The following is a 111338-nucleotide window of genomic DNA, read 5'->3' as shown; positions in this document are numbered from 1 at the left end:
ACTCGCGGGAGCGACTCGGACGTCACGTCGGCGTCGCTTTCTTCGATCCGTAACTGCAGGTCTTTGAGGACCTCGGCAAGAATCGAATCGAGATCGGTCGGTTCGAGCGGCTCGCCCTCAGTCTCGATCCGTGAGTACTGAAGCAGCCCTTCGATCATCCTACGCATTCGGTCGGCTCCATCGACGGCGAACGCGAGGAACTCCTCGGCGTCTTCGTCGAACGTGTCACTATAGCGACTCTCAAGCAATTGCAGGTAACTCGAGACCATCCGGAGTGGTTCCTGGAGATCGTGAGAGGCTGCGTACGCGAACTGTTCCAACCGCTCGTTGGACTCCTCGAGGTCGGCGACTAACTGTTCGAGTTCCTGCTGAGACTGCTGCAGTTCGATCGCGTCCGCGAGAATGTTCGCAACACTCTGGACAAAGGTCACGTCCTCCTCGGAATACTCCCGCTTTTCGATGTCGTGGGTGCCGAGGATGCCCCACGGGTCGTCGAACGGGCCGATGATGGTGCTGAGCCCGCTCTTGACGTCGTGGCTCGTCAACAACTCGGGACCGCTAAAGCGTGATTCCCTTTCAAGGTCTTCGACAACGATCGGGTGGTTGTTCGCCAGCGTGTACGCCGCCTGGGAGTCCGCTTCGACCGAGGAGACGGTTGCCTCGCCGACGATCCCGTCGCGCCAGCCGACGCCCTGGCGGAGCAAGAGTTCCTCAGCGTCCGGATCGAGGTCGAGTACCTTGCAGTACTCATTGTCGAGGACGTCTGCCACCTGGCGTGACGCTCGGTCCATGAGTTCATCCAGGTCGTCGGTTTCAAGTGCGAATTGCCCGAGATCGGCCACGGTATGTTGCTGAATGGCGCGGCGTTCAAGCTCGTGTTCGCGCTCCTTGCGGTCGGTGACGTCGGTGACGAGTCCCTTGAACTCGGTGGCTGGCTGCCACCAGACGCGTCCATTGCCGCCGACTTTCTTGGTTTCGAGTCGACCGTGATCAACGAGGCGTTCGAGGCGCTCGTAAGCGCTCCGACGCCCGAGGTTGATTTGGTCGGCGACCTCGGTCGTCGTCAAGGGCGCTCCCCCCACTTCGAAGAGAGCGAGGGTCTCTTGAAGGGCGCCTGTCAACTGTGAGTCGGTCATTACTTTAGTTAAGCACGATACCGACGGATAAATTTTCCGCTGTTGGAGGAAGTGTCATTGGTTAGGGGGATTTGGAGGAGCACTCCGTGCAAGAGATGCGCCCTGAGTTCAGCACGACACTACGTTTGTTTCACACCCAAACCGATGAACGATAGATCAATAGTCGTGCGAACTTATCGTTGAACCGACGAAATCGAGACACAAAGCTTCGTACACGGGTGTAGATAGTAGTAGCTACGATGGGTGACTCAGCGCCGGATGACAGGATGTACGAGCGGATGGACAGTCGCTATGACCGTCTCCGCCTCAAATTCCTACTCAATCTGAACCGACACGTGCTGACCGCTGGTCTGGCGCTCGGGCTTTTCAGCGCTATCGTCGGGATGAGTACTCTTAGCGACGCGTCGTTGCGCGAAATGATGGGGACCAACGGACCGGTCCGCCCAGCCTTTCAGACGATGATACTCTCGATCACCACCGCGGTCACGCTCGTCGTCACGATCAGTCAGCTTGTTCTTGCACAGGAACTCGGTCCACTCGGCGATCAGCGCGAACGAATGAGCGGCGAAATATCTTTCCGCGACGACGTCGAGGGCTTTCTTGGCACGGCCAGTCCCCCAGCACTGAACGCGTTCCTGCGCGTACTCGTCGAGTTGAGCAGTGACAAAGCGGAGTGGGTCGGCGATGTCGTTGCGAACAGCGATGACGACGAACTCCGTGCGGATGTTCAACAGTTCGTCGATAATTTGGTGTCGAACGCCGAACTCGTGAACGAACAGCTACGTGATGTCCAGTTCGGGGACTTCGCCATTATACAAGCGGCACTGGATTACAACTACTCGTGGCATATTTACGAAATTCGCCGTATCCGAAAGGAGCATGTGGACGCTCTCACCGACGAGCAACAAGAGGCATTAGACGAGTTGAACGCTGTACTTCAGTATTTCGCCCCTGCCCGAGAACACATCAAGTCGCTGTACTTCGAGTCGGACCTCGTCAACCTCTCGCGGCAAATCCTCTATCTCGGACTCCCCGCGTTGGCTATTGCGGCTGGAATGGGATTTTTCTCCAACCCAGGGATGTTTCCTGGAGAAACGCTGGGGATCGACAATGTAACGTGGGTCGTGAGCGGCGCGTTTACGTTCACGGCATTGCCGCTGTTGCTGCTCGCCGCCTACATCTTTCGGCTCACCACGCTCGCCAAGCGGACGCTCTCGATCGGACCGTCCATTCTCCGCCCATCGGAAAATGCTGGAGAAACCAAATGGGAGGAGTGATTCCGTGAGCCGGGCGATCGTTTGATGCATGCTGGAGTGGACTATACCGTTCTCTACCCCTGTGCTGGTCTCGTAGATCAGAGCAACTGGCAGCCGTCACCGATTGCGTCAATCCAGAGATCAGCGCCGCGGTAACGCCTTGCCTGTACTGAGCGATCCCCCTCCCATCTGATCGGTCACCAATTTCTGCCCCATTCGCGCTTTGTATTCAGCACGGTCGTTGAAACCTATCACCGTTTGAGGGTTTCAACAAAGCCAAATTTATAGCGTTACGCGGTACGTTCGTCTAGCCAGTCACTCGCTGATCGTCTCGAGTCCGTCGACCGGATTGACCGAGTAATCGACCGAGAGGACGTCCTTCGTCGCCCGGATCTTGCCGACGAACGTCGAGATGTCCTCGAGCGACCCCTCCAGCACGAACAGTTCCATACAGAAGTGATCGCCAACGTGGCTGTGGAAATTCGACGCGACGAGCGACTCGTGTTCGTGCCGGAGGCGCATCATTCGCTCCTCGACGCTGGTCGTCTCGTAGTCGAACATGACGGTGACGATGCCCATGAGTTCGCGGTCCTCGAGTCGGGTGTCCTCGAACTCGCCGAGAAGGTTTCGCGACGCTTCCCTGACGACTTCGCTCCGACCCGTGTACCCGTGATCATCGGCGAACTGATCGATTCGCTCGAGCAACGCATCAGGCATCGAGACGCTTACGACGGCCATATAATAACTTGGTGCTGTGAAATTGTTAAGCCTTATTATTCCAGCTCGGTCTGGGTTCAGAGCCAGAGTTAAAGCCGGACACGGATTCGGGTTCGACCCGGTAGTTGACGTTACCGCTCGAGTCGAGGATCGACAGTTGACTCCTGGCGCCGACGGTTTCACAGTCACGAGAGAACTTCTCGTTACGCTTCCTCGTCGCGGGCCAACGGTGTCTTGCCCAAAAACTCGGAAACGGCGACGGGCGTCGACGAACGACGTGAGACGAACACTCGTGGCGAAACCTGGGGCTGGGATCGTTCGATTCCGACCTCGAGTCGGCGTCGGTAGTTCTCGGTGAGTAACTCGAGATTACACGCCGGAAGCGCCGGGGCTGGTGCGTGTATTCTCTCTATTACAATGGCCGGTCCCCGCACACGAGTGCACGTCATGTCTGGAAATCGGCCCCGAAACGCGCCACACTCGCGGGTCTCCCGTCGGACGTTCGTCGCCGCAGCGGGTGCTTCCGGTGCGGTGGGACTCGCCGGGTGCATCTACGGCAATGGCGGTGGTGACGACTCCGAGGGAACGGTCTCGTTCGGCTTCGACCCGAGTGCGGCGAACGAGGTCGGCGACGAGATCGAGAGCCTGTACCACGAGAACGGGCTGAGCGAGGACGTCGAGATCGAGTTCCGTCCTGGGGCGGACAACAGCGACGAACGCCGGGACAATTACCAGACGGCCCTCGACACCGGCGAGGCCGAACCCGACCTGATGCTGATGGACAACGGCTGGGTCAACGTCTTCATCCAGCAGGGACTCATCGCGAACCTGAACGAGGAACTCGAGGAAGAGGACGTCCAGCGGGTCAACGACGAGTACTTCGAGGGGTTCACCGCGACGGCTCGCGATCCGGAGTCGGAGGACCTCTACGGCGTGCCGCTCTTTCCGGACTTCCCGGTAATGATCTACCGGAAGGACTACGCCCGCGAGGCGGGCTACGAAGACGGCGACTTCGAGTCCTGGGCCACCGAACCCATAACCTGGGAGGAGTGGTCGAATCTCGCGGAGGAAGTCGTCGACGCCTCCGGCGCCGAGTTCGGCCTCTCGACGCAGTGGGACGTCTACGAGGGGACGTCCTGCTGTACGTTCAACGAGGTGTTGAGTTCCTGGGGCGGCGCGTACTTCGGCGGGCCGGACAACCTGTTCGGTCCGGTCGGCGACCGGCCGGTCACCGTCGACGAACCCGAGTTCGTGGACTCGCTGCGGATGATGCGGACCTTCGTCGACGAGGAGTACGACGACGCACTCGAGGGCTACGCCTCCGGCGTCGCCCCCTCCGACATCACCTCCTGGACCGAGGACGAGTCCCTGCCCGAGTTCGAAAACGGCAACGCGTCGTTTCACCGCAACTGGCCGTACGCGATTCGGGCCGCCGCCGAGGAACACGGTGTCGACAACGTTGGGACGATGCCGATTCCGTACGCCGTCACCGAGGACGAGGCGAACCAGTCCGGTACCGGCGGGACGACCTCCGCTCTCGGTGGCTGGCACATCGTGCTCAACCCGAACTCGAACAACCTCGAGCAGGCCCGCGAGGTGTTGCGGGTGTCGATGGAGGACGACTTGCTGCTGGGCATCCTCGACATCTGGGGCTGGCTCCCGCCCAAGCCCGAACTCTTCGAGTCCGAGGAGGCCGAGAGCATCGAACCGATGGGCGCGTACATGAACACGCTTCGCCTCGCCGGCGAGAACACGATGCCCCGTCCCGTCACGGAGGTTTGGGGCACCGAGTCGACGCGGATCGCCGAGGAGGCCAACAGCGCGGTTTCTGGCTCGAAGGATCCCGAGGACGCCGCCGCAGACCTCCAGTCCGCGCTCGAGGACATCGAATCGGGGTGACGTGACCCATGAGTACAGAATCGAGCGGCCCGACGCGCGAATCGAGACGGACGGGACCGCTCGTCGCGATCACCAGGTGGATGGAGAACCTCGGCGAAACCGGCTTCGCCTACCTCCTGTTGACGCCCGTCTTCGTCCTCCTCGGGGCCATCGCGCTGTACCCGCTCTTGCGAACCCTCGAGATGTCGCTGTTCACGGACCTCATTGGCGCGGGATCTGGGGAGTTCGTCGGCCTCGACCACTACGTGAGTCTGTTTACCGGCGACGCGGATCGGTGGCTCCCCGGATCGTCGACGTTCCTGCCAACCGATCTCACCAGCAGCGCGATGTTCCGAAGCGCCCTGATGGTGACGCTCATCTTCACGTTCGTGAGCGTCTTCTTCGAGACGATCATCGGATTCGGCCAGGCGCTCGTCCTGGATCAGGACTTCCGGGGCCGGAGCTGGGTTCGCGTGGCCATCATCATCCCGTGGGCGATCCCCATCGTCATCCAGGGGATGATCTTCTACCTGATGTTCCACCCGAGTACCGGCTTCGCTGCCGACCTGATCGCCCGGCTTGGCATCGTCGCCCAGGAAAACACGCTGAACGATCCCTCGAGCGGGTTGATCATCGTCACCGTCGCGGACATCTGGAAGACGTCGGCGTTCATGGCCTTGCTCATCCTCGCGGGCCTCCAGAGCATCGACCGGAGCCTCTACGACGTCGCGAAGGTGGCGGGCGCCACGCGCTGGCAGCAGTTCAAGCTCATCACGTTCCCGCTCATCGTGCCGACGCTGGGCATCGCCATCCTCTTCCGGACGATCGACGCCATGCGCGTCTACGGGCTGATCGACTCGACCGCCGGCTGTACTGCCGTGCCGTCGCTGACGTGTATGGTCGTCGCGACGTTCACGACCCAGCGCGGCCTCGCCTCGGCGATCGCGTTCGTCACGGCGGGCATCATCGGCGCAGTCGTGTTGATCGTCGTCTACCAGCAGTACAAGGAGGGGTTGTAGATGGGGGCCGAATCGGGAACCGGAACGCCGCCTCGAGCCGAGTCCGGAACGTCCGCCGCCGCGTCGGAAACTCGCCGCGGAGAGGCCGAGGACGGCGGCCCGCTCGAGCGCTGGACGCGATCGGTGCTCACCGACTCGGGTAGTCGGGACCGCCTCTACCGGGCGCTGTTTTACGTCGTCGCGATCTTCTTCCTGGCGACGACGTTGTTCCCCTTCTACTGGCTGCTCGTGCTCGCGCTGACGCCCAACACGGACATCATCGCGGGCGACTGGACGCTCTCGTTCCTGGGCCTCGAGATCCCGTTCCCGACGCCACAGGCGTTCCGGGTGGAGTCGTTCGTCGAGGTCTTCGAGGTGATTCCGTTCCACCTCTACGTCTTCAACAGCTTCGTGCTGGCGACGATCACGACCGTCATCGTCATCATGATCGCAAGCCTCGCGGGGTACGTCTTCGGGCGGCTCGAGTTCCCCGGTCGCGGGGCGCTCATGCTCGGGATCCTGGCGATTTCGTACTTCCCGCCGGCGGCATTCCTGGTGCCGCTGTTCGACGCGTTCACCGGCAACGCCGTCGTGATCCCGTTCCTGGGCGTCGAACTGTTCCAGTCGCCGCGGCTGGTCAACAGCCCGCCGTCGATGGTCCTGCCGTTCAGCGCGCTGTTCTTGCCGCTGGCGATTTTCATCCTGACGACGTTCTACGCCCAGATTCCCGATGGCCTCGAGGACGCGGCGCGCGTCGAGGGGACGACCCGGCTGGGAGCGCTGTTTCGGGTGATCATGCCGCTGTCGGCGCCCGGCGTGGCGACGGCGGCTGTGCTCACCTTTATCGCCGTCTACAACGAGTACTTCTTCAGTTCGATCATGGCCATCGGGAACCAGCCCCAGAACTGGTCGCCGCTGGTCGGCGGGATCCTGAGCTACCAGACCCAGTACTCGACGGAGTTCAATCTGATGGCGGCCGCGAGCATCATCGGGGTCCTGCCCGTCGTGATCCTCGTCGTCGTCGCCCAGGAACGCATCGTCAGCGGACTGACCGCCGGCGCACTCAAGGAGTAAATCATGGCACGCGTAACACTCGAACACGTCACGAAACGCTACGAAGACGTCACCGCGGTCGACGACATGAACCTCGAGATCGAAGACGGGGAGTTCGTCTGCCTCGTCGGCCCCTCGGGGTGTGGAAAGTCGACGACGATGGAGACCATCGCCGGCCTCACGAAGCCCACGGAGGGTGAGGTCTACATCGGCGACGTCGACGTCACGAACTTGCCGCCGAAGGATCGTGGGGTGTCGATGGTCTTCCAGAACATCGCGCTGTTCCCACACATGGACGTCTACGAGAACATCTCGTTCGGTCTCCGACTCCGGAAGTACGACAAAGACGAGATCGATCGCCGAGTCGACCAGGCCGCCGACATCGTTCAACTCGAGGGCATGCTCGACCGAATGCCCGACGAGATGTCCGGGGGGCAGCGCCAGCGCGTCGCCATCGCGCGGGCGATCGTACGCGAGCCGGATGTCTTCCTGATGGACGAACCGCTGGCGAACCTCGACGCAAAGCTCAGAGTCCACATGCGGACCGAACTCCAGCGTCTGCACAAGGAACTCGACACGACGATCATCTACGTCACCCACGATCAGGCCGAGGCGATGACGATGTCCGATCGCATCGCCGTCATCAACGCGGGCGAACTCCAGCAGATCGACCCGCCGCTGATCTGTTACAACGAGCCCGCCAATCTGTTCGTCGCCGGGTTCATCGGCTCGCCGTCGATGAACTTCGTCGAGGGCGAACTCGCCGAGGACGGCCTCCGAAGCGAGTGGTTCGACGTCGCGTTCGACCCGTCCGCGATCGAGGGCGTCACGGTCGGCGACCCCGTGACACTCGGCGTCAGGCCGGAGGACGTCCACCTGGCCGACCGAACCGAGTCGCTTTCGACCGCCACGCGGGAGATCCCCGTTACCACGGACGTCCTGGAGCCGATGGGCAACGAGGTGTTCGTCTACCTGCGCCTCGCGGACGGCCCGAGTCGAACGATGGACGAGGACGTCGCCGGCGCCTCGACGGGCGAGTTGCTCATGAGTCTCGACCCCGACACGCCGATCGAGGAGGACCAGGAGACCAGCGTCGTCCTGGATCGCTCGAGCATCCACCTCTTCGACACCAGGTCGGGCGAAGCGCTCGTTCACGGCATCGAGACGCTCGCCGAACAGCCCCGGGGCAACGACACGACGCCGACCGAAGCGGGGTCCGACAGCTACTCATGAGCAACCTCGTCATCGCGATCTACTACGGCGGTCTGCTCGTCCTGTTTTTCTTCTGGATCTACGGCATCGTCTCGTTCGTCCTCGACGTGCGATACAAGATCGTCCCTGGAATCCGTCGGTATCGCCGTGGACGACGGCGTCTCGAGGACGATGCGACGGAACGAGACGAGCGGGACGAACGGGAGCGACAGCTGTACTGAGTCGAGTTCGGACTCGACCGGGAGACGCACTCACCGCACATGACGCCACAACACGACCGAACGACGCTTCGAACCGGCCTCGTCGGCCTCGGCAACATCGGGCAGTACCACGCCGAGCGCCTGCTCGACCTCGGCGTCCCCCTCGTCGGCGGCATGGACATCTCGGCGGACGCTCGGGAGAGTTTCGCACGCCGCTACGACGTCGACGCGTACGACGACCACACCGACCTCTACGACGAGGTCGACGCCGTGATCGTCACCACGCCGAACAAGTACCACGAGGAGTACACCGTCGCCGCGCTCGAGCGAGACGTGCACGTGCTGGTCGAGAAACCGCTCGCGCACTCCCTCGAGAGCGCCAGACGAATCGTCGACGCCGCGAAGGCGAGCGATGCCGTTTGCATGGTCGGATTCAACAACCGTTTCCTGAACACCGTCCGAATCGTCCGCGACCGGATCGAACGCGGCGACCTCGGACGGGTGAACCACATCGAGGCAAACTACGTCCGCCGGCGAGGCGTTCCAGGCCGCGGTTCCTGGTTCACCCGTCGGGCGGTCGCGGGCGGCGGTGCGTTGATCGACCTCGGCGTCCACGCCATCGACCTCGCGCTCTACCTCCACGAGTACCCCGACGTCGTCGAGGTCAACGGCGTGACGCGAACCGCGTTCGGCACCCAGGAGGAGTACGCCTACCTCGACATGTGGGGCGACGACGCCGGGCCTGACGAGTTCGACGTGGACGACTCCGCCAGCGCCTTTATTCGCTGTGCGGACAACCGGACCATCTCGCTCGAGGTCGCCTGGGCGACGAACCGCCCGCCGACCCACGAGTTCTTCGTCCGCGGAACCGAGGCCGCCGCGCGGTTCGACTTCCTCGAGGGGGACCTCTCGTTTTACTCCGCGAGTGCGGCCGGGCCACACCACCTCGAAGATACGTCCGTGGAGACGGCTCACAACGACACTCACGCCGACGAACAGCGCGCGTTCTTCGACGCCATCGTCAGCGGTCGGTCGCTCGAGGACAGCGTCGATCAGGCGTTTGCGGTGCAGCAGGTGATCGACGCGATCTACCGCTCGAGCGACCTGGGCAGGTGCGTGATGGATTTCGAGTCCCCCTGATCGCGTCCGGTAGCCGAGAAGCGAGAACTGGACGACTGCGCGTACCCGCCCTTTTATTTCGCCGGCAGCCGTCGGTCGATACGTATGGACATCGGCGTACACACTCCACCACTGTACGGTGAATCGCTCGAGGACGCCGTCGCCTATCTCGCCGAGCGCGGCGTCGGTGCGATCGAACCCGGCGTCGGCGGCTACCCGGGCGACACCCACTTGGCTCGAGACGAGTACCTCCACGACGAGGACGCGCAGGCGGACCTCCGCGCGCTGCTCGAGGATCACGAGATGCGAATCAGTGCGCTCGCGACCCACAACAATCCGCTCCACCCGGACGAGGAACGAGCCAGCGAGGCGGATACGGAACTCCGGGAAGCGATCGAGTTGGCCGACCAGCTCGACGTCGGCACCGTCACCTGTTTCTCGGGTCTCCCGGCGGGTGGACCGAACGACGAGGTCCCCAACTGGATCACGGCGCCGTGGCCGAGCGAACACGCTGACGCCCACGAGTACCAGTGGGAGGTCGCCCGCGAGTACTGGGGCGACCTGGCCGCGTACGCGGACGAGCACGGCGTCGACCTGGCGATCGAGATGCACCCGAACATGCTGGTCTACGAACCCAGCGGCCTGCTCGAGTTGCGCGAGGCGACCAACGAACGCGTCGGGGCGAACTTCGACCCCTCGCACCTCTACTGGCAGGGGATTTCGATCACGGACGCGATTCGCCACCTCGGGAAACGCGACGCGATCCACCACGTCCACGCCAAGGACACCCGCATCTACGAGGAGGAATCGCGCGTGAAAGGCGTCCTGGACACGACGGCCTACGACGACGAGCCCAACCGGTCGTGGCTGTTCCGCTCGGTGGGCTACGGCCACGGGGAGGGCCACTGGAAGGACATCGTCTCGACGCTCCGGATGGTCGGTTACGACGACGTGCTGAGCATCGAGCACGAGGACTCGCTCACGAGTTCGACGGAGGGCCTCGAGAAGGCCATCGAACTGCTCGAGCGGGCGGTCTTCACGGACCAGCCGGGCGAAGCCTACTGGGTCGAGTAGCCACCGATTGCGCTGCCCTGGTGCCGCGCTATCCGCCGTCCGGTCGCCGCCGAACCTGGCGCGACGCGGCTGCTAGGAGCGGCCGTCGATACTGCTCGAGGTCGAAGTTGAGTCCGATGTAGACGCTTACAGCGGCAAGAACGACCCCGGCGAGAACGTCCGAGAACCAGTGGATGCCGAGGTACATCGTCGAAACGACGACGCTCAGCGCCAGGACGCCCGAGATGGGCACCCAGAGCGGATATTCGTCGCGAGTCGCCAGCGCGAGGAAGAAGACGCTCACCGACAGCGACGTGTGAAGCGAGGGGAAGACGTTCGTGTTCTGGTTAATCTCGTTTGTCAGGAACCGGGCCTGCGGATAGGACTCGTAGAGGAGCGGGACGACCTCGAGTGCGAGCAGGTTTCGCGGCCCGTAGGCGATGAACAACACGTAACAGAACAGGCCGATGGCGTAGTTCGCCGTAAACGCGAGTACCAGCGAATTGAACCGGTCCATTCGCCGCAGCGAGAAGTACGCGACGAACGGGAACAGGAGCAAGAAGGCGTAGCCGTAGAGGTAACTGAAGACGAAAAACGACGTCAGGAGGTCGCTCTCGAGCGATTGAAGCACGATGACGGGGTTCTCGGCGAACAGTTCCCGCTCGAATCGGTCGATCAGCGGCGTGATGTTTCGGCCGACGACGCGAAACTGTAACCACGACATGACGTCCTGGGAGGTCCACGGGGCGCTCTGAGAACCTCCCCATCTGAGGGCCAACACGCCGAGGAGAGCGCCGAGAGAGAGGGATGCGCTTCGAAACCGCGATCCGGCATCCCTGAGTGCGCGGGTGAATCGTGCCGGCCCAACCAGGACCAGCGTCGCAGAGCAGAGCATCACGCCGACGCCGAGCGCGAGATCCAGCACGACTCCTTCGAGTGCCATACGCACCTGGTACGTTCTCGACGCGGTTAAAACAATCTGCTCGCGGGCGAATCTGTTCACAGTGACTGACCGAAGGCCCAGCCTCAGGTTCGTACGAAAAGCCAGCGCGGCCGATCACTCGACGAGTTCGCCGTTGACGTAACTGTACCCGGCCTCCTCGAACAGCGCTCGTGCTTGCTCTTCGTCGAGTTCTCCCTCCTGGCCTGGAAATCCGTATCCCGAAGCGTAGCGGTCGGTGTCCCACCGGTCGTCGGGGATGCCGACGAAGGCGCTCTGGGTCTCTGGCGCCCTCGCATACCCGTGAAAAATCGTCTCGACCGCATTTTCGCGGTCGATCAACTGCGATATCACGCCCCTGAACCGGGGGTTGCCGAGCGAGGAGTGGGTCAGGTTGTACCCGATCATGTAGAACGCCCCGGTGTCCTGGGTCGTCGTCCGAATGGATTCCTCGTCTGCGACCTCGTCGAGTTGGGTCGCCGGGATCTGATTGGCGATGAAGTCGAGGTCGCCGTCGATCAGCGCGTCGAGAGCGGCGCCAACGTTCGGCAGGACGCGAAACTCGAGGCCGTCGAATCTGGGAGCTGTCTCTGTGGACGCGTCTTCGTCGTCGGATTGCTCGTCCCCGTTCCCGTCTCCGTCTCCGCCACCGTCACCGTCCTCGAGCTCGTCGTCCGTCTCGTTGTCGGCTCCGTCGTGCTCTGGCTCCGTCTCGGGGCCGTCCGTCGCCGGTTCGTCATCGCCTTCGCCTTCGCTTTCGCCTTCGGATTCGGACTCGTACAGCACGTGATCCTCGAACACCTCGAGGGTGACCGACTCGCCATCTTCGGACTCGACGAACGCGAACAGGCCGGAGCCGACGGGTTCGGAGTTGTCCCAGTTGAGGGCCTCGGTCTGGTGATCACCGACGAGTTCCGACCGCTCGTACCAGATGTGTTCAGGCAGCAGGGGGAGCGTGAGCGCCCACCGGGCCACTTCTCGAGAGACGCTGTCGAAGTGAACGCGGACCGTGTGTTCGCCAGTCACGGTGACCTCGTCGATCAGCGATTGCCGACCTCGTAGCTGTGGGGCTGTGACGGGGCTTTCGGCTTCGCCGAGCGAGGTATCGGAGAGGAAATCGACCGTGAATCGGACGTCCTCGGCGTCGATTGGCTCGCCATCGTGCCAGTGGAGACCGTCGTGGAGCGTCACCGTCGCCTCGAGCGCGCTGCCGGATTCGTCCCACTCGATACGCTCGGCGAGCCAGTGGACGTACTTCTCGTCGAACTTTCGAACGAGCGGATCGTACACCAAATCAAGAATCGTCTGGACGTCGGTCAGGTCGACGACGAGCGGGTTCAGGCGTGACGTGCGCTGATAGCCGAACAGACCGGCACGAAGCGGGCGGTCGATCTCGTCGTCGGGTGGGTTCGTAACGGCCTCGAGGTATTCCCGTGGGGTAAACGGGATCTGAAACAGCGAGAGGTCGGCGTCGACGGCGCCGAGGTGGTCGTGGTGGGCGACGACGGTGTACGGGGCTGTATCGTCCTGGGTGAGGTAGGTAAACAGGGTATCGAAAATCTCGCGTCGGTCGTCTTCCCTGGCCTCGCGCTGTGAATCGAGGTGGTCGTCAATCGTGGGATCGGAGAATCGAAACGGGTTCTGCCAGCCTTGTTCGCCGACGAAGTCCGAGTGGAGGAGCGACCGGAGCGAGTCGACCTCGTCGAAACCGGGGTGGCGGATGATGAAAACGTCGTAGTTTCGTTCGATCAGTACCTCCCGGTAGAGTTCGGCTTCCTCGAGCGGGACGTGATCGGTGTCGATCCCGACTGTGCGAAGGTTGTCGGTCAACTGGTTCGCGATCTTCGGAGCGATGACGTCGTCGTCGGTCGGAACGGTCTTGATCTCGAGCGAGATCGGGTCGGGCGAGGTGCCATTGGTTCCAGACCAGATGTACTCCGAACAGCCGGCGAGGGACGTGCTGGCAGTAGCCCCAAGTGTGGCCAGGATGTCTCGCCGGCGTACCGGATTATCCATCACCTCTCTGGTTACTTACGGCGCAGTATATGACTTTCTACTCAGTCGACATTGCGTGTCTCTGGCAGTTTGCCGTCCTCGAACGAGGGCAACACTACTTCGACCACATTAGAGAGGACGCACCGACTACCACGAAATCGACGACCACCAGCGGGCACCCTGCAATCGTGAAACCTGCTCGAGTAATCGCTTCCAAACGTCCCGTAGCGACCGATTACCCACTTGCTCGAATCTCGGCGTTCGCAGTACGGTCGGCATAACAATGGACTCATACGAAGCCCTGACAGTACGGCTTCCAGACAGGTATTCCGCGGCGATCGCCCGCGGGAATCGGGGCGAGCGCTGTAATATGGGGATACCAGGCGGTAGCCGGCGGAAACAGAGCCATGAAACTCGCACTCATCGGATTCGGTCAGGCAGGCGGAAAGGTCGTCGACGCCTTCTGTGCGTTCGACGAAACGATCGGCGGCCACGTCGTGGAGGCGGCGATCGCCGTCAACACCGCGACGGCCGACCTGCGCGGACTCGAGCACGTCGCTCCCGAGGATCGCGTCCTGATCGGGCAGTCTCGCGTGAAAGGCCACGGCGTCGGTGCCGACAACGAACTGGGCGCCGAGGTCGCCGCGGCGGACGTCGACGAGATACAGGCGACGATCGACCGCGTGCCCGTCCACGACCTCGACGCCTTCCTGATCGTGGCCGGCCTGGGCGGCGGGACGGGATCGGGTGGCGCCCCCGTGCTCGCGACGCACCTCAAACGGATCTACAACGAGCCGGTGTACGGCCTCGGCATCCTCCCCGCGACGGACGAGGGTGGTATCTACACGCTGAACGCCGCCCGGTCGTTCCGGACCTTCACGCGCGAGGTCGATTCGCTGCTCGTCTTCGACAACGACGCCTGGCGCCAGACCGGCGAGTCGGTGGGGAGCGGGTTCGAACGGAGCAACCGGGAACTCGTCGAGCGGGTTGGTCGGCTCTTCGCCGCGGGCGAAGTCTCGTCGGGCGACCACGTCGCCGAGAGCGTCGTCGACGCCTCCGAGATCATCAACACGCTCGAGCACGGCGTCGCCACGATTGGGTACGCGACCCAGTCGGTCGATTCGAACACGTCCGGTATCCTCGAGCGCGTCTCCGGAACGTCCTCGAACACTCCCTACGGCGCCGACCACGGGGCGACAAATCGATTCACGAGCCTCGTCCGAAAGGCAACGTTGGGCCGACTGACACTCCCCTGTTCGGTCTCGAGCGCCGACAAGGGGCTCGTCGTGGCGACCGGCCCGCCGGACGAACTGAGCCGGAAGGGAATCGAGCGCGGGCGAACCTGGCTCGAGGAGGAGACCGGGAGCATGGAGATCCGCGGCGGAGATTATCCGCGACCGGGCGCCGACGAAGTGGGGGCCATCGTGCTCCTCTCCGGAGTCACAGACGTACCGCGAATCGAGCAACTCCAGTCGGTCGCCGTCGAGACCAAGGAGACGACCTCAGCGATTCGAGCCGAGCAGACCGGCGGTCTCGAGTCGCTGCTCGACACCGGTGGGGAACTCGACGCGCTGTTCTAGGCGCCAGACGTTCGAGAAGGCCGAGTGCCCATCCGTTTCGACGTTCCGCGACCGCCACCGCCCTCGAGTGCCCACTCCCTGGTTTTTAGCACGGACTCGAGAATCGTCCCCCGTCGATCGATCACGGGACATACAACGTTAAGAGAGTTGACTGTGTATTCGGCCACGAGCATGGGTACCACGAGACGGAGTGACCGGCGATGACGGTCGAACAGTTCCACATCGACGGCGACGTCGCCATCGTGACCGGCGCCTCGAGCGGCATCGGCCGGACCATCGCCGAGCGCTTCGCCGACGACGGCGTCGATGTCGTAATCTGCTCTCGCGAACAGGAGAACGTCGACCCCGTGGCCGAGGCCATCGAGGAGAGTGGCCGACCTGGAAACGCGCTCGCCGTCGAGTGCGACGTGACCGATAGCGAGGCCGTCGCGGCCCTCCTGGAGGCGACCGTCGAGACGTTCGGCGGACTGGACGTCCTCGTGAATAACGCGGGCGCCAGTTTCATGGCAAACTTCGACGGCATCAGCGAGAACGGCTGGCGGACGATCCTGGACATCAATCTCACCGGAACCTACCTGTGTACCCACGCGGCCGCCGATCACCTCAAGGACGGCGGCGGCATCGTCGTCAACCTCTCGAGCGTCGCCGGGATCCAGGGCGCACCGTACATGAGCCACTACGCGGCGGCGAAAGCCGGCGTCAACGCCCTCACGTCGTCGCTGGGCTTCGAGTGGGCGAGCGAAGGCGTCCGCGTCAATGCCGTCGCTCCCGGTTTCGTCGCGACGAAGGGCGTCGAGGCTCAGATGGGCATCAGCGCCGACGAGGTCGACCGCGACGAGATCGACCGACGGATGGGAACCGTCGAGGAAATCGCCGACGTCGTCCAGTTCCTCGCCAGTCCCGCCTCGTCGTACCTCGTCGGTCAGACGCTCGAGGCCGCCGGCAAACCAGCGATCATGGAGACCCCCGACACCTGACCCCAGGCATCTGAGATTTAACACCTACTACCTACGATGACCCGAAAAACGCTTCACCTGCCCGTCGCCGCACAGCCATCCGTCCAGTCGCTCGTCGACCTCGCCAAACGGGGCGAGGATCGGGGGTACGAACGCGCGTGGGTCCCGGAAACGTGGGGACGTGACGTCGTAACCGTCCTCACTCGAATCGCCACCGAAACCGACGAGATCGGAATCGGCCCGAGCATCGCCAACGTCTACTCGCGTTCCCCGGCGCTCCTGGGCCAGACGGCCGCCACCCTCCAGGAGGTGTCGGACGGACGCCTCCGCCTCGGCATCGGCCCCAGCGGCCCGGCCGTCGTCGAGGGCTGGCACGGCGTCGACTTCGACCGTCCTCTTCGGCGCACGCGCGAGTACCTCGAGATCGTCCGGGCGGTGACCAGCGGCGAGACGCTGTACTACGACGGCGACGTCTTCTCGCTAGCCGGCTTCCGACTGCGCTGTGACCCGCCCGAGACGCCGATTCCCGTCGACGTGGCCGGTATGGGGCCGAAATCCGTCGAACTCGCCGGGCGATTCGCCGACGGCTGGCACGCCATCGTCTTCACGCCCGAGGGCATGCGCGAACGTCTCGAGGATCTCGAGCGGGGGATCGAGCTCGGCGACCGCGAGCGCGACGACGTCCGCGTGACGCTCTCGCTGACCGCCTGCGCGCTCGAGGATGGCGATCGGGCCCGCGACCTCGCCCGTCAGCACCTGGCGTTCTACGTCGGCGCGATGGGCACGTACTACCGGGAGTCCCTCGCCCGGCAAGGATACGAGGAGGAAGCGAACGACATCGCGGCTGCCTGGTCGAGCGGCGACCACGAGCGGGCGTGTTCGCTGATCCCCGACGACCTGCTCGACGACCTCGGCGCGGCGGGGACGCCCGAGAGAGTCCGCGCAGAACTCGAGAAGTTCGAGGCGATCGACGGCGTCGATTCGCTCGCTATCGGCTTCCCGCGGGGGGCTACGACCGAGGAGATCGAGGCGACGATCGACGTGCTCGCGCCCGAACGGTGAGCGGCGCTCGAGGCTCCGGGTAGGAACTTAACCGACGAATCCGCTGATCTCCTTCGCCAGCTAACACGTGTGAGCGTTTAAGAGAACTCGTCACGAACTTCACCCATGAGCATGAGCTATCGGAAGGTCAACTACGAGGAGGTCGAGCAGGTCTCGGACGCGATGCACCTCCTGAGCGAGCCACTGGGCTGTCGGCAAGTCGGCGTCACGTTCTCACGGTGCCCGCCGAACTGGAACAGCAAACCGCACGATCACACCGGCGACGACCACGAAGAGGTGTACGTCCTGGTTCGAGGCACGGCGGAGGTTCGCGTCGACGACGAGTCGGTCCCCGTCGAGGAGGGGGACGCGGTCTGGATCGCACCAGAGGCAGAAAGGCAGATCAGAAACGGCGACGAAGAGAGCGCATTCGTGTTGATAAGTGCCCCCGAGTTCGATTCGGGGGAAGCCGACGACGACGATACCTGGTCACTCACGGGTTTTCAGGGCTGAGTCACGGTCTCGCTCTCGCACGCACCCACGCTCTCACTCTCACTCTCGAGCGTCCGTCGGGCGAATTGCGTTGTCGACTGCCTCCCGAAACCCGTCGCTCTCGCAGTACCAGAGCCACGTCCCGGTCAGAGCAGTCACGAGCGACAGGGCGACGACCGCGACGACCGACGCGGTGTACGCACCGGCGGAGTCGCCCGTGACGGCGCCGACGTTCGCGGGATTGTCGTGAACGAAGAAGAAGTAGACGACGAACCAGCAGGTCGTGGCGGTCGTTCCCACCAGCAGCGGCGCGCCGTAGCCGTAGTTCTTCACCCAGACGAACCCCATCGCGAGGAGCGGGCCGAGGTAGCCGACGAGGACGATGAACTCGAGCTGGCTCTCCGTGTACGTCACGCCGGCCGCCGACTGGGCGATGGCGAACAGGGCGCCGCCGACGAGGTAGGCAGTGAACGACATCGTGACGATGAGGCGTCGATCCACGTTCCTCACTGGCCATTTGAGGGGCTTAATTGTTGCCGCTAACTCGAGTGCTGAGTCGTCACGACGGTTTCGTACGTCTCGAGCATATCGAATCGTCGGCTACGGGCGCCGCGAACCACCCACGTTCGGAAACCGTTCGACTCAGGTACCGGACGGCCAAACGACACCCATGACCGTGGTTCGAATTCCGGTCGGCGGCGGGACGCCCGAGGGGACCAATAGCGCCTATCTCGTCGACGAACGGATCCTCGTCGATCCTGGACCGCCGACCGAGGCCGCGTGGTCGGATCTCCGGAACGGTCTCGAGGCCGAACTCGAGAGGCTCACGGACCTCGAGTACGTCGTCTGCACCCACTGGCACGCCGACCACGTCGGGCTGGCGCCGCGCCTTGCGGAGGCCGCCGACGCGACGGTCGCGATGGGCGAGCGCGACGCACCCCTGCTCGCGGAGTACGCCGTCGAGCGCAAGGCGCGCCTCGAGCGAGACGCCGTGGCGATGGCCGCCTGGGGCGTCCCCGAGAACGTCGTCACTGCGGTCGTCGAGGGCGATCGACCGTCACCGCTTCCCGACGCGACACCCGTCGAATCGCTGGTCGACGGTCGGACCGTTGCGGGCCTCGAGGTGCTCGAGACGCCCGGCCACACGGCGGGGCACATTTCGCTCGCGACCGACGAGGCGCTCGTTCTCGGCGACGCCGCGTTGCCCACGCACACCCCGAACGTCGGCGGGAGCGACACGCGGACGCGCGCCACGGACCCGCTCGGAACCTACTTCGAGACGCTAGATCGACTCCTCGCCCGCGAGGGCGTCGAATCGGGTGCGGTGACGCTCCGCCCAGGACACGGCGATACCGTCGACCGCGAGCGGATCGAGGCGATTCGCGCTCACCACGACGAGCGAACGCGACGCGTCGAGACGGCCCTCGAGAAACGCACGGAAGCGACGCCGTGGGAACTCGCCCGGGACCTGTTCGGCGACCTCGAGGGGATCCACGCCAAGTTCGGGGCCGGCGAGGTCGCGGCCCACCTGGAGCGACTCGAGCGGGACGGTGCCGTAGAGTGCGAAGAAGGTGGCCGCTACGCGATCGCTGAGTAAGTTCTCTCAGTCCACGAGCGAGTCGTCCACGCCCTCGAGCGGAATCGCCCGCGCCGCGGTCGCCTTGAACGACGCGACGGTGGGACGACCGGGTTCGAGACCGAGGGAGTCGACGCTCGTGCGGGTGACGAGCGCCTCGAGCCCGGCTCCGTCGGCCCCCGTTCGCGCCTGCGTTCCGCCTACGTCGACGCGAACCTGGGCGACCGCGGTTCCCTGCTCGACGCGCTCGACGGTGCCCTCGAACCGGTTGCGAAAACTCGTCCGTCCGGGTTTCGATCGGTCGTCCGGATCGGACAGGACGACCGCGTCCGACCGGACGCTCACCTGGACCGTCTTCGAATCGGCGGGTGTGACTGCGACGACCCGCCCGATTTCGGTCTCGACCGTCGCGAGTTCGCCCTCGCGCTCGACGACGGTCCCCGACAGCACCGACTCCGTGACGCTCGCGACGCCCTCGAGGGCCGTCTGGTGGCGCTCGAAGCGCCGACGAAGGTCCCGCGCAGTCTCGGTGATGGTGGTTCCGCCGCCGTCGGCACCACCCCGGTGGCGCTCGGTGAGTGGGCCGAGTTCGTCTTCGAGTTCGACGATCCGGCGCTGGACGCGGGCGTAGGACCGCCCCAGCGCGTCGGCAGCCGCGTGCATCGAGCCGTGAGCGTCGATCGCCTCGAGCATCTCGACGTCGCGACGGTCGACCGTCACCTCGCCGACGGTGAGTTCCGTTCGATACCCGCGCTCGATCGTCATGGGTTCGTTTCAGTAGACCAGGTCCCCCCGGATAAACTGTCGCGTTCGGTCGTCGCTGGGGTCCTCGAAGATGGTCTCCGTCTCGTCGATTTCGACGACGCCGTCGTCCAGGAGGAGGCCGACGCGATCGGCCACCCGTCGTGCCTGGTGCATGTCGTGGGTCGCCATCGCGACCCCGATGCCGTTCGCACGGGCCGTCCGGACGGCATCCTCGAGGATCGCCGTGTTCCGCGGGTCGAGTTCCGACGTGGGTTCGTCGAGGACGAGGACGTCTGGATCGTACGCGAGCGCTCGAGCGAAGGCGACGCGCTGGGCCTCGCCACCCGAGAGCGAGTCGACGTCGCGGTCGGCGTACGAGGCGAGGCCGACGACCTCGAGGGCCTGCGCAACGGCCGGGGGCGTCGACGTGCGTCCGAGGATCGAGGCGAAACTGAGTCGGACCCGTTCGCGCCACCCCTGCCGAACGCGCAATCCGTAGGCGACGTTCTGCCGGACGCTCGCGTCGAACAGGTTCGGCTCCTGGAACACCATGCCGACGCAACGACGGTGGTCGAGACGCTCGCCGTTACCGTTCGCCCAGACGTCCTCGCCGCCGTGACGAATCGTCCCGTCGTCGGGCCGCTCGAAGAGGGCGAGGAGTCGCAACAGCGTCGTCTTTCCGACGCCCGAGGGACCGATGAGCGCGACGACCTCGCCGGGATCGACCGAGAGGGTGACGTCCTCGAGGACGCGTTCGCGCCCGTAGCCGTGGGAGACGCTGCGAGCCTCGATGGGTGCCCTCGGTGCGTTCGTCGCGTTCGATCCGTCTGTCTCGTCCGTTCCACCCGTCGAACCCGCTCCGTCTGTCGCCCTCATCGGTACCGCCCACCCCCGCTATCGCCCAGCCGAAGCACCAGCGCGTTCACGAGCAAGACGAGCGCAACCAGCACGCCTCCGAGGATCATCGCCGTCTCGTACCGGCCCTGTCGGGCCTCGAGCTGGATCGCCGTCGTGAGCGTCCGGGTGTACGACTCCCCGGAGACGACGATGTTCCCGCCGACGATGAGCACCCCGCCGACCTCGCTGATCGCCCGACCGAAGCCGGCGAGGACGGCCGTCGCGATGCCGTAGCGGGCCTCCCTGATCGTCACGATGGCCACGTCGAGCCGGGTGCCGCCCATGGCGAACGCCGCGTCGCGAACCCCGTCGTCGACGTTCGAGACGGCCGCGAGGCTGACGCCGGTGATGACCGGCATCGCGAGGACGATCTGGGAGAGGATCATCGCCTCTGGCGTGAAAGCAAGCTCGAGCGAGCCGAGCGGCCCCTGGTTCGAGACCCCGAAGAGCACGACGAGGCCGACGACGACGCTCGGAAACCCCATCCCGGTGGTGATGACCGAGGTGAGAAGCCCCTTCCCGCGAAACGAAGTAAAACCGAGCGCGAGCGCGATGGGCAGGCTGAGAAGCGTGCTCACGAGGACGGCGGCGGTGCTGACGTACAGGGAGACCTCGATGATGCTCCTCACGTAGGGCCACTCGAAGGGGAACGCGATGGCCGAGGTCGACAGGACCTCGAGTGGCAGGTCGCTCATCGTCCGCGTCATCTCCGTGGAACCATTGTAGCCGTTCCGAATAGTGATCACTCCTCGTCGGTCGACTCGTCGGGCGAGTCGCCGGACGACGACCGCCAGGCCGTCGGCACGTACTGTTCGAAGTTCGGTTCCTCGGCGAACGCCTCGGGGAAGAACAGCTGTTCGTCCGAGACGGTATACCCTTCGATGATATTCTGGCCCTCGAGGCTCGTGAGGAAGCCGATGTAGGCCATCGCGAGGTCGTAGGCCACGTTCTCGTGGACGGCCGGATTCACCGCGACGATCCCGTAGGGGTTCATCAGGGACTCCGGACCGCCTTCGACCGGGCCCTGGACGTGGATCTCGAGGTCGATCTCGGACTTCATCGAGAGGTAGGTCCCCCTGTCGGCCAGGGTGTACCCGCCCATCTCGTTCGTTCGGGTCAGTGCTTCGCCCATCCCCGATCCCGTCTCGATGTACCACTCGCCCCCCTCGGTTGGATCGATTCCCGCGTCCGCCCACAGTTGCTGCTCCTTCGTGTGGGTTCCCGAGTTGTCGCCTCGAGAGACGAACGTGGATTCGTTTTCGGCGATGGCCCCGAGTGCGCTCTCGACCTCGCCGTCTCTGTTGATTCCCGCCGGATCGTCGCTCCCGCCGACGATGACGAAGTCGTTGAACATGAGGTCCCGACGGTTCACCCCGTACCCGTCCTCGAGGAACTCGTCCTCGAGCGAGCGGGCGTGGACCATGACCACGTCGGCGTCGCCGTTTCGCGCCGTCTCGAGGGCGGCGCCGGTTCCCTTGGCGACGACGTGAACGGTCGCGCCGAAGCGCTCCTCGAACGGCTCGTTCAGCGCGGCCAGGAGCCCCGTGTCGTCGGTACTGGTCGTCGTCGCCAGCGTGAGGGTTTCGCCGTCGATCTCGGCTCCGTCATTTTCCGAATCGCCACTCGCGAAACAGCCGGCGACGCCGACCGCCGCGGCGGATCCGGTGGCAGCCAGGAACCGACGGCGTTGTATCGGCATGGATACCACGATACGCTCCAGTCGCAAATAACCGTCGATCGACCGTAATTGAATGTGGTTACGAGTTGGTGAGTTCGGGACGACACGACGTTGCCTTGTACTGAGTCACTCGAGCGGCAGTACTCGCACGTCAATCGCGTCGCGGCGACCGTCGAGGACCGAAAAGTTCTCGCCGCGACGGCGCTCGAGCCAGTAGAGCAGCCGTTCGGCCCACGCAAGCTTTTTCGATTTCGTCGGGTCGACGGCGGGGTCGTCGAAATCCCAGCCGACGAAATCCAATCGACTGGCCCCGAGGTGGTCCGCGAGAAACGCCGCCCGGTCGCCATCGGTGAAGCCGCCGAAGTTGCGGACGGGTCCGGCGGGTTCGGCCTGCGTGGTCGGCAGGACGAACGCACCGTCGCACTCGGGGACTACGATCCGTAGAACGGGAACGTTGTCGCCGTGTGCGTGGACGGCCACCGGGGTTCCGCGGCGGGTGAGCCGCTCGACGGTTTCCGGATTCTTGTCGAGGTCAGTCACCATGCAGTCGACCTCGACTCCAGCGGCCTCGAGCGCGTCCACTGCCGTCGAGGCCGCGATAACGACCTCGGCCGCTCGAGCCGTCTCGAGGGCTGCGTCACGCTCGAGCGACGGCCCCGCTCCGGCGACGACGACCCGGGCCCCGTCCACGAACGCGAGACGCTCGAGGTCGAAGGGCGAGGTGAGGTCGGCGAGGACGTCTCGAGCACGTTCGTCGGCTGCCCGGTCGAACCCGAAGTCCCTGAGAATAGCGTCGTACGCCGGTTCCCACTCGTGATAGTCCATAGTCGTCACTGTCCCATGTTAGAGCCGACCGCAATAATCCGTTTGTGGGCCGAGCGTTGCCTCGCAAGTACCCCTACCCGTGAGGCCACCCGGCTTCCACTTCCCTCTTTCGAAGCGGATGCCATAAGCTTTCTCTTACTCGAGCACCCGTCTGACGGCGTTCCAGGCGTCTTCGGTTTCGTCGCCTGAACCCTCGAGGCGCCGGAAAATCGTGGATATTTGATCTCTCGATGCACACAACAGCATACGTCCGTCAGACAGTTCGACCGGGGTTGCGCCGGTATCGTGTGCCAATTCGCCGACTCGTTCCCGTTTCGAAGGGTCGAGGCCGTCGATTTCGAGAGTCCGATAGTTCATCTCGTCGGCCAGCGACGGATCGACTCCGCCCTCGCGAAGGTGTGCCCGGAGGTCGTGCGTCGACTCGACCTCGAGCCGAGCGACTCGCACACCATCTTCCAGTACCTGGTCGCGGTCGGTGAACGCCTTCCCGATGCGTGCGGCATCGCGCGTCTCCGCCACGTCGTGCGTTCGAACGACGTGCGCCCCGCGTTCTACGGCCAGCGCGGTCGCCGCGAGGCTCGCGGGGAGTCGACCCTCCGTCTCGCGACCGACGAGGTCGCCGAGGAAGTTCTTCCGGTTGATCGAGACCAGCATCGGCCTGCCGAGCGCGCGAAACTCGCACAGCCGACGGAACGTCTCCCGGTCGTCATCGAGCGTCTTCGCCTCGCTCCAGCCGCCGAAAGCGGGGTCGACGATGCTCTTTGCGGTCAGTCCGTTTTGCTTCAGCGCCTCGTAGATCTGGTCGACGTAGTCGGCCGACTCGGCCCACTCGGGCGACTTCCGGGCGCTCCAGTCGGTCTCCTCGACGGCGCCGGGTCGCTCGAGGTCCGGCGGGCTCGCCATCTTCACGACGGCGGCGTCGTGCTCCCGGCAGACCGCGGGCATCTCGGAGTCGGCGAACCCGCAGATGTCGTTGACCATATCGAAGTCGCTCGCGAGCGCCTCGTCGGCGACCGCCGCGTAGCGCGTCTCGATTGAGAACACCGCGTCTCCGGAGACGCGATCGATCGTCTCGAGAGCGACGTGGAGGCGGTCGAGTTCTTCCGCCGCGCTGAGCACGTCGAAGCGTTTGTTGGCCGACTCGAGGCCGACGTCGACGATGTCTGCTCCCTCGCCGATCAGCTCGTCGTCGACGTACCGGGCCGCCTCCTCGGGGTCGTCGAACACGCTCGGGTCGTACGGCGACTCCTCGCTGACGTTGAGCACGCCCATGATTCGGGGCGGGTGCTCGTCTCCGATGCCCAATCCCGCGGCGTCAACGCTGTCCATGGGGGTACTCGAGCGGGCGGCTACAAAGGGGCCGTGATTCCGGCGAACCGATCGGTCTTCGGACCCAGGGGCTTCCGTCACGAACCGGCTCCTGTCGAGATGGTCACGAAACGCCCCTCGAGCGAAACGAACGTCTCCTCGAGAGTCTATTTCCCATCGAACGGGAACCAGGACCCCTTCTTAGGTGGATAGACGGCCTACGATTACCTGTAAGAGGTACAAGACAATGTCAACTAACACGTTCAACCGGCTCGAAAGCCGCTACGGCGGTATCACCCTCGAAGGCCACCCCCACGCCCTGTCAGCGTGGTTCGTCGTCGCCCTTCGGTTCGTCATCGGCGGCATGATCCTGTTCGCCGGGATCGGCAAGGTCAGTGACTGGCCGTTCGACGCGAGCGGCTACCTCGTCCACGGCGTCGACGCGGCCAGCCCCGTCAGCGGGCTCTACGCCTCGATGGCAGCCAACGCCGCGCTGATGGACGTCATCAACGTCGCCATCCCGGTGACCCAGGTCCTGATCGGCCTCGCGCTCATCGCGGGCGCATTCGTCAGGCTGGCGGCCCTCGGCGGCGCGCTCCAGATGACCGCCTTCTACCTCGGCGGGTGGGAAGGCGACGTGCTCGCGCTGTTCGACTCGACGCTGATCTACGCGGTCGTCTTCCTGGCGGTCGCCGCCTTCGGTGCGGGTCGGATCCTCGGCCTCGACCGCTACCTCGAGCAGATCGAGATTCGCGGCGAAGCGCTCGTCGAGCGGTACCCGGCGATGCGGTACCTGCTGGGCTGAGATCCTGACTACCGAACAGTCTCTTTTTGTCTCCGCGGCCGAAACCCCGACCATGGGAAAAGTGAGCATTGGGATGCGCGGCTGGCGCTTCGACGAGGAGGACATTCTCGACGAAGACGGCGACTTTCTGCCGCTCGCGCAGATGCCCGAGGACGCCCGCAAACGGATGATCCGACTCGACGTCGTCTACAACGCGCCGTGTCACGGCTGCTGGTTGATCCACGGCGACGACAACCTCGAGGAGTGCAACCGCGCACGGTACGTCTACGGCGAACCACTCTCGGAGGTCATCCTCTGTGAGGCGCACGAACCCGACTTCGTCTACTGGTTCCGCGAGGAGGGTGGCGATGACCACCGCGGCAGTGACGACTTCGCGGAGGCGTTCTACGAGTGGTTTCTCGAGGGCGGTCGCGCGCCCGAGGGCTACGAGGGAATGGAGTACGTCGAGACGGATCCGACGGATCTACCGAAGCCGCCGAAGGCCGATCCCGACGAGCACGGCGACCTGATGGGCGACGACATCAGCGACCGGGTCGGCCTGAGCGACGAGGACATCGCCAACGCGGACGTGGATTTCGGCGCCGAGTATCCGGGCCGGAAATGACCGACAACCCGCGAACGTATTCGCCTGAAACCGGTGACGAGAGACGTCGAAATCCGCCCGCAGTCGCCGTCGTCGACGCCCAGACGCCTGGCAACGTCGGCACCATCGCTCGAGCGATGAAGAACTTCGGCTTCTCGGAGTTGCTGCTCGTCGACCCGCCCGAACTCGACCCCGACGGAGAGGCTTACGGCTTCGCCGGTCACGCGCGCGAGGACGTCCTCCCGAACGCGCAGGAGGTTTCGTTCGACCACCTGGTCGAGACCTACCACACCGTCGGGACGACAGCGATCACGAACGAAGACGACCAGCACCACGTCCGCTTTCCGTTTTCCACGCCCGCCCAGCTCGCCGATCGCCTCGAGACCGTGGACACTGACACTGTCGTCGTCTTCGGCAGAGAGAGCGTCGGTCTGACGAACGAGGAACTCGCCCGCATGGACGAGGTCTGCTCGATCCCCGCAAGCACCGAATACCCGGTGCTCAACCTTGGCCAGGCCGCGACCATCACGCTCTACGAACTCCGGACGCTCGCGCTCGAACCCGACGACGTTCAGCTCCCCGACCTCGAGCGCGTCCGAGCCGACGAACCGTCGCTCGAGCGGCTGTACGACCAGTGGGAAGCACTGTTGGCGGAGATCAACCACCCCGAGGAAAAGCGGCCGAAGACGATGCGGATGCTCCGGCGACTCCACGGACGGGCCGATCCCACGGTCCAGGAGGTCACAACCTTGCTCGGCGTGTTGCGTCGGGCGACCGAGCGCCCGGACCGCGAGGAGAACTGAAGTGTACGAACGGGCGGAGAGGTATCAACACTCCCGGAGTGGCCATCAGGGATATAGTCCTCGGCTCACGACCACGAGCAATGGACGCACACCGCCGCCACGTACTCGCGATGCTCGGCGCCGCCAGCACGCTTCTGGCCGGCTGTTCCGACCTCGCCGACGAGGGCGATCAGTCGCTCGAGCCCAACGATGAGGGGGACAACGAGGATTCGAACGCAGACGATGACACCGACGGGGCCGACGAGGACGACGACACCGACCAGGAGACGACGCCCGCCTGGCTCGAAGGCGGCGAACTCCCCCGGTACGCGTCGGTGCTGCCGTCGGCCGACGCGCTGGTCGACGCCGAAACGACCTCGCGAGAGTACTTCTTCACCGCCGTCGACCTCGCGACCATCGTCGGGACCCTCGATGACGACCCGGGCGAGGGAACGGTGCCCGACGACCCCCTCCTCCAGAATCCGATCGCCGTAGTGTCGCTCGGCATCTACGGGCTGTTCGCGCTCGGATCTTCGCCCGTCGCAGAGGTACAGGTCGAGGCGGAGGGCGAGTCCGACGACGCCGCCCTCGTCTACGTCGACGGCGCGTACGTCTTCCACGGTGCGTACGACCTCGAGACGGCCCGCTCGGGGCTCGAAGGGGAGGGCTACGATCTGCAGGCCGAGGCGGAAGACGGAGCCGACGACTTCGTCGTCTTCGCGGACGACGCCTCGAACGAGGTCGTCGGCGTCACCGACGACGTCTTCGTCTACGCGTTCGGCTCCGAACAGGACCGATCGCTGGCGGTCGTCTCCGCCATCGTCGAGACGAACGTCGGGTCGCAATCGCCGGCCCACGAATCGGACGCGACCCTCGAGACCCTGCTCCGCGCGGGAGCGAACACCGGAATTACCTCCTGTCTGACCGGCGGCGGCGAACCGCTCACCGACCTCGAACCGGGCGACCAGGTCCAGGAGGACGACGTCGCGTTCGATTTCTCGCCCTTCGAGGGGGCGACGGGCGTCGTCCAGGGACTCCAGCTCGCGGAGGACGAGTCGGACGCTCGCGTGATTGTCACGTACGAGTCCGAAGCCGCCGTCGACGCCGAGCGTCTCGAGTCGGGACTCAGCGGCGAGGCACGTTCGTACGACCTCGAGACGGGCGGCTCTGCAGTGCTCGTGACCGCCGTCTACGGGACCGATCCGATCGAGGAATAACGGCCGGGTGGGCGGCATTCGATCGGCTGGTCGTCATTGCTACTGTTTCTATACTAATTCACTTTGGAAGGTATAGTGTACAGTCCAATTCGACTACTACGCTCGCGTCGAGTAAGAACGAGTCTCGAGCGATCAGGCGCGTTTCTGAATCTCTTCGCGCAGCACCTGGCTCACGAGGTCGCCGTCGGCCTTCCCGCGCAGGGCACCCATGCACTCGCCCATGAGTCCCGAGAACGCCTGCATGCCCTCACTCTCGACCTGATCGGCGTTTCGATCGACGACCTCGAGGACGGCCTCGCGGACGTCGTCTTCGGCGGCCGACCCGAGTCCGGCCTTTTCGGCGACCGCCTGCGGATCGCGGTCGGGTTCGTCCGCGAGCGCCGCGAGGAGATCAGGCACGCCCTCTCTCGCTAGGTCACCGTCCTCGGCCATCGCGAAGACGGTCTCGAGGTGATCGTCGGTGAGGTTCTCGACCGGTACGTCGTCACGACGCAGTTCCGTGAGCGTCGACTCGAGCGTCGTCGCGGCGAAGGTCGAATCGACGCCGTCGGCGACGACGCGCTCGAACAGCGGCATGTGGGTGCCGTAGGCGACTTGATCGGCCAGGCCGGCGTCGAGGTCGTACTCGGCCTGGTAGCGCTCGACCTTCTCGGTCAGCAGTTCGGGTTCGGGAACGTCACTCGGATCGGGTTCGACCGGGGGCACGTCCGTCTCCGGGTACATCCGGGCCGCGCCCGGGAGCGGGCGGAGGTAGCGCGTCGTCCCGTCCTGGTTCGCGCCGCGGGTCTCCTCGGGGACGCCATCGAGGGCCGTCCGGGCCCGGTCGGCGACGGCGTCGATGGCGGATTCGGCGACCTCCGTCGCGGCGGCGACGATGGCCACGGCGTCCTCATTCGACGCATCCACCGCGTCGCGAAGTACCGAAACCTCGTCGTCGGTCACGCCGTAGGCCGGCAGCTCGTCGGTGTGGAAGATGCCGCCTGCCCCGTGGCGCTTCGCGTGGTCGGAGAACTCGGTCCCGAGGCGGCGGTCGGGCGCAATCTCGTGACCGACGAGGCCGTCGAAGCCCTCGAGCCGAACCCCGAAGACCGACCCACCGTCGTTCAGCGCCCCGGCGACGACGCCGCTGTCAGTGCCCTCGAAGACGCTGGTGACGTCCTGGGGTTCGTGGACCGCGGCCTCGCGAGCCTCGAGTTCGTCGCGGATCGAAACCAGTTCTGCTTGGCGCCCGACCTCAGTGCGGACGATGTCGGCGATGTCGTCCAGACTCTGGACGCCCTTTATCTCGACGCGAGCGCCGTCGGCGATAGAGACGTTGACGTCCTGGCGAATCGTTCCCAGGCCGCGCTTGACCTTTCCGGTCGATCGCAACAGCATCCCGATGCGCTCGGCGGCTTCCTGGGCCTGTTCCGGTGTTCGAATATCGGGTGCCGTACCAATCTCGACCAGCGGAATGCCGAGGCGGTCGAGGCTGTAGGTCACGCCGTCGTCGGTCTCCTCGACGCGCTGGCCGCTCTCCTCCTCGAGCATCATGTCCTCGATGCCGACGTCGCCCTCGCCCGTCTCGATCGACCCTCCGGTGGCGACGAGCGTCGACCGCTGGAAGCCCGAGGTGTTCGAGCCGTCGACGACGATCTTCCGCATCACGTTCCCCTGGTCGACCGGCGTCATGTCCATCAACTGGGCGACCTCGAGAGCCGTCTCGAGGGCTTCGTCGTCGAGGCGGTGGGGCGGTTCGTCATCCTCCTCGACGAGGCAGGTGCTGTCGTAGGCGAGGTAGGTGAACTCCCGTTCGACCCGACTTTCCTCGAGGGCGGCCTCGTCGAGTTCGCCCAGTTCGCTCCGTGTCGGGTGGAGGTAGCGAGTGAATCGGCGGGCCGACTCGTCGGGTTCGCGAAGGTCGGTCGGACACGCACAGAACAGTTTCGTCGCCGTGTCGAGTTGCTGGTGGATCTCGAGTCCGGCGACGAGACCGAGCGCCTCGTAGTCGTAATCCGCAGTCATTGGCGAGCACTCGGTGGCGAAGGGGTAAAAAACCGTCCAGTCCGTCACGGGGGCGCCGTCACGAAAGCCGACTCAATCGTCGTCGCTCGAGGGGTCGTCGAATGCGGTTTCGCGAACGTCAGCATCTCGCTCGGCGATGGCTCTCGCCGTCACCTCGAGCACCGACCCTTCGGTCGCCTCGAGCGCGTCCGCCTCGACCCGTCGGTATCGCGCTGTCCCCGCCTCGCCGACGAAGTTCCGCTCGGACAGCGGCCGGGTGTCGAGGGCGACGAGTGACGGCGCGTCCTCGAGCGCCTCGAGCAGAAGTTGCGTTCCAGGCGCGAGGGCGAAGTCGACGAGGACCGTCGCGTCGGCCGCGCCGACGAGTTCGGCGACGCGTTTCCGAGCGGCGGCTGACACCGGCGCGAACGGTTCGGTTCGCACGCACTCGAGGCCGCGGTCGGTCGCACGTTGGTCGACGATTCCGCCGGCCGGGGCGGGACCGGCCGTCACCTCCGCGGCCGCTCGCCCAAACCGCTCTATCACGTCGGCGGCGGTCTCTCCAGTCCCCACGACGTGAACGCGTCGACCCTCGATCCTCGCCGGGGTCGTCGACTCGAGCTCTCGGTCGTCCACGGCATTACGACGCCCGGACTCCGAGCGCGGAAACGCCGTCACGCTCGCCGCCCCCGTCACCGGGTGACGGGTGACCGTCGCGTTCGCGTCGAACGCAGCCTCGAGCACGTCGGCCGTCAGCACCTCGCCCGGCGGGCCGTTGGCCTGGACCGTACCGCCCGCGAGGACGACAAGCCGGTCGCAGTACCGGGCCGCCAGGTCGAGGTCGTGAATCGCGGCGACGACTGCTCGCCCGTCCGCGGACAGCTCGCGGGCCAGCTCGAGCGTCTCGACCTGGTGATTCACGTCCAGGCTCGCCGTCGGTTCGTCCAGCAACAGCAGCGGCGTGTCCTGGGCGAGCGCTCTCGCGATGAGCACCCGCTGGCGCTCACCACCGCTAACCGCGTCGATCGGCCGATCCGCGAAACGGGTTGTTCGCGTGCGCTCGAGTGCCCGGTCGACCTGTCGACGGTCGGCCTCGGAGGGCGGGGAAAACCGCGATCGATGGGGGTATCGTCCCATCTCGACGACGGTTCGGACGTCGAAGGTGAACGACAGCGACGTGTTCTGAGGAACGACGCTTACGAGTCGACTCGCTTCGCGGGAGGCGAGCGTCGCGACGTCCTCGCCATCGATCCGGACGTCGCCGCCCGCTGGCGTGCTCGCGCCGCTGAGCGCTCGCAGGAGGGTGGTCTTCCCGGCGCCGTTCGGACCGACGAGGCCGACGAACTCGCCGCGGTCGACCTCGAGCGAGACGCCCTCGAGGACCTCGAGGCTTCCGTAGGCGACCTCGAGTCCTTGCACCGAAACCAGCGGCTGCGCTCCCGTCACAGCGAGTGCACCTCCCGTCGAACGAGCAAGAACAAGAAGAATGGTGCCCCGAGGGCTGCCGTGACAATTCCGACTGGAACCTCCGCGGGGCCGGCCCGAGCGAGGGTGTCCGTCGCGACCAGAAACGACGCGCCGGCGAGCGCACTCGTCGGGAGCAGAATTCGGTGGTCGGGGCCGACGATCAGACGCATCACGTGCGGAACGACGAGTCCGACGAAGCCGATGACGCCCGCGACGGCGACGCTCGCGGCCGTGACGACGCTCGCAACGGCGAGGAGGAGTATCTTGGTTCGCTCGACGTCCACGCCGAGGTGATGGGCGTCCTCTTCGCCGAGTAAGAGCACGTTCATCTCTCTGGTGTACGCGCCGAGTACGACCACGCCGGCGAGAACGAACGGCAACGAGAGCGATACGTCGCTCCAGGTACTGTTCGAGAGGTGGCCCATCAGCCAGACGACCGCCTCCCTGAGACTGTTGCCGCTGTGGACGAGCATGTACGAGATCATCGCACCGAGAAACGCCTGGACAGCAACGCCGGCGAGCAATAGCGTCGCGACGGGAGTCCTCCCGCCGTTGGTTGCGATCGCGTAGACGAGAAGTGCCGTCGCAATCGCTGTCGCGAACGCCGCTGGCCGCAGTCCGATCGGGACGAGTGCTGGAAAGGCGATGGTCGCGACAGCGCCAACCGCTGCGCCGGTGGAGACGCCGATGATCGACGGATCGGCGAGCGGGTTCCGGAAGAACCCCTGCATGACCGTACCCGCTGCAGCGAGTGCGAAACCGACTGTTGCTGCGACTGCAATACGCGGAAGTCGAACGTTCGCGACGATCGTCTGGTGGGCGTCGCGAATCTCGAACGAGAACAGACCGGTGTACTCGAGCCTCGGAACGGGGATAGACCACTCGAACAGTGGCACAGTCAGGCTTCCGAATACGACTCCTGACGGGATCACGACCGCGTTAAGAATGGCATGCGCCACCGTAATTGGATCGATTTTGACCGGGCCGAAGCCGGCACTGGTGACGACAACCACCCCCAGGAGCACCGTCAGCCCCGATGCCCACGAGATGATCCGATCCCGTTCTCTCACAGTACGCAACCTCGCTTGCTTTAGATAAATATTTGTTGGAGTGTGGCACAACGATCTACCGATGCGAAAATCACTGACCGTATTGATTGCTGTGCTGGTCGTCCTCGGCGGATTCGCGCCGATGGCAGTCGCAGGGAGTAGTACTGGTAGCGTTCCTACCGCTCAGTCCACCTCGGACTGTGAGTATCCACTGACGGTTACGGACGCGACCGGTACGGAGATCACGCTCGAAGAACCGCCAGAGCGCATCGTCGCGCTCCAACCGAGTGACACCAAAATCGTCTACGGTATCGGCGCCGAAGACCGACTCGTCGGCATGCCGATCAACGAGTACACCGCCAGTTACGACCCCGGCGACCGGACCGACATCGGCATCCCTGACGAGCTTCACATCGACGTCGAAACGGTGATCGACCTCGAGCCCGACATCGTCCTCGCGGCAGACGTGACGCTCGAGGAGGACGTCGAACAGCTCCGAGATGCCGGCGTCACGGTCTATCACTTCAAAACGGCGACGTCCCTCGACGACGTCCGCGATATCACGAACCGAACCGGCGAACTCACCGGTGAGTGCGGCGGCGCCGAAGAGCGGATCGACTGGATGGACGAACGCCTCGAGATCATCGAGACGGCAGTCGAAGGCGAGGACCGACCGCTCGCGTACTGGTCGCTCGGCTTTGGATACACGGCCGGTGCCAACACGTTCCAGGACGAAGTGCTGACGACTGCCGGCGTCGATAACCTCGCTGCAGAAGTGGGACTCGAGGGCTGGCCCGAAATCAGCGACGAAGTGGTCGTCGAGGAGGACCCCGATTGGATCATCTACGGCGTCAACGAGGAGGGAGAAGACCCGGCCCTCTCCGAGGCGGCGATGCAGACGACCGCCTACGAGAACGACCAACTGGTCGCCGTCGACGCGAACACGATCAATCAGCCGGCACCCGACGTCGTCTACGCGATCGAGACGATCGTCGAGGCGGTCCACCCCGAGGCGTACGCGGAAATCGAGGCTGACCTCGAGGCCAACGTTAGCGCTAACGATGACGGCAACGGTGAGGAGAGCAACGAAAGCGAAGAGACCAACGACGATCAATCGAACGAATCCGACAATGCGGACGACACGTCGGTGGCTGCCGACGACGATGACTCCATTCCCGGTTTCGGCGTCCCTGTCGCACTCGCCGCTATCGCGGGTCTGCTCGGACTTCGTCGACTGTAGCGCTCCGGACTCGACTGGTCTGGTACGAATTTACCCGGTATTCTTTTGGCGACGTGTTTCATTGTTCGCCGTCTGTTCAACGGGTCACCAGTCACGCTCGAGTTGGCGGTGGCTGAATCCGAGGCGCTCGAGAGAACGCCACTAGGGCCGAATAAAAGCCGAGAATGTACGTGAGGAAGATTCGTCCGCTTCGGTTTGTCGATTAGTCCCCGTGTTCACTCACATTTCTGGTGCGTTTTCGATTGCTCTTTGGCCTCTTCCTTTCGTTTTTCCTTTTTCGATTTTCCGTCCTGGTCGTCAGTGTCGTCACTGCCATCGTCGCCGTCGTCAGTGTCGTCGCCGCTATCGTCGCTGTTGTCACTGTCTTCGCCATCGTCAGTGTCGTCGCCGTCATCACCGTTGCCACTATCATCATCGTCGTCGCCGTTATCGCCGTTACCGTCTTCTCCGTCGCCACCGTCGTCACCTTCACCGTCATCGCCGTTATCACCATCTCCGCCGTCACCGTCATCGCCATTGTCTCCGTTACCGCCGTCGCCGTTGCCTCCATCGCCATCGTCTCCATCTCTGCCATCTCCGTCGTCTCCATCTCCGCCATCGTCTCCATCTCCGCCATCTCCATCTCCGCCATCTCCATCTCCGCCATCGTCTCCATCTCCGTCGTCACCCTCGTCGCCACCGTCGTCCTCCTCGAGTTCACCACAGAACCGAATATTTGATATCCCGGCTTGCTGTCCACTCTGTCCCGCTTCGAGATCCGTTTCAATTACTCCATTGGTGGTGTCGTCGCCGTAGTCGTAATCCTCGCAATCGTTACCGCCGTAGACGCGCACGGCGTATACGACGCAGTCGTCGTCGACGGCCCATTCGAAGCTGAACGCTTCACAGTCGTCGCCCTCGCCCTTCGACTCGGTCACTTCCACGGTGATTGCACAGTCGCCCTCGGTCTGTTCGACGGAGCAGTCGTCGAACTCGTGAACCGCTAGCAACTCACCGTCGGGACAGTCGTACTGCCCCGGCGGTACGCACCCCTCTTGCCCACTGTCCTGTAGCGATCCGAGACACCCGCTCAGCGACCCCATGGCCACCCCAGTCGCCACCAACACCGTTCGTCGATTAATGGTGTTACCCATGTACACACCGATACCGTCACCAGATATTGTTAGAGACGAGTTGAAAAAGCGAAAAATGACCACACTTGCGATTCGATTGTACCTTCTCTCTGTATGATCGTCTTATTTCCCGGCACACTGGGACTACATACCAGGTAGGCTCACCGAACGCCCGATCTCCCACCACGGCGAGCAGCTCTCCAGTCGACCGCGTCGCAAGCGACCGAGGATCGATCCTCACGAATCGCTATCCAAGACGAGACGGCACTCGAGTCCCGATTCCACGTCCCATACCGACTCGAAACTGGATTCCGCTCTATCTGCGCGCCCCGTCTCGTTTTGAAAAACGTTTACTCACCCGCCCGCCGAGTTGGTCCCATGGTCGAGAACGTCATCTGGCCCGCGTACCTGGATTCCACCCGCTCGCGGGCCGAGGGGCGACGCGTACCCCTCGAGCTGGCAGTCGAGGAGCCGACGGTCGAGGAAATCGCGAAGGCGGTCCAGCAGATCGGATACGACGCGACAGTCGAACGCGACAAAGCCTACTCGAGAGAACACTGGGAGCCTCGTGGGCGGGTCGTCGTCCGCGGAACCGAGGACTCGACGAAGAACGACCTCGTTCAGGCAGTCGCGGCGTACGTCGTCGCGCTGCGAGAGTGATGCGGCGGGTTGGAACGGTCGTCCGGACGGCTCAGGGGCTCGCGGTGTTGCGGGCTGAGCCTGTGGGCGACGGGGATGGCGACGACGGCGGGGACGGTGACGGCGGTACTGGCAACGATAGCGGACGAAACGCCATCGGCACGATGGTCCTCGACGACTCCCTCGAAACCGTCGGTCGCGTCGTCGACGTGTTCGGTCCGGTCGACCGACCGTATCTCGCGGTTACGCCGCAATCGAACGTCCACCTGCCCGGTCTCGTCGGATCGACGTTGTACGCACGATAACGTCGCGCGTTTCGCCCGTTGTGGCGGATTCCTGTCGTAGTGGCCGTCGACGTCGCCCTCGAACCACTGTTCCTCGGATCGGCCTCGAGCAATTATTCTCGGGTCGACCTCGAGTCGTTACTCCTCGGATTCGTCTTCGTCGACTCGGCGTTGCAGCCACTCGAGGGCGAGTCCACCGCCGGCGAGCGCCCCAATACTGGTGAATCCAGGGGTCGAGTCGTCGTCTGCCGACGATCCGCCGTCTCCGGTTGCGGATTCGTTTTCGGTGTCGTTGGAGTCGTTGGAGCCGATGGTCTCGTTGGTCTCGTTCGTCTCATCGGAACCGCTCGAGTTGTCGGTACTATCGCTCTCGTTGCCCTCGCTGATGTCGCTCGATTCGTCCCCGGAACCGCCGTCGTCAGTATCGTTACTTCCGTCGGAGCCGTTCCCTTGGTCGTCGGTATCGTCGTCGGTATCGCTCCCCCCATCCTCGCCCTCACCGCCCGGCCGTAACGCGGCCAGCGCCTCGCCGTCGACGCTCCCGACGTAGAGCGTTTCGTCGACGAGTGCGAGGGGACTCAGTACTGCCCTGGTGTCTCGCTCCCACTCGACGGAGCCGTCCCAGGCGTCGAACGCGTAAAAGCGAGTCCGCGACGCTTTGTCCCCATCGTTCGATTCTATAGCACTCTCGAGACCGGCGTAGACGTGCTCTTCGTCGATGATAAGCGGACTGGTCCCTTCGCCGGACGGGTCTGGTTCCCACTCCTTCTCCCCCGTCTCGATGTCGTGGCCCGTCGCGGTATCGTCGTTCGTCCCGTCGACGGTATAGACGAGTTCCGAACCGATCACGGGTGGGTGATTGTACGCTCGACCGGCCACGCGAGCGATTCGACCCCCGGATTCGATGTCGTGGTAGGAGATCCCGGCGTCCGACTCATCCCGGTAACCGGCGGCCAGGATGCCGTAGTCCACGACCGGTGTGATCGCCCTGAACTGTCCATCGTCGTCGTTGGCCTCGAGGTCGAACGTCCAGCGTTCGGCACCGTCGCTGGCCTCTCGGGCGTACAGACGCGACTCGTCCACGACGAAAACGGCACCGTCGTCGATCGGGACCGACGATTCGTGGAGTTCCCCATCGTCCGGATCGAACTGCCACTGTTCTTCCCCACTCGAGGCATCGATCGCGTAGAGGACGCCATCGCCGACGACGAACACGACCCCGTCCGCGACGTTCGGCGAGCGAATCCCGTCGCTGTACTCGAGATCGAGCCGCCAGCGAATCTCGCCGTTCTCGGCGTCGACCGCGGTGAGGGCCTCGCCGCCGACGTAAACGGTTCCGTCGGCAACCGCCGGCGTTCGATCGGCGCCGAGGTCGTCGGATTGCCACAGTTGTGACCCGTCCGCGGCTTCGTAGGCGTGTACGGAGCCGTCGTCCGCTCGGAGGTAAACCGTCTCGTCGACGACCGCGATATGGCCGCCGCAGTCACACGACCAGGCGACCTCGAGGGACCCGGGGTCGTCGATTCCCGAGGCGACCCGTGCGTTGTTTCCGGGCCTCCCGCCGAGGGAGGGCCAGTCGCCCGGGTCGGCGGCCGTCGTCGATGCGGCGGCAGCCGTCCCACTCGCTGCGGCGAGGGCACTTCCGGCGGTGATCGTCAGCCCGGTACGCCGGAGGAACGTTCGTCGGCTGTGGTCTGACATACGCGGGCCCTTTGACGCTACCCAGTTATCTACTGTTTCGGTAACTCGATTTCGACATCGAAACGGTACTCGTGAGACGATTGCGCCGGGAGCAACGGACCACGTCCCTGGGTCGAAAATAACCGTTCACGAAACCGGGCTCCGATTCAGTTCTAAGAATTGACGCGTGCGGTGGCTGATTCAGGGACGTCGTGCGCTGGTCGGCGCTCCCCTCTCGAAGTCGCTCTCGGCCACCCGCCGGCAGAGCCACTCGAGGATGGATCCGTCGCTGGCGTCGACCTCGCTCGAGTCGCCGGAACCGTTGGTAACGTTAGAATCGGTGCCGTCGGCCTGGATTCGAACTCTATCACCGGACGCAAGTGCGGTCGTCTCGAGAACGCAACACCAATACGACGGCCGCTCAAATCGCGACTCATGAACGAGCGGATTCGCCTGGGCAGCGCGGTCGGTTTCACCTGCCTCCTCTTTATCGGCGTCCAGTTCGGCGCGCTCGCGCTCGTCGAACCCTTCACTGCCGCCGAGATGCAGGCCGTCGAGGACCCCTCCGACCCGACGAACAGCCTGGTCTACGTCGGGGCGATTCTCGTGATGACGGCGTTCATGCTCGCGGCGTTCAAGTACGACCTCCAGTGGATCATCCGGGGCCTCATCGTCGGCGTCAGCGTCATGCTCTCGTGGTTCGTCTTCGCCGAAATCCTCCCGCCCGTCGCCACGGTCGCCTCGCTCGGTGTCTTCCCCCTCCTCGTCTCGCTGGGCGTCGGTGCCGCCCTCGTGATCTATCCAGAGTGGTACGTCATCGACATCGCCGGCGTCGTCATGGGTGCGGGTGCGGCCGGTCTCTTCGGGATTAGCTTCGGCCTCCTGCCCGCTCTCGTCTTGCTCGTCGTGCTCGCCGTCTACGACGCGATCAGCGTCTACCGGACGGAACACATGCTCGACCTCGCGGAGGGCGTGATGGACCTGCACATTCCCGTCGTCCTCGTCGTGCCGACCTCGCTGTCGTACTCCTTCCTCGAAGCCGGCGACGTGCCCGGTGAGATCGAGAACCGAGACGCGGAATCGACGGCGACGACCAACGGCGGTTCCCGGGAAGCCGATGCGGACGATTCCGAGGATCCCACCGTCGAGAACAAACGAGAGCCGGAGCGGACAGAGGCAGAGCCAGAACCGGATGCCGCGCCCGAAGGCGTCCGCGACGCCCTCTTCATCGGTCTCGGCGACGCCGTTATCCCGACAATCCTGATCGCCAGCGCCGCCTCCTTCCTCGAGGTTGGCTCGTTCGACGTCCCGCTGATCACGCTCAACGCGCCCGCTTTGGGTGGCGTGCTGGGCACGCTGGCGGGGCTGCTGGTCCTGATGGCCATGGTCCTCAGGGGCCGACCGCACGCCGGACTGCCGCTGCTCAATTCGGGAGCGATCGGCGGCTACCTCGTTGGCGCGCTGTGGGCCGGCGTGCCAATCGCGACGGCGCTCGGCTTGTGAGTCGGCGACTCCCGACCACGCCGTTTCGTGGCCGGGGACGGTCTCGATGACGTGGACGTGAAGGCTTATAGCTACCTAACCGGTTAGTTAACCTATGGATCGGTCGTTCTCGAAGAAGCGCCCGTGGCTCGCCGCGTTACTCGGGGTCCTCGTCACCGGCTTCGGTCACTGTTACCTCCGCCGCTGGCGGCGGGCGCTGGGCTGGATCGTCCTCCTGTTCGGCGTCAGTATCCTGTTCGTCGAGACGGCCACGCTCGAGGCCCTCGCGGCCGGCGAGGGCGCAGATCTGGCGGAACTGTCCCCGCTCCTGTTCGTCGCGGTTCTCAGCGTCGTCGATGCGTATCTGCTCGCGGTAGCGCACAATCAGGTCGTCCGGCGAGCACCCGCGCCCGACGGGAGCCTCACGCACTGCCCGTACTGTGGGAAGGAACTCGATACGGATCTCGAGTTCTGCCACTGGTGTACGAGCGATCTCTCCGACTTTTCGAACCTGGAAACACAACAGGAGATGCCTACTGCGTCGGACCGGTAGCCCTCGCGACGGCTACCGTAACACGGCATCGTCGTACTCGGTGGTCGCCCGCTCCGCTGTCGCCAGCCCGCCTCGCCTTCTCGTTTCTATCTCAGGAGTATACCCGTTGCGCTCGTTTCTGCCTTCGCGACAAACACGGGTTTCGAGCCCGTCACGGACCCTGACGACGGTCGAACCAGGGAGTGTGACGTGAACAGCCGCCGTCACGGAAGCCGAAACGTCGGCCCCTCGTCCGTATCCTGCACCTCGACGCCGATGGCCTCGAGTTCGTCGCGCAACTCGTCGGCGCGCTCGTAGTTACCTGTGTCTCGCTCCTGTTCGCGGATCTCGAGGACCAGGTCGACGACCTCGCCCGCGAGTTCGACGTCGCCGCTCGCGTCGGCACCGCCGAAGGTCAACCCGAGAACCTCGCCGAGTTTCTCGAGGGTCTCTACGGCTCGTTTCAGGCCCTGGTAGTCGTACGCTTTCGACCCAGGTCCACTCTCCTCTTCGGCGCCCTCGAGGTGGCGATTCGTCGCGCTCGCGACCTCGAACAGTGCCGACTGCGCTTCCCGCGTGTTGAAGTCGTCGTTCATCGCTTCGGCGAACGCCTCCCGTGCGGCGTCCAAGGACTCGCGAAATTCCTCGTCGGCGCGTTTCGACTTCGCGGCGGGGGAATCGAGGGCGTCGACGGCGGCGTCGTAGGCGCGCTCAAGGCGTTCCCAGCGCTCCTCGGCCTCCGTTATCGTCTCGTCGCTGTAGAGTTGCTGGCTGTTGTACGCACCCGCGGTGAGGAACGTGCGAAGGACGTTGGCCCCCCACCTCTCGACGGCCTCGTCGACGGTGACGAAGTTACCCAGACTCGAGGACATCTTCGTCTCGCCCATCTGGAACAGCTCACAGTGGAGCCAGTAGCGGGCGAACTGGTGGCCCGTCGCGGCCTCGCTCTGGGCGATCTCGTTCTCGTGGTGGGGGAAGACGAGGTCCCGGCCGCCGACGTGAACGTCGAGGGTCTCCCCGAGGTGGGTCATGCTCATCGCCGAACACTCGATGTGCCAGCCCGGTCGCCCCTCGCCCCACGGCGAGTCCCAGGTCTGGCCGGTTGGGGTCTTCTCCCAGGTCGCACCCTTGCTGTGTTCGTGGACGGCCTCCTCCGAGACCGGACCTGCCTTCCAGAGCGCGAAGTCGGCAGGATGGCGCTTCTCGGCCTGTTCGTCGGGTTCGCCCTGCGCTTCGATCGACTCGATGTCCTGGTTCGAGAGCGCGCCGTAGTTCTCGAACGTCGTCACGTCGAAGTAGACCGAGCCGTTGGACTCGTAGGCGTAATCTGACTCGACGAGCGTCTCCACGAGGTCGATTATCTCGGGGACGTGTTCCGATACCCTGGGGTAGACCTCCGCCCGCAGGAGGTTCAGCGAGCGCATGTCCTCGATCGTCCGCTGGACGTAGGTTTCGGCGACTGCGGCTTCGTCGTCGCCGAGGTCGTCCTGGCCGATGCGGGCGACGATTTTCTCGTTGACGTCGGTGAAGTTCTCGACGTGACGGACGCCGTAGCCGATGTGCTCGAGCCAGCGGTGCATCACGTCGACGTGCACCCAGGAGCGGGCGTGCCCGAGGTGGGGCGGGTCCGAAACCGTCAGGCCACAGTAGTAAAGGAGGACGTTATCGGGATCCTGTGGCTCGAACGGCTCTTTTTCGCCCGTCAACGTATTCGTCACGTGCAGGGTCATTACTCGAGTGTCCTCGCGGGCGAACCTTAAAGCGTCGGATACGGTGTCGAACGTCGACACGGCCCCCATTCGACCACCCGACGGCTTGCGTTCCGCGCTCTACACCTCCAAGCTATTTTGGGCGAAGCGTTATCTGCGGATTTCGAAACGTTGAGACAATGCCCGAGCTACTGCTACTCTTCTCGCTTCTCATCGCGGTTTTCGTCGGATTCAACATCGGAGGCTCGACGACGGCGCCGGCGTTCGGACCTGCCGTCGGAGCGTCGCTCGTACCGAAAGTCGTCGCCGGGGGGTTGATGGCCGTCTTCTTCGGTCTCGGTGCGGCGACGATCGGCCGTCGCGTCGTCGACACGCTCGGACAGCAGGTACTGCACGATTCGTCGCTCTTCACGCTCGAGTCGAGCATCGTTATTCTCGGCCTCATCGGCCTCGTGCTGTTCGCCGGCAATCGGACCGGCGTTCCGGCCTCGACCTCGATGACCACCGTCGGGGCGATCGCCGGCCTGGGTGTGGCCAGCGGCGAACTGCAGTGGGCCACGATGCGAGAGATCGTCTTCTGGTGGATCGTCGCGCCCATTGCCGGGTTCGCTGTCTCGGTTGCCGTCGGGTACTTCTACTACCAGCGGATCGACGACTGGATCTCGGAATCGAGTTCGAACGAACCGCTGTTTGCCGTGGACCACTCGGGAACGATCCCTTCTATGACCGTCACCTCGAGTCAGCGCGACGAATTGCTCGCCGGGGGTGTGGTCGTCGTCGTCGGCTGTCTCATGGCGTTCAGTTCCGGTACCTCCAACATCGCGAACATCGTCGCGCCGCTGATCGGCGGTGGCGTAATCGACATGCCAGTCGGCATCGTTCTGGGATCGGCCGCCGCCGCCCTGGGTGCGCTGACGATCGCTCGACGAACACTCGAGACGCTGGGCAACGATATTGTCGAACTTCCCCTCCCTGCCGCGCTCGTTGCGTCGACAGTCAGTGCGGCCATCATCACCACACTCTCGCTACTGGGTATCCCCGCGAGTTTCGTGATCGTTGCGACAGTTTCCATCGCAGGACTCGGGTGGAGTCGGACTCTCCGCGGCGACGACGATTCCGGCGACCGAATACGCTCGCCCGTCGGCGATGGAGGCCTCGATCCTGTCGAGGCCAGGGGAGCCATCGCGTCGAAGGACAACTCGTCCGAACCCGAGCTCGAGTTCGATCCGTTCGAGAGCGCCCGCGTGCTCACGCTCCAGCACGTGATCCCGGTCGTTGCGACCGTCGCCGCCTACGCCGTCTTCTCCGTTGTACCGGTGTACTGACGCGGGAACCGCTTCACTCGAAGTCCGATACTCTCCTACTCACTCGAGTGTCGTCTCCAGGGCGCCCTCGACCGCCCGAACGGCGTTCGCTCCGTCGAGACGCTCGACCGTGACGACCAGCGTTCCGGGTTCGAACCCGACGGCGACCACCTCGATACCCGAGATCGTAAGCGATGCGAGTGCCGTCGAAACCGCCCGTGCATCCACCGCACCCGTCGCGACGATGGCCGTATACGTACTCGAGTCGCCCCCGGTTCCGAGGACGGCCGAGCCGACCGCCAGGAGCGCCTCGTTGGAGTCGTCGACCGGTCCGACGCCGCTTTGCATGCGGACACGGACGCCCCGCTCGTCCGACTCGAGCGGCTCGAGTTCGTCGGCGTAGCGTCTGAGCGCTGTCGCGATCGCATCGGCTTCGCCGTCCACTGCGAGAAAGCGAGCGGCGGCAGTGTAGTTCACCACGCCAGCACGGAGCGCGGTGTGGAGAAACGGGTGGGCGTCGACCGCCCGTCGCGTGTCGGCTGCGAGTGACATGGTCGGCGGTGTGGAGGCGACCAGTATAAACGCGCCGGCCGACGGCGGTGACGGTAGCGAGGGCAGTGGTGAAGACGGTGGCTACGGAGATTGACGCAGACGACGAGACCGGGGCGCTTTTGGGCACATCGGACGATGAACCGGACATGGAACCCGAAGCCGTCGAATCCCTCATCGAATCCGAACTCGAGGACGCCGACGTGACCGTTGGCCGCGCCCGCGGCGACCACGACGACGACCACCTGGCGGCGACGGTCGTCTCGCCGGCGTTCGAGGGCCTGCCCCTCGTCCAGCAACACCAGCGCGTCTACGACGCTCTCGAGGGCCACATGACGACGGACATCCACGCTCTCGAACTGTCGACGTACACGCCCGCGGAGTACGCCGAGCGCGTCGACGACTGAGCGCTCAACGGTGCCAGCTACACGCTCGATAGCCACAACTCGAGACCCGACGCTCGACCGCAACGCATCGACGACCGAACGTACCACCAATCCGCACGTTTATCCGATCCAGGTGTGAGGGTTCGGCTATGGAATCGTTGCATCCGCGCATTCGCCTAGTGTGGATCGCTCGGTGGGTGCTGCTGGCCACCCTCCTCGGCGTCGTCGTCAGTGCCGTCGACCAGTGGCTGTACTCGATACCGGTCGCCGTGACGGTCGCCGTCGTCGCGCTCGCACTCGTTCTCGGCGTCGTCTACGCCGTCATTCTCTACGGGCGCTGGCACTTCGACCTCCAGGAGGACGCGCTCTACCTCGAGCGGGGCGTCGTGACGTTCGTCGAGACGGCCGTCCCGTTCGTCCGCGTCCAGCACGTCGACACGCAGTTCGGCCCCGTCGAGCGCGCGCTGGGCCTCTCGAGCGTCGTGGTCTACACGGCCGGCTCGCGAAACGCCGACGTTAGGGTCCCGGGACTCACCCCCGAACGCGCCCGCCGGCTCCAGGACACGCTCCGCGAACTGGCCGTCGAGAGCGAGGCCGACGACGCCGTATGACTATGCCGGAATCGAGTACCCATCGCCTCCACCCGCTCAGTGCGGTCACGACCACGCTCCGGTCGGCCGTAGTCGGATTCTCGATGCCGTTCTTCCTCGTGAGCGCGCTGAGTGCCGTCTTCGACGCCGTCTCCGTCGCCTGGGCCCTGTATCTCGCACCCGTCGGGCTGCTCGTCGGCGCCGCTTACGGTCTCGCGTACTACTACCGGTTCGAGTACGCGCTTACGGAGGACACGGTCGACGTCGCCTCCGGCGTCTTCTCTCGTCGCGCTCGAGAGATCCCCTACCGGCGCATCCAGAACGTCGACGTTCGCCAGGGCGTGTTCCACCGCGTGGTGGGCCTCGCGGTCGTCTCGATCGAAACCGCGGGTGGCGGCGAGACGGAAGCGGCACTCGACTTCGTCGGTGAGGACGAAGCGAAACGGCTCCAACGCGAAATTCGACGACGAACCGCCAGACGAGTCGGTGAGACCGAGGCCGCCACCGGTACGTCCGCTCCAGCGCCACGCTCTACGAGCACGCCGGACGAAACCGACCAGCGCGAGCACGACCGCGACCGCGTCCGCGATCGTGGGAGCGGGCACGAGCACCGCTCGAGCGGCCAGACCTCGGCCTCCACAGACTCGGGCCTCGAGGCCTCGGCCACGGAGACGAAGGAGACAGAGACGAAGACCGGGACAGAGGCGCCGTTTGGGGACGACCGACCGGCGCTACTGTTCGCACTCGACCCCCGAGAGTTGTTGCTCTACGCGTTCACGACCGTTCGCCCGGCGGCGGCCGCCGGCGTCCTCGCGCTCGCGTTCTTCTTCACCGACCAGGTGGGGGCGCTGTTGCTCGCGACGGCCCAGCCGTTCGGCGGCCCGGCCTCGTTCACGGACGCGACGCCCACGGGGTACGCTGCCCTGGGGCTGGCCTCGGTGATCAACGGCGTCGTCGTCACCTACGCCGTCAGCGTCGCCTACACCTTCACCACCTACTACGACTTCCGGCTCGGACGCGCCGGCGACGACTTCGTCTACGAACGCGGCCTGCTCCAGCGCTACAGCGGTTCAGTTCCGGCCGAGAAGGTCCAGTCGGTGACGATCACCGACAATCCACTCCAGCGCGCCCTCGGATACGCCGGTCTCTGGGTCGAAACCGCCGGCTACGGCCCGGACTCGAGCAGTGGGAGTACGTCCGCCGTTCCGCTGGCGAGGGTCGAGCGCGTCCAGACGTTCGCGGAGAACCTCACGGGCACCGAACCCCCGCACTTCGAGGCGCCGCCAGCAGTCGCCCGTCGGCGCTACCTCGTGCGCTACGCGCTCGTCGCGGCGGTTCTCGTCGCGCTCGCGTACGGGGTCTCGATCCTGACCGGATTCGGGACGGGGTACTGGTACCTTTCGGCGGCCATCTTCCTCGCGGTACCCCCGGCGGCCCACCTGCGCTACGTCAACCTCGGCTACTTCGTCGGCGACGACCACCTCGTGATCCGCCGGGGCTTCTGGCGGCGGCGGACGACCGTGATCCCGTACTACCGCATCCAGACCGTCTCGAATCGCCGGTCGATCTTCCAGCGGCGGCTCGGACTGACCTCGGTCGTCGTCGACACGGCCAGCTCCCAGACGTTCGTCTGGAAGACGCCGACGATCTACGACGTCGACCTCGAAGACGGGCGGTCGGTCGCCTCGACGGGTCGAAAACGGTTGCAGACCGCCCTGCGCGAGCGCCGCGACGCGACGAACGAGGGGCCGCGGTTTTCGGTGGATTTTACCTGACGCCCACGAACCGCTAGGGTATGGGAGACGAGTTTCGCACGGAGGAGGACAGTCTCGGCGAGATGCAGGTCCCGGCCGACGCCTACTGGGGCGCACAGACCCAGCGCGCGGTCGAGAACTTCCCCATCTCGGGGATCACGTTCGGCCGCCGGTTCGTTCGCGCCCTCGGCGTCGTCAAGAAGGCCGCGGTCCAGGCCAACCGCGACCTCGAGTTGATCGACGAGGACGTCGCCGACGCCATCGTCGAGGCGGCCGACGAGGTCATCGCGGGCGAACTGGACGACCAGTTCCCCGTCGACGTGTTCCAGACCGGTTCTGGCACCTCCTCGAACATGAACGCCAACGAGGTCATCGCCAACCGCGCCGCCGAGATCATGGGTTCGGAGATCGGCGACCGCGTCGTCCACCCGAACGACCACGTTAACTTCGGCCAGTCGAGCAACGACGTGATCCCGACGGCGATGCACGTCGCCGCCCTCGAGGCCGTTGAGAAGGACGTCATTCCCGCCCTCGACACGCTCCGCAATGCGCTCGAGGCCAAAGAGGACGAGTTCGACGACGTCGTCAAGACCGGACGGACGCACCTCCAGGACGCCACGCCTGTCACCCTCGGCCAGGAGTTCGGCGGCTACCGGACGCAGGTCGCGAAGGGACTCGCCCGCGTCGACAAGACCCGCGAACACCTCGCGGAACTCGCCCTCGGCGGAACCGCGGTCGGGACGGGGTTGAACACCCACCCCGAATTCCCCGGACGCGCCGCCGAGTACATCACGAAGGAAACCGGCGTCCAGTTCCGCGAGGCCGACGACCACTTCGAGGCCCAGGCCGCCCACGACGCCATGTCGGAGGCACACGGCGCGCTTCGCGTCGTCGCGGGCTCGCTCAACAAGATCGCGAACGACCTGCGACTGCTCGCCTCCGGGCCGCGAAACGGCCTCGGCGAGATCGAACAGCCCGAGAACCAGCCCGGGTCGTCCATCATGCCCGGCAAGATCAACCCGGTCGTCGCCGAGGCCGTGAATCAGGTCCACAAACAGGTCGTCGGCAACGACGCCGCCGTCGCCGCTGGCGCCGCCGAGGGCCAGATCGACCTCAACCTCTACAAGCCCGTCCTGGCGCACAACTTCCTCGAGTCCGCCGAACTCCTCTCGAACGCGAGCACGGTGTTCGCCGACCGTTTCGTCCGCAAACTCGAGGCCAACCGCGAGCACTGCGAGGACCAGGTCGAGCAGTCGATGGCGCTGGCAACCTCGCTCAACGTCCACATTGGCTACGACAAGGCCAGTGAGGTCGCGAAGACGGCGCTCAAGGAGAACAAGACCGTCCGCGAGGTCGCCCTCCAGAAGGGATACCTCACGGAGGACGAGGCCGACGAGGTGCTCGACCCGCGGAAGATGACCGAGCGTGGCATCCTCGGCGACGAGTAACTACCAGGAACTCGACATAGATCGAGTAGTGTTTTTCCACCGCAATTTTCCCTCGCTCTCTCGAGTCGACCTGTAATCGGAACTGACTGGCTCACATCACGTTCATCGGATCGTGACACTCATTTTTCCTCGAATCCGACGCCAAAATCGACCGAGAGTAGCCCAATCGGCGGTGGATACGGTGAAATAAACGAACCCACGTAATTTTTGGCCTGGGTTCGCGTCACTTCTAGTATGCACACCTGTCGCAACTGCAACCAGTCGTTCCAGACGTCGCTCGCCCTCGAGATCCACCGGGACTCGTGTGAGAAAGGGCAACTATACTGTCAGGTCTGTGGGGAGCGATTCCGGGAACGCGACGCGACTCGAGACGGGTGGCACTACGCGTGCCCGACGGAGGACTGTGACGGCGAGGGACTCCACGAGGACCTCTACGAAATCGACGCGATTCGCAAGGCAACCCACTGATCGACTGGATCGACTACTCCACTGACCTTCTGACTGGCTGCCCCTCCAATCGTTGCGGCCACAACTCTCAATTTCTGCCCGCTGTCAGACGCTTTATCGGGCTGACCGTCGAATCCCGACTCGATGGAACGACTCGAGCCGAGGATTCGCTGGGTCTGGATCGTCGCCGCCGTCGTTCGAACCGTGATTCTGGGTACCGTCCTGGGGGGCCTTCTGGCGGCGTTACAGACTCGCGAAGTGCTGGCGATCGGAATGGATCGGATTCTCCTCGGAACCGTCGTCCTCGTCGTCCTCGTCTCCCTCGTCCGAACCGCCTTCGCCTGGCGCCGATACGCCGTGTTCGGCTTCGCCCTCCGCGACCAGTCGCTGTACATCGAGCGCGGCGTCTTCACCCGGATCAAGACCGTAGTCCCCTACGTCCGCGTTCAACACGTCGACTCGAGGCGGTCGCCGCTCGAGCGAGCCCTCGGACTCGGGACGCTCGTGGTCTACACGGCGGGGTCCAGGAACGCCGACGTGGCGATCCCTGGCCTCACGCCCGACCGGGCCGAGGCGTTACAGGAACGGCTCCGCGAACTCACGATCGAAACGAACGGTGAAGACGCCGTATGAAGCGCCTCCACCCGTCGTCGGTGGTCGTTCGCTCGCTCTCGCGGAGTCTCAACCTCGGCTTTCTCTTCTTCGTCGTCGGCCTCGTCACGTCTCCCGGGGCGGCCGGACCGAACCTCTTCGTCGTCGGCGTGTTCGTCCTGGGCGGGATCCTCGTCGGTGTTCTTTACGAACTGGCCTACTACGAGCGGTTTCGGTACGCCGTCACCGACGACACTTTCGACGTCGTCTCGGGGGTCGTCTCGCGACGCGACCGCGAGGTCCCTCTCCACCGGGTCCAGAACGTCGACGTTCGTCAGACGGCGCTCCACCGCCTGTTCGGCATCGCGGCGGTCCACGTCGAGACGGCCGGCGGGAGCCAGACCGAGATCACGCTCCGGTACGTCGACGAAGCGGAGGCTCGAGCGCTCACCCGCCGTCTCCGAACGGGTGGCGAGGTCGAGGTCGAGGTCGAGGGGGAGCGCGGTGACCTCGATCGCGGAGGGTCAACGATCGCCGACACTGACGCTGGCCGCGCGACTCGAGAGCCAGCCAACGGACTCGCGGGAGAACGGCACCAGGACGCCGAACGAACGCTCTTTCGAATCAAGCCGAAGGAACTCGCCATCCTCAGCGTCTTCACGATCGATCCCGGCGCGAGCCTCCTCGGGGGACTCATCCTCTCGTTCGCAAGCGGGTTCGACCCGACGACACTCGTCCCAATCGACCTCCTCGAGAGCGACCTCCCCGGAACGGGGCTCGTGGCCGTCCTCTGGGCCGGATTCCTCTTTCTCCTCGCCGCCTGGGTGCTGAGCGCGCTCCTCACGCTGACGCGCTACTACGGCTTCCGGTTGACACGAGTCGGCGACGAACTCTACTACGAACGCGGCCTGCTCCAGCGTTACAGCGGGACCATCCCGCTCGAAAAGGTCCAGACGCTCACGATTACCGAGTCCGTCCCCTACCGGTGGTTCGGCTACGCCTCACTGGCGGTCGAGACTGCCGGCTACGGTCCCGAACAGTCCGGGTCCCGCGGGACCGAGTCGGCGATTCCGTTGGCCGAGTTCGGGCGCGTCGTCGCGCTGGCCAGGTCGATCGAGCCGTTCGAGACGAGCGAGGCGAGCGAGACGGGTGGGGCGACCGGGACGAGAGAGCGGGCCGAGACGGCTGATTCCACGGGGCCTGCCCTCGACGACGTCGGCGGCGTCGGCACTCCTGCCGACACCATCGACGCTCCCACTGACACCAATGACGCCATCGACGCTCCCACTGACACCAATGACGCCATCGACGCACCTACTGACGACTCACACGACGACCTCCCATCGCTCGAGCGACCGCCACTCAGGGCCCGCGAACGCTACGCCGTCCGGTACATCGCCGTCATCACCGTGGTGCTCGCCGCCGGCTACGTCCTGGCCTCCCGAACCGAAATCGTACGCGACTGGTACGCGTTCGCGCCGCTGCTCTTTCTCGTCCCGCCCGCGGCCCACCTCAAGTGGCGCAATCGCGGTTATCGGGTGGACGAGGCGTACTTTTACGCACGAACCGGCTTCTGGCGGCGCTCGACGAAAATCGTCCCCGCCTACCGGGTGCAGTCCGTGCTCTACGCCCAGACGGTGTTCCAGCGCCGGCGTCGTCTCGCGAGCGTGACGGCGGACACGGCCAGTTCGGCGACCCTCCTCGGACGATCCGCGACGGCCCACGACATCGACGCCGAGCGGGCGTTCGAAATCCAGTGGACGCTCGAGCAACGGTTACAGGAGCAACGACGAGTTCGGTCTCGCGAGAGCGGTGGATCGGCCAGTGACTGAGGCGAGGTGGACCTGGACCATCCGAGAACCGCCGGATTCTCAGGTTACGGCATCGGGGTCGACCGCCTCGAGCGAATCCTCGTCGAACAGCGTCTCCACGACGTCCACGAAGGCCCACACATCGTGAAAGCCCATATACAGTGGCGCGGGACAGACCCGGACGACGTTCGGCGGGCGGACGTCGACGACGTAGCCGCGCTCCCGGAGGGCTGCACCGAGGGCGTAGGCCTGCTCGTGCTCGAGGGCGACGTGGCCGCCGCGGCGGTCGGCCTCGCGAGGGGTCCCGACGTCGACGCCGTACTCGGCCAGTCGCTCGTCGGTGAGCGCGATGAGGTACTCGGTGAGCGCGACCGACTTTCGCCTGATGGCTTCGAGTCCGGTCTCCTCGAGGACCGACAGCGCGCCGTCGAGCGGCGCGGCGGCGAAGATCGGAATCGTGCCGATCTGCCAGGCGCCGGCCGAGCGGGCGGGCGTGTACTCGAGGTTCAGGTCGAACTGGGTCTCCTTCTCGTGACCCCACCAGCCGGCGAGTCCGGGGCGCTTCTCGAAATGACGCTCGGCGACGTAGAGACCGGCGACGGCGCCGGGGCCAGCGTTGCAGTACTTGTAGTGACACCAGACGGCGAAGTCCGCGCCGATTCCCGAGAGGTCGTGGTCCATCGCGCCGACCGAGTGGGCCAGGTCGAATCCCGCGAACGCGTCGTGCTCGTGGGCGACCTCGGTGAGCGCCTCGAGGTCGAACAGCTGGCCGCTCCGGTAGAGTACCGAGGGGAAGAAGACGATGGCCGTCTCGTCGTCGACGGCCGCACGGATCGCGCCTTCGTCGATGGTTCGGCCGTCCTCGCTCTCAACGCGAACGAGGTGCTCAGCGGGGTCCAGCCCGCGCGCTCGAAGCTGGGAGGCGATGGCATAGTGGTCGGTCGGAAAGTCGAGTTCGTTGACCACGACGGTGTCGCCGTCGGCCGCCTCGAGGAACGTTCCGATCAGCGTGTGGATGTTGACCGTCGTCGAGTTACCGACGACGACTTCGTCGGACGTCGCGCCGACCATCGGCGCCAGTCGCTCCCCGAGGCGCTCGCCGTACCAGAACCACGGCGGGTCGCCCTCGGTCCAGCCACGCACTCCGAGGGTACGCCACTCCTCGACGACGTGTTCGAGAGCGGCGACGGCCTCGTCGCTCGCTGGACCGAGCGAGTTGCCGTCGAGGTAGCAGGTATCGGGTACGTCGAAACGGTCGCGGAAGCCAGCGAGCGGATCGCTCGCGTCGAGTTCGCGGGCCGTCGACTCGCTGGCGTCGAACTCGCGGTCGCTATCCGGTCCGGCTCCGCCCTCAGGGTCGCTCATGTCCTCCCCTTCGCGGCCACCCCCATTCATCTTTGTGCCGCGGCAAGGGGCCGCTATGGACACACGACGGACGGATCTCGACCCGCAGGTCGCGACGCTGCTCGAGGAGCCGACCTACCAATCGCTTCCGCCGTGGCACGCCCTCTCGGTCGAGGCGGCCCGGCAACTCGAGGACGACGTCTTCGGCGGTGAGCCGACGATTTCGCTCCCCGAGGTGACAGACACCGCGATTCCCGGAGCGGACGAGGGAAGCGAGATTCCGATTCGCGTCTATCACCCGCTCGAGACTCGCGACCTCCCGGTACTCCTCTTCTACCACGGCGGTGGCTGGACGCTCGGCACGCTCGACTCCGCCGACGACCTCTGCCGGTCCTTCGCCGCAGGGACCGAGTCGCTGGTCGTCTCGGTCGACTACCGCCTCGCCCCCGAACATCCGTTTCCGGCCCCGCTCGAGGACGCCATCGCCGCCCTCGAGTGGGTCCACGAGCACGCGGCGGCCGTCGGCGGCGACCCGGATCGGATCGGGGTCTGTGGCTCGAGCGCGGGAGCCAATCTCGCGGCCGCGGTCGCCCGGTGGAACGCCCGCAGGGGAGACGACGTGCTGGCCCAGCAGGTGCTCTGCTATCCGATCACCGACCACGCGTTCGACACGCCGTCGTACGCGGAGAACGCTGACGGTCCACTGCTCACCCGCACGGATATGCGCTGGTTCTGGGATCAGTACCTCCAACACCCGGTCGACGGCGCGAACCCCTACGCGTCGATCCTGCGGGCGTCCTCATTCGATGGGCTTCCGCCCACTACTGTCGTCACCTGCGGTCACGACCCGCTTCGGGACGAGGGGGTCGCTTACGCCGAGGCGCTCGAGGATGCGGGCGTGGCGACGACTCATCACCATTACCCGTCGTTACCCCACGGCGCGTTGAGCCTGGCCGATGAGGTCGAGCGATCGGCCGAGGCGATGGAGAAGCTCACCGACCGGATCCGGTCGGCGTTATGAGCTGGTTCCGACGGCGACACGTACGCTGACCCGCTGATCAGCCGAGTTCAGCCCTATTAGCTATAGATAGTATAGCATCAACTCAGGGGAGAATTCGAGGGAGTACGCGCGTTCGCAAGTAGAACGGTGTACGACGGTGGTTCGACGTTCAACACTTTAGGCGAGTGTGTCGAACACGTCCCGTATGCACGGACACACGACGACCGATTCGCGACGGCAACTCGAGAGACAGGTTTCGTTGCGACAACGACTCGAGAGACAGGTTTCGGGATGAACCCGCACGTTTCCATCGAGGACTACGACGCGCTCGCCTCGAGCGAACCGCGAGCGGTCGCCCTGGACTGTCTGGTCGCGGGTATCGACGCGGCCCACCCGCGACGGGTCGTATTCGACGCACTCGCACTCGACGACGAGCACCTCACCGTCAGTCCTGTCACCGGTCCCTCGAGGACCTACGACCTCGAGGCGTTCGACGACGTCGTCGTTCTCGGCGGCGGAAACGCGGCGGGACACGTGGCCGCGGCCCTCGAGGCTTTGCTAGGGGATCGAATCGACGGCGGCGTCGTGGTCACCGACGACCCCGTCGAAACCGACCGGATCGGCGTGCTACCCGGCGATCACCCCGTCCCCTCCGAACGCGGTCTCGAGGGGGCGAACGCGGTCCTCGAACGGGCCGTCGACGCCGGTCCGGACGACCTCGTCCTTGGCTGTCTCACCGGTGGCGGGAGCGCTCTCCTTCCGGCCCCGGCGAACGGTCTCTCGCTCGAGGATCTCCGGAAGACCACCGAGGCACTGCTCGCGAGCGGTGCGTCCATCGACGAGATCAACGCCGTCCGGAAACACCTCTCGAGGCTCAAGGGCGGGAACCTCGCCCGCGCCGCAGCTCCCGCGACCGTCGTTGGGTTGCTCGTCAGCGACGTCGCCGGAGACGACCCGAGCGTGATCGCCAGCGGGCCGCTCTCGCCCGACTCGACGACCTTCGCGGACGCACTCGACGGGCTCGAGCGTTACGGAATCGACGCTCCGGAGTCGATCCTCGAGCACCTCCGACGCGGGACAGACGGCAACGAACGAGAGACGCCGACCGACGACGATCCGGCGTTCGACGACGTCGACTGCCACGTCGTCGCCAATGCGAACACGGCACTCGAGGCAGGGCGCGAGGTCGCCGTCGACCGCGGCTACGCGCCGCTCGTACTCTCCTCGTCCGTACGGGGCGAAGCACGCGAGGCCGCGAAAACGCAGGTCGCCATTGCCGAGGAAATCGCCCGCACGGGGACGCCGGTCGAGCCACCGGCCGTCGTCCTCTCGGGCGGGGAAACCACTGTCACGCTCGCAGACAACCACGGACGAGGCGGCCCGAACCAGGAGTTCGTCCTCGGTGGGGCGCTCGAACTCGCGGTCCCGGCGGTCGTCGCCAGCGTCGACACCGACGGCATCGATGGTGCGACGGACGCGGCGGGAGCCATCGCCGACCAGCGAACCGTCTCCCGCGACGGACCACTCGATCCGCTGAAAGCGCGACGAGCGCTCGACCGAAACGACGCCTATCCGGCGCTCGAGGCGACGAACGCGCTGATTCGGACGGGAGCGACCGGAACGAACGTCAACGATCTTCGGGCCCTCGTCGTGGAACGGGGGGTCACCGAACGGTAAAATTCGGCCCGAGTTCGATATAGCAGGATACGATTTATCTGTCTGTCGTGGGTCGGGCAGTATAGACAATAATCCAACAGCTATGGTTCGATTCATAACTCGAAACTCCGAAAATCGCTCGTTCAGACCCCCAGCGAGTAGATGTTCGCTTCGTACACCGTTCGAACCTGATCCCCCCAGTCGTGGGTGTACGTGTCGATGACGTCGCTCGCGACGTCCCCCCGCAGGTACTTGACGACCCCGCGATCACCCGTTCGGTCACGAAGATGGGTCGTGAAAAAGTGCCGGAAGTAGTGGGGCGTCACGTTCTCGCTCGCACCGCCGCCCGTTCGATACCAGCCCCGCGCTCGAGCACGTTCCTCGACGATATAGCGCACGTCCGAGGGCTCGAGGCGCCGTCCCCAACTATCGCCTGTGTCGAGGAAGAGTGGTTCGGCCGTCGACTGCGCGTCGGGTCGAATCGCTAGCCACTCGGCGAGAACCGCCTGTAGCTCCGAATCGACCGGGATAACGGTCCCCCGCTTGCGCTTGTTCGACGCCGTCCGCTCCTCTCCGTTGGCGACCGCACCGCGAACCGGCTTCTCATCGACGTACAGCGAATCGGGACGAGCCTCGAGTTGGACTCGCAGCGTCCACTCGAGATCGACTGCATCGAAATCGGTGTGGAGATCGCGTAGATCCAGGTTACAGAGTTCGCCGACACGCATTCCCGTCTTGAGGAGGGTGACGATCACGGCCCGCTCGAGGGGATGAGCGAGGTCTCCGACGAACGACCGCATTTCGGGGATAGAGATCTCACGTCTGGTCGGGTTCGTGTCGATCGATTCGTTCATCTCCTCGACGACCAGCGACATCGGATTCCCCTCGAAGGCCTCGACGCGGGTCATGTAGTCGTAAAACCGGTGGACGTAGGAGGCGTAGGTGGCGATCGTACTCGGCTCGAGGCGGCCGCGCAGGGAGTGCACCCAGGCCATACACTCCCGGCGGGTCGCGTTCGCGGGCGAGACGCCGCTCTCGTCCTCGACGAACGCCTCGAACTGTCCGAGAACGCGCTCGTAGGCCTCGACCGTCCGCTCGCTCTTGCCGTGATAGCGCTGCTCCTCGAGGAAGTAAGAAACTGGTTCCTCGATCGTGGCTGGTTCGCTCGCTCGGTCAGTTGCCATCGATATCACCGCTCAGGGTGTATCCGCCGTGGCGACCGCTGTATCGAACCCGGTTGGTCGCCTGGAGACGCTCGAGCGTTTCGTCGAGCTGGGACTCGATGTCGTCGCTCACCGCCTCGAGCAATTCTTCCCACGAATGCGTCCCGGAATGAAGTAACTCGAGGACCTGTGTTTCGAGGCCGCTACCCCCAGGGGTGACGTCCGGAGAACGGGGTTGCTCTGTTGGCGATTCGAACCCCTTTCGACCGGATTGCACCATACATCTTACATACTCGCTCTGGCTCATGTCGAGCTCGTCGGCGTGGTCGGCCCAGTTCTCTTTCTGGTATCTGGGGACGTAGGTTCTGACGACGACGGTCTCGGAAGCCGGATCGTCACTCATAGACGACCGTCCGTACTCGAGGATAATCAATCTAGCTGTTATTCGAGATAAGAGCCCTTATCTGAAAGAGAATACCTGAATCATACGCCAGTATAAGTATGCAATTCTATATTTGCAAATACGGTATGCTGTGAGTTGGGATTAGACATTAGCAAAAATAGGTATGTGAATCAAGATTAGAATTTAACTGATTGCCGTTGCATTCGAGGAATGGCCTGGGGTGTTGCGTGTACCGAAACTGAACTGGGGACACTTCTCTTTCATGTCACTGTCGGTTGCGTCCCGAATCGCTAGTCATCCGGAGCTTGACTTCACCGGTTTCTGATAGTTAGTGTGACGATTACCGAACTGACGGAGATCAGTTGCGAAGACCCCTCCAGCTGAGTGTTCGAAAGATGGTCTAAAATCGTTCAGACGGGACCTGAGAAGCGCCGATGAACGCGTTCCTATGGAGTCTCGACGTGTCCATCTCTGTGTCAACGACCGAAACGGGACGATTCGCTTGCGCGAGGGCTGCCTGAGTAGCGATTACGGCTCAAGACTATGGCGTTAACTGGCCGCCGAACACATATCGATCCGCTATCGTGAGGACAATGTCCATCCGCCAAGCGGACTCACGCGTCGAGAGGAGAAGGAAACTACGGATTCGAATTGCGTATCCCAACTGAGACGCTGCCTTCGGACAGGCCCGGATCGAAACTGGCCAATTCTGCAGGGCGAAGACCCGGCCGAGGCCCATCGAAAGGGGGTTCGTCGGGGTTGGCGGAGGCCGAAGGGAACGTTCGCTCTACGGGTAGCATCGTCTGGAGCCGATTACGACACCCAGGCAGCACTGGCCACGTCCGAGCGACGTCGAGGACCTCTCGTTTGGCTGGGGCGAGAAAAGTGGCCCTCTGAGACGGAGATTCTCCGCGTGATGTCGACAAACCCCATCATCTCTCTGCCAATAGTGGCCTGTCGTGCAGCTCTTTTCTCGACACTCGTACACCGCCACGCTCACTCTCCACTGCAACGGAGTGGCTCGAGGAGTGACCATTTGCGTCCAGAACTGGTCGTTTGGCTGGTGGAAGTACGCAGTCTGGGTACCGAAAGGATTCCTTTCACTGGACCAGTTCGACTCGAGCCAGGCGAATCTGACTGTGATACGACCAGCGCGTGTGGACGTCAGTACACGAGTGAGGCGTTCCCTGCCCGGTGTCTCGGAGCGTCTCTCCTGGGTCAGAGAACCGCTTACGTGGCCCGTGAGGGGGTTCTATCTCTGCTGACGGCCCTTTCCCAGTTTGGTTCCAGAGGTGTATTGCGTCTCCAGTAGCCGCTGCACGCCATTGCAGACCTGATCACCGATACGTCCGGTGATTAGTGTATGAATCGTTACAGGGAATCGATAGCTATGGACGATATCGTCGTATCCGATGCGTCCGTCGCCTTGAGGTGGCTTCGGAGCGGGTGGCGAGAGTGATCGATGTCCATCTGGGCGGTGATCGTGGCTATCGATGGAAACGAGGCCGTATCGTCGGCATCTGATATCCGATCGCTGCTCGCTCTGAGCCTTCGGGAAATTTACCGTCTCAGTCACGCAGTGCTGGGCTGGGAATACACCGTCGTTCGGTTGCCCTGGGTTCTCCTGCCTGGACGAAACTGGGTTGAGTTGGTGGGAATTGCGAAACCATCTCAATTATTTGTTACTAAATCCTGTCTGGCCGAGGCCTGGCGCACGACACATAAACCAAATAATGATATAGAGAATCGCTACCGCTGAGGAGACTGGCGAGAACTCGAGCATCGACTGAATATCGCCGGACGCCGTGGCCACCGGAGAAGTCGGAGTCAGCTCTCGAGTGCGTTTCGTTCGGATCACGAATTTTCGTCTCCGGGACTGGTCTCGTTCGTCCGTACCTATTAGTCACCGGATCGAGACTGTCTACCTATGTCCACGATCCTGCTGGCAGTCGATCGAGACGAAGACAGGGCGGTCGCACAGGCAGAGTCCATCGTCGAACTCGAACTCGAGTCGGCGTCGACCCGAGTCAGAGTCGTCCACATCTTCACCAATAACCCCGAAGGGGCGTCCGTCACACAGCTCGGTGCCGTCCGTCGAGCGAAGGCGGTGCTCGAGAACGCCGGGTTCGACGTCGGCGTCGAAGGCCGAAGTGGGGATCCCGTCGACGAAATTCTCGACGCCGCCGACGAACACAACGCTGACGTCATTACGATCGCCGGTCGAAAACGGTCGCCGGCCGGAAAGGCGCTGTTCGGCAGCGTGGCCCAGGGCGTGTTCCTCAACACGAACCGGTCTGTCTTGCTGTGCAGTGAACGGGACGCCTGACCGTCGTCCGGGGCTAGTCAATTCGAGCACGAATAGCGATTACTCGACTATACATTCTCGTATTCCTGTGACCGTCGAGCGACTGCGGACCCCTGTCGCCATCTCGAATGCAGGCTTATCGAGCGTCGACTCAAACGGGACCGCCCGTGAGCGTATCCGCCCTCCCGACGATCGTTTCCTCGGTATCGGATTCGACGACTGTGTAGAGGGCGACGCCGTGGGCGGGGAGCGTCCGTTCGATTCGCTCGGACGCTTCGATCTCACAGCCATCGAGACCGTCCCAGATGGTGACCGGTTCGTCGGCGTAGCGCCGGGGGTCAAACGTAACGGTCTGCGGTTCGTCGGCCCAGTTGAAACACGCGACCGTGGTTGCACCGTCGCCGGGTCGCTCACAGACGACGCGGTCCGGGAACTCGTTTTCCGCGACTCCCTCGACGATGCCACGCTCGGCGGGTGGCAGCGATCGCTCGAGTAGCCGCCTGCCTGCGGAATCGATTTCGGCGATACGGTCGGAGAAGACGTTGACACCTCCGCTCGTCGCGACGAGCGCGGCGAACGCCTCGCGTTCGGCGGTCGTCAATTCGCTGGTTTCCCTGACGAGCTGGCAGTCGGGGTCGTTGAGCCACCAGCGCCGGTGGAGGAACTGGCGCGTGAGTGTATTTCTGACGGCGTTCTTGAGCGCGGGTTGACTCGCTGACTCACCCTCAGTTTCCCAGACCGGGTCCGTGTCGGGACCGATTCGCATGGCGTCGACGAGTCCGACGCTGGGGGCTAAGGGAGCACCACAGCCGAGAACGAAGACGTCTCGCCCGACCGTCTCGTCGATGATCTCGAGACCTTGCCGGTAGGCTTCGAAGCGGGTGGCTTCGTCGTCGTAGCGATCACCAGGGAGAGCCGCGGCGAAGAGGAAGTCGAGTTTGAGGTACCGAAAGCCCCAGTCGTCGACGACCGTCTCGAACGTCTCTCGGAGCCACGACTGGACCTCGGGGTGTGTCGTATCGAGCCCGTAGAGTCGATCCCCGGCACGGAACCCGCCGTCGACGGGGTCGCCGGTGTCGGGGTCGGTGACGAACCACTCGGGATGGTCCGAGAACAGGTTCGACCCCGCCTCGGCGTAGAACGGGGCCAGCCACAGCCCCGGCGTGTATCCCGCCCCGTCGATGTCCTCGGCGAGGGCGCTCATGTCCGAAAAGTCGTCGTCGATGGTCCGCCAGTCGCCGAAGGCGTTCATGTAGCCGTCGTCCAGCTGGACGAGGTCGACCGGGATTCCCCATTCCTGGAGTTCTGCGAGGTTCTCACGCACGTCGTCCTCAGTGACGTCTGTGAAATAGTGATACCAGGAACACCAGCCCGTCGGGACCTGTTCGGGGACGCGTGCGTTCATCTCGGCTCCGACGAGGTCGGCCAGTGCGGGAAGGGCGTCCTCGAGGTCCCGGTTCGCGTCGATCCAGAGCGTCGGCACGTCGAGCGTCTCGCCCGGTTCGATCGTCCTTCCTTCGAACGGACACACTGCCTGGACCCGGTGGACCCCGTCCGCGTCGTCGACGATATCGAACCGGGTGCAGTAGCGATCGTGGTCGAGGTACCCCATCGTCAGCGTTCTCTCTTCGGCGACGAACCCCGTCAGGTAGTTGCTGGTACGGCGGTCCGTCGGCGCCTCGAGGTCGAGCATCATCGGTGCGTTATCGGGCGTTTCGTCGGGGAACCGTTCCCCCACGGAAAGCGTCGCCGTCGGGGACCACGACTGGTAACCGTGCTCGTAGATGCGACTTTCTGGACCGAATCCGTCCACCTCGCACTCGAGGACCACCGACTCGAGCGTGACCGGTTCACCGCCGTCGTTCTCGACCGCGACCGAGAAGGCGACGCCATCGGCTCGTTCCTCGAGACGGGCGTGAATCGGGAGGTCGACTACACGGCCCGATTCGGCGAGGACCTCGAGGTCAGCGCGCAGGAGTCTCCTCGCGCCGTCCGCTACTGCCAGCGTTCTGTCGTCGAAGTCGTATCGAAGCGTCGTCTCGCCGGCGGCGCACTCGTCCATATGGTAGCGGACGAACGGACGGTCCAAATAGCCAGCCATTGCTGCAGAAATCGTCGGATTCGACGCCTGGTTCGGCGTGGTCAAAGCGGCCGCTTTGAGAACGTTTAGGTTGCTCCCGTGTGACGGTTTGCTATGTCGATTGGCGTCTGTTACTTTCCGGAACACTGGCCCAGCGAACGCTGGGAGACCGACGTTGCACAGATGGCCGACGCGGGCCTCGAGTACGTCCGCATGGCGGAGTTCTCCTGGGCCGTCCTCGAGCCTTCCCGCGGGGAGTTCGAGGTCGACTGGCTCGAGGAAGCCGTCGAGTTGATCGGCGAACACGGCATGCAGGCCGTCCTCTGTACGCCGACGGCCACGCCACCGAAGTGGCTCGTCGACGACCACCCCGAAATCCTCCAGGAAGAGCGCGACGGAACGGTTCGAAACTTCGGGAGTCGACGCCACTACTGTTTCAACTCACCGGTCTACCGGGAGGAAACCGAGCGCATCGTCGGGAGACTGGCCGATCACTTCGCGGACGATCCCCATGTCGTCGGCTGGCAAACCGACAACGAGTTCGGCTGTCACGACACCGTCCGGTGTTACTGCGACGACTGTGCGAACGCGTTCCGCGACTGGCTTCGGGAGCGGTACGACTCGATCGACGCGCTCAACGAGGCCTGGGGCAACACGTTCTGGAGCCAACGATACAGTTCGTTCGGTGAGATCGACCCACCGCGGCACACCCCCGCCGAACACCACCCCTCGAGGCTCCTCGAGTACTACCGATTCGCGAACGAGTCGGTCGTCGACTACAATCGACTCCACGCCACCCTGCTCCGGGAGCGAAACGACGACTGGTTCGTGACCCACAACTTCATGGGCCGGTTCGACTCCCTCGACGCCTACTCGGTCAGCGAGGATCTCGACCTCGTCTCGTGGGACTCCTACCCGACGGGGTTCGTCCAGGATCGCCTCGAAGCGGGGGGCGATCCGACGCCAGACCAGCTTCGAGCCGGCGACCCGGATCAGGTCGGGATGGACCACGACCTCTACCGTGGGGCGCTCGACCGACCGTTCTGGGTGATGGAACAGCAACCGGGCGACGTCAACTGGCCGCCTCACTGCCCACAGCCGGGTGAGGGCGCAATGCGACTCTGGGCCCACCACGCGACGGCCCACGGCGCCGATGCCGTCCTGTACTTCCGGTGGCGACGGTGTCTCGAGGGCCAGGAGCAGTACCACGCCGGATTGCGAAAGCAGGACGGGTCGCCCGACCGGGGGTACGAGGATGCCGTGACGGTGGCCGACGAACTCGCGAACCTGCCTGAGACGGGAACGGAACGCGAAGACGTCGGGGGACGCCCCGCGCTCGACCACGTCGACGCCCCCATCGCGCTCCTGCACGACTACGACGACCTGTGGGCCCTCTCCGAACAGCCTCACGCCCCTGACTTCGAGTACTGGAACCTCCTGGGTGCGTTCTACACCGCCTGCCGCGCCCGCGGCGTCCAGGTCGACGTGATCCACCCCTCCAGGGACCTCTCGAGTTACGAGGCCGTGATCGCACCTGCCCTGCACCTCGTCACGGACGAGCTGGCCGACCGATTGACCGCGTACGTCGAGGGCGGCGGCGAACTCCTATTCGGACCGCGAACGGGGGTCAAGGACGAGTACAACAAGCTTCGACCCGTCCAGCAACCGGGTCCGCTCACCGACCTCGTCGGTGCGAGTGTCGATCAACACGAGTCACTCCCCGACCACCTCGAGACCCGCGTTCGATCGCTCGAAGACGGGAACGAGTACGCGTTTCGAACGTGGGCCGAGTGGCTCGAGGCCGACGCGGCCGAGCCTCTCTTCGCGTACGGGGGCGACGATGTCGCAGCCGACCGTCCCGCCGTCGTGCGCAACTCGGCGGGCGAGGGATCGGTCGTCTACTGCGGCGTCTGGCCCGAAGCCGACCTGGCCGACGCCGTGATCGGACCCCTCCTCGATCGGGCCGAAATCGAGACGAGCGAGCGACTACCCGAGGGCGTTCGCGTCGCCGCCAGGGGAGGGTATACGTGGGTGACGAACTTCTCGAGCGACGAAGTGCGTGTGACCAGTCCGGACGGTAACCTGTCCGCCGTCGTCGGCTCCACGACAGTCGGACCGTTCGACGTAGCCGTCCTCGAGGGGCACGTGGTCGACGGACTGTCGGTGCTGCTCGAGTCCTGACGGTCAGAGGAACGGGTCGAGAAGCGGCGATTCGCAGACGGAACCGGTGGGTTCAGTTCTCTCGAGCCCCGTAGTCGGGAAGCACGTCGTCTTGCATCACCGCACCGCGGCCGCCGTCGACCACCAGGGTCGTCCCGGTGACGAACGCGGCGTCCTCGCTCGCGAGAAACGAAATCGCGCCCGCGACGTCCGCCGGTACGCCGATGCGGCCGACGGGGTGAATGGACTCCACGTCCTCGAGGCGGCCCTCGGGCAGTTCCTCACGCGTGCGCTCGATCTCGATCCAGCCCGGCGCGACGGTGTTCGTCCGAATTTTTGGGCCGAGGTCGAGCGCCATCGCCCGCGTCATCCCGTTGATTCCCGCCTTGACGGCGTTGTACGGGAAGTGGGCGGGCATCGTCTGTTGCGAGTGGTTCGAGGAGACGTTGACGATGGACCCGCGGTCCATGTGCTCGACGGCCGCCTTTGCCGCGAGCCAGTAGGCGCGGAAGTCGGTCTCGAGAACGAAGTCCCAGTCGTCCATCGACGCCTCGGCGACGTCGGTTTCGGTCTGGACGCCGGCGTTGTTCACGAGCACGTCGATGCTTCCGTACGTCTCGGCGGCCGCCTCCGCGAGCGCCGCGACGTCGTCCGGGTCGCGCACGTCCGCGCGAACGAAGACGGCCTCACCCCCCTCGTCTCGAATTTCCTCGACCACGCGGTCGCCCGCTCCGGCGGTACGCCCGGAGACGACCACGTTCGCTCCTTCGGCAGCGAGTCGTCTGGCGACACCGGCTCCGATACCTCGAGTCGAACCGGTGACGATAGCGGTCTGCTCTTCGAAGCGGCCGGGGACGGCGTTCGCGGTCGGTGATCTCGATCGCTTCGTCATCTCACCACTCCGCGACGCTGCCGTCGTCGTGACGCCAGATGGGGTTATGCCAGTCGACGCCGCCGGCCCGTTCCCGCACGTGGTCCTCGTCGATTTCGATTCCCAGTCCCGGTCCGTCGGGGAGGTCGACGTAGCCGTCCCGGTACTCGAACACCGACGGATCGGCCAGGTAGTCGAGCACGTCGCTGGTCTCGTTGTAGTGGATGTCGAGGCTCTGCTCCTGGATCAGGGTGTTGGGGGAGCAGGCGTCGACCTGGATGCACGAGGCCAGCGCGATCGGCCCGAGCGGGCAGTGCGGAGCTACCGATACGTCGTAGGCCTCGGCCATCGCGGCGATCTTCTTGACCTCGGTGATGCCGCCTGCGTGGGAGAGGTCGGGCTGAATCACATCGACCGCGTTAGACTCGAAGACCTCCTTGAAGTCCCACCGCGAGTACATTCGCTCGCCGGTGGCGATGGGCGTCGTCGTCGCCGCCCGAACGTCCGCGAGCGCGTCGTTGTGTTCGGGAAGCACGGGTTCTTCAATGAACATCGGGTCGTAGGGATCGAGCGCGCTGGCCAGCCGTCGAGCCATGGGTTTCGCGACCCGGCCGTGGAAGTCGACGCCGATGTCGACCTCGTCGCCGACGGCCTCGCGAACGGCCGCAATTCGGTCGACGGCGTCGGCGACGGCCCGTGGGTTGTCGACGGTCCGTAACTCCGGCGTCGCGTTCATCTTCAGGGCGGTGAACCCTTCGTCGACCTTCTCCTTCGCGGCGTCGCCTACGTCGCGGGGCCGGTCGCCACCGATCCACTGGTAGACCCGAACTCGATTCCTCGCCGGGCCGCCGAGTAGCTCGTAGACCGGCGCGTCGTAGGTCTTGCCCTTGATGTCCCACAGCGCCTGATCGACACCGGCGATTGCCGACATCAGGATGGGGCCGCCGCGGTAGAACCCGCCGCGGTACATGGCCTGCCAGTGGTCCTCGATTCGACTCGGATCCTCGCCGAGTAAGTAGTTGTCCAGCAGCTCTTCGACAGCCGTCCGGACGGTCTTCGCGCGGCCCTCGACGACCGGTTCACCCCAGCCGACTGTGCCGTCGCTGGTCGTCAGCTTCAGGAAGAGCCAGCGCGGCGGTACCTCGAACAGTTCGTAGTCAGTAATTCGCATTTAGTTAGATGCCTCCGTGTGTAAATCGGGTGTCGTCTCGTCGGTTCTGGTCTTCAGGGCGTCGCCGCTCTCGAGGCCGAACAGGTAAAGCGCCCGCTCGTCGAACGTGAAGACGACCTCCTCGCCTGCGATGGGGCGCAGGGTCGGGTCGATCCGAGCAGTCATCTCGACGTCGCCGAGATCCATGTAACAGAAGTTCTCGTTCCCCATCGGTTCCACGACGGTCACCTCGGCCCGGTTCGGACCGCTCTCGACGAGCGTGATGTCCTCGGGTCGGACGCCGACGCGCACGCGGTCGTGACCCTCGAGCGGTGAGGGATCCGCGAGTTCGTAGGAGAATTCGCCGGGGCCCGAGAGCGTCGACCCCGTTACCTCGGCAGTGAACAGGTTGATGCTCGGCGAGCCGATGAAGTTCGCGACGAACTCGTTTTCGGGGTGGCGATAGACCGTCTCGGGCGGCCCCACCTGCTGGAGGACGCCGCCGTTCATCACGGCGATTCGGTCGCCCATCGCCATCGCCTCCGTCTGGTCGTGGGTGACGTAGACGGTCGTCACGTCGAGGTTCTGCTGGAGTTCCTGAAGCTCGGTTCGCATCTCCGAGCGAAGCTTGGCGTCGAGGTTCGAGAGGGGTTCGTCCATCAGAAACACCGCGGGTTCGCGGACGATCGCCCGCCCCAGCGCGACCCGCTGTTGTTGGCCACCGGAAAGCGCCTTCGGCTTGTCGTCAAGCAACTCGGTGATGCCGAGCATCTCGGCGACCCCCTCGACGCGCTCGGCGATCTCCGTCGAAGACAGGCTCGTCGAGAGCTTGAGGCCGAAGCCGATGTTCTGGCGGACGGTCATGTGCGGGTACAGTGCGTAGTTCTGGAACACCATCGCGACGTCCCGTTCGCTTCCCCGGTAGTCGGTGACGTCTTCGTCGCCGAAGTGGACCGACCCCTCGGTGACGTCCTCGAGACCCGCCACACAGCGAAGCGTCGTGGACTTTCCACAGCCTGAGGGGCCGACGAGGACGAGGAACTCGCCGTCCCGGACCTCGAGGTCGAGGTCGTCGACGGCGACGACCGCTTCGCCGCTGGGATCGTACACCTTGGTAAGGTTTGTGAGTGTTATGCCTGCCATGGGTCGTGTGTGTTGGTAGCGTTGTATACGTGCATGATTACTCCTTGAGCGATCCTGCCAGGATGCCGCTGACGAACTGCTTCTGGAGGACCAGAAACAGCACCGCCAGCGGGACGATCGCGAGACTGGTCGCGACCATGATCTGATCGTAGTACACCCGCTGGGTTCCCTCGAGCCCGGAGAGGGCAACGGGGATCGTGTAGTTCGCCGAATCCTCCAGGATGACCAGCGGGTAGAGGAACAGGTCCCACTGGAACAGGAAGAGGATAATCGCGAGCGCGGCCAGCGAGGATCGCATCGCCGGCAGCGCGATTCGGTAGAACAGCTGGAACTCCGTGGCGCCGTCCATCCGCGCCGACTCGAGCAGCGCGTCGGGAATCGACTTCATGTTCTGGCGCATGAGGAAGATCCCGATCGGGTTGGCGAGCCACGGCAGGATGATCGCCCGGAACGTGTCCGTCCAGCCAACCTGTGACATCATCAGGAACAGTGGGATCACTAGCAGCTGGATCGGGAGGACGAGCGTCGCCAGGATCAGGTAAAAGATCGGCTCTTTGAACCGGAATTCGTACTTCGCGAAGGCGAATCCAGCCATCGAGCACAGGAGTACCGACAGCACGGTGTAGACGACGGCGATGAAGACGCTGTTCCAGATCGACCGTACGAAGTCGGTGCGTTCTTGCAGTGCCTCGAAGTTCTCGAAGAAGGCCGTACCCGGGTAGAGCCGCGGCGGGAACTGAATAAACTGCTCCTGAGGGAGCGTCGCCGAGACGATCATCCAGTAGAGGGGGACGAGCATGACGACCGCCATCACGAGGATGAACGCGTAGGTCAGGAACATCCAGACGGCGTCCTTGCGGCGCTGTTCGCGCATCAATCTTCACCTCCGATCTTGATCTGGACGATCGAGATGGCGCTGACGATCGAGACGAAGATGACCGTGAGCGCGCTGGCGTACCCGAGGTTCCAGTTCTGGAACGCCTCCTCGTATATGTACTGGACGATAGTGATCGTGGCGTTGGTTGGTCCGCCGCCGGTGATCACGTACGGCTCGGCGAACAGCTTGAACGTCCCGATGGTCGAGAGGACGACGACGAACAGGAGGACGGGTTTGAGCTGGGGGAGCGTGACGTAGCGGAACTTTTCCCAGCGCTTAGCACCGTCGATCTCAGCGGCTTCGTACAGTTGCTGAGGAATATTTTGCAAGCCTGCCAGTAGAATAATCATGTTGTAGCCGGTCCACCGCCAGGTAACGGCGGCGATTATCGTCTTCCGGGCCCAGAACTCGCTTCTGAGCCAGGCGATCGGTTCGACGCCGACCGTCGTCAGGGCGTAGTTGATCAGTCCGAACTGTTCGTTGAACAGGAGGAGAAATACCGTCGAGTAGGCGACGATGTTCGCCGAGACCGGGATCGCGATGGCTGTTCGAAAGACGCCCTTGAACCGAACGAACGACGCGTCGAGCGCGAGCGCGAGGGCCAGCGCCAGTCCGATCATGATCGGCACCTGGATCGCCAGGATGTACGTCGTGTTGAACATCGACTGCCAGAACAGCCCGTCACCGAGGATCCTGGCGTAATTCCCGAGGCCCACGAATTGGAGTTCGGCTATGCGAGGCACCTCGAGGTAGAGCGGTCCGACGTCGATCCAGAACAACCGATCGCTACTGACGCTCTGGTATTCGAAGAACGATAGGTAGACGGTGTAGACGATCGGGAACGCCAGGAACAGCCCGAACAGGATGAAAAACGGTGCGATGAACAGGTACGCGACCGGCCCAATGCGGGGCATCCCAGCCGTGTAAGCCTGCCTGAAAAACCGGAAGCGGTCCCAGGCACGCAGGTGGATCGGATCGGAGCCGCCGCTCGAGACGGCGTGCTCGTCGTCCGTGTGTTTCGTTGACATGAAAGCGGGTGTATCGTGATCAGGCGAGGTCGCGACCCGTTCGCTCGGAGACGGTCTCGGCGGCGGCCATCACGGCGTCTTCAGGCGCCACGTCGTCGCGGAGCATCCGTTCGAACTCGGTGTTAATCGCGTCGGTCACTTCGGGGGTGTCGACGGAGAACTGGTAGTCTGGGATCTCCTCGGCAACGTCGGCGAAGACTCGCCGAGCAGCCTGACCGCCGAAGAAGTCGAGTTCCTCGTCGAAGACGTCGTCGTCGTAGGTGGTCTCGAGCGCGGGGAAGAGGCCGTACTCGTCGTACATGAGCAGCTGCATCTCCTCCGTGGCGAGCGACCACTGGATGTAATCCCAGGCCCGGTTTCGCTCCGCTTCCTCGATCTGAGAGGGGATCATCAGGCTCGACCCGCCCCAGTTCGAGGCGCGCGGGCCGCCGGACTCGTGAGCCGGAATCTTGTAGACACCCCAGTCGCCGGCGGTGCTCGGCAGTTCGTCGCGAAGTGTTCCCTCCATCCACGCCGCCGAGGGCAGCGAGGCGATTTCGCCGCTCTCGTAGGCGCCGAACCAGGCCGAGGACCAGCCCTCGAGTGTCGCGGCAATGCCGGCGTCGTAGAGGTCCTTTATCGTCTGAGCGATCATCACGGAGTCGTCGGCGTGGATGTTTACCGCGCCATCCTCGGTCAACGGGTTGTTGCCGAGTTGACGGAACTGGTAGCGCCAGACGCCGTCGAGGTCGTTCAGCGGAAGGTTCAACATGTAGACGTCGTCGGGAAGCTTCTCGCCCTCGGCGAGGACGTCGTCCCAGGTCTCGATGGCGTCGACGTCCAGACCGTGTTCGTCGTAGACGTCGCGACGGTAGAAGACTGCGGTTGGGCCGATGTCCCACGGAAGCGCGTAAATCGTGTCGTCGTCGCTGAGCGCGTCCCAGACGCCCGAAACGAAGTCCTCGCGCACGCCAGCGTCCTCGATGTGACTCGAGAGGTCGGTGAGCGACCCCGTATCAATGTAGGACTGCCCGTCGATCATCTCGAGCATCGACACGTCTGGAGCACCGGATCCGCTCGCGAGGCGCGTCTGCAGGTCGTCTTTCATCGCTTCGCGACCGAACTCCTCGACTTCGACTGTGGCGTCGTGTTCGGCGTTGTACTCGTCGGCCGTCAGCTGGAGGGACCGAGCTGCAACGTCCCAGCCCCAGCCATGGATTTCGTCGGCCATCGGCGCGTCGCCGTTGCCGTTACTGTCGTTACCGTTGCCGCCATTGCCGTTGCCGCCGTTCCCATCCTCGGGATCGCCGGTTCCGATACATCCTGCGAGTGCTGCGGCCCCGAGTGCTCCAGCTCCCTTCAGCATTCGCCGTCGACTGTAATTGCTAGTCCGTGTCATTGTCCCAGTGGCTATACCCACAAAAACGATTGCTATTACTTAAATCCTCTGGCACCGGTGGAAGAGAACGCGCTACTGGCCCCGTTTTTCTGCTGTTTCCGAAGAGGAAACACCCCTCTTTTATATACTATTCTTGGGTACTATGGGTCAATTCCCGGCAAATATTTCCTCTTTTTTGAATATCGCATGTTATTTTCCCGGTAATAAAGGCGCGACTGTCACGGGTTGTTCACCAATGGAGAACAACAGTTTTGTACGAGGGGTTCCGTATATCAGGGACGAACGATGGGGGAACACGATGGGGTCTCCGTTCAGGCCACCGCGACCACGTTCGCGATCGTGGAGGCGCTCAGGGACCGCGACCAGGCCGGTGTCACCGAGTTAGCGACCGAACTCGAGCTCTCGAAGAGCGCCGTCCACAACCACCTGTCGACACTCTCGACGCTCGGATACGTCGCCAGCGAGAACGGATGCTACTCTTTGACGCATCGATTTCTCCGTCTCGGATTGACCACGCGTGAACGTAACCCCGTGTATCGGGCCGCACGGTCGGACCTGCGAACGCTGGCACAGACGACCGGCGAGAGCGTCAATCTCGTCGTTCCCGAGGACGATCACGGAGTCTACCTCTACCGCGTCGGCGACGGCGAGCATCCGATACCCGAGGGTGGCCGCGTCGCACTCCACGCCTCGGCCGCCGGAAAGGCGATCCTCGCCTACCGCGACCACGAAGCCGTCGACGCGTTCGTCGAGGGATATGGCCTTCCCCAGCTCACCGAGCGAACCGTGACCGATCCGGCAACTCTCCGAAGCCAGCTTCGATCGATTCGCGACCGCCGTGTAGCGTTCGACCGAGGCGAACAGACCCCCGACTGGCAGTGCGTCGCGAGCGCTATCGTCGTCGAAGGCGACTCCGTCGCCGCCATCAGCGTTTCCGGCCCGATCGAACGCATGCGCGGCAAACGGCTCGAGGAGGACGTCACGGGTCTCGTCGTGAGCACCGCGAAGGCGATCGAACTCGAATTATTGACCGACGGGCCGTCGACGTGATCGAGCAGGCGTTGCCCACGTGGTGGAAAGCGGCATCTAACAATGTGACCGTCTGTCTTCACTGCGGACATGACCGCCGACAGCGAGCACTCGATCGTCTACGTCGGGTGTACCGCGCCCGGGAACCAGGTGCTCGAATCCCTCCTCGAGCACGACCTGCCCATCGACTCGGTCGTGACGATCGACCCCGAGATGGCCGCGGCGAACGACGTCTCCGGCTACGCCTCCCTCCGACCGACCGCTGAGGCCCACGACCTCGAGGTGTACCACCCGCGAACGTACTCGATGACCGACGCGGCCGACCTGGATCACTTCCGGACGATCGATCCCGACCTCCTGATCGTCAACGGCTGGCAGCGACTGATCCCGGAGGCGATCCTCGAGACGGCGACCCACGGCGCGCTCGGAAATCACGGCAGCGCGTTCGGCCTGCCGAAGGGTCGCGGCCGCTCGCCGCTCAACTGGTCACTCATCGAGGACCGCGACCGATTTCTCCTCTCGGTGATTCGACTGGACCCCGGCGCCGACTCAGGGGATGTGGTGACGACCCGGAAGTTCGACGTTACCGAGTTCGACACCATCGAGACGCTGTACTACAAGGTATCGATGTGCCTGGAGGCCATGCTCCTCGAGGTCGTCGAGCCGATTCTCGAGGGCGAGCGACCCTTCGAACCCCAGACCGGAGAGCCGACGTACTATCCGAAGCGCAATCCCGAAGACGGCGAGGTGCACTGGGCGAACGGTACTCGAGAACTGTACAATCTCGTTCGGGCGGTAGCCGATCCCTACCCGGGTGCGTTCACCTACGTCGAGACGGCCTCGAGGCGGGCGAGTGCCGATATCGGTGTCGATGCTGATGGCGGTACCAGTGACGGTTCCGGTACCGACGCCAGTGACGACAGCAGTCGGGTCATGATCTGGGAAGCCATCCCCTTCTCGACGGACCTCGCGAAGACGGCGCCGCCCGGAACGATCGTCGAGGTCTTCTGGACCGACGAGTTTGTCGTCGCGACCGGTGACGGAACCTTGCTCGTCCGTGAGTGGGAAGTGGACTCGATCTCGGACTCGGACTGGGAACCCGCCGTCGGCGATCGGTTCGAGTCCCGCGGCGAACCGAATCGCGTGGACCGGCCTGAGCACCACGAAAATCTCTCGAGTTCGGGTTCGGACTCAGGTTCGGATTCAGATTCAGATCAGGGTGATCGGAATGCCTGAGCTCTCGACCCTCGAGCGACTCGAGTACACGCTCGAGGAGTACGAACACCTCCTTCGCACGTTGCTCGAAGATGGCGTCTCCTTCGTGGACTTCGGCCGACCTCTCGGTCGCGACGAGGTGATCCTGCGCCACGACGTCGACCTCTCGCCGGAACTGGCTCTCGAGATGGCACGACTCGAGGCCGCACTCGACATTTCGTCGACGTACTGCGTGCTGGTGACGACGCCGATTTACAATCTGCTCGAGGTCGACCAGTCGAAAGCCCTGGCCGAGATCCAGGCGCTGGGCCACGACGTGGCGGTCCACTTCGACACCCACCACTACTGGGACGACCGGCCGAGCAACGACGAACTCCGGACGCAGGTGCGCGCCGAGTGTGACGTGCTGGGGACGATCCTCAACCGCCACGTCGACGTCGTCTCGTTTCACCGCCCTCCGGAGTGGGTACTCGATGTCGACTTCGACGGCTTCGAGAACGCCTACCAGCCGGCGTACTTCTCGGAGGTAACTTACCGGTCGGACTCGAGCCAGAAGTGGCGCTCCGAACCGCCGTTCCCGGAGGGACGACCGGAGCGGATGCAACTGCTGGTTCACCCGGGGCTGTGGGGAAAATCTCCCAGACAGATGGCCGACATCGTCGCCGAAATCGCGACGAAACAGCGTGCGCACGTCGATTCGTATCTGGACGGACTCGGCGTTTGAGGGGTGCGTGGCGTACCCGGAGGCTCGGTGAGGTGTTACGACTACGAGAGTGCGACCTCGAGTTCCGTCTCCGTTTCGTCACCCTCGAGGAGCGACCGCACGGCGGCGACCTCAGACGAGATTTCGGCTGCGTTCTCCATCAGCACCGTCTCGCTGGGGAACAGTTGCTCGCCCAGCACCAATCCGTGGTCCCTGGCGGTCGAACCGGTGACGGTGAGGTAGACGCCGGCGCCTGTCTCGGCGATCGCCCGCTCCTCCTCGACGCCCTCGTCGGGGTACCGGAACCGAACGTTCTCGAGGCTGTCGGTCCCGAGGACGGCCCGAACCAGTCGTTCGTACCGCGGCGTGATACACAGCGGCCCTGCGTAGTCTCGCAGGAAGTCCCGGTCGATCGGCTCGTTCGTGGGGGCCTCCTCGGGCGTCGCCATCAGTGTGTGGTAGACGGTGTCACCGAGACCCGAAACGACCTGGACGTCGGTGTTTGCGGGATCGATCCGGGCGTTGACGTCCGCGATACGCTCGAGCGGTTCGGCGCGCAAGTCGACGACCTCCTCGAGGACGAGGTCGGCGCTGTCGAACCCGAGCGCGAACTCGTGGGTTCGGAGGGCGCGAAACGGCTCCTCGCGGCCGACGAGGACGAGTTCAGTCCCCTCGGAGACGCCGTCGACGCCCTCGAGCGGGATCGTGACGCTGTCGAAGACGATCCGCCGTGGCTTGCCGGCTCGATCGTCCCGGAGGAGGGTGTACTCGGGGGCCGTCGGATCGTCGACGGCGCTGTAGGTGGCGAGGCGATGGTAGACGTCGGGCTGGTCGGGCTCGACGGAGCCCTTGGTCACGGCTTTCTCGTGTCGAAGCGTCGTGATGACGTCGTCCGCGAGCTCCGGTACGTCGAGTCGACGCGCCAGCAGGTCGAGGACCGACTCGAGCGGCCGGCCCTTTCGCGGAATCGCGAGTGGAATGCGCTCGCCCATTAGCGTAGCTGTGAGACGGGCGGCTAAACCGGTTGCGTTTCAGGTCAGATTGTCGTTGACTGTGGTGTCCGTGGCGGTGTGATAACGGTGGTGTCGCGGTGGTCGTGGCGGCTGTGGCGACCGTGGCGGCTGGCCACCCTGGTGTCCACAGTGGCGTGACAGCCGTGACATGGTACCCAGGGCGGTCGTGGCTGCGGTAGTGTCCGTGAGCCAGCCAGATATTCGATCGAAACGAGAGCACAGAACGGTCGCCAGAACAGAACGGCCGGCAGTACAGAACGGCCGGCAGAACGGAACAGCTACTCCGAGAACATCGAACCCAGCTGGTCGCGCCACTCCGTGATGTCCGTGACCTCGTCTCGAACCTCCTCGAGGTCGTCCTCGAGGGTTTCGACGTCGGACTGGACGTCCTCGACCGACGATTCGACATCGTCGATACTTTCCTGCAGATCGGTTTCGACTTCCTCGAGGTCGCCTTCGACGCCCTTCAGGTCGTCCTCGAGGTCGTCGACTGCCGAATCGGTATCAGCGAGTTCGGCCTCGAGGTTCTCAGTACGTTCGTCGACGGTTTCGACCGTCTCGCTGACCGCCTCGAGGTCGGCCTCGAACGAGTCGACCAGCTCCGTGAACTCGGTGATGAGCTGTTCGCCGGTCCCGTTCTCGTCGAGGAACTTCTCGAGCGCGCCGGTGTAGGCGGCGAGTTCTTCGACCCGGGACTGGAGGTGCTCGATCTTCGCGGCGTCGCTTCCCGAGAGGGTGGCCGTCGGTGGTTCGGAGTCGACGTCGACATCCAGGGCCGACCGGATCGCCTCGTGGTCGGCCTCGTCGAGTTCATCGGAGCGGAGTTCCTCGGCGAGGGCCGCGCCGATGGATGTGGCGTCGGTCGGGAGTGGGTGAGCGTCGGCCGCCGCATCTGGGCGCTGCTCGTCGGTCACGTCGGTTTCGTCCGCGTCCGCGTCATCGTCTTCGTCCGTATCGCCGTCGGTGGGATCCTCGAGGTCCAGTTCCTCTGCCTCGGCATCTTGGGCGTCGGCGTCTTCGATGTCGGTATCTTCGGTATCGTCTACCGCGTCGTCTGCGTCGTCTGCCTCCGCGGCCGCCGCCTCGAGGTCGAGTTCGATCGTCGGCGCGTCGTCGTCTTCCGCTTCAGCCTCGTCTGCGGGATCCGGCAGTTCCTCGCCGTCGAACCCGAGGTCGATGTCGGGGGCGTTCTCGTCCTCGTCGCCTCCTTCGTCCTCGTCGACGGGGGTCGGGTCGGTGTCGACGTCGCCCAGATCGAGTTCGAGTCCCTCGTTCTCGTCGAGGAAGCCGTCGGTGTCTTCGTTGCCAGCGTCGCCAGCGTCGTCGGAAGCCGTATCCTCGCTTTCCGATTCGTCGAAGTCGAGGTCGATCGACTCGTCCTCGTTTTCAGCTTCTGTGGGCTCGCCCTCGTCTTCGGCTTCTGCGGTTTCGTCCTCGTTCGCGGCTTCTGTAGTCGCCTCCGCGGATTCGTCCTCCGCTTCGCTCGACTCCTCATCGTCTCCATCGTCCACACCACCCTCATCGTCCTCGAGGCCTGGCACGCTGTCGGCTTCCCCCGACAGCATGTCCTTGACCACCTGGTTGCTGTCGTCGGCGATGATGTCGTCGATCATCGTCTCGTCGAGGTGGCCGGCGGCCTCCTCGTCCGCCTTAACTTCCTCCTTCAGGTTCCCATCCCCGTCTTCATCCTCGTCCCCGTCCGTGGACACGCTCTCGATCGTCGGTTCAGTCAGGAAGTCGGTCTGGTCTGTCTCCTCGTCGAGGCGGACTCCGTAAACCGTGACCAGTGGGTCGTCGGGCGAGACGACTCCGGAGAACTCAACGTGGTTGTCCTGGAACGCCGTCCAGTTCTCGCTGTGGTACTCCGGGTGGAAGCCGACGCTGTCCATCGGGAACGATTCGGGAATGTCCTCGGAGAGTCGGACCGTCGCCGATTCGTCTCGCGTCGATTCGAATTCGAACCGGACGGCCGGCACGGGGAACTCGTCTGCGGTGAACGACTTTCGCACCGTTATCCCACTGTCGGTCACCTCGACCACCTTCTCACCATCCGCGGTTTCGCTCATGCGAGCAACGTTAATTCAGCATTACCTTAAAACGAACGGGCGTTCGTTCGGGTGATCGAACGGGTTCTCTCTCAGGTGAGATCGACCCGATCGCCGATCTCGACGACCTCGAGTCGCTCGGGGTGATCGAAACTCCGGGCGTGGTGGTGGAGCACTTTCGGATCGGCGGTCAGCCCCTTCCACATGTCCCAGTGACTGGGGAGCAGGGTCTCGAGCTGGAGTGCCTCGGCACACTCGATAATCTGATTCTCGTCGTTGTACCACCGCGTGCGCTCGGGTTCGCCCGTCTCCTTGTCGGGGATGGTGCCGACCGTGCCGAACGCGAGGATGCCGAGGTCGAGATCGTACGTCTCGCCGATGCGCTCGAACGAATCGTCCTCGGGGGGTTTGGTGTCGCCGCCGTGGAACACGGTCCCGGCGTCGTGTTCGATCACGTAGCTCACGGGGTGGGTCGCGTCGGGGTCGTTGGCCGGCTCGACGTGGACCGTGAACTCCCCGATTTCGACGGTGTCTCCCTCCGTCACTTCCGCGAACTGCTCGTCCGTTACGTCCCAGTTGTCGGTCCACGTTTCGTCTTCGCGCGCGACCGAGAGGCTGTCGTCGGGGCCGTACAGCGTGGCGCTCGAGTTCGCCAGAATCGGTGCCTGACTCGGGCCGTGGACGTGGTCGGTGTGCTCGTGAGTGACCAGGACGGCGTCGGCGTGGTCGACGTCCTCGGGGTCGAAGGGCACGGGAACCATCCGTACCGTCCGCGGCGGGTCGCCCAGTCCGACGTAGGGGTCGACGTAGATGGTCGTCCCCGCGCGTCCTTTCAGGACGAAGCCGTTACAGCCCAGGTACCAGAGCGCGACCCCGTCGGGGTCGGCCGATTCGATCGCGTTCGGGAGCCAGTCTCCCCAGTCGCTCGTTGCCATGCTCGAGTCTGTGCGAGGACGGTGGGTAAGTGTTGTCGTTCGGTTCCAAACGTTTGCTACGTCGATGCTGCAACGGGGTGGATTTCGTCACCCGTCTATCTCTTGCAGAACATTCATTCAGGAACTCGTGACAGTAAAACTTGATGCAACGGCCAGCACCTGACAGACGAACCGTCCTCCAGACGCTCGGTATCGCGGCCGGCACGGCGATACTTGGCTCGACGACGTCCGGTGTCTCGGCAGACGATCACGACGCTGACTCACAGACGCAAATGACCTACGAACTCCCCGAACTCTCCTACGACTACGACGCGCTCGAACCGCACATCGACGAACGCATCATGGAACTGCACCACAGCAAACACCACCAGGGGTACGTCGATGGCGCGAACGAGGCCCTCGAGACGTTCGAGGAGATGCGCGCCGGTGGCGACTTCGAGGATATCCAGGCGGCGAAGCGGGACTTCTCGTTCAACCTGTCCGGTCACGTCAACCACGTCGTCTTCTGGGAGACGATGAGTCCGAACGGCGGCGGCGACCCCAACGGCGAGTTGCGGGAGGCGCTCGAGGCCGACTTCGGATCGATCGAGAACTTCCGTGCGGAGTTCACCGCGGCAGCCGAAGGCGTCGAGGGCGGCGGCTGGGCGATGCTGTTCTACGACCCGCTCGCGGACGGACTCGTGATCGGGCAACTCGAGGGGCAAAACGACCTCGCTCACCAGGGGTCGGTGCCGATTCTCGCGCTCGACGTCTGGGAGCACGCCTACTACCTGCAGTACGAGAACGATCGGTCGGCCTACGTCGAGGAGTGGTGGAACGTCGTCGACTGGGACGGCGTCGCGTGTTACCACCAGGCGGCGATCGACGCCCAGGCTCGGCCACCGGAAGACTGTAAACAGGAGTGCTAATCGGGATCCGGTCAGGCTGTTCGGCTACCAGGTCCCGTGGAACGTATCGAACTCGAGACTCTCGAGGGGTTCGTTCCCGACGGCGATCTCGTACTCGCCGGGGGTCAGCATCGGTTTGTGGAATCGCGGCCCATCGTCGGTCGTGATCCGGGGACAGCCGGTATTGACGAAGGCGTCCATGTCGAAGTTACGCAGGCGGTCGGGAGTGACCTCGTCCATCGTGATGAGGTAGGCGTCGTCGTTGCCCTCGAGGATCTCCTGAGCTTTCTCCCAGCGGCCCTGCCCGATTTTGGTACAGAAGATGACGCCCCACTTCTCGGCGTCCATCGCGCGGTGGACGGCGCCGTAGCGCTGTTTCATGAACTTCTCGGTATCCGCCACGGTGACGACGTTGTTGACCGGGTCGGCGATGACGACGTGCTTGTCGGGGTGTTCCATCGCCAGGCCGAGGGGATGGAACTTGCCACCGCCGACGTAGAGCACCTGGTCGGCGGGGACGTCCGCGCTGGCGTAGTTGCACCCTAGCACCTGCCCCTCGTGAGTCAGGCGGTCGTCGCCGCGACGCGTCTTCACGTCGTAGCCCTGATCCTCGAGGTACTCGCGCATCTCCTCGAACCGGTTCATGTGCTGGGCGGTGGTGACGAGTCCGACGTCCGGCGTCTCCTCGGCCGGCTCGAGCGTCTCGAGGGCCTCCTCGATGATCGGCGTCACCTCGACGTTCGAGAACAGCGGGACGTAGATCACCTTGTCCGTGTCCTTCATCGGCGAGTGCCCGAAGTGGACGAACACGTCGGTGCGTTTCATCAGGTAGGTGTCGAGGTCGCAGGCGCCGTAGCAGGGCTGGCCCGAGAGCATGATCGTCACGTCCTCTGGGACCAGTTCCCGGAGGTCGTCGGCCACCTTCGGGCCACGGCGTTTCAATCCCTCGGGGAACTGCAACCCGATTTTCTTCGCGTCTTTCTCCTCAACGGCCTCGACGATTCGCTCGAGTTCGTAGTCCCACTCCCGGTCGTGTTTGAGGGACATACCCGTGTTCCGGAGGTCACCCTCGCTGTACTCCGACTCCTGGCTCATTGGACGGTATTGCGGACGCGGACGTAAAACGGCGCGGGTTTCCGGCGCCGACGACTGATCCGGCACATACAAACGGCCCGCGTCCCAACCAGAGTTCATGAGCGTCGAAACCGCCCCCGACCCGACCGAGACCGACGTCGAAGCCCTCGGCGAAGAACTCGGCGAAGCCATCACGACCCTGCCCGAGTACGAGGCCTTCGAGGAGGCCCAGCGCGCCGTCGAAGCGGACGACGAGGTCCAGGCGAAAATCGACGAGTTCGAGCGCGTGCGCCAGGAGTTCATGATGGCCCGTCAGACGGGGACGGCCTCCCAGGAGGACTTACAACACCTCCAGGAGACCCAGCAGGAACTGCACGCGATGGAGCCGATGGCCGACTTCCTCGAGGCGAAGGGCGACCTGACGGCGCGCCTCGAAGCGATCAACCGGGCGATTTCGGACCCGCTCGCGGTGGACTTCGGCGGCGAGGCTGGCGGCTGTTGTCACGACTGAGCGGCCTCCCACCGATCTGAACCGCCATTTTGATCACCCACGTTCCGTTCGAATCGAGCGCATACGGAGCGAGTATTTTTCGTCCCAACAGTCATAATACTGGAGGGTAAATGGAGGTCAATGGCAGCCGAAGACCCTACAGATGGGTACCTGTTCGACCTCTACCGGCGCTACATCGGCGAACCGGACGACCGGACCGATGTGTACGTCGGGTTCGGACTATTTCTCGGTGGTATCGGATTCGCGATCGTCGCGCTCCTCATCTACCTGTGGAGTAGCACGCTCGAGCCACGTTCTCCGGCGCACCTCGCGTGGGTAGAGCCGGCGTACTCCGTCGCGATGATCTCGCTTCCCGTCCTGATGCTGGGGATCGTGGTCTTGCTCCCGTCGGAACGACGAGTCCTGTACACCTCGATCGCTGGACTCGCCGTCACGGCCGTGGCCGTCGGTGGCTTCCTGTACGCCTACCCCGATCACTGGAACGGGTACGGGAACGATTACACCGCCCAGATCGTCGCGGTCTACGCCGTCGGACTCGCCGGCGTCACCGCCTCGACGGGGGCGGCGCTGATCGCGCACTACCTCGAGATGGCCCGGGCCGTCGAAAACGTGAAAGCGGACGACGAGAGCGAGGAACTCACCTACTCCGACGAGGAAATTCGAGACGACATCGACGCCGCGATGGAGGGCGTCGAACTCTCCTGGGGCGGCGTCGAGAAGTCCGAGCACAAGCGACTGACCTTTTCGGATCACGAGTTCGACAGCGAGAACCTGGACACGAACATGGCGACGAAGACGACCCGCTCGAGCGGCGTCGACGCGCAGGTCGCGGGCCTCAAGGGGCTCAAGGGTGGAGAGAAGAAGACCGCCGTCTCGGAGTCGTCGGTCGACGACCAGACCCAGAAACTCAGGGAACTGCGCGAACAGCGACGCAAGGAACAGGCCGCTAAAGAGGCCGAAGGTCGTCGCATCGCGAACCCGTTCTCGGGGCTGCTCGAGCGTTTGCGTTCGCTAGTAAATCGTAATTAACGCACCCGGCGGTGGAGTAATCCGGGCTTATAACACCTAGCGGTACCGGAAATAAACGCACATAGATTTATAATCCGTCAGTGGAGTTGAGGAAACATGGCCAAAGGCCTAGACGTTGGAACAATGAACATCCTGTCGGCACAGCAGGATGGTTCCGATACCGTATTTGTGCAGCAGCGTAATTCCTTCGTGGAAATCGAATACTCCGACATGGCGGAGCAGATGCTCTCGCGGAGCGAAGTCCTTCACATCCGAAAGGACGACAAGGTGTACGTCGTCGGCGACGACGCGCTCAACTTCGCGAACATCTTCAACAAAGAAACTCGTCGACCGATGAAACACGGCATCCTCTCGGCCGACGAGAAGAGCGCGATCCCGATGATGAAGCTCATCATCGAGCAGGTCGTCGGCGAGCCATCCTACCCCGACGAGAAACTCTACTTCTCGACGCCCGCCGATCCGATCGACGACGATCTCTCGACGCTCTACCACCAGAAGACGATCGAGTCCTTCCTCAACGACATCGGCTACGACGCCGAACCGATCAACGAGGGGATGTCCGTCATCTACTCGGAACTCGCGGACAACAACTTCACCGGCCTCGGCATCAGTTTCGGCGCCGGGATGACGAACGTCTGTCTGGCGTACTACGCGGTCCCCGTCATGAAGTTCTCCGTCGCCCGCGGTGGCGACTGGATCGACGAGCAGGCCGCCCGCGCGACCGGTACCCCGGTTGACAAGGTTACCTCCATCAAGGAGGACAACTTCGAACTCGACTTCACCACTGACGTCGGCGGCGTCGAGGGTGCGCTCTCGATTTACTACGAGAACCTCCTCGACTACGTCATCGAGAACATCGTCAAGGAAGTCGACGACGAGGACGTTGAGGAAGGCCTCGACGTGCCCGTGGTCGTCACCGGCGGAACTTCGAGCCCCAACGGCTTCGAGGCCCTGTTCCGTGACCACCTGCAGGACGCGGCGATCCCGTTCTCGATCAGCGGCGTGAGCCACGCCGACGAGCCGCTGTACAGCGTCGCTCGTGGCGGACTCGTCGCCGCTCGTTCGGACGAGGACGTCGATTACGAGGAAGAGGAAGCCGAAGCGACGGCTGCGAGCGAGTAACTCGTCCGGTTCTCGGTTCTCGGGTTCCGGGCCCCGATTCGCGTTTTTTCGATAGCGTTTCCCTCGAGTTCGACGGTCGTCAGTGACGCTACGTTTCGTAAAAGCGGTTGAACGCGTCCTGCCAGGATTCGTACGCCATCTCTCGGCTCTCGTGTTCGACGGGTACGTCTGCGAACCCGCACCGATTGCACGCGATCGTCGTGACCTCCCCCAGCGTGAGCCGTTCGAGTGGAGCCTGGCACCGTGGGCAGTCGTCCATGGCTACGGAATGACAGGCAGCTATCTTAAGTGTATGTTCTCGGTCCAACGGTTCTCACGGCGAACGGGCGTCGTTCGATCACGTGTATATTACTACTAAGCATTTGCAAAACTATTTGTATGCGGCCTGTGTATGCCGTCGTATGAGCACCACTTCGTCACCGCAGTTCGAGCGAACGATCGACCGCTGTCGACCGACCGACGTCACTCCCGTGGCGCTCGACGCCTCTGATCTCGACTCGACGGCCCCCGAGTACCTGCGCGACCTCAAGCGCGAGTTCACGCGAAACGACCTCTTCCCGGCCGGCCTGACGGTCGACGCCTGTTTCGCGGAGGACTGTTCGCTCGATACGCAGGCCGAAATCGATCGTATTCGAAGCTACGTTCGCGCCGGCGCGTTCCTCGGCGTCGGCACCGTGACCGTCGATTGCGACGACGTCGCGAACGCCGAGAAGGTCCGTCCCGCGCTCGAGGCCTGTGCCGAACGGGCCGACCGAGAAGGACTCTCGTTCGAACTCGACGCACCCATTACCCTCGACCGCGAAGCGTAGGCGATGCCCTCGGGGCTCTCCCGCCGACAACTCGCCCGTGTTCTCGAATCAGTTGCCGATTTTCCCAGTCCCGATATCGACCTCGAGCAGTACCTCACGCCCGCAGAGCTCGCCGCTCACCTCGGTCACCTCGCCGCCGTCCAGGGTGACCTGACCGACGCGACGGTGCTCGACCTCGGAACCGGAACGGGGATGCTGGCGCTGGCCGCGGGACAGTACGCCCCCGACGGCGTCGTCGGGGTCGACGTCGACGCTGACGCCCTGGTCCAGGCGAGACGCAACGAGGTGACCATCGGTGAGGCAGCTCGCGAGGTCGGAGCCACCTCGACCGTCGAACCGGATTCGGGCTATGAGTGGATCCGCGCCGACGTGTCCCGGCTCCCGCTCGAGCGAGCGAGATTCTCTGCGCCGGTCACCGTCCTCTCGAATCCGCCGTTCGGTGCCCAGCGAGGTAACCGCCACGCGGATCGACGGTTCCTTGAGGCCGCCGCCGACCTGGCCGACGTCTCCTACACCATCCACAACGAAGGGAGCCAGGCGTTCGTCGAGTCGTTCGCGGCCGACGAGGGCGGCACCGTCACCCACGCATTCGAAGCCGAGTTCCCGATCGACCACCGATTCGCCTTCCACGACCGCGAGCGGGCGATGCTCGAGGCCGAGGTGTTTCGGGTCGAGTGGCGGGAGGGGGGTCGCAGTCGTAGCTAGCGTCCGGGTCGCGGTCAGTTGTACGTCTCCTTGCTCGCGATTTGAACCGTCGTCTCGCCGGTAGTCACGAACAGGTCGTTCCTCTGGCGAGTGAACTCCAGGCCGTCGACCGTGACCGACTCGTCGGCTGCCGGAATGTCGGCTCTGGCCGGGTCGGCTGATTCGTTCGCGCTGACCTCGAGTATGAACGCGCCGTCGTCGGGTACGATCGTGACGTTCTTGCCATCGATTATCGCGTTGGCCGTCGACGGTTCCGAGGCGTGGGCGAGTACCCGCCGGTCATCGTGTTCGAGCCAGACCTGGTAGACGGTGTCGTTCCCGACGGGGGTCCACCCTGCGCGCGTGGCGGTGATCGACTCCCGCCAGCCGGGACCGCCGACGTGGACGGTTTCCGAGCCGCTGAAGGCAAGACGCTGGGCGGAGACGGACTCCGACCAGATGTGACGGTCGGGGCTCGAGACGATCACGCCGCTGCCCTCGACCCCTCCCGCGTCGAACGCCTCGAGGTCGACGACGGAGGCGATCGGGTTCTGCGCCTTCTCGGCGTACGTGATCGAGTAGTCCTCGACGGTGAGCGTGCCCTCCGTCGAGCCTGCGTCGTCCCCGTCGAGGACGAACAGGTTGACCGGAATCGCTGGCCCACAAATCGCTGCGAGGACGACGAAGACGACCACGACTGCCGTGTACTGGCGCGAAGTACTCGCGAGTGACGGGACCCGGGATTTCGGTTGCGCGACGAGCTCGCGGAGTCGATCGCTGGTCGCCGCGTCGCTCGCGAGCAATCGGGAGAGGAGGCCGCCGTGCTCGAGTATCGGCGCGGTCGGCCGCGAGAGCCGACGCTCGAGGCGGGCAGGGAGGATCGAGCGCTGGGAGCCAGCGACCGCGACGGTGATCACGAGCGCGAGCGCGATGACGACGACGACGCCCGGGCCCCGGAACAGGACGTACCGGTTCGCGCCGTCGAACCAGTAAATCGCCCAGAGCGACTTCGAGAAGCCGTAGATGAGGACGGCGAGCCAGAGCGCGAGCGGGTCCGGCCGGTAGCCGTCGTCCCGGCGGTCGAAAATCACGAGTGCGACGACGAGGCCGACGAAGAACCCGAGGGCGTGACCCTGGATGGCCGTCGACGCCCACCACGGGGCCGACGGCGGCCGGGGCTGGACGACGTACCACCCGATGGGGCGCTGGAGGGCGCCGTAGATCGTCGACAGGGTGCCGTGGACGCCGATGGCGCCGATGAGCGTGACGATGGGGTACCGAACGATCGCGAAGCCCGCGAAGGCGAAGACGACGCCCGAGAAGCCGATGACGGGGCCCAGCGCGAAGAGGCCGGTGATCACGCCGACGACGATGACGCCCGCGGGGAAAACGACGAGTGCCCGGAGCCACGGGTTCGTCAGGAGACTCGAGGCGAGGCCGCGCGACGCGTTCGAGTTCGACTCGACGCTTCTGTTTCGGCTCCCGTTCGCGTAGTGCCCCCACGCGTACTCGGCGATCGGCGCCACGACGATGGCGCCAGTGAGGTTCCCCGTGAGGTGGCCCGGGTAGGCGTGAGCGAACGGAGCGGTGAGGATGCCCAGCGGATAGAAGAACGACCACGCGCGAAACGGCGTTACGACGGGGTTGTCGAAGTCGGTGATCCCGTCCTGAACGAAGAGGTAGACGGCGATCACGAAGCCGACGACGACCAGCGTTCCCCACGGCACGCCGAGCACGAACCGGTCCTCGAGGACGTCCCGCCAGCGGCGCTTTCTCGGATCGAGTCGGCTGACGACGAACAGCGAGCCGAGCACCGTCAGGACGACGAGTGCGGTGAGTCCGGTCGTCAGCCAGTTCATATCTGCTGGTAAGGGGGGAGCCGTATAGGGATTTCCCTCTCTACAGGCCTCGAGTGTCGTTCGGTGTGTGGCGAGGGGAGACGACGGCGACCCCGAACGAGCACTGGACGCCAGCGGCTTCGAAAGGTACAAGCGGCCAACGGCCGGAGAGTGAGACATGGAACTGCGGGTCACCGAGAGCAGCGAGAACGAACTCTCGATCGAAATCGTCGGCGAGGATCACACGTTCATGAACGTACTCAAGGGTGCGCTGCTCGAGCACGACGACGTAAGCGCGGCAACCTACGACATGAACCCCGAACAGTCGGGAGGTCAGACCGATCCCATCCTGACGATCAAGACCGAGGGTGACGTCGAACCGCTCGATGCGCTCGAGGAAGCGGCTGGCGACGTGCGGTCGAAGACGGCGGCGTTCCGTGACGCGTTCGAAGCGGCGGTTTGAGGATCTCGCTGCTGTTCTCTGCTTTGGTGCGATGGACGGGTAGCACGTAGCGAATCTCGCACGTCTCGAGTAACACGAACCGAGTGAGTCGTAGAACCGGGCGAATCGTACGAACCAGGCGAGTCGTCGAACGGCGTCGGCCGTCCTGGATCGCTCAACTCGAGGCACCGAACGCGAACCTCGATCGAAAACGCCGGCTCAATGGTGGGAGTGAGCGCGGGAACGGCGAGCGGTCACAGCCTGACCGGCACGTCGCGCTCGTCGAGGTAACGCTTGACCTCTTCGATCGAGTACTCCCCGAAGTGGAAGATGGAAGCGGCCAGGCCGGCGTCGGCGTCCGCCTCGGTGAATACCTCGTACATGTCCTCGGGACCGCCACAGCCCGAGGAGGCGATGACCGGCGTGTCGACCGCGTCAGAGACCGCCCGCATGAGCGGGACGTCGTAGCCGTCTTTCGTCCCGTCAGCGTCGATGGAGTTGACGAACAGTTCGCCGGCACCTCGAGTCTGTGCCTCCTGGGCCCACTCGACGACGTCGATGCCAGTCCCCTCGCGACCGCCTTTCTTCGTGCACTCGAACCAGCAGGACTCGCCGTCGACGTCGACGTAGTGTTCGCCGCCCTCGTCGAACCGTCGCCGCGCGTCGACGCTGATGACGATGCACTGGCTGCCGAACGCGCGGGCGCCCTCGTTGATTAGTTCGGGGCGCTCGAGGGCTCCCGTGGTGATCGAAACCTTGTCTGCCCCCGCGCGCAGGGTCTCCTTGATGTCGTCGACGGTTCGGATGCCGCCGCCGACGGTCAGCGGGATGAACACCTCGTCGGCGACTCGCTCGACGACCGAGAGCATGGTCTCGCGGCCCTCGGCGGAAGCGGTAATGTCGAGGAAGACGAACTCGTCGGCCCCGGCCTCGTTGTACGCGCGAGCCATCTCGACGGGGTCGCCGGTGTACTCGAGGTCCTCGAAGTGAACGCCGGTGTAGACCGCCGGGTTCCCGTCGTCGTCGACGTCGACGTCGATACACGGGATAATTCGCTTGGTGAGCATCTGTCTCGAGGTTGGGCCGACCGGGGTTTGACGGTTTCGACCACGGCAGGTGCCCGTGTCCGCGCCGATCCGGATTGTGTGGCCGCGCGTGTTCTGGCCGGTAGTATCTGGTCCGTAGTCTTCCGTCTGCCGTCCGTCGTCCGTAGCCGCCACCCGTCTTCCGTCGTCTAGTAGCGCTTAAGTGCTCGAGTCCGAAAGACTCGCGTATGACAGACGAGACGGAACCCACCCACGACGAGGATTCGGGAGCCACCGTCGGCCACGACCTCGAGGACGACCGAACGACAGCGCCGATGAGCCCCTTTTCGCCGCGCGATGCGGCGTTCGGGTTCGTCGTGATGGTCATCGGCGTCGCGATCACCCTCGCGATCCCGATGGGTCTGTTCTAACTGCTACCCGCTACCTGCCATCCGCGTTTTCGCCGTCGCCCGAGGCTCTCGATTCGTTCGAGCACACCGCGCCGAACACGGGAAATTCCCGTGGCTCGACCGTGAGCGGACACTGTACTATAAATAAAAAACGGCGTCGGAGGCCACCACAGCCACCGGAGAGAGTCAGAAAACGTACTCGTCGTCGTGGCCCATCATCCCGTCGTTCTCGAGGCCCGGCTCCTCCTCGTCCATCGGGCCGCTCGTCTTGTACGCCTTGATCCCCGTCGAGAGCAGGTCTTCGATCGCTTCTTCGCGGTTGACGAACTCGCCGCGTTCCACCATCTGCGCGATCTGCATCTCGAGATGTTCCGGTATCGTGATCTCTACTTTCGGCATCTGATTCGGGTTTCGGTGAGGGGGTATTTAAGATTGACGGGGCCGGGAATGGGCGTCCTCGGTGCAGTCGCTCACGACGGTGTAGCGGTGAAAAATACGTGCGTCAGAAACGTCGGCGCCCGCTACTTGCTCATCATCGACTCGAGCGTGTTCTTGATCGACGAGGCCGGCTTCGCCAGCATGTCAATCTGACGGCGCATTTTCCGCTGGTTGAAGTAGCTCGCGAACGCCAGGATCGTTGGCGGCCAGAGGCCGACGAAGAGTCCTCGCTCCTTGTCTCCTCGCGCGAAGAAATAGTACCACGAGAGGCCGACTGATGCAGCTGCAGCCATAAACGCAGGCCCCATGGCCTGGGATCCCTTCTTTTCCATCTCGTCACTCGTCTCCCGCTCTGTGAGTCGTTGTGTACTCGCCATGCGATAGACCCATCGCCCACGCCCGTATTGGTTATAAAGCGCGTATCCCTCGGTACCGAGGGATTGGTTCCCTCGAACGTTCGTTCCATCCGATTTCACACGGGTCAACGGGCGGGGAATCTCGGATTTATTGTGCGAAACAGAGCGCCCCCTCGACCTCGAGCGGTACGGTTACGGTCGTCCCACACGGACGAGTCGACGATGAAGGACGTCACGAACCTCTACCAGGAGTTCGGCGACGAACGGTTGCCGCCCGGACAGCGCGAGACGTCGAAGTTTCCGGTCCTCTCGAAGGGCGAGACGCCGTCGTGGGACCCCGATACCTGGGAGTTTACGGTCACTGGTGCCGTCGAGAACCCCCTCTCGTTCACGTGGGAGGAGTTCCGCGATCTGCCGGCCGAAACCCAGCGCCAGGACTTTCACTGCGTCACCGGGTGGAGCAAGTTCGACTGCGAATTCAGGGGCGTACCATTCACCGAACTGGCCGAGCGTGCCGGGGTGGCGAACGACGCGGTCCACGTCATGTTCGCGGCCCTCGACGACTACACGACGGACCTCCCGCTCGAGGACTGTCTCCGCGACGAGGTGCTCTTCACGTGGGAATTCGACGGTGAACCACTCGCGCGCGAACACGGCGGGCCGCTCCGGGTCGTGACGCCACACCGCTACGCCTACAAGGGGGCGAAGTGGGTCACCGGCGTGGAGTTTCTGACCGAACCGGAACTTGGGTACTGGGAACGACGGGGCTACTCGGAGACAGCCGATCCCTGGCAGGAAGAGCGGTACAGCTAGCTCAGACGTCTTTTCGCGTGAACCAGGCGCTGCTGGCGAGTACCAGGACGAGCGTAATCGCGACGAGAACCGCGGCCCCAACGAGATCGTACTCGCCCTGGAGGAGGATGCCGTTCGGATCGTAGTAGCGCATCGGGACGACAACGCCGAGGAACTCGTAGCCCGTCCCCTCGAGCAGCGATTCGATCAGAAAGATTCCGAACGTGATCCCGAGGGCGGCGCGCTGGGCGATCCCTACGCGGTCGAAGACGACCGAACAGCAGAGGCCGATCCCGGCGCAGGCGAACAGGTAGGGGATCGAGAGCAGGTGGATCGCGAAGACGTCAGCCACGGACAGGGACTCGTCGATGAGCCACCCGCCCGCGAGGATCACCGGCGGGAGGAGAAGGTTCACCGTGACGATGGGCACGGCGAGGGCGGCGAACTTCTCGGCGACCAGTTGCGGTCGCGAAACCGGCATCGCCAGGATGGTGTCCATCCGACCGCGGTCGACGTCGTCGGCGATCAGTCCGGCGCCGCTGTAGGCCAGGTAGAGCCCGAGGAGGATGACCCAGCCGAAGACGTAGAATTCGAAGGCGAGAAACCCCTCGAGCGAGGCCATCGTCTCGACGTCGAACAGCTGGAGGATCTGTGGCGGGTACGCATCGAGGAGTTCGTCCTCCTGGAAGGAGTCGCGAAAGGACGGGTAGACCCAGACGATCATCCCGGCCAACGCGATCATCCCGAGCGAGAGGTAGAGGCTGCCTTTCACCCGCTTTCGGGCCTCGTACCGGAGGAATTCAAACATCGTCCTCGCCTCCGTAGAACCGCATGAAGACGTCCTCGAGCGGCGCTTCCTCGATGGAGAGGTCCAGCAGGTCGTAGGGAGTGAGGCGCTCGAGCAGGGCGTTGATGTCGCCGGTGAAGGTGAACGCGCACTCGGTGAAGTGCGTCGTCTGTGCACCCGTGATGGCCGGGCTACCCTCGCTGTGTCCGTCGCCATTGCCGCCACCGTCGCCTCTGTCACCTCCGGGTCCGCCGGTACCTCCGGCACCGCCACCACCGTCGCCGCTGGCGCTCGTCTCGAGCCCGTGAACGCCCTCGAGGTCGAGCGTGTCCGCAGGGATTGGGTCACTGGCGTGGATGCGAACGACTTTCCCGCTGCGAGTCAGCAGGGTCTCGATGGGGTCCACGGTCATCAGTCGCCCGTTGCGGATGATCCCGACGCGGTCACAGAGCCGGCGAACCTCGCTCAGAATGTGCGAGGAGAAGAACGTGGTCACGCCCCGGTCGCGTTCGGCTCGCAGGAACTCCGAGAAGCGCTGCTTCATGAGCGGGTCGAGCCCGCTGGTCGGTTCGTCCAGGATCACGAGGTCGGGGTCGTGCATGAACGTCGTGACGATGCCCAGCTTCTGGACGTTCCCGCGGGAGTACTCGCGTACCTGGCGGTCGAGCGGCGGATCGAACAACTCGAGCAGTTCGTCCCGGCGCTCGCCCCCTTTCACCGCGGCGTGGAGGTCGAGGATTTCGGTTCCGGTCGCCTCCTCGTCGAACCCGGGGTCGTCCGAGAGGTAGCCGACCTGGCGCCTAGCCTCGAGCAACGCCTTCCGATCGCGGATATCCGCGCCGAGGACCCGTGCTGCGCCCGCCGTCGGCGAGATGAAGCCGAGCAGCATGCGGATCGTCGTGGTCTTGCCCGCCCCGTTGGGACCGAGGTAGCCGAAGATCTCGCCACGGTCGACGGTGAGCGTGAGGTCGTCGGCCGCTCGCACGTCGCCGTAGTCCTTCGTGAGCCCCTCGAGTTCGATGACGGCCATACCGGAGCCTACTCAGCACGGCCATTTGGTTGTACTGGTGGTGTTACCAGTTATCTGAGAGAATCCGGAGCATCCTGTGGCCGTGGCCGGGCATCTCGAGGGGATTGTTACCGGCCGAGAATGGGACCCCGCGTTCGATTGTCGACTGGGGATCGAGTCCCCGCGTCCAGTCACTGACCGAGGATCGGTTCCTCGAGTTTACTTACCTCCGCGAGAATCGCCTCGACGTGGTCCTCGTCGACGCCGTTTTCGAGGAGGGCCGTCTCGAGGTAGGCCGCAACGGCGTCGAAATCGGCAGGATCGAGGTCCAGATCCGCGTGCGCCTCGCGCATGTCCGTACCCGTGTACGTGACGGGGCCGCCAGCGACCGAACTGATGAACTGGACCTGGTGGGCGTACAGTTCCTCCATGTCGTAGAAGTCCGTGACGACCGATTCGACGGCTTTCCGTCCGCCGATTTTGGCGTAGACTTGTGGTGCCATCGTCGGCCCTACCTGGTCGCGACGTTCGAATCGTTCGCCACGTTCTCACCGCGTGGGAATCGGCGAAAGCGAGCGCTTACTCGAGGAGCGACCGGAGCGCTTACTCGAGAAGCGATCGGAGGGAGTTTCCGCCCAGCAGGCCGAGTCCGACGACGCTCGCGAGGATCGCCACGAGTGGGTTCAACAGCCCTGCAACGGCGGCGGGGATTGTGAGCGCGTTGTACGAGAAGGCGAGCCGTTCGTTCTGTTCGACCCGTTTCCGGGCGGCGGCGGCCAGCTCGAACACCGTTTCGATCGACGCGAGGTCGTCCTCGACGATCGCCAGGTCGGAGGCGTCGGAGGCCAGGTCGGTGCCGCTTCCCAGCGAAATCCCGAGGTCAGCCTCGGCCAGCGCGGGCGCGTCGTTCGTCCCGTCACCGACCATCGCCACGTGCCCGCGCTCCCGGAGGTGGCGAACCGTCGCGACCTTCCCCTCGGGCGGGACGCCCGCGAACGCGTGGGAGACCGCCGGGTGGGCCTCGAAGGCGTCCGTGGCCTCCGGATCGTCGCCGGTCAAAACGACCACGTCCATGCCGCGCGTCTCGAGCCCCGAAAGCGTCTCCTCCCAACCGGGGCGGGGTTCGTCGCCGACGACGATTACGCCCTCGGCGGCGCCGTCTCGACCGACGACGACGGGGAGGCGTCCGAAGCCCCGCGCCTCGCTCGCGCGAGTTTCGACGTCCTCACCCAGCGTCCACCCCCTATCGGCGAACGCGTCGGGGTGGCCGACGAGCACGCGACTGCCGCCGACGGTTCCCTCGACTGCGTTTCCGTGGCTCTCGAAGTCCGACACCCGGTTTGCGGTGGCGTGTTCGCCGGTCGCGCCGCCGTCGGGGCGAGTTCCGGTGTCGTCGCTGCGGTCGCTGTCGCTCGAGTCGGACCCAGCCACGCCGTAGGCTCGAGTGATGGCGTCCGCAGCGGGATGGGACGCCCGCTGCTCGAGCGCTCCTGCCGCCGACAGGAGGTCGTCGGGCGCCTCGGCTTCGAGGACGGTCATCTCGCCGCGGGTGAGCGTACCGGTCTTGTCGAAGACGATCGTGTCGATCGCCCGGAGCCGCTCGAAGACTGTCTCGTCGAAGATGACGATACCGCGCTCCATCGCCGCCTCGATGGTCGTCGCGATGGATAGCGGTGTCGCCACGCCGAGCAGCCAGGGGGTGCCGACGAGGACGACCGTCAGGGACCAGAGGGTCGCTTCGCCTGGACCGCGGCCGAGGACGAGCGCGACGATGCCGGCGGCGAGTGCGGTACCGACGAGCGGTCGAACGAGTCGACCGGCCAGGTCGTCGACCCGCCGCTGGGCCCCGTGGACGGCCGTCTGGAGGTTCCAGACCGTGTCGGTGAGGCGCTCGAGGCTGCTCGAGCCGCGATCGTCGACTTCGATTACGGCGGCGTCGGCGGTCACGATCGAGCCGCCGACGACCTCGTCGCCTGCCGTCTTGGTGATGGGAACGGACTCGCCGGTCACGATGGCCTCGTCGACCGTACAGGTCCCCTCCGCGAGGACGCCGTCGATCGGGATGCGTTCGCCCTGCTTGACGAGGACGGTGTCTCCGGCCTCGAGGTCAGCCACGTCAACATCCGTCGTCAGGCCGTCGGCCTCGTACCGGCGGGCGCTGTCGACCTGGGAGATCGTGAGTTCGGTCAGCCGGTCCATCGCGCGCTGTTTGGCCATCGACTCGTAGAGGATCGCGCCCATGACGGCGGAGGCGACGACGAGCACGAGATCGAAGTAGACGTTCGGGTTAGTTACGAAGACGGCGACGGAGCTGTAGAGGTAGGCGCCGACGATGGTCATCGCTGCGAGCAGATCCGTGTTCGGGCGTCGAAGCTTGAGGCTGACGTAGGCGCCCCGAAGCAGCGGCATTCCGGTGACGTAGAGGACGATCCCCGTCAGGACGAAGTAGACCCGCATGAACATGATGCCGCCGTCGGTGAAGATCGTCTGGAACGACGAGAGAGGGCCGATAGGCGCCATGTCCGCCATGTACGACGGGTAGAGCATCACGACGTAGGGCAAGAGCAGGAACGACCCGAAGACGACGCCGAGAACGTACCGGACCTGGCGCATGTCGTCGGTCCGTCGCTTGCGCACGCCGCTCATCTCGCGCGACCGGCGGCTCTTTCCGATCTGGTCCGCCTGTATCTGAGAGCCGGCGTCGTCGCGGAGGTACGCCGTGTACCCCGTGATGCTCAGGGCGTCCCGAAGTTCCTCGGATGTTACCGCTGTCGGATCGTGATCGACGCGAACCGACTCCGTCACGTAACTCGCCTCGGCCTCGAGGACGCCGTCGAGGTCGGTGGCGACGGACTCGAGGTAGGCCTCGCAGGTGGCAGTGTGCATGCCGTCGACCCGGAGGTGGGTGCGTATCGGTGGGCGGTCGTCCTGGTCGTTCCCTTCGTCCTGGTCGCCCTGGCCGCTCCCTTCGTCGGCCTCGGCTTCCGGCGAGGTCTCGTTCTCACCTGCAGTTGGGTCACCGTCGGCGTCGTCCTGGCTACCCTCGTTCTCGACGTCGGCGTTTTCCGGCGGGTCCGCTGCCTCACCGTCTTCGTCCGCCGCATCGAGGGGCTCATCGCGCGCGTTGCTCGAAGAATTCGGGGAGCCCGACTCGACCGCGAGATCTGCCGACGGGTCCGGCTCGAGCGCCTCCCAGACGCGTCGACAGCCCGGCGAGCAGAACGTCGTCTCGCCCTCGAGCGTGGACGGCTCGTCGACGTCGCGACCACACAGCGAGCAGGCGGCTGCCGTCGCTGTCGAATCGTCTTCAGCCACTGCAGACCACCGGGCGGTCGACGATCCACCCCTGAACGCGGGCCCGTGCGACCTGCCCGACGGGACCGCTTTGGCTGCCCGATCTCGAGACCATTGGCGAGAGTAGGGACGCGAACGGTTAAACGAGTTCGAAATCGGATCTCGAGAGAGCGACCTCGAAACGCTGAAGGCGCCCCCACACCGAAATGCGCCAATGGATCGACCGTCGGGACAGGGACGAGTCGACGCGAGCGGACGGGCGACGGCGGTCGTTGCCGATGGCCGACTGGTGAGCCGAAGTCGTCCAATCGGCGACGTCTCATTCGGCACGGTTCTGGAACACGCCCAGGCAACGCGATTGCAGTGGGCGACGGCTGACGGCCTCGAACTGGTCGGCTGGGGCGAGACAACCCGGTTGACCGCGAGCGGACCGGATCGGTTCGACGAGATCCGGGCGCAGGCGACGGCGGCGTTCGACGGCATCGACCACGACGGCCCCGCCGTCGCCCGCCCGCGAGCGTTCGGCGGATTCGCCTTCCACGACGGGCACGAACCGCGCGACCCCTGGACGGGGTTCGCCGCGGCGACGTTCGTCGTTCCGTCGGTGATTCTCGCGCGAACCGACGAGGGAACGTGGCTCACCGCGGTCGACACGAGCGACGACGACGCGGCGACGGCACTCGAGTCCTGGTACGACCGGCTTTCGGACGGGCCCGCGATGCGCTCGAGCGGGACGGGCCCCGGAATCGACGACACCCGGCGAACGACGACGCGAGAGCAGTGGACCGAGGGCGTCGAAACGGCCCTCGAGCGCATCGCGGACGGCGTCCTCGAGAAGGTCGTCCTCGCCCAGGCCCTCGAGGTCGACCTCGAGGGCCCCCTCGACGTGCCGGCCTGTCTCGAGCGACTGCGCCGACGGTACCCGAACTGCTACCGGTTTCTCTTCCGGGACGGCGAGAGCGGCACGTTCTTCGGGGCCCCGCCGGAGCGCCTGGTCGGGAAGTCCGGCGCCGACGTCCGGACGGAGGCGCTCGCGGGGTCAGCCCCCCGGGGCGACTCTCGGGAGGCCGACGAGGAGCTGGCCGACCGACTCCTCGACAGCGAGAAGATCCGACGGGAACACGGCATCGTCGTCGAGACGATTCGCAGCCAGCTCGAGGCGCTCGCGGCCGACATTCAGGTCGAGAAGCGACGGATCAAGCGGCTGGCCACGATTCAACACTGCTGGACGCCAATCGAGGCGACGCTCGAGGCCGACCACCACGTGCTCGACGTCGTGGAGGCACTCCACCCGACGCCCGCGGTTGGCGGCATTCCTCCCGAAACCGCCTGGGAGACGATCCGCGACGTCGAGACGTTCGACCGGGGGTGGTACGCGGCACCGATCGGCTGGTTCGACGCTGCCGGCGACGGCGAGTTCGCCGTTGGCATCCGCTCGGGAGTCGCCCGCGAGGACGCAGTGACGCTGTTCGCGGGCAACGGCATCGTCGCCGACAGCGACCCCGACGACGAGTGGGACGAGGTCGTGCTCAAGTACCGGCCGATCCTGGACGAACTCCGCGAGTGATCTCATGACGGCACCGAACCGAGCGACGCTCTGGGGTCGCACGCTCATCGACGAACTGGCCGCCGGGGGGCTCGAGGCCGTCTGTCTCGCCCCCGGCAGTCGGTCGACGCCGCTGACGGTGGCGTTCACCGAACATCCCGACGTCGAGACGTATTCCCACCTCGACGAGCGCTCGGCGGCCTTTTTCGCCCTCGGACGAGCGCGACGAACCGGCGAGCCCACGGCGCTCGTCTGCACCTCGGGGACGGCGGTGGCGAACTTCCACCCGGCGGTGATCGAAGCGAGCCAGGCCCGCGTGCCGTTGCTCGTCCTGACCGCCGATCGGCCGCCCGAGCTGCGCGACAGCGGGGCGAACCAGACGGTCGATCAGGTGAAACTCTACGGCGACGCCGTTCGCTGGTACGCAGAACTCCCGGTTCCCGAATCCAACGAGCGGGCGCTTCGAAGCCTGCGGACGACGGCTGCTCGAGCACTCGCCCAAACTACTGGAGCGCCGACGCCGGCCGGCCCGGTTCACCTGAACTGCCCGTTCCGCAAGCCCCTCGAGCCGACGCCAGTTCCGGACGCGGTGCCAGCGGCACTCGAAGACACGCTGGCCGGACGGGGACGCGACGGCCCGTTCGTTCGGGTGTCAGCGGGGGAGACGACGTCACCGGAGGACTCGCGAACACCCGAACGCATCGCTCGAGCGCTCGAGGACGCCGCCCGGCCGCTGATCGTTGCGGGACCGGCGGATCCGCCGGTCGGGGAACCCGCAACGAGCGCCGTCGTCGAGGTGGCGACAGCCGTCGGCGCGCCGATCTTCGCGGACCCGCTGTCGACGCTGCGGTTCGGGTCGCACCTCGAGCGGACGGCTGAGGAAGAGCGGGTCGTCTACGGCGGCTACGACACGTACGTCGACGCCGTTGGGGACCCCGACGTTGTCCTCCGGTTCGGCACCTCTCCCACGTCGAAGCCCCTCCGACACGCGCTGCGGGACGCCGACTGCCGGCAGTTCCTGGTCGACCCCGCGGGTGAGTGGCGCGAGGCGACGTTCACCGCGACGGATCTCGTCGTCTCCGAACCGACGTCCCTCTTCGAGGCCGTTTCGAACGAACTCGAGGCCGAGACGGCGCGTGCGAGAGTCGATACCGACTGGCTCGAGACGCTCACGGCCGCCGAGGATCGACACTGGGAACTGTGCAGCACGGCCCGGTCCCGGTCGAGCCTCGAGTCCGCTCCCTTCGAGGGGGCGATCCTCGCAGCGGTGCTCGAGAACGCGTCCGACCCCTCGACCGTCTTCGTCTCGAACAGTATGCCGATCCGGGACGCCGACCGCTTCGGCGAGCCTCGAGACGCGGATCTCACCGTCCTCGCGAACCGGGGGGCAAGCGGGATCGACGGCATCGTGAGCACGGCACTGGGCGCCGGCAGCGCGACCGACGATCCGCTGGTACTCGTCACCGGCGACCTCGCGCTCTACCACGACTCGAACGGCCTGCTCGCGCTCGAGCGCTGCGGCGTCGACGCGACGATCGTCCTGCTCGATAACGACGGCGGCGGCATCTTCCACAAACTTCCCATCGAGTCGTTCGATCCACCCTTCACGGAACAGTTCCGGACGCCTCACGGCCTCGAGTTCGACCTTCTCGGAGAGCTGTACGGGTTCGACGTTCGCCACGTCGCGCCAGATACATTCGAGGACGCCTACCGCGAGTCGCTCGCGGCGCCCGGCACGCAACTGCTCTCGGTGTCGTTCGACGCCGAGGCGAGCCATCGTCGGCGGGAAGTGCTCGAGGAGCGCGTCCTGGAGGCGGTTCGCGACCTCGAGTGAGAGGCCGTTGCCGGTATGAGACTCGAGTATATGCCTCGTTAACAATCCTCTTACCGCTGGCTGGAGTACTCGGACCCATCGATGGTCGAAGCCGCCGGTATTGATCTCCTCAATCTGTTGCTGGTGCTCACGCTCGCGTGGATATTCGGCCTCCTCGTTGAACGGATCGGGTATCCCGCCCTGATGGGCGAGATCCTCGCAGGAATCCTCTTCGGGCCCGCGCTGCTGGGGCTCTTGCACCCGAGCGAGACGCTCGACGTCTTCGCCGAGTTCGGCGTCTTCTTGCTGATGATCTACGTCGGCATGGAGGTCGACATCAACGACCTGTTCGAACTCGGACCCCAGGCGCTGATGGTGGCGTTCGGCGGCTTCATCGCCCCGTTCGGACTCGGCTACCTGGTCGGCGTCTTCATCGGCGTGTCGATCGAACAGGCGCTCTTCATCGGCATCGCGATGGCTGCAACCTCGCTGGCCACGAAGTCCAGGATTCTCGTCGATCTCGACATCCTCGACACGCGGATCGCGGGAGTACTCCTCGGCGGAGCCCTGCTGTCCGACGTTGGGGTGATGGTCGTGTTCACCGGTGTCATGAGCTTCGTCGAAACGGGCACCGTCACCCCGCTGGGGCTGGGGCTGGTCGTCGGTGAGGCCCTGCTGTACTTCGCGGCGGCGCTCGTTTTCGGCAACCGGTTCCTGCCGTACGTCTGGGTCAGGATGGAAGACTGGATGGAACGTCACCGATTCGTCGATAAGACGTCCGCGTTCACCGTCGCGCTCATCGTCGCCCTCATCTTCGCGTTCTTCGCGGCGCTGGTCGATTTGCACATGATCATCGGCGGATTCATCGCCGGGCTGTTCCTCCGTCAGGCCCAGCTCGAGCCGGATATCTACGAGCACATGTACGACGTGATGTACGATCTGGCAATGGGTCTGTTCGCGCCGATATTCTTCGTCACCATCGCGTTCGAGCTCACGCTCGACGTGTTCACCGACAGCCTGGGACTCCTCGCGCTCATCGTTGCGACCGCATTTCTCAGTAAAATTCTCGGGAGCTGGCTGTTTACGCTCCCGACGAAACTCACCTCGAAGGAGGGACTCGTTATCGGGTTCGGGATGAACGGCCGCGGCACCGTCGAGATCGTTATCGTCTCGATCGCGCTCTCGGCGGGCATCATCGGCCAGGAACTCTTCTCCATTCTGGTCTTCACGGCGATTTTCACCACGGCGCTCGTCCCGCCGACGGTCAAGCTGGGCGTCGAGTGGCTCGAGCGGTCCGGCGAACTCGTCTTCATGGAGGATCTCGACCTCGAGGTCGATTGATCGAGCGCGACGGTCCGTCGAGGAGCGAATCCGCACACGGTAACGAGAGCAGCGGGAGACGAGAACCTATTTCACGACCTCGAACCCACGTCGAACCATGGTTTCGGAGACGTTCGACCCCGACCGGTGGGAGCCGGTCGAGGGGTTCGACTTCCGCGATATCACGTACCACCGCTCGCTCGAGTCGGGGACCGTCCGCATCGCGTTCGACCGCCCCGAAGTGCGCAACGCCTTCCGGCCGGGGACCGTCGACGAACTGTACGACGCCCTGGACCACGCCAAGCGCCAGACCGACGTCGGGTGCGTCCTGCTGACCGGGAACGGCCCCTCGCCCAAAGACGGCGGCTGGGCCTTCTGTTCGGGCGGCGACCAGTCGATTCGCGGCGAAGCTGGCTACGAGTACGAGGGCGGCGAAGCGCGCGCGTCCGAACAGGGCCGACTACACATCCTCGAGGTCCAGCGCCTGATCCGCCACATCCCGAAGATCGTCGTCTGCGTCGTTCCGGGCTGGGCCGTCGGCGGCGGCCACTCGCTGCACGTGGTCTGTGACCTCACGCTCGCGAGCGAGGAGCACGCCAAGTTCCTCCAGACTGATCCCGACGTGGGGAGCTACGACGCCGGTTTCGGCTCGGCGTACCTCGCCCGCCAGATCGGCCAGAAGAAGGCCCGCGAGGTGTTCTTCCTCGGGAAGACCTACTCCGCCGAGGAGGCCGCGGAGATGGGGATGGTCAACGAGGCCGTTCCCCACGAGGACCTCGAGGAGACCGCCCTCGAGTGGGCCGCAGAGATCAACGCCAAGAGCCCGAACGCGATGCGGATGCTCAAGTACGCGTTCAACATGGCCGACGACGGCTTCGTGGGCCAGCAGGTGTTCGCCGGCGAAGCGACGAGGCTGGGCTACATGACCGACGAGGCAAAGGAGGGCCGGGACGCCTTCAACGAGGGACGAGAGCCCGATTTCTCGGAGTACCCGTGGCACTACTAGCCCGAGAGCGACGATGATCGACTCGAGCGCAACGGATCCGGGCGGGTGGCGCACCTACCTCGTCACCCAGGAGTCCGTCTCGGCCGGGAGATCGACCCTCGAGGTGGTCGGCGCGGCACTCGAGGGCGGCGTGGACGTGATTCAGCTCAGGGAGAAGAGTGTGAGTGCCCGCCGTCGGTACGAACTCGGGCTCGAACTCCGCGAGCGGACCGCGGCCGCGGGCGTTCCCCTGATCGTCAACGATCGAATTGACCTCGCGCTGGCGATCGAGGCCGACGGCGTTCACGTCGGCCAGTCCGACCTCCCTGTGGCGGTCGCTCGAGACCTCCTGGGGCCCGACGCGGTCGTCGGTTGTTCGGCCTCGACGATCGCCGACGCGAAGCAGGCGGAAGCCGACGGCGCGGACTACCTGGGCGTCGGCGCTGTCTACGCCACGTCCTCGAAGGACGTCGATCCCGACGAATCGGGCGTCGGGCCGGCGCGAATCGCCGGCGTCGTCGACGCCGTCTCGATCCCCGTAATCGGCATCGGCGGGATCACCGCCTCGAACGCGGGTGCCGTGCTCGAGGCCGGTGCGGCCGGCGTCGCAGTGATCAGCGAGATTACGGCTGCCGACGATCCGAAAGCGGCGAGCGAGCGGCTGGCGGCGGCGGTCCGGCGCTGACAGCGACCGAAAGGCGCCACCGCGGCCGCAATGCCAACGTTAACACTCTCTCGAGTGGCACGTTCGAACAATGAGTACGGCAGAGGTGTCTCGAACGAAGGCCTGGGTGATGGCCGCTCGTCCCCAGACGCTGCCGGCGGCCGCCGCGCCAGTGCTCGTGGGAACGGGTCTCGCCGTTTCCGAGGGCGTGTTCGCGGCACTCCCCGCGCTGATGGCCTTCGTCGGGGCTGCGTTGATCCAGATCGGAACGAACTTCGCCAACGACTACTACGACGCCGTGAAGGGCGCCGACACGGACGACCGCGAGGGGTTCACCCGGGTCACCCAGTCGGGGCTGATCGACGCCGGTCAGGTCAAATTCGCGACGCTCGTCACCTTCGCCGCGGCCATCCTCTCGGGCGTCTACCTCGTCTACGTCGGCGGCGTCCCAATCCTCGTCATCGGCCTCGTCAGTGTCTTCTGCGGCTGGGCCTACACCGGCGGCCCCTACCCCCTCGGCTATCACGGCCTCGGGGACCTCTTCGTCTTCGTCTTCTTCGGCGTCGTCGCCGTCGTCGGCACCTTCTACGTCCAGGCGGCCGCCCACATCGAGCCCCTGATCACGACGATTCCGACGGGAACGATGCCACCCGAGGCGCTCGTGGCGAGCCTCCCCATCGCCGGCCTCTCGACGGCGATTCTCGTCGTCAACAACGTCCGCGACCTCGAGACCGACGCCGAGACGGGCAAGCGTACGCTGGCCGTGCGACTGGGCTACCGGTTCAGTCGCCTCGAGTACGCGGCGCTCGTTTCCCTCGCGTACGTCGTCCCGCTCTGGTTCTGGCTCGGCTGGGGATTCCCGGCCTCCGTTCTCATTCCGCTGCTCACCGCCCCGTACGCACTCGCGGTCACCCGCACGGTCTGGACCAGAACCGACGGCGAGGCACTGAACCCGGCCCTCGAACAGACCGGGAAACTCCTGGCAGGCCACGCGCTCCTGTTCGCGGTTGGCATCGCCCTCGAGGTCGGGCCCGCGGTCGGAACCGGGGTGGGGCTCTGATGAGCCTCGACCTCCGGTTTCGCCCCTTCGAACTCGAACTCGAGCAGCCCTTCGAGTCGGGCGACGCGACGATCACGACCCGCGAAGGATTCCTGATTCGCGCCGAGTTCCAGGGGGTCGTCGGCATCGGCGAGGCGACCCCGCTTCCGGGCTGGACCGAATCCCTCGCGGACTGCGAACGCGCGCTCGAGGAAGCCGTCGACGCCGCCGACGACGGGTCAGGCGCCGTCCTGGACGCGGTCGAGGACACGGCGGCGGCCAGACACGGCGTTTCGCTGGCGATTTCTGACTGTTACGCGACCCGCGGGGCGCGCCCGCTCTATCAGTACCTGGGCGACGGCTCCCGAGTCGCCAGGGTCCCGGTCAATTCGACCGTCGGCGACGACGATGCAGACGCGACCGCGGCAGCCGCACGCGACGCCGTCGACCGCGGATTTCGTTCGTGCAAGCTCAAGGTGGGCCGGCGCTCAATCGACGAGGACGTGACGCGCGTCGAGCGCGTCCGGGAGGCTGTCGGCGACGACGTCGAGGTTCGGGTCGACGCGAACGGGTCGTGGACGTTCGAGGAGGCCGTCGAAGCCATCCGCGGACTCGACGACGCGGGCGTCTCGATCGTCGAACAGCCGCTGCCGGCCGGGGCCCTCGAGGGGCACGCCGATCTCCGGGGCCGCGGCCCGAAGATCGCCCTGGATGAAGGCCTGCTCGAGCACGGTGTCGACGCGATCTGCGAGGCGAGTGCCGCCGACGTGCTGATCCTGAAACCGATGGCCCTCGGTGGGCTGGACGTCGCCCGGGAGGTCGTCACCTGGACCGGCGAACTCGGCCTCGAGAGCCTGGTGACGACGACCATCGACGGCGTCGTGGCGCGGACGGCGGCGGTTCACCTCGCGGCCGCGGTGCCCGACGTCCCGCCCTGTGGCCTGGCGACAGGCGAGTTGCTGAAGACGGACCTCGGTCGCGACCCCGTGCTCTTCGAGAAGGGGGCCGCCGTCGTCCCGCAGGCGAAGGGGCTCGGCATCGACGACGTGTGGGGGGCGACGTGATGCGTACGGCCGGACCGACGGGACTCGAGTGGGCGACCGAGGACCTCCTCGCGCGGCGAACGGCGACGACGCCCGAGCGGACGGCGTTGATCGACGCTGACGAAGGCGCTCGATACAGTTACGGAGACCTCGACCAAGCCGTGAACGCCCTCCTCGAGCGACTGCCGGGCGAGGAGGGTGATCGACTCGGCGTCGTCCTGACGACCCGGCCTGCGTTCGTGACGTTGCTCTTCGCGGCGATGCGGGGGCGACGCACGCTCGTCCTGCTGAACGTCCGCGAGACGGCCGAGGAGTTGCGGTCGAAGGCGACTCGAGCGAACACCTCCGCCCTCATCTGTGAAGACGAGACCGAGGGCCTGGCACGTGACATCGGCGACGGATCGGTCCCGATCTACTCGGTCGATGGCGCGCCGAGCGGAAGCGACTCAAGTCCGCTCGCGTCTCTTGCATCGCTCGTTTCACTCGAGCCGAACGCGGGACGCGACCGGTCACTCGAGTCGAGCACGGGTCGAAACCCGACACCCGAGCCGGAGTCGAGTACAGAAGGCGAGGCGAATCGAACCACCGAACTGGCCGACTCCGGCAGGGGAAGCGGCAGGAATGAACTCCTCGTCGCCTTCACCTCGGGCACGACCGGCGAACCCAAAGGCGTCCGCCTCACCGCCGAGAACCTCGTCTCGAGCGCCGCGGCGTCGGCGTTCAGGCTCGGCGTCGATCCCGACGACCGCTGGCTCTGCTGTCTCCCCATGTACCACGTCGGGGGCCTGGCGCCGGTCTTCCGGTCGACGCTGTACGGGACGACGGTCGTCCTCCAGCGCGAGTTCGACCCGGACGCGACCGCACGGACGATGGAATCGCACGACGTGACCGGCGTCTCGCTCGTCCCGACGATGCTCTCGCGGTTGCTCGAGGCCGACTGGCGGCCGCCGGCGAGCCTCCGGTTCGTCCTGCTCGGCGGCGCTCCCGCGAGCCCGGACCTGATCGACCGCTGTGGGCGACGCGGCGTCCCCGCGTGCCCGACCTACGGCATGACCGAGACGGCCTCCCAGATTGCGACGGCGACGCCCGAGGAGGCAGTCGCCCACGAGGGTACCGTCGGACGACCGCTCGTCTGCACGGACGTATCGATCCTAGACGACGATGGGGACCCCGTCGAGGCGGGCGAGACGGGCGAAATCGTCGTCTCCGGCCCGACCGTGACGCCGGGCTACCTCGAGGCCGAGCGAACGCGGGCCGCGTTCGACGAGCGCGGCCTCCATACGGGCGACCTCGGCCGGCGCGACCAGGACGGTCGCCTCTGGATTCTCGATCGGCAGAGCGACCAGATCGTGACCGGCGGCGAGAACGTCGATCCCACGGCAGTCGCGACTGTTCTCGAGGGCCATCCCGCGGTGTCAGCCGCCACCGTCGTCGGCCTGTCCGACGAGGAGTGGGGCGAGCGCGTCGGCGCGCTGATCGTCGCCTCGAGGGGGGAGGAGATCGAACCGCACGCGCTCAGGGCGTACTGCCGCGACCGCCTGGCCGGGTTCAAATGTCCGAAGACGATCGGGATCGCGTCGTCGCTCCCGCGAACGCACTCCGGAACCGTCGACCGCGAGCAGGTTCGTGCGCGTCTCGTGGAGGTGGGCGTCGACGTCTCGAGCGGTCGGTAGGTGCCGAACGGGCGTCGATGTCTCGAGCGACCGATGATATGCCGAGCAGTCGGTGCGGTCTGCTAAAGGGCTAAGGGCGTCGCGCCCGTCCTTTTCAGTGTGTGTACCCTGACGCTCGCCTGGCAGGTGTTCGAGGACGCGCCGGTCGTCGTCGCCGCCAACCGCGACGAGGGCCTCGAGCGGCCGAGCGACTCCCCGGATCTGTACGCGACCGACCCCCTCGTCGTCGCCCCACGTGACGCCGAGGCCGGCGGCACCTGGATCGGGTTCAACGACCACGACCTGTTCGTGGGAATTACGAACCGGTGGACCGATGCCGACCTCGCAGGCGAGCGCTCTCGCGGCCGCCTCGTCGCCGACGCGCTCGCGCGGCCGTCCGCATTCGAGGCCCGAACGTTCGTGGCGGAGGCCGTCGACGCCATGGAGTTCGAAGGCTTCAGTCTCGTGGTGGCCGACCGCGACGACGCCTTCGTCCTCGAGTGGGACGGCAGGCTGCGGACGACGACGCTCGAGCCGGGCGTGCACGTCGTCGTCAACGTCGGATTCGACGAGACGTTCGAGATTCCACACGGGCGAGCGGACGCCGCGACGGCCCAGGCTGAGAACGCCCGCCGCGTGCAGCGAGACCTCTCCGCCGCGGCGGTCGACCTGGTCTCCGGCGCGGACGAGACGCCCTCGACCGACGGTGTCCGGTCTTTGGACGCAGACTCGACCCGCACGCCGGCGCTCGAGTGGCTCGAGCAGGTCCGAACCGTCCTCGGCGATCACGAGTACGGCGTCTGCGTCCACGGCGACGGGTACCGCACGCGGTCGTCGTCGCTGATCGTCCTCGGGGACCGACGGGGGTACGCGTTCGCCGACGGCCCGCCGTGTCGAACGCCGTATCGGGACATCGAGATCGACGTCGGGAACCGTCTGGAGCGTCCACTCGAGCCACTGGCCTCGAACCTGACCGACCGCGAAGGGCACATTTAAGCGGCTTGCGACCGGTGGATGGAGTATGAACGCGCCGGAACCAGGACCGATTGGTACGGTCGGAGGGGAGTCGCGATGAGCGTCTCGACCGCCGAAGCGGAGCTGTCGGAAGACGAGTTCGCGGGTCTCGAACTCGTCCGCCAGACAAGCGGAATCCACCAGAGCGACTTCTGGAAGGAACTCGGGGTCTCCTCGCGCAAGGGGAGCCGAATTGTCGAGTCGCTGGTCGAGAAGGAACTCGTCGACCGCGAGGAGACCGTCTACAACGGGCACAACACCTACTACATCACGCCGACGGCTCGAGACCTCGATTTCACCCTGCTGATGGCCGGCGACATGCTCTCGCCGTTCATCGGCGAGGAGGAGGTCGATCCCAACAGCGACGCCTTTTCGCAGTGGATCATGAACCTGGCCTATCAGGAGTGACGACTCGCGGTTCGCGTTTGGCGGTTCGCTGATTTTCGCCCCAGATATCGCCTCGCTTTCAGACGCCGTCGGGACGCCGTTCGATCAACACGAATGGGTCTCGCTCGCGGTTGTAGTAGGGAACGTCGCCGTCGATCGCCTCGATCAGGCGGCGATGGACCTCGCGCGCCGCCCGCCCTTCGTCGGGACTGAGGTGGTGGAGTCCGCGCATGTCGAGCCAGAAGTCCCCGTCGAGCCAGAGGAGCGTCTCGTCGTTCGACTGGTAGACCATCTCGCCTTCGTTGGTCAGTCCGTCGATCGCCAGCTGTCGGCCCGAGAGTTGGGCGCGCGCGAGTACGGCGACCAGTTGGCGTCGCGAGACTGGCGCGTGGAGGGCGACGTCGTCGATCGCCTCGCCGAAGTACTCCTCGACGAGGTCGCAGGCGCGAGAGAACTCGTCGAACTCGATTTCGGTAAACTCGACGTCAAGATCGGGTCTAATCTTCATGGAACCTCTCGTCGTCAATTCGTCTCACAGTTCGCAAATCAAGTATATAAATTTACGTAAACGAATCTACTCGAGCGCGCTCGCCGCTCGCACGAGGCGGCGCTCGCCGAAGGCGGGGCCGACGAACTGGACGCCGACCGGGAGCCCGTCCGTCTCGCCGGCGGGTGCCGAAATCGCGGGCAGATCCGCCAGGTTGACCGGAACCGTGTTCGCGTCGGCCAGGTACATCTGGAGCGGGTCGTCGAGGCTCTCGCCGAGTTCGAACGGCGTGGTCGGCATCGTCGGCGAGGCGAGCACGTCGGCCTCCTCGAGCGCCGCGTCGAAGTCTTGTTTGACCCACGCGCGGGCGTCCTGGGCCTTCTTGTAGTACTTGTCGTGGTAGCCCGCCGAGAGCGCGTAGGTACCGAGGAGGATGCGGCGTTTGACCTCGGGGCCGAACCCTTCCGCGCGCGCCTTCGAGAACGACTCGTTCCAGTTGCCCTCGTAGCCACCGGAGTGGCCGTAACGGACGCCGTCGAAGCGCGCCAGGTTCGAGGACGCCTCGGACATCGCGATCACGTAGTAGGCCTCGACGGCGTGGTCGACGGAGGGGAGGCTGACCTCGTGGGTGGTCGCCCCCTGGTCCTCGAGCGTGCCGATGGCATCCCAGAAGGTCTCGACGACGCCCTCGTCGGCACCCTCGAGCAGTTCCGTGGGGATACCGATGGTGAGGCCGTCGACGTCGCCGTCGGCCGCTTCGGCGTACGATCCGCGGTCGGCGTTGGGGTCCTCGCGGGTCGTCCCGTCGTACTCGTCGGGGCCGGCGATGACGTCGAGGAGGGCTGCGGCCCCTTCCGTGGTGGCCGCCAGCGGGCCGATCTGCTCGAGGCTGTTGGCGTAGGCGACGAGGCCGTACCGGGAGACGAGTCCGTAGGTCGGTTTGATCCCGACGACGCCGCAGAACGCGGCGGGGCAGCGGATCGACCCGCCGGTGTCCGAACCTAGCGCAAGGTCGGCCTCGCCGGCCGCGACGGCTGCGGCGGAGCCACCGGAGGAGCCACCGGGGACGTGTCCCGGCGCAGCGGGGTTGTCCGTCGGGCCGAAGTGGGAGGTTTCGGTGGTAGTTCCCATCCCGAACTCGTCCATGTTTGCCTTGCCCACGATGGTGGCGCCCGCTTCCGTGATGCGGTCGACGACCGTCGCGTCGTACGGCGGCACGTACTCCTCGAGCATCCTCGACCCGCAGGTGGTTCGCACGTCCGCCGTGGAGATGTTGTCCTTGACCGCGACCGTCTGGCCGGCCAGCGGCCCGTCGTCGGCCCCGTCGATGGTCGTCTCGGTGATGAAGATGTCCTCGCTCATGGCTGATCAGGAGACGTTTGGACCCTTGAAGTAGTCGTCCTCGCTATCTGGCGCGTTCCGGAGCGCCACGTCCGTCTCGAGGCTGTCCCGAACCTCGTCGTCGCGCATGACGTTCGTCAGGTCGGCGTCGGTGTCGACGTCCGGAACCGAATCGAGTGTCTCGAAGGCGGCCAGGATGTCGGCGAACTGCTCGGTGAACTGGTCGACCTCGTCGTCCTCGAGGTCGACCCGGGCCAGCGCCGCGACGTGGCGGACGGCCTCGGGGGTGACGGCGTCCTCGCTCATATGCGACCACTGAGGGCACCGGGGAGTAAGGGTTTCGATACGCCGGGGGTCGGGCGACTGTCGTCTCTCGGCGTGCTCGCGAGCGAGTTTGGATCCATCGGGCCGGGCGACTTCGCGCAGGCCAGTGCGTTCAGGCCCGCCTTGACTCGTCTGAAACGACGGATTTCCGCCGCTCGAGGGGCGTTAACGACCCCATAGTAAGGGTAGGGAACCTCGATAGTCGTCGTATGGAATGCGATAACTGTGCCACGAACGACTCGATCGCGTACACGCTCAAAACGCACCTCGAGAGCGAGCCATCGGAGACGGTCGACCTGCACTTCTGTTCCTCGCGCTGTCTCGGCGACTGGACCTAAGCCGGCGTCTCGAGTCGTCCGGTCGTCCGGTCGTCGACCGCCCGTTCCGCGCGGCCATTCATCGATCAGCTATCGCTCGAGAGAAGCGACGACACGTACCGCGTGACGTGATCGTCCATCCGTCGCTTGTACCCGGCCTGGCGGGCGAGACGGTCGAGTTCGCGGGCCACCAGGCTGCCGTACTGGACGGCCTTCTTCTCTCGCCGGGCAACGGAGTCGGGGAGATATCGACTGGCGACCGCCCGGAGCGCCCGCTTTCGCTCGTCCTCGTCGGCGAGCAGGTGCGGGGGAAGCGCGAGCGCCGCCTCGACGACGGCGTCGTGGAGCAGCGGCGCGACGGGGGAAACGCCGGCGGCTTCGACTGCCAGGACGTCTCGCGGTAGCTGTGCCGGGAGCGTCTCGATCTGTTCTCGAACCGCACCGCGGACCGTCTCGGCCTCGACCCGGTGATCGAGGTGGACGACCTTCTCGTAGCCGCCGAAGAGTTCGTCAGCCCCCTGGCCGACGGCTATCGCGTCGAAGCCGTCCGCGGCGATTCGTTCGGCCACGAGGTACAGCGGGAGGGCGATCTGAACGTCCATCGCGTTCGTTCGACCGATAGCGCGGGCGACCCTGGGCGTCGCGCGCTCGAGGTCGCTCGGCTCGAGGGAGACGACGGTCAGGTCCCGGTCCATCGCCTCCGCGGCTGTGCGGGCGGCTTCGACGTCGTGACTGTCCGGGAAGCCGACGACGTACAGCGGCGCGTCGAGCAACTCGGCGACGAGCGCCGAGTCGACCCCGCCAGAGAAGGCGACGGCGACGTTTCGCGCGTCGACGGCGTCGATAGCGGTGGCGATGGCGTCGTCGACGGCGTCGATGGCGGTAGCATCGTCTCTTCCGTCGACCCCTGATTCCGAGACGTCGATTTCGGGAAGTGAACAGATCCGTTCGAGCCCCGACGGTCCCAGGCGGGAGCCTGCGGGAACGAGCACCGGGGCCGCCAGGGATTCGGGCGAAAACGCCACTCGATCGGGGGCAAGCGAGACGTCGCCCTCGAGGACGGGTTCCTCGACGAACAGCGGAACGCGACCGAGGACGTCACGCACGAGCGCGTCGTCGAGCCAGCCGGCGAACCCAGCGGTTCCGGGGAAGGGGTCGCGCGTCTCGAGGGCGTCGCGGACGCGGGTGGCCGAGGCGCCCCGAATGGGGTGTCCCTCGGTACCGTCACGAGAATCTGAATCGGAATCGCAACCGGAATCCATACCCGTCATCGAAACAGCTGAAAGACGCCACCCTTGATCCGGCGCTTGACGCCGCCGGCGGCCTGCCGGAGGCTGATGTGCCAGGGCGTTCGCTTTCCCTCGATCGTCGTGCGTCCGTCGGCGATGGCCTCGAGGATCGCGTCGGCCGAACGCTCGTCGGTGTCGACGCGCGTGACCGCCTGGCCGACCATCTCGCCGATGTGGGCGTCGCTCCCGGCGGTCATCGGCAGGTCTCGAGAGCGTGCGAAGCGTTCGGCCTGGCGGTTCGCCCGCCCGGTCAACAATCGAGAGTTGTACACCTCGATCGCGTCCGCCTGCGCGAGGTCGGTGCGCGACACCCGCGCCATCACCCCGTGCCGGGATTCCTGGAATGGGTGTGGGACGACGGCGATGCCGCCCTGGTCGCGGATCGCCTCGAGGGTTGACTCGTAGGAGAGTCCCGGCGGAACGGCCTCGGAGAGACCGAAGCCGAGAACGTGGCCCGCCTTGCTCGAGATCTCCATGCCTGGAATGCCCACGAGGCCGTAGTCAGGGGCCCGTTCGACGGCCTCGAGGCTCGCGGCGATTTCGTCGTGATCGGTGATCGCGATGGCGTCGAGGCCGACGGCGGAGGCCTGCTCGAGAATGAACTCGACCGGGTCGCGGCCGTCGTACGAGAGCGACGAGTGGACGTGGAGTTCGACCGACAACACGGTTCTCTGGGTCATACTCGTGGCGGGCCGGACAAAATACTGCCGATCGATAGCGACCGGTGGTGGCTCCCGGGTTGCGAGTCTCGGTCCTAGCTATAGATTATATAGTTAGCGATTGAGACTGAACGACGCTCGAGGCGGACCTGGACGACGCTGGAACAGCTGATCCCTGGGTTCGAGCGTGATTCGCGAGACTCGATAGTTCGACGAACCCTGAAAACATCAACAAAAAACGTCGTTCGATCCATACGTTCCACAAATATGTAGCCTCATTTGGATGGGTTTGTCACAACCGTTTATGTTATCAAGGACGTTGGAATACGCGTTCACATCCCATGTCAGGGAGTAACGGAGATCAGCAGAGGGGAATCGGGTTCTCACGTCGAACATTCGTCAAAGCGACCGGGGTCGCCGTAGGGGCGGCGCTGGCCGGTGGGGCAGCGACGAACACCGTTGGAGCGACAGACGACGTCGATCCACGATACCTGAACTGGCGGGCGCTCGAGGCGCGTCAGGCCTGGGATCGGGGATATCGCGGTCGAACCGATCGGACGATCGCGCTGACCGACTCGGGATTGGACTCGCGACATCCGGATCTCGGGCCGTGGAACGGAGTCCAGGCGTTCGTCGACGACGACCAGGTCAAACTCACGAAACCGGACGAGAACGACCTCGAGCGCGTCGAGACCGGCGACACCGAGTCGTTCTCGGGAACGATGGGGCCGGGGACGTTCGCCTCCGGCGAGGAGAAGTACCACGAGTTCACGACGCCCGGCGACGTCGAGGAACTGGACGCATCGCTCTCGTGGTCGCCGTTCGTCGAGAACAGCAACGACCTCGAACTGCGCCTGGACGAGTACGTCGACGGCCAGTGGGAAACCGCCGCGCGGGCCGCTTCGGCGGACATGCCAGAGACGATTCGAGCGGCGGTCACGCCAGACCGTCGCTATCGCTTCGTCATCGAGGCGTACATCAACACGCTCTCGGAGTACGAGATTTCGGGCACGTACTTCGCGTACGAGGGCGAGCGAACGACCTACGACTCGAGCGTCGTCTTCGAGGACACTGACGGCACGCCGACGGCGGACACCCCCAAGACGGTGGGCTGGTACGACGCCGGGTCGCGCTACGGCTTCTACGAACGGCCGCGCGACGAGAACGGCCACGGGACTCACTGCGCGTCCATCATGGGCGGGAGCGGACGGGCGAGCGCTATCGACCCGGACACGGTACAGACCGACGAACCTCGCACCGCACTCTCGGCGGTGACCGGCAACTACCTCGCCTACGAGGTCGAGGCCGACGCCGGCACGGGGGTCTTCGGTTCCGCGTTCGGCGAACTGATCGAGGTCCTGATCGAGGGGCCCGACGGACGCACGCTCGAGCGGACCACGCTCGACACCGACGAGGGCGTCCAGGACAACGTGACCGCGGTCACCCCGGCCGAGGAGACCGGCACCTACACGGTCTACGTCCGGACGGCCGAGGGCGAACTGGCGACGTCCGCCTACGTCGATTCCGTCGCTGCCGGTGCGTTCACCGACCCCGACGAGACCGCCGCCGACCGAACCGGCGAGGCGGACGGCTTCCACTCCGGTATCGCGCCGAACGCGAGCCTCGTCTGTCTGCAGGGACTCTCGGGTCCGACCGAGGACCTGGGCCGGCACGCCGAGGACTTCGCCGACCTGTTCAACATGCGCGCGGTCAACATGTCCTGGGGCTACGTCGGCGGCCTGCCGCTGGGCGCAGCGGCGGGCACGCTCGACCGCATCCCGGCTCGAATCAAGGAGATCGCCGACGCGGGCGTGCTGACGGTCGCGGCGGCGGGCAACGCCGCGACGCCGGTCAACGGGAACGGTTCGCCGGCCGTCGCCGACGAGGCCATCTCCGTGGTCGCGACCGGGCCGCTCGACGGCATTTCGGCGTACTCGAGCGGTGGTATCGGCGGCATCGACGAGGAGGACTACGACACGTACATGAAGCCCGACGTCACCGCACCGGGCGGGTACGTCACCGACCTCGCGAACGCCGCCGACACCGGCGTCGCGGACCAGCCAGAAGACGAACAGCCGCCGATCCGGGGTTACACCGGTAAGGCCGGCACGTCGATGGCCTCCCCGTACACGAACGGGACCGCCGGCCTGGTCGCGCAGGCGATGGAGGAGGACGCGCCCTCGAGCATCGCGCTGCCCGAACCGACTGACACGACGTTCGACGACGTCATGCGGCTCAAACAGGTGCTGCTGGCCACGGCGTCGGAGACGGCGCTCACTGCCGCGCCGTACCACCGTGCAAAAGTGCCGAGTTACGACTTCGGCGGACGGGACCCGTTCGAGGGGTACGGCCGCGTGAACCCCGGTCCGGCCATCGACGCCGTTACTCGCGAACTGTCGGGCTCCTCGAGCGAGGTCGTCGGCCTGAACGTCCCCGAAGACGAGCGCGCCGCGGCGGGATACGTGCAGGCGGGGCCAGGGACGGTCACCGCGAGCGTCGAGGTCAGCCACCTCTCGGGCGGCGACAAGGGCGCGGCGAAGGGCGACCCGCACGTCGACCTGTTCGTCTACGACGCCGCGAACCCGGCCGACAACGGCGAGCCGAACGTACTCGGGCGGGCTCAGGGGCTCGAAGGATCGGCCGAGACGTCGGTCTCGTTCGGTCGCGACGCCGGCGAGCAGACGGTGTTCGTCGTCGCGAAACTGGTCAACGTTCCGGGCTGCGTCAACGGTGACGACGTACAGGTTCACTTCGACCTCTCGGTCGACGTCGAGGACGGCTTCTTCGTCGACGGCACCCGCGACGACGACGCTAGCGTCTTCACGGGCGGCCAGACCAACCACGTCGAGTTGACGGCGAACCCGAGCGCTGACGCCGAACTTCGGGACGTCGTTCCCGCCGAGTGGGACGTCCTGACCGAGTACTCCGACGACGTCGAGCGCGTCGAAGAAGGCGAGGGCGTCCAGTACGTCTACTTCGGGACGGCGGCCGCCGACACCGAGACGGCCGTCGAGTACTTCGTCGAGGCGCCCGACGAACTGCTGTTGAGCGACACCTACGCCTTCGGCCCCGCCGAGGTCGACGCGGGCGACGGCTGGGTCGCGATTTCGGGAACGAGCGACTCCAACGTCGTCGTCGGTCAGAGTACCTAGAACCCGGTTCACCGCCACGAGCCTCGAGTCCGCGGTTCGAACGATGGCTCGAGTCTCGAAGCGTACCACTACCGATACGAATCTACTTTCACGATGTCAGAGGACACGTCACGACACGTAAACCGACGCACAGTACTCAGGACCGCCGGCGCCGCCGGCGCGGCCTCGCTACTCCCGTTTTCGGGAACCGCGGTGGGCGACAC

At 65.0% G+C, this 111338-nt stretch carries 105 protein-coding genes and 1 pseudogene (2 of these 106 cut by a window edge); 60 read left to right on the top strand and 46 right to left on the bottom strand.

Annotation, left to right across the window (positions count from 1 at the left end):
• Nucleotides 1–905, bottom strand: a pseudogene (locus ACFQO4_RS12975) (sensor histidine kinase); its annotated part reaches 340 nt to the left of the window's first position; the annotation flags it as partial.
• Nucleotides 906–1375: 470 nt separating this feature from the next.
• On the opposite strand from ACFQO4_RS12975, the gene ACFQO4_RS12970 reads away from it, so the two are divergent.
• Nucleotides 1376–2413: a DUF7972 family membrane protein gene (locus ACFQO4_RS12970; protein WP_500261316.1), complete on the top strand. Its 1038-nt coding sequence runs from the start codon at nucleotides 1376–1378 to the stop codon at nucleotides 2411–2413.
• Nucleotides 2414–2707: 294 nt separating this feature from the next.
• Here ACFQO4_RS12970 and ACFQO4_RS12965 read toward each other — a convergent pair whose 3' ends face one another.
• On the bottom strand, nucleotides 2708–3130 hold the full coding sequence (locus ACFQO4_RS12965) for a CopG family ribbon-helix-helix protein (RefSeq protein ID WP_312909014.1): 423 nt from the start codon (nucleotides 3128–3130) through the stop codon (nucleotides 2708–2710).
• Between the two features lie 426 nt (nucleotides 3131–3556).
• Here ACFQO4_RS12965 and ACFQO4_RS12960 point away from each other — a divergent pair, with 426 nt between their 5' ends.
• From ACFQO4_RS12960 to ACFQO4_RS12930, 7 genes are all read left to right on the top strand, one after another.
• Nucleotides 3557–5008, top strand: a complete 1452-nt coding sequence (locus ACFQO4_RS12960) for an extracellular solute-binding protein (RefSeq protein ID WP_500261315.1) — start codon at nucleotides 3557–3559, stop codon at nucleotides 5006–5008.
• Between the two features lie 8 nt (nucleotides 5009–5016).
• Nucleotides 5017–6006 (top strand): carbohydrate ABC transporter permease, encoded by a 990-nt coding sequence (locus tag ACFQO4_RS12955; RefSeq protein WP_500261314.1) that lies wholly within the window; start codon nucleotides 5017–5019, stop codon nucleotides 6004–6006.
• Nucleotides 6007–7059 (top strand): carbohydrate ABC transporter permease, encoded by a 1053-nt coding sequence (locus ACFQO4_RS12950; RefSeq protein ID WP_500261313.1) that lies wholly within the window; start codon nucleotides 6007–6009, stop codon nucleotides 7057–7059.
• A 3-nt stretch (nucleotides 7060–7062) separates the two neighbouring features.
• Complete coding sequence (locus tag ACFQO4_RS12945; RefSeq protein ID WP_500261312.1) at nucleotides 7063–8271, top strand: ABC transporter ATP-binding protein; 1209 nt, start codon at nucleotides 7063–7065, stop codon at nucleotides 8269–8271.
• Nucleotides 8268–8471, top strand: a complete 204-nt coding sequence (locus ACFQO4_RS12940; RefSeq protein WP_253436811.1) for a DUF8005 family protein — start codon at nucleotides 8268–8270, stop codon at nucleotides 8469–8471. The genes ACFQO4_RS12945 and ACFQO4_RS12940 overlap by 4 nt, the downstream gene beginning before the upstream one ends.
• Before the next feature lie 39 nt (nucleotides 8472–8510).
• Entirely contained in the window at nucleotides 8511–9590 is a 1080-nt protein-coding gene (locus ACFQO4_RS12935) for a Gfo/Idh/MocA family protein (RefSeq protein WP_500261311.1), read from the top strand.
• An 84-nt stretch (nucleotides 9591–9674) separates the two neighbouring features.
• Nucleotides 9675–10643 (top strand): sugar phosphate isomerase/epimerase family protein, encoded by a 969-nt coding sequence (locus ACFQO4_RS12930; RefSeq protein ID WP_500261310.1) that lies wholly within the window; start codon nucleotides 9675–9677, stop codon nucleotides 10641–10643.
• Between the two features lie 28 nt (nucleotides 10644–10671).
• On the opposite strand, the gene ACFQO4_RS12925 is transcribed toward ACFQO4_RS12930, so the two are convergent.
• Complete coding sequence (locus ACFQO4_RS12925; protein ID WP_500261309.1) at nucleotides 10672–11565, bottom strand: phosphatase PAP2 family protein; 894 nt, start codon at nucleotides 11563–11565, stop codon at nucleotides 10672–10674.
• A 114-nt stretch (nucleotides 11566–11679) separates the two neighbouring features.
• The gene (locus ACFQO4_RS12920) at nucleotides 11680–13578 is read right to left on the bottom strand and encodes an ABC transporter substrate-binding protein (protein WP_500261308.1); all 1899 of its coding nucleotides are present in this window, start codon (nucleotides 13576–13578) and stop codon (nucleotides 11680–11682) included.
• Nucleotides 13579–13964: 386 nt separating this feature from the next.
• Between ACFQO4_RS12920 and ACFQO4_RS12915 the strand changes: the two genes are divergently transcribed.
• From ACFQO4_RS12915 to ACFQO4_RS12900, 4 genes are all read left to right on the top strand, one after another.
• Nucleotides 13965–15137, top strand: a complete 1173-nt coding sequence (locus ACFQO4_RS12915) for a tubulin/FtsZ family protein (protein WP_500261307.1) — start codon at nucleotides 13965–13967, stop codon at nucleotides 15135–15137.
• 200 nt (nucleotides 15138–15337) lie between these two features.
• On the top strand, nucleotides 15338–16114 hold the full coding sequence (locus ACFQO4_RS12910) for an SDR family NAD(P)-dependent oxidoreductase (RefSeq protein ID WP_500261306.1): 777 nt from the start codon (nucleotides 15338–15340) through the stop codon (nucleotides 16112–16114).
• A 36-nt stretch (nucleotides 16115–16150) separates the two neighbouring features.
• Nucleotides 16151–17155 carry a TIGR04024 family LLM class F420-dependent oxidoreductase gene (locus tag ACFQO4_RS12905; protein WP_500261305.1) on the top strand — a complete coding sequence of 335 codons (1005 nt, stop codon included), beginning with the start codon at nucleotides 16151–16153 and terminating at the stop codon, nucleotides 17153–17155.
• 111 nt (nucleotides 17156–17266) lie between these two features.
• Nucleotides 17267–17647, top strand: coding sequence for a cupin domain-containing protein (locus tag ACFQO4_RS12900; RefSeq protein ID WP_500261304.1), 381 nt, complete (start codon nucleotides 17267–17269; stop codon nucleotides 17645–17647).
• A gap of 39 nt (nucleotides 17648–17686) precedes the next feature.
• Here the strand turns inward: ACFQO4_RS12900 and ACFQO4_RS12895 are convergent, their stop codons facing one another.
• Nucleotides 17687–18127, bottom strand: coding sequence for a hypothetical protein (locus tag ACFQO4_RS12895; protein ID WP_500261303.1), 441 nt, complete (start codon nucleotides 18125–18127; stop codon nucleotides 17687–17689).
• 169 nt (nucleotides 18128–18296) lie between these two features.
• Between ACFQO4_RS12895 and ACFQO4_RS12890 the strand changes: the two genes are divergently transcribed.
• A complete protein-coding gene (locus tag ACFQO4_RS12890; RefSeq protein WP_500261302.1) occupies nucleotides 18297–19223 on the top strand; it encodes an MBL fold metallo-hydrolase in 927 nt (308 codons plus the stop codon).
• Nucleotides 19224–19229: 6 nt separating this feature from the next.
• Here the strand turns inward: ACFQO4_RS12890 and ACFQO4_RS12885 are convergent, their stop codons facing one another.
• The 6 genes from ACFQO4_RS12885 to folP all read right to left on the bottom strand — a co-directional run bounded on the left by ACFQO4_RS12885 (nucleotide 19230) and on the right by folP (nucleotide 24675).
• On the bottom strand, nucleotides 19230–19967 hold the full coding sequence (locus tag ACFQO4_RS12885; RefSeq protein ID WP_500261301.1) for a TOBE domain-containing protein: 738 nt from the start codon (nucleotides 19965–19967) through the stop codon (nucleotides 19230–19232).
• A 9-nt stretch (nucleotides 19968–19976) separates the two neighbouring features.
• Complete coding sequence (locus ACFQO4_RS12880) at nucleotides 19977–20822, bottom strand: amino acid ABC transporter ATP-binding protein (protein WP_500261300.1); 846 nt, start codon at nucleotides 20820–20822, stop codon at nucleotides 19977–19979.
• Complete coding sequence (locus ACFQO4_RS12875; RefSeq protein WP_500261299.1) at nucleotides 20819–21538, bottom strand: ABC transporter permease; 720 nt, start codon at nucleotides 21536–21538, stop codon at nucleotides 20819–20821. Before ACFQO4_RS12875 ends, ACFQO4_RS12880 begins: the two co-directional genes overlap by 4 nt.
• A 47-nt stretch (nucleotides 21539–21585) precedes the next feature.
• The gene (locus ACFQO4_RS12870) at nucleotides 21586–22542 is read right to left on the bottom strand and encodes an ABC transporter substrate-binding protein (RefSeq protein ID WP_500261298.1); all 957 of its coding nucleotides are present in this window, start codon (nucleotides 22540–22542) and stop codon (nucleotides 21586–21588) included.
• 105 nt (nucleotides 22543–22647) lie between these two features.
• Nucleotides 22648–23346, bottom strand: coding sequence for a 6-hydroxymethylpterin diphosphokinase MptE-like protein (locus tag ACFQO4_RS12865; RefSeq protein ID WP_500261838.1), 699 nt, complete (start codon nucleotides 23344–23346; stop codon nucleotides 22648–22650).
• Nucleotides 23347–23481: 135 nt separating this feature from the next.
• Entirely contained in the window at nucleotides 23482–24675 is a 1194-nt protein-coding gene (folP, locus tag ACFQO4_RS12860) for a dihydropteroate synthase (protein WP_500261297.1), read from the bottom strand.
• A gap of 226 nt (nucleotides 24676–24901) precedes the next feature.
• Between folP and ACFQO4_RS12855 the strand changes: the two genes are divergently transcribed.
• The 4 genes from ACFQO4_RS12855 (at nucleotide 24902) to ACFQO4_RS12840 (ending at nucleotide 28041) form a co-directional block, all read left to right on the top strand.
• Nucleotides 24902–25459 (top strand): DoxX family protein, encoded by a 558-nt coding sequence (locus ACFQO4_RS12855; protein WP_500261296.1) that lies wholly within the window; start codon nucleotides 24902–24904, stop codon nucleotides 25457–25459.
• Between the two features lie 52 nt (nucleotides 25460–25511).
• Nucleotides 25512–26063 carry a DUF8114 family protein gene (locus tag ACFQO4_RS12850; protein ID WP_500261295.1) on the top strand — a complete coding sequence of 184 codons (552 nt, stop codon included), beginning with the start codon at nucleotides 25512–25514 and terminating at the stop codon, nucleotides 26061–26063.
• Nucleotides 26060–26845, top strand: a complete 786-nt coding sequence (locus tag ACFQO4_RS12845) for an RNA methyltransferase (RefSeq protein WP_500261294.1) — start codon at nucleotides 26060–26062, stop codon at nucleotides 26843–26845. The genes ACFQO4_RS12850 and ACFQO4_RS12845 overlap by 4 nt, the downstream gene beginning before the upstream one ends.
• 80 nt (nucleotides 26846–26925) lie before the next feature.
• Nucleotides 26926–28041, top strand: a complete 1116-nt coding sequence (locus tag ACFQO4_RS12840; protein WP_500261293.1) for a hypothetical protein — start codon at nucleotides 26926–26928, stop codon at nucleotides 28039–28041.
• 132 nt (nucleotides 28042–28173) lie between these two features.
• Here the strand turns inward: ACFQO4_RS12840 and gatE are convergent, their stop codons facing one another.
• From gatE to btuC, 3 genes are all read right to left on the bottom strand, one after another.
• Complete coding sequence (gene gatE, locus ACFQO4_RS12835) at nucleotides 28174–30045, bottom strand: Glu-tRNA(Gln) amidotransferase subunit GatE (RefSeq protein WP_500261292.1); 1872 nt, start codon at nucleotides 30043–30045, stop codon at nucleotides 28174–28176.
• A gap of 72 nt (nucleotides 30046–30117) precedes the next feature.
• On the bottom strand, nucleotides 30118–31470 hold the full coding sequence (locus tag ACFQO4_RS12830) for a heme ABC transporter ATP-binding protein (protein ID WP_500261291.1): 1353 nt from the start codon (nucleotides 31468–31470) through the stop codon (nucleotides 30118–30120).
• Nucleotides 31467–32561: a vitamin B12 ABC transporter permease BtuC gene (gene btuC, locus ACFQO4_RS12825; protein ID WP_500261290.1), complete on the bottom strand. Its 1095-nt coding sequence runs from the start codon at nucleotides 32559–32561 to the stop codon at nucleotides 31467–31469. Before btuC ends, ACFQO4_RS12830 begins: the two co-directional genes overlap by 4 nt.
• A 61-nt stretch (nucleotides 32562–32622) precedes the next feature.
• On the opposite strand from btuC, the gene ACFQO4_RS12820 reads away from it, so the two are divergent.
• A complete protein-coding gene (locus ACFQO4_RS12820; RefSeq protein ID WP_500261289.1) occupies nucleotides 32623–33780 on the top strand; it encodes a PGF-CTERM-anchored ABC transporter substrate-binding protein in 1158 nt (385 codons plus the stop codon).
• Between the two features lie 215 nt (nucleotides 33781–33995).
• On the opposite strand, the gene ACFQO4_RS12815 is transcribed toward ACFQO4_RS12820, so the two are convergent.
• The gene (locus ACFQO4_RS12815; protein WP_500261288.1) at nucleotides 33996–34913 is read right to left on the bottom strand and encodes a hypothetical protein; all 918 of its coding nucleotides are present in this window, start codon (nucleotides 34911–34913) and stop codon (nucleotides 33996–33998) included.
• Nucleotides 34914–35270: 357 nt separating this feature from the next.
• Here ACFQO4_RS12815 and srp19 point away from each other — a divergent pair, with 357 nt between their 5' ends.
• A complete protein-coding gene (gene srp19 / locus ACFQO4_RS12810) occupies nucleotides 35271–35552 on the top strand; it encodes a signal recognition particle subunit SRP19 (RefSeq protein ID WP_312908984.1) in 282 nt (93 codons plus the stop codon).
• Entirely contained in the window at nucleotides 35552–35836 is a 285-nt protein-coding gene (locus ACFQO4_RS12805) for an H/ACA ribonucleoprotein complex subunit GAR1 (RefSeq protein ID WP_500261287.1), read from the top strand. Before srp19 ends, ACFQO4_RS12805 begins: the two co-directional genes overlap by 1 nt.
• Nucleotides 35837–35953: 117 nt before the next feature.
• Here ACFQO4_RS12805 and ACFQO4_RS12800 read toward each other — a convergent pair whose 3' ends face one another.
• Nucleotides 35954–37516 (bottom strand): PQQ-binding-like beta-propeller repeat protein, encoded by a 1563-nt coding sequence (locus ACFQO4_RS12800; protein WP_500261286.1) that lies wholly within the window; start codon nucleotides 37514–37516, stop codon nucleotides 35954–35956.
• Between the two features lie 414 nt (nucleotides 37517–37930).
• Here ACFQO4_RS12800 and ACFQO4_RS12795 point away from each other — a divergent pair, with 414 nt between their 5' ends.
• Entirely contained in the window at nucleotides 37931–38998 is a 1068-nt protein-coding gene (locus ACFQO4_RS12795) for a presenilin family intramembrane aspartyl protease PSH (RefSeq protein WP_500261285.1), read from the top strand.
• A gap of 94 nt (nucleotides 38999–39092) precedes the next feature.
• On the top strand, nucleotides 39093–39530 hold the full coding sequence (locus tag ACFQO4_RS12790) for a DUF7575 domain-containing protein (protein WP_500261284.1): 438 nt from the start codon (nucleotides 39093–39095) through the stop codon (nucleotides 39528–39530).
• A 203-nt stretch (nucleotides 39531–39733) separates the two neighbouring features.
• On the opposite strand, the gene cysS is transcribed toward ACFQO4_RS12790, so the two are convergent.
• Complete coding sequence (cysS, locus tag ACFQO4_RS12785) at nucleotides 39734–41239, bottom strand: cysteine--tRNA ligase (RefSeq protein ID WP_500261283.1); 1506 nt, start codon at nucleotides 41237–41239, stop codon at nucleotides 39734–39736.
• 158 nt (nucleotides 41240–41397) lie between these two features.
• On the opposite strand from cysS, the gene ACFQO4_RS12780 reads away from it, so the two are divergent.
• Nucleotides 41398–42543 carry an inorganic phosphate transporter gene (locus ACFQO4_RS12780; protein ID WP_500261282.1) on the top strand — a complete coding sequence of 382 codons (1146 nt, stop codon included), beginning with the start codon at nucleotides 41398–41400 and terminating at the stop codon, nucleotides 42541–42543.
• 39 nt (nucleotides 42544–42582) lie between these two features.
• On the opposite strand, the gene ACFQO4_RS12775 is transcribed toward ACFQO4_RS12780, so the two are convergent.
• Nucleotides 42583–43074 carry a DUF7523 family protein gene (locus ACFQO4_RS12775; protein WP_500261281.1) on the bottom strand — a complete coding sequence of 164 codons (492 nt, stop codon included), beginning with the start codon at nucleotides 43072–43074 and terminating at the stop codon, nucleotides 42583–42585.
• A gap of 146 nt (nucleotides 43075–43220) precedes the next feature.
• Here ACFQO4_RS12775 and ACFQO4_RS12770 point away from each other — a divergent pair, with 146 nt between their 5' ends.
• The 7 genes from ACFQO4_RS12770 to ACFQO4_RS12740 all read left to right on the top strand — a co-directional run bounded on the left by ACFQO4_RS12770 (nucleotide 43221) and on the right by ACFQO4_RS12740 (nucleotide 50119).
• A complete protein-coding gene (locus tag ACFQO4_RS12770; RefSeq protein WP_254160583.1) occupies nucleotides 43221–43478 on the top strand; it encodes a BolA family protein in 258 nt (85 codons plus the stop codon).
• Between the two features lie 128 nt (nucleotides 43479–43606).
• Nucleotides 43607–44068, top strand: a complete 462-nt coding sequence (locus ACFQO4_RS12765) for a PH domain-containing protein (protein WP_500261280.1) — start codon at nucleotides 43607–43609, stop codon at nucleotides 44066–44068.
• A gap of 2 nt (nucleotides 44069–44070) precedes the next feature.
• A complete protein-coding gene (locus ACFQO4_RS12760) occupies nucleotides 44071–45822 on the top strand; it encodes a PH domain-containing protein (RefSeq protein WP_500261837.1) in 1752 nt (583 codons plus the stop codon).
• A 20-nt stretch (nucleotides 45823–45842) separates the two neighbouring features.
• Nucleotides 45843–47249: a class II fumarate hydratase gene (locus tag ACFQO4_RS12755; protein ID WP_500261279.1), complete on the top strand. Its 1407-nt coding sequence runs from the start codon at nucleotides 45843–45845 to the stop codon at nucleotides 47247–47249.
• Nucleotides 47250–47483: 234 nt separating this feature from the next.
• Nucleotides 47484–47717, top strand: coding sequence for a transcriptional regulator (locus tag ACFQO4_RS12750; RefSeq protein WP_253436729.1), 234 nt, complete (start codon nucleotides 47484–47486; stop codon nucleotides 47715–47717).
• A 123-nt stretch (nucleotides 47718–47840) separates the two neighbouring features.
• The gene (locus ACFQO4_RS12745) at nucleotides 47841–48329 is read left to right on the top strand and encodes a PH domain-containing protein (protein ID WP_500261278.1); all 489 of its coding nucleotides are present in this window, start codon (nucleotides 47841–47843) and stop codon (nucleotides 48327–48329) included.
• On the top strand, nucleotides 48326–50119 hold the full coding sequence (locus ACFQO4_RS12740; protein ID WP_500261277.1) for a PH domain-containing protein: 1794 nt from the start codon (nucleotides 48326–48328) through the stop codon (nucleotides 50117–50119). The genes ACFQO4_RS12745 and ACFQO4_RS12740 overlap by 4 nt, the downstream gene beginning before the upstream one ends.
• Nucleotides 50120–50158: 39 nt before the next feature.
• Here the strand turns inward: ACFQO4_RS12740 and kynU are convergent, their stop codons facing one another.
• Nucleotides 50159–51463, bottom strand: a complete 1305-nt coding sequence (gene kynU / locus ACFQO4_RS12735) for a kynureninase (protein ID WP_500261276.1) — start codon at nucleotides 51461–51463, stop codon at nucleotides 50159–50161.
• A 55-nt stretch (nucleotides 51464–51518) separates the two neighbouring features.
• Between kynU and lipP1 the strand changes: the two genes are divergently transcribed.
• Nucleotides 51519–52463, top strand: a complete 945-nt coding sequence (lipP1, locus tag ACFQO4_RS12730; RefSeq protein ID WP_500261275.1) for a LipP1 family hormone-sensitive lipase — start codon at nucleotides 51519–51521, stop codon at nucleotides 52461–52463.
• Nucleotides 52464–52733: 270 nt separating this feature from the next.
• Nucleotides 52734–54119, top strand: coding sequence for a glycerate kinase type-2 family protein (locus tag ACFQO4_RS12725; protein WP_500261274.1), 1386 nt, complete (start codon nucleotides 52734–52736; stop codon nucleotides 54117–54119).
• A gap of 122 nt (nucleotides 54120–54241) precedes the next feature.
• Here the strand turns inward: ACFQO4_RS12725 and ACFQO4_RS12720 are convergent, their stop codons facing one another.
• Entirely contained in the window at nucleotides 54242–55282 is a 1041-nt protein-coding gene (locus ACFQO4_RS12720; protein WP_500261273.1) for a tyrosine-type recombinase/integrase, read from the bottom strand.
• A complete protein-coding gene (locus ACFQO4_RS12715; protein WP_500261272.1) occupies nucleotides 55272–55664 on the bottom strand; it encodes a DUF5805 domain-containing protein in 393 nt (130 codons plus the stop codon). Before ACFQO4_RS12715 ends, ACFQO4_RS12720 begins: the two co-directional genes overlap by 11 nt.
• 1462 nt (nucleotides 55665–57126) lie before the next feature.
• Here ACFQO4_RS12715 and ACFQO4_RS12710 point away from each other — a divergent pair.
• Both ACFQO4_RS12710 and ACFQO4_RS12705 read left to right on the top strand, forming a co-directional pair.
• Entirely contained in the window at nucleotides 57127–57423 is a 297-nt protein-coding gene (locus tag ACFQO4_RS12710; protein WP_500261271.1) for a hypothetical protein, read from the top strand.
• Nucleotides 57424–57591: 168 nt separating this feature from the next.
• On the top strand, nucleotides 57592–57990 hold the full coding sequence (locus tag ACFQO4_RS12705) for a universal stress protein (protein WP_500261270.1): 399 nt from the start codon (nucleotides 57592–57594) through the stop codon (nucleotides 57988–57990).
• Between the two features lie 130 nt (nucleotides 57991–58120).
• Here ACFQO4_RS12705 and ACFQO4_RS12700 read toward each other — a convergent pair whose 3' ends face one another.
• The gene (locus ACFQO4_RS12700) at nucleotides 58121–60031 is read right to left on the bottom strand and encodes a glycoside hydrolase family 36 protein (protein WP_500261269.1); all 1911 of its coding nucleotides are present in this window, start codon (nucleotides 60029–60031) and stop codon (nucleotides 58121–58123) included.
• A gap of 132 nt (nucleotides 60032–60163) precedes the next feature.
• Between ACFQO4_RS12700 and ACFQO4_RS12695 the strand changes: the two genes are divergently transcribed.
• Nucleotides 60164–62230 (top strand): beta-galactosidase, encoded by a 2067-nt coding sequence (locus tag ACFQO4_RS12695; protein WP_500261268.1) that lies wholly within the window; start codon nucleotides 60164–60166, stop codon nucleotides 62228–62230.
• A gap of 52 nt (nucleotides 62231–62282) precedes the next feature.
• On the opposite strand, the gene ACFQO4_RS12690 is transcribed toward ACFQO4_RS12695, so the two are convergent.
• The 6 genes from ACFQO4_RS12690 to ACFQO4_RS12665 all read right to left on the bottom strand — a co-directional run bounded on the left by ACFQO4_RS12690 (nucleotide 62283) and on the right by ACFQO4_RS12665 (nucleotide 68656).
• The gene (locus ACFQO4_RS12690) at nucleotides 62283–63101 is read right to left on the bottom strand and encodes an SDR family NAD(P)-dependent oxidoreductase (protein ID WP_500261267.1); all 819 of its coding nucleotides are present in this window, start codon (nucleotides 63099–63101) and stop codon (nucleotides 62283–62285) included.
• 1 nt (nucleotide 63102) lies between these two features.
• Nucleotides 63103–64251: a galactonate dehydratase gene (gene dgoD, locus ACFQO4_RS12685; protein WP_500196467.1), complete on the bottom strand. Its 1149-nt coding sequence runs from the start codon at nucleotides 64249–64251 to the stop codon at nucleotides 63103–63105.
• A complete protein-coding gene (locus tag ACFQO4_RS12680; protein ID WP_500261266.1) occupies nucleotides 64252–65373 on the bottom strand; it encodes an ABC transporter ATP-binding protein in 1122 nt (373 codons plus the stop codon). It lies immediately after the preceding gene.
• A 37-nt stretch (nucleotides 65374–65410) separates the two neighbouring features.
• A complete protein-coding gene (locus tag ACFQO4_RS12675; RefSeq protein ID WP_500261265.1) occupies nucleotides 65411–66247 on the bottom strand; it encodes a carbohydrate ABC transporter permease in 837 nt (278 codons plus the stop codon).
• The gene (locus ACFQO4_RS12670) at nucleotides 66247–67164 is read right to left on the bottom strand and encodes a carbohydrate ABC transporter permease (protein WP_500261836.1); all 918 of its coding nucleotides are present in this window, start codon (nucleotides 67162–67164) and stop codon (nucleotides 66247–66249) included. Before ACFQO4_RS12670 ends, ACFQO4_RS12675 begins: the two co-directional genes overlap by 1 nt.
• 133 nt (nucleotides 67165–67297) lie before the next feature.
• Complete coding sequence (locus tag ACFQO4_RS12665; protein WP_500261264.1) at nucleotides 67298–68656, bottom strand: ABC transporter substrate-binding protein; 1359 nt, start codon at nucleotides 68654–68656, stop codon at nucleotides 67298–67300.
• A 285-nt stretch (nucleotides 68657–68941) separates the two neighbouring features.
• On the opposite strand from ACFQO4_RS12665, the gene ACFQO4_RS12660 reads away from it, so the two are divergent.
• From ACFQO4_RS12660 to ACFQO4_RS12650, 3 genes are all read left to right on the top strand, one after another.
• Nucleotides 68942–69706 carry an IclR family transcriptional regulator gene (locus tag ACFQO4_RS12660; RefSeq protein WP_500261263.1) on the top strand — a complete coding sequence of 255 codons (765 nt, stop codon included), beginning with the start codon at nucleotides 68942–68944 and terminating at the stop codon, nucleotides 69704–69706.
• 69 nt (nucleotides 69707–69775) lie between these two features.
• A complete protein-coding gene (locus ACFQO4_RS12655) occupies nucleotides 69776–70921 on the top strand; it encodes a methionyl-tRNA formyltransferase (protein WP_500261262.1) in 1146 nt (381 codons plus the stop codon).
• Complete coding sequence (locus ACFQO4_RS12650) at nucleotides 70914–71624, top strand: polysaccharide deacetylase family protein (RefSeq protein WP_500261261.1); 711 nt, start codon at nucleotides 70914–70916, stop codon at nucleotides 71622–71624. The genes ACFQO4_RS12655 and ACFQO4_RS12650 overlap by 8 nt, the downstream gene beginning before the upstream one ends.
• Before the next feature lie 41 nt (nucleotides 71625–71665).
• On the opposite strand, the gene ACFQO4_RS12645 is transcribed toward ACFQO4_RS12650, so the two are convergent.
• The 3 genes from ACFQO4_RS12645 to ACFQO4_RS12635 form a co-directional block, all read right to left on the bottom strand.
• Nucleotides 71666–72595, bottom strand: a complete 930-nt coding sequence (locus ACFQO4_RS12645; RefSeq protein WP_500261260.1) for a phosphoribosyltransferase HisG-related protein — start codon at nucleotides 72593–72595, stop codon at nucleotides 71666–71668.
• Nucleotides 72596–72894: 299 nt separating this feature from the next.
• Nucleotides 72895–74682 (bottom strand): AAA family ATPase, encoded by a 1788-nt coding sequence (locus tag ACFQO4_RS12640; protein WP_500261259.1) that lies wholly within the window; start codon nucleotides 74680–74682, stop codon nucleotides 72895–72897.
• Nucleotides 74683–74753: 71 nt separating this feature from the next.
• Nucleotides 74754–75596, bottom strand: coding sequence for an MBL fold metallo-hydrolase (locus ACFQO4_RS12635; RefSeq protein WP_500261258.1), 843 nt, complete (start codon nucleotides 75594–75596; stop codon nucleotides 74754–74756).
• 143 nt (nucleotides 75597–75739) lie between these two features.
• Between ACFQO4_RS12635 and ACFQO4_RS12630 the strand changes: the two genes are divergently transcribed.
• The gene (locus tag ACFQO4_RS12630; protein WP_500261257.1) at nucleotides 75740–76504 is read left to right on the top strand and encodes a superoxide dismutase; all 765 of its coding nucleotides are present in this window, start codon (nucleotides 75740–75742) and stop codon (nucleotides 76502–76504) included.
• A gap of 24 nt (nucleotides 76505–76528) precedes the next feature.
• On the opposite strand, the gene dph2 is transcribed toward ACFQO4_RS12630, so the two are convergent.
• A complete protein-coding gene (gene dph2 / locus ACFQO4_RS12625; RefSeq protein WP_500261256.1) occupies nucleotides 76529–77578 on the bottom strand; it encodes a diphthamide biosynthesis enzyme Dph2 in 1050 nt (349 codons plus the stop codon).
• A gap of 97 nt (nucleotides 77579–77675) precedes the next feature.
• Here dph2 and ACFQO4_RS12620 point away from each other — a divergent pair, with 97 nt between their 5' ends.
• The 3 genes from ACFQO4_RS12620 (at nucleotide 77676) to ACFQO4_RS12610 (ending at nucleotide 80219) form a co-directional block, all read left to right on the top strand.
• Nucleotides 77676–78068, top strand: a complete 393-nt coding sequence (locus ACFQO4_RS12620; protein ID WP_500261255.1) for a YlbF/YmcA family competence regulator — start codon at nucleotides 77676–77678, stop codon at nucleotides 78066–78068.
• A 120-nt stretch (nucleotides 78069–78188) separates the two neighbouring features.
• Nucleotides 78189–79097: a cell division protein CdpA domain-containing protein gene (locus ACFQO4_RS12615; RefSeq protein WP_500261254.1), complete on the top strand. Its 909-nt coding sequence runs from the start codon at nucleotides 78189–78191 to the stop codon at nucleotides 79095–79097.
• Nucleotides 79098–79193: 96 nt separating this feature from the next.
• Nucleotides 79194–80219, top strand: coding sequence for a disk-shape morphogenesis protein volactin (locus ACFQO4_RS12610; protein ID WP_253436680.1), 1026 nt, complete (start codon nucleotides 79194–79196; stop codon nucleotides 80217–80219).
• 88 nt (nucleotides 80220–80307) lie between these two features.
• On the opposite strand, the gene ACFQO4_RS12605 is transcribed toward ACFQO4_RS12610, so the two are convergent.
• On the bottom strand, nucleotides 80308–80478 hold the full coding sequence (locus ACFQO4_RS12605) for a hypothetical protein (protein ID WP_312908919.1): 171 nt from the start codon (nucleotides 80476–80478) through the stop codon (nucleotides 80308–80310).
• A gap of 142 nt (nucleotides 80479–80620) precedes the next feature.
• Here ACFQO4_RS12605 and ACFQO4_RS12600 point away from each other — a divergent pair, with 142 nt between their 5' ends.
• Nucleotides 80621–81028, top strand: coding sequence for a DUF7961 family protein (locus tag ACFQO4_RS12600; protein WP_312908917.1), 408 nt, complete (start codon nucleotides 80621–80623; stop codon nucleotides 81026–81028).
• Between the two features lie 3 nt (nucleotides 81029–81031).
• On the top strand, nucleotides 81032–81733 hold the full coding sequence (locus tag ACFQO4_RS12595; protein ID WP_500261253.1) for an METTL5 family protein: 702 nt from the start codon (nucleotides 81032–81034) through the stop codon (nucleotides 81731–81733).
• 14 nt (nucleotides 81734–81747) lie between these two features.
• On the opposite strand, the gene ACFQO4_RS12590 is transcribed toward ACFQO4_RS12595, so the two are convergent.
• Entirely contained in the window at nucleotides 81748–83571 is a 1824-nt protein-coding gene (locus ACFQO4_RS12590) for a rhomboid family intramembrane serine protease (RefSeq protein ID WP_500261252.1), read from the bottom strand.
• 157 nt (nucleotides 83572–83728) lie between these two features.
• Here ACFQO4_RS12590 and ACFQO4_RS12585 point away from each other — a divergent pair, with 157 nt between their 5' ends.
• Complete coding sequence (locus ACFQO4_RS12585) at nucleotides 83729–84013, top strand: DNA-directed RNA polymerase subunit L (RefSeq protein ID WP_312908911.1); 285 nt, start codon at nucleotides 83729–83731, stop codon at nucleotides 84011–84013.
• A 233-nt stretch (nucleotides 84014–84246) separates the two neighbouring features.
• Here ACFQO4_RS12585 and hisF read toward each other — a convergent pair whose 3' ends face one another.
• On the bottom strand, nucleotides 84247–85059 hold the full coding sequence (gene hisF, locus ACFQO4_RS12580) for an imidazole glycerol phosphate synthase subunit HisF (protein ID WP_500261835.1): 813 nt from the start codon (nucleotides 85057–85059) through the stop codon (nucleotides 84247–84249).
• A 206-nt stretch (nucleotides 85060–85265) separates the two neighbouring features.
• Here hisF and ACFQO4_RS12575 point away from each other — a divergent pair, with 206 nt between their 5' ends.
• Nucleotides 85266–85448, top strand: a complete 183-nt coding sequence (locus ACFQO4_RS12575) for a DUF7550 family protein (RefSeq protein WP_500261251.1) — start codon at nucleotides 85266–85268, stop codon at nucleotides 85446–85448.
• Between the two features lie 165 nt (nucleotides 85449–85613).
• Here ACFQO4_RS12575 and ACFQO4_RS12570 read toward each other — a convergent pair whose 3' ends face one another.
• Entirely contained in the window at nucleotides 85614–85826 is a 213-nt protein-coding gene (locus ACFQO4_RS12570) for a ribbon-helix-helix domain-containing protein (protein ID WP_252701061.1), read from the bottom strand.
• 122 nt (nucleotides 85827–85948) lie between these two features.
• Nucleotides 85949–86242 (bottom strand): hypothetical protein, encoded by a 294-nt coding sequence (locus ACFQO4_RS12565; protein ID WP_253436658.1) that lies wholly within the window; start codon nucleotides 86240–86242, stop codon nucleotides 85949–85951.
• Between the two features lie 201 nt (nucleotides 86243–86443).
• Between ACFQO4_RS12565 and ACFQO4_RS12560 the strand changes: the two genes are divergently transcribed.
• Nucleotides 86444–87034 (top strand): sulfite oxidase-like oxidoreductase, encoded by a 591-nt coding sequence (locus tag ACFQO4_RS12560; protein ID WP_500261250.1) that lies wholly within the window; start codon nucleotides 86444–86446, stop codon nucleotides 87032–87034.
• Between the two features lies 1 nt (nucleotide 87035).
• Here ACFQO4_RS12560 and ACFQO4_RS12555 read toward each other — a convergent pair whose 3' ends face one another.
• From ACFQO4_RS12555 to ACFQO4_RS12540, 4 genes are all read right to left on the bottom strand, one after another.
• Nucleotides 87036–87821 (bottom strand): ABC transporter permease, encoded by a 786-nt coding sequence (locus ACFQO4_RS12555; RefSeq protein ID WP_500261249.1) that lies wholly within the window; start codon nucleotides 87819–87821, stop codon nucleotides 87036–87038.
• Nucleotides 87814–88830, bottom strand: a complete 1017-nt coding sequence (locus ACFQO4_RS12550; protein ID WP_500261248.1) for an ABC transporter ATP-binding protein — start codon at nucleotides 88828–88830, stop codon at nucleotides 87814–87816. Before ACFQO4_RS12550 ends, ACFQO4_RS12555 begins: the two co-directional genes overlap by 8 nt.
• Before the next feature lie 170 nt (nucleotides 88831–89000).
• Nucleotides 89001–89312 (bottom strand): group I truncated hemoglobin, encoded by a 312-nt coding sequence (locus ACFQO4_RS12545; RefSeq protein WP_500261247.1) that lies wholly within the window; start codon nucleotides 89310–89312, stop codon nucleotides 89001–89003.
• Nucleotides 89313–89412: 100 nt separating this feature from the next.
• Nucleotides 89413–92124 carry a heavy metal translocating P-type ATPase gene (locus ACFQO4_RS12540; protein WP_500261246.1) on the bottom strand — a complete coding sequence of 904 codons (2712 nt, stop codon included), beginning with the start codon at nucleotides 92122–92124 and terminating at the stop codon, nucleotides 89413–89415.
• 193 nt (nucleotides 92125–92317) lie between these two features.
• On the opposite strand from ACFQO4_RS12540, the gene ACFQO4_RS12535 reads away from it, so the two are divergent.
• The 10 genes from ACFQO4_RS12535 to ACFQO4_RS12490 all read left to right on the top strand — a co-directional run bounded on the left by ACFQO4_RS12535 (nucleotide 92318) and on the right by ACFQO4_RS12490 (nucleotide 103587).
• Complete coding sequence (locus tag ACFQO4_RS12535) at nucleotides 92318–93670, top strand: isochorismate synthase (RefSeq protein ID WP_500261245.1); 1353 nt, start codon at nucleotides 92318–92320, stop codon at nucleotides 93668–93670.
• Nucleotides 93671–93674: 4 nt separating this feature from the next.
• Nucleotides 93675–95483: a 2-succinyl-5-enolpyruvyl-6-hydroxy-3-cyclohexene-1-carboxylic-acid synthase gene (gene menD / locus ACFQO4_RS12530; protein WP_500261244.1), complete on the top strand. Its 1809-nt coding sequence runs from the start codon at nucleotides 93675–93677 to the stop codon at nucleotides 95481–95483.
• Nucleotides 95484–95564: 81 nt separating this feature from the next.
• Nucleotides 95565–96803, top strand: coding sequence for a cation:proton antiporter (locus ACFQO4_RS12525; protein ID WP_500261243.1), 1239 nt, complete (start codon nucleotides 95565–95567; stop codon nucleotides 96801–96803).
• A gap of 97 nt (nucleotides 96804–96900) precedes the next feature.
• Nucleotides 96901–97788, top strand: a complete 888-nt coding sequence (locus ACFQO4_RS12520; RefSeq protein ID WP_500261242.1) for a 1,4-dihydroxy-2-naphthoyl-CoA synthase — start codon at nucleotides 96901–96903, stop codon at nucleotides 97786–97788.
• A 13-nt stretch (nucleotides 97789–97801) separates the two neighbouring features.
• Complete coding sequence (gene thiE / locus ACFQO4_RS12515) at nucleotides 97802–98452, top strand: thiamine phosphate synthase (protein ID WP_500261241.1); 651 nt, start codon at nucleotides 97802–97804, stop codon at nucleotides 98450–98452.
• 70 nt (nucleotides 98453–98522) lie between these two features.
• Nucleotides 98523–99491 (top strand): 1,4-dihydroxy-2-naphthoate polyprenyltransferase, encoded by a 969-nt coding sequence (locus ACFQO4_RS12510; protein ID WP_500261240.1) that lies wholly within the window; start codon nucleotides 98523–98525, stop codon nucleotides 99489–99491.
• Entirely contained in the window at nucleotides 99491–100534 is a 1044-nt protein-coding gene (locus ACFQO4_RS12505; protein WP_500261239.1) for a mandelate racemase/muconate lactonizing enzyme family protein, read from the top strand. The genes ACFQO4_RS12510 and ACFQO4_RS12505 overlap by 1 nt, the downstream gene beginning before the upstream one ends.
• Nucleotides 100534–102186 (top strand): class I adenylate-forming enzyme family protein, encoded by a 1653-nt coding sequence (locus ACFQO4_RS12500; RefSeq protein WP_500261238.1) that lies wholly within the window; start codon nucleotides 100534–100536, stop codon nucleotides 102184–102186. The genes ACFQO4_RS12505 and ACFQO4_RS12500 overlap by 1 nt, the downstream gene beginning before the upstream one ends.
• Before the next feature lie 99 nt (nucleotides 102187–102285).
• The gene (locus tag ACFQO4_RS12495; RefSeq protein WP_500261237.1) at nucleotides 102286–103161 is read left to right on the top strand and encodes an NRDE family protein; all 876 of its coding nucleotides are present in this window, start codon (nucleotides 102286–102288) and stop codon (nucleotides 103159–103161) included.
• Between the two features lie 75 nt (nucleotides 103162–103236).
• Nucleotides 103237–103587, top strand: a complete 351-nt coding sequence (locus ACFQO4_RS12490) for a helix-turn-helix transcriptional regulator (RefSeq protein WP_312908876.1) — start codon at nucleotides 103237–103239, stop codon at nucleotides 103585–103587.
• A 58-nt stretch (nucleotides 103588–103645) separates the two neighbouring features.
• Here the strand turns inward: ACFQO4_RS12490 and ACFQO4_RS12485 are convergent, their stop codons facing one another.
• The 3 genes from ACFQO4_RS12485 to gatC all read right to left on the bottom strand — a co-directional run bounded on the left by ACFQO4_RS12485 (nucleotide 103646) and on the right by gatC (nucleotide 105700).
• The gene (locus ACFQO4_RS12485; protein WP_500261236.1) at nucleotides 103646–104074 is read right to left on the bottom strand and encodes a DUF8048 family protein; all 429 of its coding nucleotides are present in this window, start codon (nucleotides 104072–104074) and stop codon (nucleotides 103646–103648) included.
• Nucleotides 104075–104140: 66 nt separating this feature from the next.
• The gene (gatA, locus tag ACFQO4_RS12480; protein ID WP_500261235.1) at nucleotides 104141–105415 is read right to left on the bottom strand and encodes an Asp-tRNA(Asn)/Glu-tRNA(Gln) amidotransferase subunit GatA; all 1275 of its coding nucleotides are present in this window, start codon (nucleotides 105413–105415) and stop codon (nucleotides 104141–104143) included.
• 6 nt (nucleotides 105416–105421) lie between these two features.
• Nucleotides 105422–105700 carry an Asp-tRNA(Asn)/Glu-tRNA(Gln) amidotransferase subunit GatC gene (gene gatC / locus ACFQO4_RS12475; RefSeq protein WP_500261234.1) on the bottom strand — a complete coding sequence of 93 codons (279 nt, stop codon included), beginning with the start codon at nucleotides 105698–105700 and terminating at the stop codon, nucleotides 105422–105424.
• Between the two features lie 227 nt (nucleotides 105701–105927).
• Between gatC and ACFQO4_RS12470 the strand changes: the two genes are divergently transcribed.
• On the top strand, nucleotides 105928–106056 hold the full coding sequence (locus ACFQO4_RS12470) for a hypothetical protein (RefSeq protein ID WP_312908868.1): 129 nt from the start codon (nucleotides 105928–105930) through the stop codon (nucleotides 106054–106056).
• A 65-nt stretch (nucleotides 106057–106121) separates the two neighbouring features.
• On the opposite strand, the gene ACFQO4_RS12465 is transcribed toward ACFQO4_RS12470, so the two are convergent.
• Nucleotides 106122–107297 (bottom strand): asparagine synthase C-terminal domain-containing protein, encoded by a 1176-nt coding sequence (locus ACFQO4_RS12465; RefSeq protein ID WP_500261233.1) that lies wholly within the window; start codon nucleotides 107295–107297, stop codon nucleotides 106122–106124.
• 5 nt (nucleotides 107298–107302) lie between these two features.
• Entirely contained in the window at nucleotides 107303–107989 is a 687-nt protein-coding gene (locus ACFQO4_RS12460) for a CehA/McbA family metallohydrolase (RefSeq protein WP_500261834.1), read from the bottom strand.
• A 335-nt stretch (nucleotides 107990–108324) separates the two neighbouring features.
• Here ACFQO4_RS12460 and ACFQO4_RS12455 point away from each other — a divergent pair, with 335 nt between their 5' ends.
• Together ACFQO4_RS12455 and ACFQO4_RS12450 are read left to right on the top strand one after the other, a co-directional pair.
• Nucleotides 108325–111135, top strand: coding sequence for a S8 family peptidase (locus ACFQO4_RS12455; protein WP_500261232.1), 2811 nt, complete (start codon nucleotides 108325–108327; stop codon nucleotides 111133–111135).
• A gap of 93 nt (nucleotides 111136–111228) precedes the next feature.
• Nucleotides 111229–111338 carry the 5' end (the start) of a S8 family serine peptidase gene (locus tag ACFQO4_RS12450; RefSeq protein ID WP_500261231.1) on the top strand. 2077 nt of this gene lie beyond the right edge of the window, so only the first 110 of its 2187 coding nucleotides appear in the window; its start codon is at nucleotides 111229–111231; its stop codon lies beyond the right edge, outside the window.

Origin of the sequence: Saliphagus sp. GCM10025334, assembly GCF_042663485.1 — an archaeon.
Taxonomy (GTDB): Archaea; Halobacteriota; Halobacteria; order Halobacteriales; family Natrialbaceae; genus Natronosalvus.
Note: the sequence above shows the minus strand (reverse complement) of the source record. Positions and strands in the feature narration are given on the sequence as shown.

Bases quoted from the DNA above. Each gene is read 5' to 3' on its own strand.
- ACFQO4_RS12775 (WP_500261281.1), bottom strand. From the start codon at position 43,074: ATGTCACTCGCAGCCGACACGCGACGGGCGGTCGACGCCCACCCGTTT.
- thiE (WP_500261241.1), top strand. From the start codon at position 97,802: ATGATCGACTCGAGCGCAACGGATCCGGGCGGGTGGCGCACCTACCTC.
- ACFQO4_RS12940 (WP_253436811.1), top strand. From the start codon at position 8,268: ATGAGCAACCTCGTCATCGCGATCTACTACGGCGGTCTGCTCGTCCTG.
- ACFQO4_RS12945 (WP_500261312.1), top strand. From the start codon at position 7,063: ATGGCACGCGTAACACTCGAACACGTCACGAAACGCTACGAAGACGTC.
- ACFQO4_RS12470 (WP_312908868.1), top strand. From the start codon at position 105,928: ATGGAATGCGATAACTGTGCCACGAACGACTCGATCGCGTACACGCTC.
- lipP1 (WP_500261275.1), top strand. From the start codon at position 51,519: ATGGACACACGACGGACGGATCTCGACCCGCAGGTCGCGACGCTGCTC.
- ACFQO4_RS12520 (WP_500261242.1), top strand. From the start codon at position 96,901: ATGGTTTCGGAGACGTTCGACCCCGACCGGTGGGAGCCGGTCGAGGGG.
- ACFQO4_RS12925 (WP_500261309.1), bottom strand. From the start codon at position 11,565: ATGGCACTCGAAGGAGTCGTGCTGGATCTCGCGCTCGGCGTCGGCGTG.
- ACFQO4_RS12960 (WP_500261315.1), top strand. From the start codon at position 3,557: ATGTCTGGAAATCGGCCCCGAAACGCGCCACACTCGCGGGTCTCCCGT.
- gatC (WP_500261234.1), bottom strand. From the start codon at position 105,700: ATGAGCGAGGACGCCGTCACCCCCGAGGCCGTCCGCCACGTCGCGGCG.
- ACFQO4_RS12970 (WP_500261316.1), top strand. From the start codon at position 1,376: ATGGGTGACTCAGCGCCGGATGACAGGATGTACGAGCGGATGGACAGT.
- ACFQO4_RS12575 (WP_500261251.1), top strand. From the start codon at position 85,266: ATGACAGACGAGACGGAACCCACCCACGACGAGGATTCGGGAGCCACC.
- ACFQO4_RS12815 (WP_500261288.1), bottom strand. From the start codon at position 34,913: ATGGGTAACACCATTAATCGACGAACGGTGTTGGTGGCGACTGGGGTG.
- ACFQO4_RS12950 (WP_500261313.1), top strand. From the start codon at position 6,007: ATGGGGGCCGAATCGGGAACCGGAACGCCGCCTCGAGCCGAGTCCGGA.
- ACFQO4_RS12595 (WP_500261253.1), top strand. From the start codon at position 81,032: ATGCCCTCGGGGCTCTCCCGCCGACAACTCGCCCGTGTTCTCGAATCA.
- ACFQO4_RS12695 (WP_500261268.1), top strand. From the start codon at position 60,164: ATGTCGATTGGCGTCTGTTACTTTCCGGAACACTGGCCCAGCGAACGC.
- ACFQO4_RS12875 (WP_500261299.1), bottom strand. From the start codon at position 21,538: ATGAGCGACCTGCCACTCGAGGTCCTGTCGACCTCGGCCATCGCGTTC.
- gatE (WP_500261292.1), bottom strand. From the start codon at position 30,045: ATGACTGCGGATTACGACTACGAGGCGCTCGGTCTCGTCGCCGGACTC.
- ACFQO4_RS12545 (WP_500261247.1), bottom strand. From the start codon at position 89,312: ATGGCACCACAAGTCTACGCCAAAATCGGCGGACGGAAAGCCGTCGAA.
- ACFQO4_RS12910 (WP_500261306.1), top strand. From the start codon at position 15,338: ATGACGGTCGAACAGTTCCACATCGACGGCGACGTCGCCATCGTGACC.
- ACFQO4_RS12770 (WP_254160583.1), top strand. From the start codon at position 43,221: ATGGAACCCGAAGCCGTCGAATCCCTCATCGAATCCGAACTCGAGGAC.
- ACFQO4_RS12455 (WP_500261232.1), top strand. From the start codon at position 108,325: ATGTCAGGGAGTAACGGAGATCAGCAGAGGGGAATCGGGTTCTCACGT.
- dph2 (WP_500261256.1), bottom strand. From the start codon at position 77,578: ATGAGCCAGGAGTCGGAGTACAGCGAGGGTGACCTCCGGAACACGGGT.
- ACFQO4_RS12585 (WP_312908911.1), top strand. From the start codon at position 83,729: ATGGAACTGCGGGTCACCGAGAGCAGCGAGAACGAACTCTCGATCGAA.
- ACFQO4_RS12635 (WP_500261258.1), bottom strand. From the start codon at position 75,596: ATGGCAACGAGCGACTGGGGAGACTGGCTCCCGAACGCGATCGAATCG.
- srp19 (WP_312908984.1), top strand. From the start codon at position 35,271: ATGGTCGAGAACGTCATCTGGCCCGCGTACCTGGATTCCACCCGCTCG.
- ACFQO4_RS12885 (WP_500261301.1), bottom strand. From the start codon at position 19,967: ATGACGATCGAGCGCGGGTATCGAACGGAACTCACCGTCGGCGAGGTG.
- ACFQO4_RS12610 (WP_253436680.1), top strand. From the start codon at position 79,194: ATGGCCAAAGGCCTAGACGTTGGAACAATGAACATCCTGTCGGCACAG.
- ACFQO4_RS12845 (WP_500261294.1), top strand. From the start codon at position 26,060: ATGACCGACAACCCGCGAACGTATTCGCCTGAAACCGGTGACGAGAGA.
- ACFQO4_RS12870 (WP_500261298.1), bottom strand. From the start codon at position 22,542: ATGCCGATACAACGCCGTCGGTTCCTGGCTGCCACCGGATCCGCCGCG.
- ACFQO4_RS12705 (WP_500261270.1), top strand. From the start codon at position 57,592: ATGTCCACGATCCTGCTGGCAGTCGATCGAGACGAAGACAGGGCGGTC.
- ACFQO4_RS12465 (WP_500261233.1), bottom strand. From the start codon at position 107,297: ATGGATTCCGGTTGCGATTCCGATTCAGATTCTCGTGACGGTACCGAG.
- cysS (WP_500261283.1), bottom strand. From the start codon at position 41,239: ATGACCCTGCACGTGACGAATACGTTGACGGGCGAAAAAGAGCCGTTC.
- ACFQO4_RS12620 (WP_500261255.1), top strand. From the start codon at position 77,676: ATGAGCGTCGAAACCGCCCCCGACCCGACCGAGACCGACGTCGAAGCC.
- ACFQO4_RS12615 (WP_500261254.1), top strand. From the start codon at position 78,189: ATGGCAGCCGAAGACCCTACAGATGGGTACCTGTTCGACCTCTACCGG.
- ACFQO4_RS12680 (WP_500261266.1), bottom strand. From the start codon at position 65,373: ATGGCAGGCATAACACTCACAAACCTTACCAAGGTGTACGATCCCAGC.
- ACFQO4_RS12850 (WP_500261295.1), top strand. From the start codon at position 25,512: ATGGGAAAAGTGAGCATTGGGATGCGCGGCTGGCGCTTCGACGAGGAG.
- ACFQO4_RS12740 (WP_500261277.1), top strand. From the start codon at position 48,326: ATGAAGCGCCTCCACCCGTCGTCGGTGGTCGTTCGCTCGCTCTCGCGG.
- ACFQO4_RS12955 (WP_500261314.1), top strand. From the start codon at position 5,017: ATGAGTACAGAATCGAGCGGCCCGACGCGCGAATCGAGACGGACGGGA.
- ACFQO4_RS12715 (WP_500261272.1), bottom strand. From the start codon at position 55,664: ATGAGTGACGATCCGGCTTCCGAGACCGTCGTCGTCAGAACCTACGTC.
- ACFQO4_RS12690 (WP_500261267.1), bottom strand. From the start codon at position 63,101: ATGACGAAGCGATCGAGATCACCGACCGCGAACGCCGTCCCCGGCCGC.
- ACFQO4_RS12535 (WP_500261245.1), top strand. From the start codon at position 92,318: ATGGATCGACCGTCGGGACAGGGACGAGTCGACGCGAGCGGACGGGCG.
- ACFQO4_RS12780 (WP_500261282.1), top strand. From the start codon at position 41,398: ATGCCCGAGCTACTGCTACTCTTCTCGCTTCTCATCGCGGTTTTCGTC.
- ACFQO4_RS12795 (WP_500261285.1), top strand. From the start codon at position 37,931: ATGAACGAGCGGATTCGCCTGGGCAGCGCGGTCGGTTTCACCTGCCTC.
- ACFQO4_RS12560 (WP_500261250.1), top strand. From the start codon at position 86,444: ATGAAGGACGTCACGAACCTCTACCAGGAGTTCGGCGACGAACGGTTG.
- ACFQO4_RS12920 (WP_500261308.1), bottom strand. From the start codon at position 13,578: ATGGATAATCCGGTACGCCGGCGAGACATCCTGGCCACACTTGGGGCT.
- ACFQO4_RS12510 (WP_500261240.1), top strand. From the start codon at position 98,523: ATGAGTACGGCAGAGGTGTCTCGAACGAAGGCCTGGGTGATGGCCGCT.
- ACFQO4_RS12890 (WP_500261302.1), top strand. From the start codon at position 18,297: ATGACCGTGGTTCGAATTCCGGTCGGCGGCGGGACGCCCGAGGGGACC.
- ACFQO4_RS12655 (WP_500261262.1), top strand. From the start codon at position 69,776: ATGACCGCCGACAGCGAGCACTCGATCGTCTACGTCGGGTGTACCGCG.
- ACFQO4_RS12855 (WP_500261296.1), top strand. From the start codon at position 24,902: ATGTCAACTAACACGTTCAACCGGCTCGAAAGCCGCTACGGCGGTATC.
- ACFQO4_RS12550 (WP_500261248.1), bottom strand. From the start codon at position 88,830: ATGGCCGTCATCGAACTCGAGGGGCTCACGAAGGACTACGGCGACGTG.
- menD (WP_500261244.1), top strand. From the start codon at position 93,675: ATGACGGCACCGAACCGAGCGACGCTCTGGGGTCGCACGCTCATCGAC.
- ACFQO4_RS12600 (WP_312908917.1), top strand. From the start codon at position 80,621: ATGAGCACCACTTCGTCACCGCAGTTCGAGCGAACGATCGACCGCTGT.
- ACFQO4_RS12820 (WP_500261289.1), top strand. From the start codon at position 32,623: ATGCGAAAATCACTGACCGTATTGATTGCTGTGCTGGTCGTCCTCGGC.
- ACFQO4_RS12805 (WP_500261287.1), top strand. From the start codon at position 35,552: ATGCGGCGGGTTGGAACGGTCGTCCGGACGGCTCAGGGGCTCGCGGTG.
- ACFQO4_RS12645 (WP_500261260.1), bottom strand. From the start codon at position 72,595: ATGGGCGAGCGCATTCCACTCGCGATTCCGCGAAAGGGCCGGCCGCTC.
- ACFQO4_RS12605 (WP_312908919.1), bottom strand. From the start codon at position 80,478: ATGGACGACTGCCCACGGTGCCAGGCTCCACTCGAACGGCTCACGCTG.
- ACFQO4_RS12570 (WP_252701061.1), bottom strand. From the start codon at position 85,826: ATGCCGAAAGTAGAGATCACGATACCGGAACATCTCGAGATGCAGATC.
- ACFQO4_RS12800 (WP_500261286.1), bottom strand. From the start codon at position 37,516: ATGTCAGACCACAGCCGACGAACGTTCCTCCGGCGTACCGGGCTGACG.
- ACFQO4_RS12675 (WP_500261265.1), bottom strand. From the start codon at position 66,247: ATGCGCGAACAGCGCCGCAAGGACGCCGTCTGGATGTTCCTGACCTAC.
- ACFQO4_RS12500 (WP_500261238.1), top strand. From the start codon at position 100,534: ATGCGTACGGCCGGACCGACGGGACTCGAGTGGGCGACCGAGGACCTC.
- folP (WP_500261297.1), bottom strand. From the start codon at position 24,675: ATGGACAGCGTTGACGCCGCGGGATTGGGCATCGGAGACGAGCACCCG.
- ACFQO4_RS12790 (WP_500261284.1), top strand. From the start codon at position 39,093: ATGGATCGGTCGTTCTCGAAGAAGCGCCCGTGGCTCGCCGCGTTACTC.
- ACFQO4_RS12660 (WP_500261263.1), top strand. From the start codon at position 68,942: ATGGGGGAACACGATGGGGTCTCCGTTCAGGCCACCGCGACCACGTTC.
- ACFQO4_RS12665 (WP_500261264.1), bottom strand. From the start codon at position 68,656: ATGACACGGACTAGCAATTACAGTCGACGGCGAATGCTGAAGGGAGCT.
- ACFQO4_RS12640 (WP_500261259.1), bottom strand. From the start codon at position 74,682: ATGAGCGAAACCGCGGATGGTGAGAAGGTGGTCGAGGTGACCGACAGT.
- ACFQO4_RS12965 (WP_312909014.1), bottom strand. From the start codon at position 3,130: ATGGCCGTCGTAAGCGTCTCGATGCCTGATGCGTTGCTCGAGCGAATC.
- ACFQO4_RS12750 (WP_253436729.1), top strand. From the start codon at position 47,484: ATGCACACCTGTCGCAACTGCAACCAGTCGTTCCAGACGTCGCTCGCC.
- kynU (WP_500261276.1), bottom strand. From the start codon at position 51,463: ATGAGCGACCCTGAGGGCGGAGCCGGACCGGATAGCGACCGCGAGTTC.
- ACFQO4_RS12720 (WP_500261273.1), bottom strand. From the start codon at position 55,282: ATGGCAACTGACCGAGCGAGCGAACCAGCCACGATCGAGGAACCAGTT.
- ACFQO4_RS12930 (WP_500261310.1), top strand. From the start codon at position 9,675: ATGGACATCGGCGTACACACTCCACCACTGTACGGTGAATCGCTCGAG.
- gatA (WP_500261235.1), bottom strand. From the start codon at position 105,415: ATGAGCGAGGACATCTTCATCACCGAGACGACCATCGACGGGGCCGAC.
- ACFQO4_RS12700 (WP_500261269.1), bottom strand. From the start codon at position 60,031: ATGGACGAGTGCGCCGCCGGCGAGACGACGCTTCGATACGACTTCGAC.
- ACFQO4_RS12900 (WP_500261304.1), top strand. From the start codon at position 17,267: ATGAGCTATCGGAAGGTCAACTACGAGGAGGTCGAGCAGGTCTCGGAC.
- hisF (WP_500261835.1), bottom strand. From the start codon at position 85,059: ATGCTCACCAAGCGAATTATCCCGTGTATCGACGTCGACGTCGACGAC.
- ACFQO4_RS12865 (WP_500261838.1), bottom strand. From the start codon at position 23,346: ATGGACTATCACGAGTGGGAACCGGCGTACGACGCTATTCTCAGGGAC.
- ACFQO4_RS12760 (WP_500261837.1), top strand. From the start codon at position 44,071: ATGCCGGAATCGAGTACCCATCGCCTCCACCCGCTCAGTGCGGTCACG.
- ACFQO4_RS12565 (WP_253436658.1), bottom strand. From the start codon at position 86,242: ATGGCGAGTACACAACGACTCACAGAGCGGGAGACGAGTGACGAGATG.
- dgoD (WP_500196467.1), bottom strand. From the start codon at position 64,251: ATGCGAATTACTGACTACGAACTGTTCGAGGTACCGCCGCGCTGGCTC.
- ACFQO4_RS12630 (WP_500261257.1), top strand. From the start codon at position 75,740: ATGCAACGGCCAGCACCTGACAGACGAACCGTCCTCCAGACGCTCGGT.
- ACFQO4_RS12670 (WP_500261836.1), bottom strand. From the start codon at position 67,164: ATGCCCCGCATTGGGCCGGTCGCGTACCTGTTCATCGCACCGTTTTTC.
- ACFQO4_RS12555 (WP_500261249.1), bottom strand. From the start codon at position 87,821: ATGTTTGAATTCCTCCGGTACGAGGCCCGAAAGCGGGTGAAAGGCAGC.
- ACFQO4_RS12505 (WP_500261239.1), top strand. From the start codon at position 99,491: ATGAGCCTCGACCTCCGGTTTCGCCCCTTCGAACTCGAACTCGAGCAG.
- ACFQO4_RS12525 (WP_500261243.1), top strand. From the start codon at position 95,565: ATGGTCGAAGCCGCCGGTATTGATCTCCTCAATCTGTTGCTGGTGCTC.
- ACFQO4_RS12755 (WP_500261279.1), top strand. From the start codon at position 45,843: ATGGGAGACGAGTTTCGCACGGAGGAGGACAGTCTCGGCGAGATGCAG.
- ACFQO4_RS12745 (WP_500261278.1), top strand. From the start codon at position 47,841: ATGGAACGACTCGAGCCGAGGATTCGCTGGGTCTGGATCGTCGCCGCC.
- ACFQO4_RS12915 (WP_500261307.1), top strand. From the start codon at position 13,965: ATGAAACTCGCACTCATCGGATTCGGTCAGGCAGGCGGAAAGGTCGTC.
- ACFQO4_RS12935 (WP_500261311.1), top strand. From the start codon at position 8,511: ATGACGCCACAACACGACCGAACGACGCTTCGAACCGGCCTCGTCGGC.
- ACFQO4_RS12725 (WP_500261274.1), top strand. From the start codon at position 52,734: ATGAACCCGCACGTTTCCATCGAGGACTACGACGCGCTCGCCTCGAGC.
- ACFQO4_RS12880 (WP_500261300.1), bottom strand. From the start codon at position 20,822: ATGAGGGCGACAGACGGAGCGGGTTCGACGGGTGGAACGGACGAGACA.
- ACFQO4_RS12490 (WP_312908876.1), top strand. From the start codon at position 103,237: ATGAGCGTCTCGACCGCCGAAGCGGAGCTGTCGGAAGACGAGTTCGCG.
- ACFQO4_RS12485 (WP_500261236.1), bottom strand. From the start codon at position 104,074: ATGAAGATTAGACCCGATCTTGACGTCGAGTTTACCGAAATCGAGTTC.
- ACFQO4_RS12765 (WP_500261280.1), top strand. From the start codon at position 43,607: ATGGAATCGTTGCATCCGCGCATTCGCCTAGTGTGGATCGCTCGGTGG.
- ACFQO4_RS12650 (WP_500261261.1), top strand. From the start codon at position 70,914: ATGCCTGAGCTCTCGACCCTCGAGCGACTCGAGTACACGCTCGAGGAG.
- ACFQO4_RS12710 (WP_500261271.1), top strand. From the start codon at position 57,127: ATGTCCATCTGGGCGGTGATCGTGGCTATCGATGGAAACGAGGCCGTA.
- ACFQO4_RS12590 (WP_500261252.1), bottom strand. From the start codon at position 83,571: ATGAACTGGCTGACGACCGGACTCACCGCACTCGTCGTCCTGACGGTG.
- ACFQO4_RS12905 (WP_500261305.1), top strand. From the start codon at position 16,151: ATGACCCGAAAAACGCTTCACCTGCCCGTCGCCGCACAGCCATCCGTC.
- ACFQO4_RS12840 (WP_500261293.1), top strand. From the start codon at position 26,926: ATGGACGCACACCGCCGCCACGTACTCGCGATGCTCGGCGCCGCCAGC.